The following is a 111044-nucleotide window of genomic DNA, read 5'->3' on the forward strand; positions in this document are numbered from 1 at the left end:
CGCGGGGTGCGATCTTCGGGCTGACACGGAATTCCGGGCCGGCCGAGTTCGCCCGCGCCACGCTTGAATCGGTGGCCTTCCAGACGCGCGACCTCCTCGACGCCATGCACAAGGACTGGAAAGCAGGCGACACGAAAACCGTGTTGCGCGTGGACGGCGGCATGGTTGCATCCGATTGGACCATGCAGCGCCTCGCCGACATCCTCGATGCGCCGGTGGATCGGCCACGCATCCTCGAAACCACCGCCCTCGGCGCCGCGTGGCTGGCGGGCAGCAAAGCAGGCTTCTGGCCGGGGAAAGACGGCTTCGCCCAAAAGTGGGCTCTCGAAAACCGCTTCCAGCCCACCATGACCCAATCGGATCGGCGCAAGGCAATCGCTGGCTGGCGCGATGCCGTCAGGCGTACGCTGACCTAGCATCCGGTTGTTGCCGCCTTCCGCTCACCCGCATGGGCAGGCGAAGGATCGGCTTACATCAATCCGAGCGCCCGCGGGATAGCCAGCGAGAGATCCGGCCAGAACGATGTGACGAGCATGACCGGCAGGGCGACGAAGCCCATCAGGCCGAGCGCCGGCATGACGGCTTCCATGATGGGTGCCTTGCAGATCCTGCAGGACAAGAACAGCGTTGGGGCCACGGGCGGGCTGTTGGCGCCGATCACCACCGAGCAAGCGACGATGGCGGCGAAATGCACCGGGTCGATGCCGCTGGCCACCATCAAGGGCAGGAACAGCGGGGCGATCACAACCGTGACCGACACGTCATCCATCAAGGCGCCGGCGATGATCAGAACGAGATTGACGACGAGCAGAGCACCAAGCGGGCTGCCAACCACGGACTGGATGGCTTCGGTGAGATCCTGAGGCACGCGCTCGAAGGCCATGATGCGCGAGATCATGAAGGAAAACAGCAGGATCAGAATGATGGTCCCGGTCGTTTCCGCTGCTTGGATGACGCTGCTTCCCAGGCTCTTCCAGGTGAATTCGCGATAGATCAGGCCGCCCACCACGAGCGTTGCCACCACGGCAACCGCGGCTGCTTCGGTGGGTGTGAAAATGCCTCCATAAATCCCGCCAAGAATGATCAAGGGCAGCGACAGCGCCGGCAGCGCCCGAAAGGTGACTGACCCGAAACTCTCGACCTTTTGGTCCGGTATCGGCAACTCGTCGAAGGCCCGACCCACGAGAAAGCGGTTGTACAGGATCAATCCGATGATGAGCAGGATCGCAGGCCCGATCGTCGCTGCGAAGCAGGCCGCCACGGATTGGCGCGTGACAACGGCGAACAGGATCATGGTGATGGACGGCGGGATCAGGATGCCGAGCAACGAAGACACGCCAAGCAGTGCAGCGATCCTCCCGCGCGGGTAACCGCGCGCCACCAGTGGCTCCGTCATGATGGAGCCGATCGATGCGATCGCAGCCGTTGCGGTGCCCGAAATGGCACCGAATACGCTGGACGACAGCACCATCGCCGTGCCCATGCCGCCTCGGCCCGTGGCGAGGCGCCCAACAAAGGCGATGATCCTTTGGGCGATGCCGCCGGCTTCCATGAGATAGCCGGCCAGGATGAACAACGGCAGCGCAATCAGAACCAGCGAGTTCAGGGATCGAAAGCCCTGCAGCATCAGGGTGTTCAAATTGATGTCGTAAACAAACGTCAGGAAGGCGAGAACGCCCGCGAAGGACCACGCGACCGGCAAACCGATCGCCATCAGGATGATGAGCAAAGGCAGTGCAAGAATGGCCGACATCAGGTGCGCCTCAAGCGGGACAGCGCATGAACCACATCGCGCATGGCATAAGCGAAGCACCCCAAAGCGGCCATTCCGATCGCAGCTTGCGGGATCCACAAGGGGATGCGGAAGGCAGGCGTGACCTGCGGCCGCTCCAGCCCCCAGGAGAACATCCAGAACGACCAGACGATGAAGAAGACCGTGATGATCACCGTCAGGATCGCGATGATCAGGTCGTGCGCCGCCTTCTTGCGGGGTGACGTCAACAGGTTGGCCAGCCAGTCAACCGTCAGATGTTCGCGCCGGCGCGAGGCAATCACGGCTCCCGTCATGTAAAGCAGGACGGCGGCCAGCATGATCAGTTCATGCAGGCCGACCACGGACAGGCCGAGCACATAGCGTGCCAGAACGAGAAACGCCATCAACCCGGCCGTTGCGAGCGAGGAGACAATCGCAACGACGTCGAGGCTTCGGGCAATGATGCTTCCACCGATACCGGGCCGCGACAAGCGCTCAGAGTCCACCGGCATTGGCGCGGATCGTTTCCATGATCTCGGCTCCGACGCGGCTTTCCATCATCGGCCAGACCTGCGAGCGCACGCGCTCCGCCATTTCCTTCAGCTGCTCCGGAGACGGCTCGATGTAGTTCATGCCGGCTTCCTTAGCCTTTTCGATATAGCCCTGGTCGCGCTCCTGCGCTTGTTCGAAGGCTTCTTCCATGACGGTCAAAGCCGACTCCTCGACAACCTTCTGTTGTTCGGGCGTGAGCTTGTCCCAGCTGCCGGAATTCATCGCGATGATGCCGGTGACGAACTGCATCTTCGTTTGGTTGTAGTAATCCAGCACGTCGCGGAAATACTCGTAGTCCCAGTAGATGATGTTGGCGCCATCGCCATCAACCACGCCGGTCTGGATGGCCGTGAAGACCTCGCTCCAGTCGATAGTTGCAGTCTGGTAGCCGAGCGCCTGCACGGATTCAGCCATCGGGAACATGGCGGGGACCCGGATCTTCAGGCTCGAGGCTTCTTCCGGCGTCATGGCATATTTGCCGCGCGAGGCGACCCCGTTGAAGCCTTCCGGCCAGGGACCGAAGAACTTGAGCCCGAGATCGTCGTAGATGCCGACGAGCATCGTGTTGACCCAGCCTCCGGGTTTGTAGGCCTCGAAGGCTTCTTCCCAGCTCGTCACCATATAGGGCGTGAAAAGCACGCCCAGCCGCTCGTCATAGGCCGTGATCGGCCAGTTGATCATCAGGTCCACATCACCGGCCACAAACAGATCAAAGACTTCCGCCTGGCTCCCCAACTCGTTCTGGTAGAACACGTCCACCTGTACTTCGCCGTTTGTGCCATCCTCAATGAGCTTGGCCCAACGATCGAGCGCGTCGCCCGAAGGCGATCCCTTGGCGCCCGAGTCGGTCGCGAGTTTCAGTTGGGTCTGCGCGAGGGCTGGCGAAGACGCCATCAAAAGCAGCGCGGCTCCGGCGGCAAGCAGTTTGCTGAACATCGCGAGTATCCCCTGTCCTTGTTTGTTGCCCTAGCTCAACAAAACTGGACGTGAATGTCCAGCATGTTCGACAAGGTTCCCGCAGGCGACGGAGATGCTTGGGCTGTCGTCGCTCGACCGAGAACAAATCGCTGTATTCAGAGCCCAACCAGCACGTCGCGAGTCAGTTCAGCCGGCGACGAACAGCCCAGATGGCCAAGCGTCGTCCAGAACTCGCGCTGCAGCAGTTCCAGCGTGCGCCGCACCCCATTTTCGCCATCCGCGGCCAGCCCAAGCGCCAGGACACGGCCAAGCGCCACCGCATTCGCCCCAAGCGCCAGGGCGGTCGCGATGTCGCTGCCGCGGCGGATGCCAGAATCCAGGATGATCGGAATGTCCGGGCCGACCGCATCACGCACCAGCGGCAGCATGTCCACAGGCGTTGGGGTCCGGTCGATCGTCCGGGCGCCGTAGTTCGAAACGTAAAGCGCCTTGGCGCCCGCATCGAGCGCGTTCTTGGCGTCTCGCACGCTCATCACGCCCTTGATCATGCAAGGCAGCGGCGATTGTGCGATCACGCGTGCGGCCTGCTCCCATGTCCAACGCGGCTGGGTGAAGTCCAGCAACTCGCGCAGCATGGCAGGATCCGACGTGTCTGGGCCGAAATTGGCCGGTCCCTGATCGCGGCGATTGGTGAAGCGGTCTTCCATCATCCGCTCGCGCCATTGCCGGATCGGCGAATAGGTCACGCAGATCCAGCGATAGCCTGCCGCCTTTGCGCGATGGATCATGGCGAGCACGGCGCCCTCGTCGCCGACAAAGGTCATCTGGAACACGGATGCGGCCGTGGAAGCCTGCGCGACTTCTTCAAGGGAATGGGCGGCTGCCACGGGCACCATCTGGCCGATGCCGACGGATTGTGCGGCGCGGCCGAGCGCAAGGTGACCATCGGGATGAAACACCGTTTCCCCGCCGCCAAAAGGCGCAACGAATGCAGGAAAGCTCAACTCCTGGCCAAGCACCGCAGTGGCCGTGGTGGGGTTGCTGACGCCGGTAAACAGCGGCGCTTCGAACAGGTAGCGGTCGAAAGCCGCGATGTTGGCGCGCAGGGTGACCTCGTCGCCGGTGCCACACTGGAGATAATTCCAATCTACCTCCGAAAGACGCCGGCGCGCATCGGCGGCAACACCTCTCAACGTCACGTATTTTTCTGACGTGGTGTAGCGATCATCCATGTGGCTTGGCTGTCGGGTCATCACGCGGCTCCCTCCCGGGTGGTCAATCTTTGGCAGCCGTGAGGACGATCTCGATCAGCCGCTTGGGATCGCCCAGATCGCAGCCGCCGATGGTGGCGCGGGACGGCAGATCAGCGCCATCCAGCCATTCCAGCCAAGCCTCGTTCATCTCCTCCTTCCGCGACATGTCGCTGAGATAGATGCGTGCCTGCAGGATGTTGCTCTTGCTCGAGCCGAGTTCGTTCAGGAAGGTTTCGAGCTTGGCGCAAGTCTGGCGCGTTTGTTCCTTCATGCCCGTGTTGATGTCATCGGCCGCATGGCCGGCGAAATAAATGACACCATTGTGCTCAACGGCGCCGTATAGCGTGCGAGCCTTGCGATGGCGGGTGATCATGGTGATGTCCTTTTTCTCGCGGAAAGCAGGATGGTGGCTCGCTTCGAGCGCACCGGGTCAAAGCTGACGCTGCGCGTCAGGCGGTGGGGGTGAGGCCTTGCGGGCTATACGGGTTCAAAGACCGATCGAGCGGTTGACCGGAAACAAGGTCAGCCAGGCACTTGCCGGCGAACGGACCCACCGTGAGGCCGGACGCCCCGAGCCCATTGCCGATCGTCAAGCCTGGCAGGCCTGGAACGCGACCAAGAATTGGGCGGATGGTGGGCGCTGCCGGCCTGAAGCCGATCCGCGTTTCGATATGGGTGGCGTTGGCCAGGCCGGGCGCGATCGACAGACCCGCGGAAAGCACCTCGTGCTGGCCAGCGGCGGTCACCCTGTAATCGAAACCTGAATTGTCTTCGCGCGTCGCCCCGATCACGACGCGTGAGTCGTCGAAGGCCAGCAGGTAATGGCTCCCCATCGGCAACAATACGGGCCATTGCGCCGTGGCCACTCCGGGCAGCGACAGATGCACGATCTGCCCCTTCTGCGGCTGAACCGGGTGATGAAGGCCAAGCGGCTGGAGAATGCGCGACGCCCACGCGCCGGCGGTTACCACGATTTCATCGGCATGCAGCTGCTGTCCGCTGCTTCCCAGTGTGAGGAGCCCGCCATCTCTCATAGCCAGCGAGACATTGTCCCGGCGATATGTGGCGCCGAGCGAAATCGCGGCGCGAAGCATGGCGGCTGCAAGGAGCCGGGCATCCACGCGGGCTGCCCCCGATATGTGGATCGCTGGCAGACCGTCCCGCAGCGGAGGAAAAAGTGCGCGCGCTTCGGCTGGAGTCAAGCGGCTGACCTTGCCCGCTTCAGGAGCAGCTTTGGTGCGCTCACGCACCCGCTGTTCGGCGGCTTCAAACTCGCCGGGGTCTTCCGCAACAACCAGGGCACCAACCTTCCGGTAGCCAAGACTGGTTTCACCGCGTGCCACGAGACCGGTGATCAGCTCGTCATAGAACCGGGCGCCGGCGGCATACATCTCATACCATTCCGGCTCGTCAGCCTTCGTGGCCCAAGGGCAAACGATGCCGGCACCAGCAAGGGTCGCCTTGCCCTGGTGTTCCTCGTCCACCACGTCGACCTTTACGCCCTTGAGAGCGAGGTGGTAGGCCGTGCTGGCGCCAAGAATGCCGGCGCCGATAACCAAGACGCGCATGCGCCTTCCTTCCATCGTCATTTTCTGAGGACGATCCGGCGCCGTAACGCGCCGGTCTCCATTTCGCGGCTTCGCTGCCGCTATTCCACCGTGACGCCCGAGAAGCGGCTGGTCCCGAAGATGGCAGGGACATAGCCTTTGACCGACTTGTTCACCGCCGTGATGGTGTCTGCGCCGCCCAGGATCACCGCCGGCACTTCCTCGTGGAAAACTTCCTGCGCCTGGAGGTACAGCTTCTCGCGCTCCGCTTGGTCCGTGATGGAGCCGGCCTTGTTCATCAGCGTGATGAAGGTGTCATTGCACCAGGAGCCGATGTTGGACGGGCTCGGCTTTCCCTCGGCGTTACAGGTGAAGTAGTTGTTCGGGATCTGGCTCGGATCCGGGAAGTCGTAGATCCCGCCGAACATGCCGACCTTGGCTTCGCCCTGGCGCGAGCGGGTGATGTATTCCGACCATTCATAGGAGATGATCTCGGCCTTGACGCCGATCGCTGCCCAATCCGCCTGGATGAACTCAGCGGCACGACGGCCATGCGGCATGTAAGGGCGAGACACGGGAACCGCCCAAAGTTCGGTGGTGAAGCCGTCGGGATAGCCGGCTTCCGCCAGCAGCTTCTTGGCAAGTTCAGGGTCATAGTTATAGGGGCCGATATGATCCGCCGAACCCCACAAGGCCGCCGGAACCAGGGATCCCGTTACCTTGCCCCTGCCATCATAAACCACGTCAACCAGCGGCTGCATGTTGATCGCGTGGGCAAGCGCTTCACGAACCTTCTTGTTCTGAAGAATTTCGTCCTTGAAGTTGAAAGTGATGAAGCCGGAGGAGGCGACGGGCGTGTTCACCGCTTCCAGCGTTTCGCTGCTCTCGATCCGTTCCAGATCGGCCAGGTTCGGGTAAAGCGCGATGTGGCACTCGCCGGCCAGCGCGCGCTGCAGGCGCACCGTGGCATCGGCGCTGATGGCCATCACCACACCATCGACCTTGGGTGTGCGCGCTTCGTTGCCGATCGCAGCGCCCCAGGTTTCGGCAAAGGGCGCGAGCCGAACAACGGCGTCCTGCTGATAAGCGGCGAGCTGGAAGGGGCCTGTACCGATGGGCTCCCGATCGAACTGGTCCGGCGTTCCCGCTTGCTGGAGCTTGTCGGCATATTCCGCGGAGGTGATTGCCAGAGACTGGTGCGCCATGATGCCGATGAAGGGCGCCAGCGGCGCCTTCAACGTGAATGCCACCGTGTGATCATCAATCTTTTCGACGCTCTGCAAGGCTTCGGCCAGCTTGGTGTTGAACGTGACATAGGTGCCGCCGCTTACCGCCGCATATGGGTGGTCGTCCTGCAGCATGCGATCGAAGGTGAACACGACATCGTCGGCATTGAAGTCCCGCGTCGGCGTGAACTGGCTGTTGGATTGCCACTTCAAGCCCTCTCGCAGCTTGAACGTGTAGGTCTTGCCGTCATCCGATACGCTCCAGCTTTCCGCGAGAGCCGGATCGATGTCAGATCCTCCTGCCTTCACCGAAACCAGATTGTCATAGATCTGGCCAAGCACCGTCAGCGTGGTGCCGTTGCTTGACAGCTGCGGGTTGAAGACTTCCGGCGATCCTTCCAGGCATACGGACAGGTTCGCGGCAAAAGCCGGTGACGTTGCCAGGAGTGCCACGCTGCAAAGGCTAAACAGAGATTTCATCGGCAGATCCCCTCTTGATTGATGGCTCATGCCTCCAACAGGCATCGCCAGGTTGCGACTAAGGAAGGCTCGCGTGATATGATTGTCAAATAGCTTGTTCTCCGATCATTATAACCAAAACTCATATTGCCTCTCGGAGCGCCCCCGATGAATGTTCGCCAGCTCGAAGCCTTCCAGGCGACCATGGAAACAGGCTCCGTGTCCCGCGCCGCCGAGCGCCTGGGCGTGAGCCAGCCGGCGGTCAGCAAGCTTTTGCGCGCGTTTTCCGACAGTTGCGGCTTCGGCTTGTTTGTGCGCAGCGGCGGACGGCTGGTGCCGACGCAGGAAGCGCGCGCCTTGGCAACAGAGGTCGAGCGCATGTTTTCGGGGACAGAACGCGTGGCGCGCCTTGCACGCGCGCTGCGCAATCGCGAATGGGGTGAAGTCAGCGTTGCGGCTCCGCCAGCCTTGGCGACCCGCTACCTCGCCCATGCCTTGGCGCCCCTGCTCAGTGCCCGGCCCGATCTCCTGTTTACCCTGCAAAGCCGCAACTCGCCGCGCATCGCGGAGCTCGTCGCCGCCCAACAGATCGACATTGGCTTGAGCGTGCTGCCCTCGGACCATCCGCACGTGGACGCCGAGATCATCATGCGGTTCGACATGATCTGCATCCTGCCGGCGGGGCATCCGATGGCTGAGCGCAATGCGATCGCGCTGGACGACCTGCGCAACGAACCTTTCATTTCGCTGGCGCGCGACGATTGTTCCCTGATGACCATCGACCGCGCCTTCCAGGTGCGCGGCGTGCAGAAGCGCACGGCCATCGAGGTCCCGCTTTCAGAAACGATCTGCGGTTTTGTGGCGAACGGCGTCGGCGTGTCCGTGGTGCCGCCCTTTGTCGGGCTGGATTACTCCCCGACCCAGCTGGTGCGGCGCAAGCTGGTTCCGGCCACACCCATGGATGTGTGGATGCTGACTCCCAATACGCGGCCGCCGTCCTTGGCGGCACAAAGGCTGGCGGAGTTGATCCGCCTCGCCGTTGCTCCCTTCAACACGACAAGAGTCGAGGCTTGAGTTCGATCAGCGGAAGCGAATGCTCGGGCCCTCCAGCGGCAAGCCCTGAAGCTCCACGCTCCACTGCTCTCCCGCTGCGATCGGCAAGGCTCGTGTTACCGTTCCGGTGGACACGATGTCTCCGGCCTGCAGCTTCGGCGCTGCGGACTCCGTTGCAAGGAGGTCGACGAGGTGGCGCAGGGCAGCCAAGGGTCCGCCACCCAGAACATTGGTGGCGCGGCCGCGGTCGGCGGTTTGCCCGTTACGGCTTAGCTCCATATCGAAGCGGGCAAGTGCGTCGTGCCACCGGTCAGCCTCATTGGGGCTGACGGCGACGCGCGAGCCCACAAGCAGCGCCCCGTGCAGACCAAAGGCGGCGACCGTGTCGGCTGCGGTAAACCGCCAGCCCGGGAACAAGGATTGAACGATCTCAAAGCCCGGCGCCACCCACTCGATGCACGATAGCAGCGCCCGTTCGTCCATTCCCGCTTCCGGTACGCGGTGGAAACGGAACATGATTTCGGGCTCGATGCGGGGCTCAACGAGCCTTGTCAGGTCAAAGCTGCCCTGGAGCTCAGCGAGTTCAAACAACGTCGTGTCGTAGACATAACCCCAGATCGGCGCAGCCACCCCGTATTCGGCCCAGATCGTTGTGTTCGTGAAGCCGATCTTGCGGCCAACGACGCGTTCTCCGCGTTCTTCGCGAAGCCGCCGCACGGAAGCCGCGACTTCGTAGGCGGCCGCAAGATCGAGGTCTGGGTGTTGCTCAGAAAGGGACGCCCGCTGATCGCGGCGCTCCAGGGAACCGAGGAGGTCGGCTGCGAGGCGGTTTGCTTGGGCTTTGCTCATTCGTGCACTCTAACCGCCGCTGGCTGAAGAGCAACGGTTTGCTTCCCGGCGAGGATGCCCGTGCCATCCGCTGCTTGCGGTGTCTTTCCGGCACCACCGCCGAAGGGAACGACTGGAAGCACGTTTTCTTCGGGAGATTGTGCTGGACGTTTTCTCGTGCTCCTGCTTGAAAACACAGGAACATTGAAGATGAGGATCCGTCGTGCCACGCGATCACACAGGAATGGGGACGCTTCTGGTGCCCGGTCAGCCGGACAGCAAGGTTGTGTTGGACATCGCGCCGGACGCCACGGGCGGATGGCAAACGGTGCGCGGCACGATCAGCGGCGATCCGGTTTCGCTGAACGCGGCCTTCAACAACAATCGGGAGGCGTGCCTGGTGCATGATGCGAGCGGCTTCCGCATGGATGTCACCATCCTCGACGTGACACCCGAGGGCCTGGCCCATGTCACGCTTGTGGGGATGGGATCGGCCTGAGCAGCGCTCCGCTGCCAGCTCCTCAGGAAGCATAAAGGCCCTGCGATGACGATCGCAGGGCCTTTATGCTTTTACGACGGCAAGAGCGGTTGCGCGGCCTCAGGCAACCGGCACAAAGCCGGGTGATCCGACCGAGCTGGCATCGCCGGCCTGGGCATAGCCGCCGGCACTGCCGACGATTGCGACCTGGTAGGCTGGATCGTTCCACGACACACCGTCCCACACCGCGGAAGCCTTGGCGTTGCCGCCGAAGGCTGCCCCTGCGTGCTGTTCCGCTTTAAAAGAGCCGACGGTGTCCGACGTTCCGATGGCCGACCCGTCCGACGCGTTGACGGTGGCAGCGCCATAGTTGAACGCCGTCGCCACATAGCCGTTTTGGTCGAACAGCACGACCGCATCGCTTTTCCCAAGCCCTGCGCCGTCTAGGCCAACAACCGCCACGCTGTCAGCTAAGCCCCACGCGGCACGGAATTCTGCCATTTCCGCGTCATTTTCGACCACCGCAACGATCAACGTTTGGCCGGGCGCGATAAGCGTGTTCTCGGCAAGGGCCACGCCTCCAGAGAAAGTGCCAGCGCTGTCGCTGTAACGCCAGTTCGAAAGATCGATCGCCGTGTCGCCGTAGTTGTAGATTTCGAAGAAGTCCCCGCCAGAAGCGTTGGAGTTTACTTCGGTGATCAGGAGGCTGTAGTCCGGCAGGGCGTCGATCGTGGAGAAGGCCGTCGAGTCATAGGCAGCCATCGGGTTGTTCATGGTGTCCGCGAAGGCGCCAGTACCGATCGAGACCTGGTATTCAGTGTTCAGCGCGAGCAAGCTTGCGAAATCAACCGTGACCCTGTTGCCGCTGACGAAAACAGCAGCATCCGAGACATCGATCGTGACATCGGCGCCCCCGCTCTGGTTCTCGAGCACGATGGTGCCCGATCCCTTCTGCACCACCTCGTCGAAGTTGATCACGAGATCGGCAAACGGCGCGACATCGTCGCCCCCAAGCGAAATGCCCGTAACCTGTGGCGCGACGTTGTCTGGCGCCAGGTTGACGATGTTGACGCCCGTGAAGCTCAGCACGTCGGCGCCCGACAACGATTGCAGCGCCTGCGCGTCATCGCCCGCGGTTGGATCCGCGTAAGCCAGGCTGATGATCGAACCGGCGGCAATCGCCGAAGGAAGGGTCAGCGAAAGCGTGTCGCCGGTGATCGTGACCGATGCCGGTGTCACGTCTACGCCGTCGAGCGTCACGGTGAAGGCCGCATTGTTTGGCCGTTCTGTTGTGCCCGCGAGCAGCGCCTGGTTGAAGGTCACGCTGATCACCGCGCCGTCCGTGCTTGCATTGCTTACCAGCGGAGCGCCAAACAGGCTGCCGTTGACCAAAGCGAAGCCGGGCGCTTTTGTGTGGTTGGCTTCCCAGTTCAGGGGATCCTTGATGCTGGCAGCAAGCGATTGGAGATCGCTGGCGTCGAGCGAACCGCTGTAGCGGGCATTGGTCTGGTTGGCAGGGTTGACGGTGAAGCTGAGTGCTGCGCCCGCATTTGTCAGCTCAACAGGGATTGCACCGGCGCTCCCGCCCAAAGTGAGGCTTGCAACAAAGGTTCCGGGGTTCGTGATGACCCCCGCTCCGCCGTCCACAAGCCCGTCGATCACCGCACCCTGCAAGGCGTAGTAGGTTTCCGACTTGCCGACGCCGCCGCCACCGCCCTTGGTGGTGCCGATGTCCGCAACGGGGTTGCCGTTCGTGTCCGTCTGGATGGTGACAATGGTGCCGGCAGGCAGGTCGCGACCCGCCGTCCATGTGAACGCGGCTTCGTTGGTGATCCCATTGAAGCCCGTTGACGCATCGTAATCGCGGTCGGTGAACGTGATGCGGGTGCCGCCGGTGATGTCCGTCATCAGAATGAAGGCAATGGCATCGGGAGCTTCGGCGTTGCCGCCAACAAACAGGACATCGCCTGCCGAAAGAATGGTGGGAGGCGCCGAGGTGATCAGGTCAAGCGGGTCAGCCGGCGTTATGCCTCTGAAGGCATTGCCGAAATGATCCACGATGGCGCCGTTTTCGATCTGCAGCGTATACGCGGTTTCGAAAGAAAGATCGGTGCTCGGCCGCAGCGTCACAACATTGTAGTTGAAGCTGATCTGCGTGCTGGTTGCGAGATCGAAGCTTTCCACAACCGCGCCGGTTGCGTCGCGCAGCGTGGCTGTACCCTCGCCCCGCGCGACACCCTCATTGAACGAGAGCACGAACGCCGTGTCGACGGCAGCACCTTGCGTGCCATCAGCGGGCGAGGCCTCAACCAGGCGCGGTCCGGTCTGGTCCACCACAGCCCTGCCCAGCGTCACTACATTGCCTTGAAACTGCTGCTCCGACGCCGGCAGATCCTTCGACCCGTCGGTCTGGCCGGGCCAAACCGTGTCGCCATTGTCCTGCAGCAGGAGGAGTTGCGTTCCTTCCTTGATGCTGGCCGGGGACACCAGAGTCTCGAAGCTGCCCCCGGTTTGCGCCAGAAGGGCGTCCAGATCTGTGTCCCGCTCCACCGGCTGCGAACCTGTAGTGCCGTCCCAGGTAAACAGGCGGAAATTGTGTTCCACTGCTCCGCTGGATGGTGCGGCCGAGCCGGCGATGATGACGTAGCCGCTGCCGTCGGTAGCCTTTTCGATCGAGCGAATGCCACGGCCGCCAAGGTTCAACTCGATGGGAGCGCCGAACGTCGCATCGGTTTCGCTGCCGTTCACAAGCTCCGCGTAATTTTCGAGCGGAACGATCAGCGCCTTGTCGCGGGTGGTGGTGTCTGTTTGAGGGGCGCGGAAGCCAAGCCACAGCGCACCATCGTCGGGCGACGTCGTCGCGCCCTCGACCGCGAAGCCGGACGGCTGTTCCGGGCTTGATCCGGCAGCAGAAGAGGCCGCAAAGCCGAAGTAGTTGGCACCCTGACCATGCGCGTTGCCGGCATCCCAGGCAACCAGTGCGGCTTCGAGACCGGTATAGGCTCCGTTGATGGTGAAGGTCGTGGCAGCGCCTGTGCCCTGGAGTTCGACGCTGAACAGGATCTCGCGGTTGTCCGCTTCGCCGCCGCTCTTCGAGTTGCCGTGCGAGCCGACCAGATACAGCGTGTTGCCGACCAGCGCACTCGCTTCCAGATCGAGTTCGCCGTCCCCGCCGATGGCTGCGTCATAGCTCCATTCGAGCACGGCCGGTCCGCCGTCGCGGTGATACACGCGCAGAACATTGGCCTCGTCGTCGCCGACAAGGATGTAATCGTCCGGCAGCGCGATGGCGGTGGAGGTGTCGGACGAGTTTTCACCCGTGCCGGCGTTCGGCAGGAAGGTGATCGGCTCAGGCTGCGGCTGCGGCTCAACGGGTCCACCCGGCTGGCCCGGCGTTTCCGGTTGCGTGGGCTCGCTTGGAGCGCCATCAAGAAGGGACTCGGCAAGGTCTTCCAAGAAGTCCGGCGTGGTGCTGCCGTTTCCAAGAGCATCCGCGATTTCGGCTTGCGTGGGCGCACGGCCAAGCAGCCCGTGATACACCAGGACGACCTGGGTGGCAGCGTCGTTGTGCTGCGTGCTTTCAGCCGATGTGGCAACCATCAGCAGGAGGCGGGCCGGCGATTCCCCCTGGGCCAGAAGGTTCGTCCAATAGGCAAGCCCTTCCGCATCCGGGGCACGGCCGAGCGCGTTCTGGTAAATGGCCGCGACAAAGACCGCGCTGGCGGCGTCATCCTCGTATTGGCCGCTAAATTCCGCCGATGCGCTGAAGGCGCGCGCGATGTCTTCCATCGACATGCCGTCACGCCGGGCATCGACCCAGTAGCGCAGGCCCGCCGCATCCGGCGCACGACCGAAGGCGCTATAATAAAGTTGCACTATCGGCACGATGTCCTGGCGGGCTTCAACCGACGCGGCGAACGCCGCCACGACCTGCGCAAGCGAAACGGCGCCGCTTTCCACCTGATCGATCCAGTAATCCACGCCTGCAGCATCGGACGGACGGCCGAGCAGGTTTGCGTAGAGTGTGTTGATGATATCGATCGTGGCCATTGGCGCGGCTCCCCTTCTCAAAGAAGCCGTGCAGTACGAAATCCGCACTACAGAAATATGTCAGTAACTTTCTAACCTTGGTGCCGAGTTCAAGCGTCGACGAATCCCGGTGGGACAAGCCGCCGGAACCGCGTCAGCGCCGCCCGACGAGGCGAGCGGAAACATCCTGGGAATAGGAGCCAAGATAGGATTGGAAGCCGCCATAGGTGGCGTCCATGTGTTCCAGAAAGGCCAGCATGGCGGCTGGCTCGCTCGACAGCAGCACGGTGGCTTGCGCTTCATCCAGGCCACGCGCCACCGCCTGGAGCCTGAGCTTCTGCATCAAGGGCGCTGCAAGCTCGGCCGTGAGGCCGTAGTCCGTCGCGATCTCCTCCTTGGCGACGCCGGCCAGGGACAGCAGCATGGCGGCCACGATGCCCGTTCTGTCCTTGCCGGCTGTGCAGTTGAACAGGATCGCCCCGTCTTCTGCTTGTGCAATGATTTGCGCGACGCTGAGCAGTGCCGGACGACAGGCGCCGATCGCCGCGACATACCGGACCGAAAGGTCAAAGCCTTCGTCATACATTTCCGCGAAAGGCGCGAGCCCATCGAATAACGAAACATGGTGATAGCGAACGGTGCCATGGTCCGCAAAAGCGCTCGGCTGATGCCTGATCTCCGCGTCGCTGCGCAGGTCGATCACTGTTTTTAACCCAAGGCCGAGAAGCGTCTGGACATCTTCGGGGTCCAGGTCGTGCAAGGCGTCGGCACGCAGAAAGGTCCGCCACGGCACCGGATCGCCGCTGGGAGTAAGATAGCCGCCGAGGTCGCGAACATTGTGCGCGCCCTTCAGGCGGATGTGGCGTTCTCCTGCAGTCATTATCGTATCCCGGATTTCATGAAAGACTCCACGACCTGGCGCTGGAGCACAAGATAGATCAGCAGGATCGGCAGCGATGCAAGGGTGGCAGCGGCCATCAGCAGCCCCCAGTCATTGCCTTCCTGCGACATGAAGAATTGCAAACCGATCTGGACAACCGAGTTCTCGATCTTGCGGATCAGGAGAAGCGGCCAGAAATACTCGTTCCATGCGGAAATGAAGCACAAGATCGAGACCGAGGCGATCGGCGCCCGCAGGTTGGGGATCACCACTTCAATCAGCGTGCGCAGACTGCCGGCGCCATCCATCCGCGCGGCTTCCACCACCTCGCGCGGGAAACCGCGCATGGCATTGTAGAGCACGAGCACCGCGAAGGCTGCTGCCGCATTCGGAACCACAAGCCCGGCAATCGTATCGAGCAGCCCCAAACGTGTTGCCAGAACATAGTTCGGGATCATCACCACCTGAAACGGCACCAACCAGGACAGCGCGATCAGGGAATGAGCGAGTCGTCCGCCGGGGAAGCGCCACCGCACCAACGCCCAAGCGGCAAGAAGGCCTGTCACGACCTGCGCTGCGGTTGTGGCGGCTGCCATCAGCACGGTATTCCACAAGATCCCGAAGATCGGCATCACCTCGATCACCCGACGGTAATTCTCGAGTGTCGGGGTTGCGGGCCAGAGGGCCGTGGAGAAAACCTCGCTTTCCGGGCGGAAGGACGTTTGCACCATCCAGTAAACCGGAAAGATGGCGAGGGCCGATAGCCCGATCATCACGAGGTGCGCGGCGAAGCGCCTGGTGTTCGGGCTAGTCGTCATAAACTGCAAGCTTCTTCATCAGGGCAAGACACACCAGGGCGACGAGGCCGAACACAAGAAACACCAGCATACCGGCTGCCGTGCTCCAGCCAGCCGACATGGTTTTGAACCCGTATTCCCACATCAGGTAGTAAACATTGGTGGTGGATCGCAGCGGGCCGCCGCCGGTCAGGGCGTTGATGTAAACGAAGCTCCATTGCGCACCGAACAGAACCGTCATCAGGCTGAGCAGCAAGATTGTGGGCGAAAGCAGCGGGACGCGGATGTCGCGCACGATCTGCCAGGATGTGGCGCCATCCATGCGGGCGGCCTCGATGTAGCTCGGGTTGATGGCGCTGTCGGCGGCGGCAAAAAGGAGGGTAGAAAAGCCGATCAGCTTCCAGCCGGTAATCCAAACCAGCGTCCAAAGCGCCACGTCCGGATCGCGCAGGAAACCGATCGTGTCGAAGCCGAAGCTACGGAGCCACTGGTTGGCGAGGCCATGATCCTCGTTCAGGAGCCAGCGCCACACGATGGCTGCGACGATCGGGGCAACGATCATCGGCACGAAGATCAGCCCACGGTAGAGATTACGCGCGGGCCCCGTGAGTTGGGCGGTAAGAAGCGCCACCACAAGCGGAACGCCAACGGAAAGCGGCAGAAGGCCGACCGTGTAGAGCACCGTGTTGATCACGGCCTGCTGCATATCAGGAAGGTTGAGCAGGTTGAGGTAGTTGTCGAAGCCGACATAGCGCGGCTGCGAGCGCGGCAGCATGTTCCACTGATAAAATGAAAGCTCGAAGGCTTCCAGAAGCGGAACATATGTCCAAACAATCAGCACGGCCAAGGCAGGCGCGAGGTAGAGCCAGGGTTCGAAGGCGCGCAGCGTGATGCGCGGCAATCGCGGCGTGGCGATAGGCATGCTCGTTGCAATGGCTGTGTGGGACATGGGTTATCGCCTGGGAACCTGGCGCCAGGGCTGCAAACCCTGGCGCATCGTCAAGGAAGCCGATGGTTGATCCCGAAATCAGTTTGCCGGCATCAGCGGTTGAGCCTGCTCCTGGGCAGCCTTCAGCACCTGGCGCGGGTCGCCGGAGCCGAAAACGGCTTCCGTCATCGCGTCCTTCATCATGTTTTCCACCTGGCGGTAGTTCGGTCCGCCGAACGCCACATTGGGCGTGAGGCGATCCAGCTGCTCCAGGTTGGCACGATATTTCGGGTTCTGCTCGAGCCAGCCTTTCAGGTAGCGCTCGTCGTTTACGATGCCCGGACGCAGCGGCAGGTAACCGATCTTGCTCGTGATGATCGTGTAGGCTTCGTCGGAAGTCAGGAACTTCATGAGTTCCCAGGCCGCGCGCTGCTTCACCGGATCCTGCGAGAACATGAACACCGCGGAGCCGGAATTCGTCGGCGCCGTCGGCTTCTCACCGAAGGACGGCATCGGGGCGAGGCCGAGTTCGAAGTTGCCCTGCGCCGCGCTTTCCATGCGGTTGAGGATGGCGGACGTGTACAGGAACATTCCAAGATTACCTGACTGGAACGTGTCCATATGCGCACCGACGTCGATGCGAGCATGGGCACCGGAGTCCATGAGGTCGCGCAGCATCGCAACTGCGTCCGCCTGGTCCTTGTCGGCGAAGGTCAGCGTGTTGCCATCGCGAACCTTGCCGCCGCCATTCGACATCACGATCGACTGGTAAACGAAGGTGCCGTCGGTTGGACCGTAAGCGCCGGGAAAGAAGCCATGCTTGCCTGTCTTTTCGGCAATGGCCTTTCCAGCCGTTTTCACCTCTTCCCAAGTGCGGGGCGGCTGATCCGGATCAAGGCCGGCCTGCTTGAAGAGATCGCGGTTGATGAACATCACCGGCGTGGAGAAGACATATGCGAGACCATAGGTCTTGCCGTCCACCTCACCGAGCGCCAGCCCTGCCGGCACAAAGCCAAGGGCATGCTTGGCGAGTTCGTCGCCGGCAACGTCTTCCAGCGGCTGGGCCCCAAGTTCTTCTGCGGCATAGATGAGGTCGCGGAACACCAACTGCGCAACGTCAACGTCGAGACCGGCGACCATGTCAGCCTGAACGCGGCTCAGAACCTCATTGGAAGGTGCGCCGATCGGTTCGACCTTCACGTTGGGATTTGCTTCTTCGAACTTGGCGATGAGCTCAAGGGTCGCCTCACGGCCGATGCCGGCGCTCGCCAGATTGTAGTTGTAGAAGGAGATCGTCACCGGTTCGGTGATTGCTTCGGCCATCTGAGCCGAAGCCGAGCCCGCAACGCCCGCCAGAAGCAGGCTGGTAGATACGGCGAGCGAAAGAAACTGTCTGCGGAGCATGGCGTAAACCTTTCGGGAGAGGAAGTTATTCAGCGGCGACGGGAACGGCGGCGGCCCGCTCGATCAGCATCTGCAGCGGGTAAACATTGAGCTCCGCGCGGTCGGTCGGCAGCGGAACGAAGGCGACGGAAAGGCCGCTCTTGCGGATCGTTCCAATGGCGAAGGAGGAGCCGCGCACCATGCGAAGCACGTCCGTGCGCAGAATGTCTGTGGCGGCATGCTGGCCCATGCCAACGATCACGGGAATGCCGTTCCAAACGGAAACCCTGTCGTGGTGGATGTGCCCGCTCAGGATCCCCAGGACGTTGCGCCCCTTCAAGAGGTCGGCCAGTCGTTCAGACTGTTCAAAGGCGATATGACGCCAGTGCGCTGCGTCCGGCGCTTCGCCAAGCGCCGGTGGATGGTGCGAGACAATCAGCTTCGGCAGGTCGGGATGGGTGTCGAGCGTCCGGGCCAGCCATTCGAATTGCTTGGGCTCGATCGTTCCACCAATGAAGCCGGGTTCGCTGGAGTCCAGCGTGATCACATGAACGCCGTCGAGAACCTCGTCATGATCATAAGGCGCATCCGGTGCGGACGCTGCGATCCCCATGCCGGCGTAGAAGCCCTCTCGGGTGTCGTGGTTGCCAAGGGCATAAACAACCGGAAGGCTGGCGCCCTCCATCAGCCGCTTCAGAATCCCATAGCTTTCGGCATCGCCGCGATTGGACAGGTCTCCACTGGCCACGATGAAGCTTGGCCGCGGCTCGATGGTTGCAACCAGCGCCAGGACTTCCTGCAGGGGCGATTGCGTGTTGCTGAACAGGTGGTCGTCCGTTGCGGGGTCGCCGACATGCAGGTCCGTGAGGTGAACGAATGTGACGTCGGGCGTCATGCGGCGGCTCCGTGTTTCATGATCGTTTCAGGCGTGGCTCTGCTTGGAGCAACCCGCTGGCCACCCTCCACCTGGAAGGCGTGCATGTCTTCGCTGGCGATGGCGATGGCGAACGGCGTGGCCGGGATGTTCTTGCCTGCGGGCAGCGTGATCGCGACCGCCGTCCCGGCAACCTTGCCATGCAGGTGATGCTCGGTGCCGAGATCCTCAGTGAGCTCGAGCGCAAACGGGAGCGCAGCCGAGGCACCGTCCAGCGGCGCCACAACGGCCGAACCGGGGCGGAAGGCGAGTTCGATCCGTGTGCCCCGCGGAAGATCGAAAACGAGCTGCGGCCATGGAACGAGGTTGCCGCCGATCACGGCGCGCCCGCTGCCGTCGATGGTGGCCGGCAGGAAGTTCATGGGAGGCGAGCCGAGAAAGTTGGCGACGAAACGGCTTTGCGGCTTGCGAAACACTTCCGACGGGCTTCCCGCCTGTTCGATGCGCCCGCCGTTCATCACCACAAGCTTGTCGGCGAGGGTCATCGCCTCGACCTGATCGTGCGTGACGAAAACGCTGGTTGTCCGCAGTTCGCGATGGAGTCGCTTGATTTCCAAGCGCATCTGGATGCGCAACTGTGCATCAAGGTTCGACAAGGGTTCGTCGAACAGGAAGATGCCCGGCGAGCGCACCATCGCCCGGCCCATGGCGACGCGCTGGCGTTGCCCGCCCGACAGTTGCGAAGGCTTGCGGTCGAGCAGGTGGGTCAGCCCAAGCGTGGACGCGATGCGCGCAACCCGTTCATCCCGGTCGCGCCGCGCGATGCCCGATACCTTCAGCGCATAGCCGATGTTTTGCGCCACGGTCATGTGCGGGTAAAGCGCGTAGTTCTGAAACACCATGGCGCAACCGCGCTTGGCGGGCTGCAGGTCGTTCACCACCTTCTCGTCCACGGCAATCTCGCCGCTCGTGATGTCTTCCAGCCCGGCAATCATGCGCAGCAGCGTGGACTTGCCGCAGCCGGACGGCCCCAGAATCACGACAAAGGCGCCATCCTCGACGTGGAGGTCGATGCCGTTCACAGCAAGCGTCTTGCCATAGGTCTTGCTGACGGAGCGGATGTTTATCGATGCCATGCCTCGGCCCCGTTTTCATGCGGCGTTGGCCCGTCGATAGACCCGGGGCATATCGTTTGAATGACGGTTGTCGAACAGTGTTCGACAAGAACCAGTCAGGCAGGCGCGCGGAACATTGGGACGACCACTTCCACGATGCGCGCGATGACCTCCTCAGGATCCGAAAAGTCGATCGTGGACTGGGTCAGCACCTCGTTGCGCAGGCGATTTCGCGTCACCTGCGACCGGATACCGAGCGCGCAGCTGATGCGCCACCCGACTTCGGCTTCGCTCAGCCAGGGCGCATGCGCTCGGAAATGGGCGCTGAAGACGCGATGGTGTTCGATGCCCTCCACCAGCGGCCGGTAAAGCTCCTGGTCGCGGCTGCGCTGCGCCATCGACGTGAAATGGGAAAGGACCTTGTATTTGGATGCCGGGTCGAGGCTCCAGCGCACAGATGGCCCGACCAGCGCCCCTACCATTTCACTCAAGGCCGGCGGCGCCGGATGAGCCCGTTGCACCGCGGCATTCAGGAGTGACAGGCGTTCGGCGTTCAATTGCTTGTAGACGCGTTCGGCTGTTGCGATCACAAGCTGTTCCTGTGATCCGAAGTGGTAGCTGATCGCCGAAGGCGCCGTACCTGCGAGTTCCGCAATCCGACGCGCCGTCAGTTCCTCGAGGCTGCTGACCTCGCAGAGCAGCTTTTCGCAGGCTTCAATCAGCTTTGTTGCGGTGGGTATCATGACCGGCTGCGCTGGGGATCAGATCCATCCCGCCGCTTGTTAGCGCAGCCATTCTTGAAAGACCACCGACTGCATGGCTGTCGCGCCGCGTGGCAGCGGTCATGCCGAACTCCATCGCGCGCCGGACGCTTTGCAGAGCCGCGGAAAAAGGCTAACTGCGATGATCATTGTTCAAGGGGAGAAAACATGTTCAGCCACGTTGTTGTCGGATCGGACGACCTTCAGAAGTCAAAGGCGTTCTATGATGCGATCTTCACCGCATCGGGCGGAAACGCCGGCGAAATGGATCCCAAGGGTCGCCTGGTCTACTCAAAGGACGGCAGCCGCTTCCTCGTCACCCAGCCGATCGACGGCAAGGCTGCAAGCTGCGGCAATGGCTGGACCATCGGCTTCGCCTGCGCATCGCCGGAAGAGGTCGACGCCTGGCATTCGGCGGGCGTTGCCAATGGCGGCCAGTCCATCGAAAACCCGCCCGGCGTTCGGGAAGTCGGCACCCGCAAGCTTTACCTGGCCTATCTGCGCGATCCCACCGGCAACAAGCTTTGCGCAAGGGCGCTGATGCCGGCCTGATCCCGATCCGGAGATGCATCTTGCACCCTTGTGGCCGAGGCGCAGCGGGTGCATCCTTTCTTGAGGTCATGACCGCTTCGAGGGAGGAGGATTTCCGGTGATCAGATCGTTGCGATGGATTGCCGTTCTTGGCGCTGCGCTTTGCGGCTGGGTCGGTCCGGCTCTGGCCGATCTCGTGGTTCCGGGCGAAGAGCACTGCGTGGTCAACGTTGACCCCAGCGATCGCCTGAACCTGCGGAAAGGCCCCTCGGCCGCAACCGGCATTGTTGCCGCGAAACGACATGGTCAATGCGGCATCGTCGTTGCGGGCCCTTGCACCGGAAACTGGTGCCCGGTGGAAGACGGCCATTCGAAGGGCTGGGCGCACCGGCGCTACCTTTCTATGGTTTCGCCGGCACGCTACTGCGTGCACGCAGTTCATGCGCAAGATCGGCTCAATATGCGTGCCTGGCCATCCGCGACCTCGCGAATCCTGACCGACCTGGCGCCCAACCAGTGCGGCATTTCGTTTCTTCCTTACGCCCGGGGCGGATGGCAGAAGGTACGCGTGGATGGCTACGAGGGTTGGGTGAACCGAGCCTATTTGAGCGGCCAGTAAGCTCGCTGCCTGTCCACAAGCTGCGCCCTCGCTTCTTGCAACATCCGGTTTGCCGTGACCTCATTCCCCCATCTCTTCTCGCCGATCCAGATCGGCGGCATGCACGTCAAGAACCGGATCCTTTCCACTGGCCACGACACCGTCATGGCGCATGACGGCCATGTCACGGAACGGCTGATCGCCTACCAGGAAGCACGCGCCAGGGGCGGGGCAGGCCTGATCGTGGCCCAGGTATCAGGCGTCCACGAAACCGCACGCTACACATCCCACGTCCTGATGGCGACATCCGACGATGCCATCCCCGGTTACCGGGCCCTGGCCGATGCAGTGCACCGGCACGGCGCCAAGATCTGCGGCCAGCTGTTTCACCCCGGACGTGAGATCATGGAAACGCAGGACGGCACCGCTCCGGTTGCTTATGCCCCGTCTCCCGTGCCGAACTCGCGCTTCCACGTCATGCCGGTGCCTTTGTCGCACCGGATGATCCGCGAGATCGTTTCGGGCTACGGCGATGCGGCGGCAAGGCTGATGCAGGCGGGCTTCGACGGCTGCGAGATCGTGGCAAGCCATGGCTACCTGCCCGCACAGTTCCTCAATCCTCACATCAACCGCCGAGATGACGCCTATGGCGGTAGCCTTGAGAACCGGCTGCGCTTCCTGCGCGAGATTGCCGCCGACATCCGCGCGAAGACGTTGCCATCTTTTGCGATCGGCCTGCGGATCACTGGCGAAGAACACGACAGCCAAGGGGTGGAAAGCAGCGACATCCTGGCTTCCTGCCGGTTGCTCGACGGGGACGGCGTCGTCGATTACTTCAGTGTCGCGGCAGGGACTTCCGCCTCGCTCAAGGGCGCGGTGCACATCGCGCCGCCCATGTACCTCCCCAACGGCTATGTGGCACCCTTTGCGGCGTCCGTGAAGCAGGGTGTCAGCAAGCCCGTTTTCGTTGCAGGCCGCATCAACCAGCCGCAAACGGCCGAACAGGTCCTTGCTTCCGGCCAGGCCGACATGTGCGGCATGACACGCGCCATGATCTGCGATCCGGAAATGCCCGCCAAGGCAGAAGCCGGCCGCGTGGACGACATCCGCGCCTGCATTGCCTGCAACCAGGCCTGCATCGGCCATTTCCACAAGGGCTATCCCATTTCGTGCATCCAGCACCCCGAAACGGGTCGGGAACTGACGCTCGGGATCAAGACACCGGCCGAGCACCAGAAGCGCATCCTTGTCGCGGGCGGCGGTCCGGCCGGCATGAAGGCTGCGGCCGTTCTGGCTGCGCGCGGCCACCGCGTGTCGTTGCACGAAGCGCAACCACAACTGGGGGGCCAGGCGAAGCTGGCGCAGCTCCTGCCCGGGCGCGCTGAGTTCGGCGGCATCATCACCAACCTTTCGCGCGAGATGGAGCTCGCCGGCGTTCAGGTGGTGCGCAACTCTCCGGTGACGCTTGCGCTCGTGGAACGCGAGGGGGCAGAGGCTGTGGTGATCGCCACCGGCGGCACGCCGCACCGGCCGGCGTTTGAAGGCGGCGACGACACGCATGTCGTGGATGCGTGGCAGGTGCTTGCCGGACAGGCAAATGTCGGAACAAGGGTGCTGATCGCCGATTGGCGGGCCGACTGGATTGGGCTCGGGCTTGCCGAAAAGCTCGCCCGTGATGGCTGCACCGTCACCTTGTGCGTGGAAGCGCTGTTCGCCGGCGAAACCATCCACGGCTATGTTCGCGATGTTTCCGTGGCGAACCTCCATCGCCTCGGCGTCCACATCGTGCCCTATGCCCGGCTCTACGGGAGCGATGGCTCGACGATCTACATGGAACACACGGCGTCGGGCGAGCCGATGATCTTCGAGGACATCGACACGCTTGTTCTTTCGCAGGGGCATGATCGGGTGGCATCGCTGGAAGACGAACTGGAGGGGTTCGCGGGCGAGATCCACGTGATCGGCGATGCCCTGACGCCGCGCACGGCGGAAGAAGCCGTGCTCGAAGGCCTCAAGATCGGGCGCCTGCTTTAACTCCGGGGAAGCAACGGTCCGACCGCAGCCTGCGGCCTTGCAGCCTCCTCAGGCCTCCACGAGCTTCACCAACTGCTTGCCGAAGTTCTGGCCGGCCATCATGCGCACAAAGGCTTCCGGCACACGCTCGAAGCCGTGCAAAACGTCTTCCTTGAAGGTGAGCCGGCCGTCGCGGTTCCAGGAAGCCAAGCGTCCGATGGCTTCCTCCCGCCGATGCCACCAATCAAAAACCACAAGACCTTGCACCGTGGAGCGCGTGACGATCAGGCGAGCGCTTGACCGCAAGCCGATGTCTTCGTCCGCAGGCTTGTCCACCACCGCAATGCGTCCGCAGATCACGACCCGGGCAAAGGTCGCGAGGTTCATCATGACAGCGTCGTGGATCGGACCGCCCGTGTTGTCGAAGAACACGTCGACGCCCCTGGGGCATGCTTCGGCGATGGCAGCGCGCAGGTCCTGCGTGGTCCGGTAGTTGATCGTGGCGTCGAAACCGATCGAGCGGCAGTAGTCCAGCTTCTCGTCCGTGCTCGCGATCGCCACTGCTCTTGCACCACTCATCTTCGCGATCTGGCCAACGATCTGCCCAACCGCGCCGGAGGCCGCGGAAACGACCACGGTGTCACCCGGTTTCGGCCGCCCAATTTCCAGCATGCCGATATACGCGGTGATGCCCGGCATTCCGAGCCACGACAGATAGGCTTGGGGTTCGGCAAGTTTTGGATCGACCCGGTTGACGCGGGCAACGCCCGGAAGGTCAGGCGTCAGTACCGCATATTCCTGCCAGCCAAGCGTCATCGCCTCCGCGATGTCGCCGACCTTCCAGCCCGGGTGGTTGGAGGCGATCACTTCCCCGACGCCGCCACCCTGCATCACCTGTCCCAATCTGACGCCGGCTGTGTAATTCGCGCCCGGATTGATGCGCCCCCGCATATAAGGGTCAAGGGAAAGCCAGTGCGTTTTCACCAGGATCTGGCCTGGACCTGGTTCCCCGACCTGGCCTTCGGCCAACCGCCAGGTGTCGTGTGTTGCGGGGCCTTGCGGATGTGCAGCCAGCAGCCATTGACGATTTTTCATGTTCGTTTCCCCGCCCCTCGACATTGAGCACCAAAGCCTGCCTAAGCTTGTGGCAAGCGAGACGTGGAACCGTCAAGAAAGCAGTTGGATCTTGCCGCCGCTCACCCTGTTCGCAGGATCTTGTTCATCGCTTTTCCGCGCGCCAACTCGTCGATCAATTTATCGAGGATGCGAATTTCCCGCATGGTCGGCTCTTGGATGTTCTCGACGCGAACTCCACACACCACGCCCTGGACCAGGTTCCTTGAAGGGTTCGGCGCCGGCGCTTGCGCGAAGAATGTTTCGATGTCGATTTTCGTGGCGAGCAGCGCGTCCAAGGCAGCGTCGTCATAGCCGGTCAGCCAGGCAATGATTTGATCAACCTCAGCCTTGGAGCGCCCCTTCCGCTCCGCCTTGGCGACATAATGCGGATACACGCTGGTGAAACTGGTTGTGTAGATTCGGTGCTTTGCCATGCTCGCCGCCCCTGTGATTCATCACCGACGTTGGTCGATGCTTCAGCATGGAATCGATCACGATCCTCGGCAACGCTGCGATTGGCGATCGAACAAATCGGCTGCAGAATTGTTCGAAATATGCGGAACTGGCCAGGAGCGTCCGAATGCCGGCGAAATCGAAAGCACAGCAGAAAGCAGCGGGCGCGGCGCTCGCCGCAAAGCGTGGCGACATCAAGAAGAGCGAGCTGAAAGGCGCTTCCAAGAGCATGGAGAAGTCCATGAGCGAAAAGGAGCTGCACGACATGGCGTCCACGAAACGCAAAGGGAAGCCCGAGCACGCCTCAGACACCTGATGCTGGGGACTGCGCCTGCTGGCGACGGCTCAGGCGGTGCGAGGGCGAACCCTGCGGCCAAGACTTGCGGCCATCGAGGCGGACGCTTGCCGCGCTGACATCAGGCGATCGATGATGTCCTGCGTTCCCTTTTCGGGTGCGCCCATGACGGCGCTCTCGATGCAAGCAGTCAGTTCCGCGTCGTTCAGCAAGCGGTCGATACTGATGACGTTTGCAACGAGATCTTCTGCAATCACCGCAGCCGGGCGAGCAATGTTGCGGCTCATCGTGAACTGTACGGGCAAGTCTCGGCCACCAGCCATCCCTGTGCTTTGCATATCGATGCCTTTACGAGTTGATCCTGTTTACTGGTTTACGGATCGACAGGTCGCACGAGACCGGTTTCGTTTTCTTCAATAAGGCTTGTCCCACGAATACTTCATGAGGGATTTTACGGTCGACGGTTAATACATCCGGCGTTTTGAAGCGCAACTTGGAGAGCCGCTGCTAAAATCCCTTTAATTGGTTGTGCTGCGGGGACCACTGAGGTGTCTCCTCCGCGCCGAAACGGCTGAGTGTGATAAGCGGAAGTTGATCCGCTATAAGACTGGCGCTTCGATGCTCTGCAGCTTAGGCATCTTCAAGCGGAGCGGCGTACATTTATGCTTTGGTCCCTTCTGACAATCCGCCGCACGGGTGGAAGGGTGTTCCGTGTTCTGCGAGGGTTGGCGAAGCGGCGGAGCGCACCACATCGAGCAAGGCGAAGGTTTTCGGGGGGCGATACATGAAGGCGATGCGGCGGGTTCCCGCACAATGGTAGAGTGGCTGATCTCCGCCGTCCCGTTGTTTAAGGCTCTGCATATCGCAGGCCTATCCATCTGGTGCGCCGGACTGATCGCCCTTCCCTTGATGCTGCGGCATCATGATCCCGCCGTTTCACCGGAAGATTACCGCATCATCCGCAGTGGCACCCATCTTACATACACAATGGTGGTCACGCCTGCGGCCGTTATCGCCGTGATCGCCGGCACCTGGCTGATCTTCCTGCGTGAAGTCTTCGTTCCCTGGCTGTTCGCCAAGCTGTTCTTCGTGGCACTGCTTGTTGTGATCCATGTCTGGATCGGGCACAGCATCGTTCGCATTGCAGAGGAGCCGGGCGAGCATCGGCCCCCGAACCCTTATCTGCCTTTGACGGGCATCCTTCTTTGTGCCCTGCCCATTTTGCTTCTCGTGTTGAGCAAGCCGGATTTCGGCTGGATCGAATTTCCTGATTGGCTTCTGGAACCGAGGGGCGGTCAGTTGCCCTTCGAAGTTCCAAGCCTGTAATCGAATACGAGCTTGCCGCCATGCCAGCCTGTGAAGCTTACAACCGCCACCGAAAGGGCCGACATCAGGATGCCGTATGGCAGAACCGCGGCCTCATACCCGTAAAGCCGGTAGCCCCAGTTGGCGCCGAGCAAGGCAAGAAGCGTCACGGCGATGATGAAGTGGGTCCAGGCTGGCGCCCTAGCGCGGATGCCCGAAACGAACAGCAGTTCAGCGGTTCCGGAAAAGCCTGCCAACATGCCGAACAAGAAGGCGGTGCCGGACGACCAAAGAGCGGCGCGGGCCCAGAAACCGTCGCCCGTCCACCAGTAAAGAATATCCGCGCCGAAAGCGCAGAAGGTGAGCGCGATCGGGAAGGCGACGCTCATGGCGTGAATCGGGTGGCCAAGGATCGCGATGTGCGATTCCGTTTCGTTGTAGCCGGGTTGTTCCGCAACCGGGTCGATCAGCTGTTCGTCGGAACCTTCAATGTTCGGCTTGGCCATCGTGGTCGCTTCCCCGCAAGTGTCCTGTTGTGCGCAACGGTTGGCGCGCTTTCGGGTTGCGCCGGACCCTTGTCCATCGTGGAGCCCGCCGGTCCCGCTGCCAACACGATTGCCACCCTTTGGTGGGTGATGCTGGCCGGCGCAACCGCTATTTTCGTGCTGGTGACCGTGTTGCTCGCGCTGGGCTTCCGATCAAAGGAAGCTGCAGGCGATGAGAAACGTCAGGAACGGTCCTGGATCATCGGTCTTGGTCTCCTGTTCCCTTCCACCGTCCTCCTGGCTCTCCTCGGCTATGGCTTGTGGGTGGGCGAGCGCCTCCTGCCCCGGGACGGACCCGACCTCGTGCAGGTTCAGGCCGAGGGCCGGCGTTGGGAATGGATCTTCGGCTACGGAGATCTGCCGGCCGTCCGAACACTTAACGTGCTGCACATCCCGGCCGGGCGTCCCGTTGATGTGGCGATCACCACCAGTGACGTGATCCACAGCTTCTGGGTGCCGCGCCTGGCCGGCAAGCTCGACGCCATCCCCGGTCACGTCAACGTGTTGCGCATAGAGGCCAGCCAGCCCGGCACCTACGAAGGTCGGAGCGCCGAATACAGCGGCGTCGGGTACGATCACCACGGCTTCACGGTCATCGCGCATGACGCGGCGGGCTGGCAGAACTTCCTGGAAAGCGGCCGATGAACACTCTTGCACGCCATCGCAGGCTGACGCGGATCTGGTCATCCGAGCCAGGCTGGAAAGGCTGGTTTTCCACCGTCAACCACAACGACGTCGGGCGCATGTTCCTCGTTACGTCGTTTTTCTACTTCGTCGTGGCTGGCGTTCTTGCGATGCTGATCCGCGCCCAGCTGGCAACACCGCATTCCGCCTTCGTGGGGCCGGAGATCTACAACCAGCTGTTCACGATGCACGGGACCATCATGATGTTCCTGTTCGCCATTCCCACTTTCGAGGGGCTGGCGATCTACCTTCTTCCGAAGATGCTGGGAACGCGTGACCTCGCCTATCCGCGCCTGACCGCCTATGGTTACTGGTGCTACTTCTTTGGCGGCGGCATGCTCGTGTTTTCCATGCTGGCTGGCATCGCCCCCGACGGCGGCTGGTTCATGTATCCGCCGCTGACCAGCAAGCTTTACTCGCCGGGGATCAACACCGATTTCTGGCTGATCGGCATCACCTTTGTCGAGATTTCAGCCATTTGCGCTGCGGTGGAATTTACGGTCTCAATCCTGAAATATCGCGCGCCGGGAATGTCGCTGTCCAAGATGCCGATCTTTGCGTGGTACGCGCTTGTGACCTCGCTGATGATCCTGACGGGGTTCCCGCCGCTGATCCTGGGATCCGTCCTTCTTGAACTGGAGCGGGCCTTCGGCTTTCCGTTCTTTCAGGTCGATCTCGGCGGCGACAGCCTGCTTTGGCAGCATCTTTTCTGGCTGTTCGGACACCCGGAAGTCTACATTATCTTTCTTCCTGCCGCCGGCGTTATTTCGACCATCTTGCCGGTGATGTCGTCAACCACGCTGCTCGGTTATCGCTGGGTGGTGGCTGCGGCCGTGGGGCTCGCCTTCCTGAGTTTCGGTCTGTGGGTGCACCATATGTTCACCACCGGAATTCCGCATATGGGACTGGCATTCTTTTCGGCGGCTTCAACCCTGGTGGCCGTGCCCACCGGCATCCAGGTCTTTGCCTGGATCGGCACCATCTGGAAAGGCAAGCCGCAGCTCAAACTTCCGATGCTGCATATCCTCGGCTTCTTTCTGACCTTTGTGATCGGCGGGCTGACCGGCGTCATGGTTGCCGTGGTGCCGTTCGATTGGCAGGTCCACGACACCGCCTTTGTGACCGCCCACCTCCATTACGTGCTTTTCGGCGGCTTTGTGTTTCCCATTCTGGCCGGCATCTACTACTGGCTGCCGCTGATGACTGGTCGCAAACGGTTCTTCCGCCTCGGTGAGATCGCCTTCGCGCTGATCTTCGTTGGTTTCCACGTGACCTTCCTGGCGATGCATTGGGTTGGCCTCCTTGGTCAACGGCGACGCATCTCGACCTATGCGCCAGAAGACGGCTGGACCACGATCAACCTGATTTCCTCGGTTGGCGGCTTCATCCTTGCGTTCGGTCTTGCGCTGGTGCTGGTAGAAGTGGCGCTGCAGGTGGTTACCCGCCACCGGACAAAGCGGAACTTCTGGAACTCGGGGTCGCTGGAATGGGCGATGATGATGCCTCCCCCGGCCTACACTTTCGCAAGCCTTCCGCAGGTGAAGGATCGCGACCCGCTGTGGCACGAACGCTTGCTTCCTGTTCAGATCGCGCGCGGAGAAGGCTATCTTGGGGACCCTGTCGGCGACCGCCGCGAGTCGATGACGGTTGAGATTGCCACTGGGGCGCCCGACTTCCACCTGATCTACCCCACCAACACACGCCTGCCGATCTTCTTTTCGGCCGTGACCGGGCTGTTCTTTCTGTCGATGCTCGTGAAGCTCTACTGGTTCGCGCCGATTGCCTTGGTTGGAATGGCAGCCGTGGCGTGGCGCTGGGTCTGGGTGCTCGGACAGAAAGAGGATCTCGGCCCGCAGCCGGTTGGCCGCGGCCTCCAGCTGTCCAACGCGGCGGAAGTGGATCGCTCGCCGGGCTGGTGGGGCTCGCTGTTTCTGCTTGTCGCCAACGCGACGTTCTTCGGCTCCCTTCTTTTCGGCTTCGCGTTTCTTTGGACTGTTGCGCCGGGATGGCCGCCGCCGGTCTTTATCGAACCGTCGCTCCTGGCGGTGGCGATCGGCGTCGGATCCGGAGTGCTCGCTGCGATCGGCACATTCGCGGCCATCCGCAGCAATCGCCGAGGAGCATCCCCGACCTTCGGACTCCTGTTGGCGCTTGCCGGGGCGCTCGGTGTCGCAGCCACCTTCGTTTTCACCATTTTGCGCATGCCGAACCCGACCGAGCATGCTTACGGTGCGACCATGCTCGTGATGGGGAGCTACGGCCTGTTCCATGCCATTGTGGTGTTGCTGATGGTGAGCTTCCTTTTCGCCCGGATGCGCGCTGGCTTCCTGTCCGCGGCCCGGCGTGCCGAGCCAGCCATTGTCAACCTTTGGGCTCTTTATCTTGCGGCGATCACCACGCTGATCCTCGTGGCCATCAACCTGCCGGGATTGGTGGCATGACAAGCGTGCTCAGCATCCTTGTTTCGCCGCTTCTCTGGTTAGCCCTCTTCAGCGGGATCTACGGGTTGCAAGGGCTTTCTTGTGAACTGGACCTCGACACAACCACCTTTGCCGGCATCTCAGCAGCGAGAGCCCTGCTCGGTGCGGCATGGCTCGCAGCCATCGCCTTGCAGGCCACCCTGCTTGCGGCGCTCCATGCCGGCCGCTTCAGCCCGGAAGGAGCCTTCGTGCGCTGGATCAGCCGTGCCACGGGATGGACGGGACTTGTCGCCACGATCTGGACGCTGTTTCCCGTCGCGGTGACGTCCACCTGCGGATGAAGCGCGCCGGGCCCTTTCTTGCAGGCATGTTTCTGCTTGCCGCGCTTTGGCTCGGCCCCCTCCCAGAGATGGCGCGACGAGCCTTTTCACCGCACATGATCCTGCACCTGGGCGTCACCGTGGTGGCGGCTCCGCTGATCGCTGTGGGGTTGTTGCGGATTTGGCCCGAAACGAAGGCACCGAGCCGTCCGCTGCTTGCCGCAGTTGGCGTGACGCTTTTCGAACTGGCGGCAGTTTGGGGATGGCACGCGCCGCTGATGCACGAATGGGCCGCCCGGTCGACACCCATGTTCGTGCTTCAGCAGCTAAGCTTTCTGCTTGCAGGCATGGCAGTCTGGCTCGTGTGCCTGGTGGGAAGGGACGCAACCTCACGCGGCATCGGCACGGTGGCGATGCTGTTCACCTCCATGCACATGACAATGCTGGGCATCCTCCTGGTGACGGCGCCCATGCTCTTGTACTCGCCGCAGTTCTGCCTGGGTGCTTTCGGCTTCAGCCCGCTGGACGATCAACGCTTCGGCGGCGCGCTGATGGCATCTGCCGGCACGCTGCCTTACGTCGGCGCCGGAGGATGGCTGGCGCTGAGCTTCTTCAAGGATAACGATCCGCGGCTTTGAAACCAAGGCACGGACAAGGCTCAAGCGTCCACAGCCCGCTCGCTTTTGCTGCGATCTGTGTTCAGCCGCCTTCGAGGTTGAGCCCGGTCGAAGGCGGCTCTGGTGCGGATCAGTCTTTCTTGGCGCTCAGATGGTTGCTGAGGTGCTTGTTCATTTCGAACATGCTGGCCGACTTCTTGCCGAAAATCTTTTGGAGTTTGTCGTCAGCATTGATCTGACGCTTGTCCTTTTCGTCCTGGAGATTGTTCTTCTTGATGTAGTCCCAGATCTTCTTCACCGCCTCGCTGCGGGGAAGATCGTCCTTGCCGATGATGTCGGCCAGCTCAGGCGAAGGCGTCACGGGCGCCGTGATCCCACCGCGGGCGCCGCCGACGGGTTTGCCTGTGGCCTTGACCTTCTTTTCTGCCGCTGCGGTTTCCTGTTCACCGCGCTGTTCTTTCGTTCTTGCCATGGTTCCCACTCTCCTGCCTAAGGATCTGCTGTTGGTACATCTCGGCGTCATAACGGACGAGCGTCCTTATAGGTTGCGCCGCCTTGGGCTCGGGAACAAGCGCTGAAGCAGCCTTTTCGCCAGCACTGTGCGAAACCTTCCCATTGTCACTCAACTTTCTTGGAACACGCTCTGTCCGTTGTTGTTCTGGTGGGTCCCCCCAATCCGAAAGGACCCATTATGTACTACACAGACAAGAAGCTGCAGTTCCCCGTTCGTGTGGAGAAGCCAAATCCTGTTTTTGCGCGCGCCCTCCAGCAAGCCATCGGCGGCGTCGAAGGCGAGATCCGTGTTTGCCTGCAGTATTTCTTTCAGGCCTGGGGTGCACGCGGCCCTGCGAAATACCGCGACATGCTGCTCAGCACGGCAACGGAAGAGCTCGGTCACATCGAAATGCTTGCAACGGCCGTCGCGCTCAACCTCGAAAACGCGCCGCTTTCCGTGCAGGAAGATGTTTCGAACGACGCGATCGGCGGTTCGGTGCTCAACGGCATGAACATGCGCCACATCCTGTCTACCGGATTGGCCGCCCTGCCGGAAAACTGCAACGGCGTTCCGTTCAACGCCTCGCATGTCTACGCCAGCGGCAACATGGCTGCTGACATGATGGCCAATGTCACCGCGGAATCGAGCGGCCGCGTGCTGGCCGTCCGGCTTTACAACATGACGGATGATCCTGGCATGAAGGAGATGCTGTCGTTTCTGATCGCCCGTGACACGATGCACCAGCAGCAGTGGCTGGCGGCCATCGAAGATATGGGTGGTCTCAGCGCATCCCTGCCAATCCCCAACTCCTTCCCGCAAGAGAAGGAATACCAGGACATGAGCTACACCTTCATCAACACCTTCGTGGAAGGTCTTGCGCCGGCGGAAGGTCGTTGGAGCGAAGGCAAGTCCCTGGATGGCAAGGCAGACTTCCGCCTCATGCCGGGTCAGCCAATGGGCCAGGAGCCGAAGCTCAGCCCACCGCGGCCTGACAGCGGCGCTCAAAGCGAGCAGATGAAGAAGGGCGTGCTTTAAGCACCCGAAGTGGGTCCCGGCCGGTTTCCGGACACGGGGCCCACAAACACCCTGGGGCTGCACCGGATGCTGATCGGCACCGGCTTGTTGGTTCCCGGGGGCGCTTTCGCGATGTTGTGATAGTGCTTCATCCAAGATCGGGACGGCCATGGGTTGAAGCCACGGCCCCTGGTCATACTTTCTTGGCACGAAGCACGTCGCTTCAACGATCAAAGGAGAACAGCCATGAAATGGAACGCACCGAAGTTCGTGGAAGTCAGCTGCGGCATGGAAATTAATCGCTACGCACCGGCTGACGGTCCAGAGCCCGTCCTGTTCTAAAGACACTGCGCACGAGAGTGACGGGTTTGCGTTTTCTCGTGCTCGGTTCTGCCGCGGGTGGCGGACTGCCGCAATGGAATTGTGGCTGCAGCAACTGCGTCGCCGCCCGCGACCCTTCTTCGGACCTCAAGCCCCAAACGCAATCCTCGCTGGCCGTGAGCCTCGATGGCGAAAGCTGGGGCCTCTTCAACGCCTCGCCTGACATTCGCCAGCAGCTCGGGCAAACGCCGGCCCTTCATCCGCGCGGGCTACGCGATACGCCGATCGAGAGCGTCGTAGTCACCAATGGCGACATCGACCACATTGCGGGGCTCCTGACGCTTCGGGAAAAGCAGGCTTTCACGTTGTTCGGCACGGCGGTCACACAGGCTGTTCTCGAAAGCAATCCGGTGTTCCGGGTTCTCGATCGAGCACATGTCGATGTTCGGCCGGTATCCTTGGAGCAGGTGTTCCACCCGGTTCCCGGGCTTGATGCGCGGATCTTCGCCGTTCCGGGCAAAGTGGCACTTTTCCTCGAAGAGGGTGAGCCCGATCTCGATCTTGAAGGCGAACAAACGGTTGGAATCGAGATGATCTGCGGCGACAAGCGCGCTTACTACGTTCCCGGCTGTGCGAAGCTCCCGAGGAGCCTTGCAGAGCGCCTGCGCGGCGCGGATCTCGTGTTCTTCGATGGCACCGTTTTCCGCGACGACGAGATGAGCCAATCGGGTACTGGCAGCAAGACCGGACGGCGCATGGGGCACATGCCGATCTCCGGCGACGGCGGAAGCCTCGAGGCCCTTTCGGCGCTGGACATCAAGCAGCTAATCTACATTCACATCAACAACACGAACCCGATCTGGCGCCTGGGTCCGGAAAGAAGCGCGGTAGAGGCTGCCGGCTTCACGATTGGTCATGATGGCCTGGAGATTTACCTTGGCTGACACACAGACCCGCGACGCGTTTGAAGCGCGGTTGCGTGCGATCGGGGCCGAACGCTACCACGACAAGCACCCGTTCCACCGGCTTTTGCATGATGGTCACTGCACCATGACGCAGGTGCGCGCCTGGGTGATCAACCGGTTCTACTATCAAAGCCGCATTCCCTTGAAAGATGCCGCGTTCCTTTCGCGCTGCGAAGATGTCGACCTGCGGCGGGCCTGGCGCAAGCGGATCGAAGATCACGATGGCGGACTCGAAGACGGCGGAGGCATTCGCCGCTGGCTGAAGCTCGCCGAAGCAGTGGGCCTCGACCCAGACTACGTGGCGTCCACGCGCGGCGTGCTGCCAGCCACGCGCTTTGCCTGCGATGCTTATGTGCGCTTCGTGCGCGACATGCCGATGCTTGACGCCGTTGCCGCTTCACTGACGGAGCTCTTTGCGCCGGCCATTCATCGCAATCGGATCGCTGGTCTCCTGGAACACTACGCTTTCGCGAACGAGGAGGCGCTTTCCTATTTCCAGCGTCGTCTCGAAGAAGCGCCGCAGGATGTTGCGTTCGGCCTCCGCTATGTTTTGGACCATGCCGACACTCTGGACCGCCAGGATGCCGCGGCGGCAGCACTCTGCTTCAAGACCGATGTTCTTTGGGCGCAGCTCGACGCCTTGCACCACGCTTATGTTGCGCCGGGTCTCGTTCCGCCCGGCGCCTGGGACGGCCGCGAAGGCGTGACGGGAGATCTCGAACAACCTGCCAAGCGGGTAAGCGCATGAGCGAAACACCCGTCATCACCGGCGCAACAATTGCCAAGCTCGCACGTGGCGTGCGGCTGCGCGAAGATCCGGTGCGCGGACAAACCGTGCTGCTGGCACCCGAACGCGCGCTGGCCCTCGATGACATCGCGGTCGCCGTTGTGAAGGCGCTCGACGGCGAGCGCACGCTGGATGCGATCGCAGAAGAGTTCGCACGACAGTTCGATGCGCCGAAGGATCAGATCCTCGGCGACATCATTTCCTTCGTGGAGGAGTTTTCCAATCGGCGGATGCTGGAACTCAGATCATGACCGAACACGTATCCCCCCGCGACGTCGACCGCGCAGCCCGCGTGCCGGCGCCGATCGCCCTGCTGGCCGAACTCACCCATCGCTGCCCGCTAGCCTGCCCGTATTGCTCCAACCCGCTCGAACTCGAGGCAACTCGTTCGGAGCTGACAACTGAGCAGTGGATTTCCGTGTTCAACCAGGCTGCGGCTCTCGGTGTGCTGCACCTTCACCTTTCCGGTGGCGAGCCGGCTTCACGGCGCGACCTCGTTGAGCTGACGGCTGCTGGGGCTGCCGCAGGGCTTTACACCAACCTGATCACATCAGGCGTTGGCCTCAACGAGCGCCGCATCGCGGAACTATCGGATGCCGGGCTCGACCATCTGCAGCTGTCGCTTCAAGGGGCAACGCCGGAGCTTGCCGATCGGGTCGGCGGTTACAAGGGCGGTTACGAGCGCAAGATTGCGGTTGCCCAATGGACGCATGCGGCCGGCATTCCGCTGACTGTTAACGCCGTTTGCCACAAGCAGAACATGGACCAGATGGCTGACATGCTCGATCTCGCCGTCAGGCTTGGCGCGCGGCGCATCGAAATCGCGACCGTTCAGTTTCATGGCTGGGCTGAAAAGAACCGCAAGGCGCTGATGCCCACCCGGGAACAGGTTTTGCGGGCGAATGCCTTTGTGAACGAGGCACGGAAGCGCTTGGAAGGCGTGATCGTGATCGACTATGTGCCGGCCGACCACCATTCGAGCTATCCGAAAGCCTGTATGGGTGGGTGGGGCCGCACTGGCCTGAACATTACGCCATCCGGCCGCGTGCTTCCCTGCCATGCCGCCGAAAGCATTCCGTCACTCCAGTTCGACAGTGTCATGGATCGTCCCCTGGCCGACATCTGGTACCACGGCGCCGCTTTCAACGCTTACCGTGGTGACCATTGGATGCCGGACCTGTGCCGGACCTGCGAGCGCAAGGAGATCGATTTCGGAGGATGCCGCTGCCAGGCTATGGCAATCGCAGGAGATGCCTCTGCGACCGACCCGGTGTGCATCCGCTCACCGTTGCGGCAAACGTTGGTGGAACAGGCTGAAATCGACAGCCGTGCCGAACCGCCGCCCTTTGTTTATCGCAGCATGAGACCCGCGCGGGAAGACGGCTAAAACCCGCCCGCGCGGCTTCTCGGTCGCTACTGAACTGCTGCGCTGACGGGACCGACCCGCGTCACCTTCCAAACGGTGTTGGAAAGGTCGTCGGCTATCAACACCGAACGGGTGCGCTCGTCAAACAGAACGCCGACGGGGCGCCCTCGGACTGTGTTCTCCCCTTCCAGGAAGCCGGTCACGAAATCACGCGGCTCGCCGTTGGGCCGCCCGCCGGAGAACGGCACGAACGCTACCTTGTAGCCGGCGAGGTTCGGGCGGTTCCAGCTGCCGTGCTCGCCCACAAATGCGCCTTCGGAATACTCGCCGCCCATTCCGCCGTTCGTGGCGAAGCTCAGGCCGAGGGCTGCCACATGCGAGCCCAGCGCGTAATCCGGCGCAATCGCCTGTTCCACAAGGTCAGGACGCTCCGGCTTCACCCGCGGATCGACATTCTGGCCCCAATAGCTGTAGGGCCAGCCGTAGAAGGCGCCGTCCTGCACGCTTGTGAGGTAATCGGGCACGAGGTCGGGGCCCAGTTCGTCACGCTCGTTCACCACCGCCCAAAGCGCGCCGGTGCCGGGCTCGATTGCAAGGGCTGTGGGGTTGCGAATGCCGGTGGCGAACACGCGGTGCGCGCCGCTCGCACGATCGATCTCCCACACAACTGCACGGTCTTCCTCCACATCCATGCCACGCTCGCCAACATTGCTGTTGGAACCGACCCCGACATATAGTTTGCTGCCGTCAGCACTTGCCGCCAGCGATTTTGTCCAATGGTGGTTGATGCGGCGCGGCAGCTTGGTGACTTCCTCGCCTGGTTCGGTGATCTGCGTCTGACCTTCCTGGTAAGGAAAGCGCAGAAGTGCGTCCTGGTTTGCGACGAAGATCTCGTTGCCCACCAAGGCCATGCCGTAGGGCGCGTTGAGGCCAGTGATGAATTCGGTTCGCAGTTCCGCAACGCCATCATTGTCGGCGTCGCGAAGAAGCGTGATCCGGTTGCCGCCTTTCACGCTGCTGGTTCCCAGGCTCTTGATATAGCCGGCGATCACGTCCTTCGGCCGCAACTTCGGCGCATAGCCGCCTCGGCCTTCCGCGACCAAGATGTCGCCGTTCGGCAGCAAAAGCATCTGCCTCGGGATCTGAAAATCCGTGGCGAGCGCGGTGATCGCGTAACCAGCAGGGACAGTCGGCAGTTCACCGTTCCAACCCGTTGGGTCGGCGATCTTCATCCGCGGCACCAGTGTTTCGGTAAGGGGCGGCAGATCCGGGTTCGGCCCCGTTCGCAGGGCTTGGGCGTGGCTCAGACCGGTGCTGGCGAGCAAGGTTGCAAGGCCGAAAGCAAGAAGACGGGTCATCGGGAAACTCCTTCGGCCGTGCCGCGCGCGCTGTAGGCAATCCAGCCGGCAAGCAGCGCGCAAAGGGTGGACAAGATGGAAAGGGTCAGGCCCACCGTTCCAACGGAACTCCAGGCGTCGCGGCTATGCTGAAATGCATTAACGAGGCCGAATGCGCACATCGCGACCACGAGGATCAGGTAGATCAGCCGCGACCGAAAAGCGGGGCTCCGGCGATGCGCCACAAGCGAGATGATCGCCCAAAGAAGAACCGCCCCGCTTCCAACCATGGCGCCGGTGATCGCCCAGGACGCGAAATTCGTCCACTGGATCTCGGCACTCCTCAGGTATGCGATGTCGGACAAGAGCGCCGTTGTGAACAGGGCAATCGGGAAAGCCAGCAGGATGCCGTGCAGCGGGTGGATGAGCGGCCGGGTGACCACCGTTGTTGTTGCCATGAAAGAAACCTCCTGGACGCCGCAGCGCTGGCTGATCTCCCCAAACGCGACGACCGAGCGTTTGTTTCGCTCGGTCGCAAGGGAACAACAGGTACGTTACGGAAGAAGGATCAGAAAAATGCCTGCAGCCCCGTTTGAGCGCGCCCGAGGATCAGCGCGTGGACATCATGCGTGCCCTCATAGGTGTTCACTGTTTCCAGGTTCTGCGCGTGCCGCATGACGCCATAACCGATCTGGATGCCGTTGCCGCCATGCATGTCGCGCGCCGTGCGGGCAATATCGAGCGCCTTGCCGCAATTGTTGCGCTTGACGATCGAAATCATTTCCGGCGCCATTTTGCCTTCGTCCATCAAGCGGCCGACGCGGAGCGAAGCCTGGAGGCCCAGCGCGATCTCGCTTTGCATGTCGGCCAGCTTCTTCTGGAACAGCTGGGTCTGAGCGAGCGGCCGGTTGAACTGCTTGCGGTCCAGACCATACTGGCGGGCGCGGAACCAGCAGTCTTCCGCCGCGCCCATGGCGCCCCAAGAGATGCCGTAGCGGGCGCGGTTCAGACAGCCGAACGGCCCCTTCAGACCTGACACGTTAGGCAGCAGGGCGTCTTCGCCAACCTCGACGCCTTGCATCACCACTTCGCCCGTGATCGACGCACGCAAGGACAGCTTGCCCCCGATCTTCGGCGCCGACAGACCCTTCATACCTTTTTCAAGCACGAAACCGCGGATCTGGTTGTCATGTGCGGCTGATTTCGCCCACACCACGAAGACGTCGGCGATCGGTGCGTTTGAGATCCACATCTTGGCGCCAGTCAGGCGGTAGCCGCCGTCGATCTTTTCGGCCCGCGTGGTCATGCCGCCTGGATCGGAACCGGCATCTGGCTCGGTCAGGCCGAAGCAGCCGATCCACTCGCCGGAAGCCAGCTTGGGCAGGTATTTGCGCCGCTGGTTGTCGTCGCCATAAGCGTAGATCGGGTACATCACCAGCGACGACTGGACGCTCATCATGGAGCGAAAACCGGAGTCGATGCGCTCGACCTCGCGGGCGGCCAAGCCATAGCTGACATAGCCGGCATCGGCGCCACCGAACTCTTCCGGGATGGTCGTGCCCAGCAGGCCGGCCTCGCCCATTTCGCGGAAGATCTCCGGATCTGTTGTTTCCTGCAGATAAGCCTGCTCGACCCGAGGCGCGAGCTTCGCCTGCGCGAAAGCAGCCGCCGCATCGCGGACCATCCGCTCTTCTTCGGAAAGCTGGTCTTCCAGCAGAAACGGATCTTCCCACACGAAGGTGGCGGCTGCTTTTGCGGAAACGGCAGTTTGAGGATGACCAGCCATGCGGACGTTCTCCTGTTTATCTGGATTTGGCTGCAGCATAATGCTTGTCGGCCCGGTGCGACAACGCTAGTTGCGCCCTCACCTATGCCTTTAACTCATAGTGAGGGCCATGCGATCCCGGCGCTTCCTTCCGTCTGTCAGTCTGCTGCTCGCATTCGAAGCCGTTCTTCGCACCGGCACAACTGCGGAAGCGGCGCGCTCACTCAACCTCACGCAGGGCGCGATTAGCCGGCTCATCAAGCAGCTGGAGCAACAGGTTGGCGCCAAGCTGTTCGACCGGAAGCAGCAGCGGCTGGTCGCCACTGCTGCGGCGCGATCCTATGTTCGCAACATCTCGCGCGCGTTGGATGCCATCGAGCGTGCGACCCTCGAACTTGTTTCAAACCCCAATGGCGGAGCGTTGTCCCTCGCAATCCTGCCGGCCTTCGGCACCCGCTGGCTCGCGCCCCGCCTTGGACGCTTCCAAAGCTCCCATCCCGGCGTGACCCTGAACCTCGCCACTCGTTTGAAGCGCTTCAATCTCGATGCCGAAGGCTTCGACGCGGCCATTCATTTCGGAACCGATGATTGGCGGTCGGCGGACCACCTGAAGCTGTTCGACGAACGGGTGACTGCCTGCGCTTCACCGGCATTCCTGACGCACAACAAGATCCATCGACCCGAAGATCTCCTTGATCTGCCGTTGTTCCAGATCGAAAGCAGGCCTTCCGCCTGGCCCGTGTGGTTTGAAGCGCACGGCCTTTCCGGGTCATCGGGACATGGCATGCTGTTTGACCAGTTCGCGCCGATGACGCAGGCGGCGATCGCGGGCCTTGGCGTTGCGCTTCTGCCGTCTTACCTCGCCGCGCCCGAGATAGCGGAAAAGCGACTTGTTGCTTTGTTCAAAGAGGAGGTGGCGGGGGTCGGCGCGTACTGGCTGGTTTGGCCGACCCATCGCGCGGACTACCCGCCGCTGCTCGCCTTCAGGGAGTGGCTCGCGGAGCAAACACGCCCTGCGCAGTGATCCGCCCTATCGCTCGATGATCAGCAGCTCGCAGGTCACGCAGACGGGATTGCTGCCGCGGGTGATCGCGCCTTCGAAGATCGTGCCATCGACATCCACGATCGCGATGTCGAGCGTGGCGCGGCCGTCCGCGATGCGGCCGTCGCGGATAAACAGTTCGGATGCAAAGGAGGCCATGTGGCTTCCGTCCACGAAATCACAGCCCACAAGCGAACCGATGCCGTGAACGGTGGCGTCGGTGATCCCGTGCGCCTGCGCGGCCTGTTCCACGCCGGCGCTGATTTCCGTGTTCGGCTTGATCCGCAGAAGCACGGCGCGATTGTCGCCGTCGCGTGCGGAGCCGTCCGGCACCGGGGTCAACAGCGGGAAATTCGTTTCCGCATCCTGCTGCTGGTCGAGAACCGCGCCGGACAGCGCGTAAACCGTCGCTGCCACCGGTTCCGCAAACATCGCTTCGTGCGGGATCAGGTGACCGGCGGCGCGAAACCCGTCGGCATGAAGCCAGATGCCGTGGCAATGGATAAATGGCTGACCCTGCCTTCGGCCAAAGCTCATCACGAGCCGCTCGTTCAGGCCAACGCCCTCGGGACGGTGCATGTCGCTATACCAGGCGGCGTGCTCGGCATCGAGGCTAGGCGCCGGCATCACGTAAACCAGCGGGTTGAAGCTGCCGCCCTCGATCTCGATCAAGGCGCCGTCAATGCCGTGCTCGCGCAAGGCTTTGGCAACGGCTTCGAGCACGGGCAGACCGGACTGGAAGGTGACCCGCAACGCGCGTGCCGAACAGGGTTCAGCCAGGACCCGCGGCGCCACCGGCTGCCCGGGGTGGGTGATGGAGCGCAGGTTCACGTCCTCGCTCATTCGCGCACCATCAAGCCGGCGCTGACAAAGCCGCCATCCACCGCCAGCGTTTGACCGTTGATGTAGCTTGCTTCATCCGAAACGAGGAACGCCACGACCTCGGCAATTTCTCGCGTGGTGCCATAGCGTTTTTGCGGAATGCGCTCGTGCCATTGTTCCCGCACATCGGCTGTGTGAACGCGATCCGTTAGCGGCGTGTTGACGGCGCCCGGAGCCACCGCATTGACGCGGATGTTGCTTGCCCCCCATTCGGTGCACAGGATGCGGGTGAGATGGCTCACCGCGGCCTTGGAAGAGCCATAGGCCGCGCGCCCCTTGTTGCCGAGGAGGCCAGACACGGACGAGATGTTGACCACCGCACCCCCGCGGTTCTGAGCCAGCCAGATCCTGGCTGCCGCGCGCGCCACAATGAACGTGCCGGTGAGGTTCACGTCCATGATACGGCGAAATTCCTCCACCGCCATGTTGACCGCCGGCGTGTCCTGGCCGATGCCGGCGCAGTTGACCACGGCGCCGAGCGGCGCGCTTTGAGCGACCTGCTCCATGATCGCCTCCACCGCCGCCTCATCCGTGACGGTCGCTGCATAGCCTTGATCGGCGGGAATGCCGAGCTTGTTGCAGGCTGCGTTCAGTGCATCGGCCGTAAGGTCGAGCAGATGCACCTGCCAGCCGCGCTTGTGCAGAACCTCGGCGATGTCGAAGCCGATGCCCGACGCGCCGCCGGTCACGACGACGCTTCTTGTATCACTGCTCATGAGGGGTCCTCAGGCGCTCAGCCGGGCGGGCTGCGGGTCGAGCTCGCCGCGCTTGTCGAGTTCTTCGCGGATCAGCTTCTTGGCAATCTTGCCGTAAGCCGATTTCGGCATCTCGTCCCAGAACAGGTAGCGCTTGGGCAACTTGTAACGCGACACCTTGCCATCAAGGAACGCCGCCAGTTCGGCTGCATCAGCGCGTTCGCCCGGCCGCAAAACGCAGACGGCGACGCCGACCTCGCCCCATACCGGATCCGGAACGCCGAGGATCGCCACCTCGCCCACGGCCGGATGCTGCAGCAACTTTTCCTCGATCTCGCGCGGATAGACGTTTGAGCCGCCGGAAATATACATGTCGGACTGGCGCCCGGTGATGTAGACGAAGCCCTGCGCGTCCATATGGCCGAGATCGCCGGTGCGAAACCAGCCATTGCGGAAGCTCTTCGCGTTGGCCTCGGGGTTCTGGTAATAGCCGGCAAACACTGCCGGCCCGATGGCGCAAATTTCACCCGTTTCGCCCTGCGCGACCTCTTCGCCCTGTTCGTTCTGGATCTGCACCTGCATGCCCGTGCGCTCAAAACCGCAGGTGCCGATGCGCGCCGCTTCGCCGTCTTCCAGGCTGTGCATCACCGGCGGCAAAACGGTGATCGCGCCGGTGACTTCGCCAAGCCCGAAATACTGCACCAGCACCTTGCCCAGCTTCTGGAGCGCCCGCTTCTGGTCTTCGCGATACATCGGCGCACCGGCATAGATCACGTAACGCAGCGAGGAATGATCGTAGCGGTCCACCGCCGGGTCTTCCACCAGCATCTTTACGATCGTGGGCACGGTGAAAAGGTTGGTGACGCGCCATTCCGCCACCAGCCGCCACAGCGCATCGATGTCCATGCGTTCAGTGGGCATCAGGATGGTGGTGGCACCGCGCGCGACCTGGGTGAGCTGGTGGACGCCCGCGCCATGCGACAGGGGCGCAACCACGATCGAGCGATCGTCGCTGGTGATCCCGGGAAACAGGTCGCAATGGTGGTTGTTGATGACGAAGGCCATCTGCCCATGGGTCAGCACGGCCGCTTTCGGCCGCCCCGTGGTGCCGGACGTGTAGAAGTACCAGCACGGATCGTCGCGATCCACGGCTACGGGCGCGAGTGTCTGGCCTTCGTTACGAGCCACAATGGCGTCGTAGTCCTCGCCGAAAGCAGCGTCCCCTATCGCGATGAACTTGGTCAGCGCCGGACTTGTCTTCGCACAGGCTTCGGCATGAGCCGCGAACCCGGCTTGACAGATCATCAGGGACGCGCCGGAAGATTGCGCCAGATAGGCCACTTCATCCGGCGTTTGCCGGAAATTGGTGGGCACCCAGACAGCGCCCGCACGGAAGGTCGCAAACATCGACTCGAACATCTGGTTGCAGTTGGCCGACTGCACCAGAACGCGGTCACCTTTCTGTACGCCGAACTCATGCACCAGTGCATGAGCCATGGCGTTGACGCGGGCTTCCGTTTCGCGCCACGACCATTGCCGGTCGCCCCAGACCAGCGAGACATTGTCGCTGACCCGGCGCGCCGCCTGGCTCAGGAAGGTGGCGAGGTTCATCACCCGCGTAGAACACGGCACGACGCCGCCTTTCGGGTCAATGCCGCTGCCAGAAGAGGAAGCGGTGTCGCTCATTTCACCCGCTCCAGGATCGACACGTAGTTGGCTACCGCGGCGCCGCCCATGTTGAACACGCCGGCAAGCTTGGCGTCGGGCACCTGGATGCCGCCCGCCTCGTTCATGAGTTGCATGGCGGCCATGACATGCATGGACACGCCCGTTGCGCCGATTGGATGGCCCTTGGACTTCAGCCCGCCCGATGGGTTCACTGGCAGGCGTCCGCCCTTGGCCGTGGTGCCGTCGCGCACGACCTTGTGCCCCTCGCCCTGCTTGGCGAGGCCCATGGCCTCATATTCCAGCAGTTCGGCGATGGTGAAGCAGTCATGCGTTTCCACGAAGCTGAGGTCGTCGAGCGTCACGCCGCCGGCATCGAGTGCCTTGGCCCAGGCGCGACGGGGACCATCGAACGCCAGGATGTCGGCGCGGCGGCTGAGTGCAAACACGTCGTTGACATTCGCGCGGGCGCGGAAGCCGATCGCCCGGTTCAGGTTGGCTGCGGTTTCTTCGTCGGCCAGAACGAGGGCTGCCGCGCCATCGGAAACCAACGAACAGTCGGTGCGGCGCAAAGGACCGGCGACGCGGGGGTTCTTGTCCGACACAGCGTTGCAGAACTCGAAGCCGAAATCCTTGCGCATATGCGCGAAGGGATTGTCGACACCGTTGCTGTGGTTCTTGGCGGCAATCATCGCCAGTTCCTCGGAACGGTCGCCGTAACGCTGGAAGTAGTTCTGCGCGATGCGGCCGAACACGCCGGCAAAGCCGCCTTCCACATCGGCTTCTTCCTTGCGATAGGACCCGCCAAGCAGAATGTCGCTGACCTGAGCCGTTGGCACGGCGGTCATCTTTTCGGCGCCCACAACCAGCGCGATGCGGCCGCGGCCCGATTCAATGAAGTCCATGGCGGTGTAGATCGCCGCCGAACCAGTGGAACAGGCGTTTTCCAGGCGAACAGAAGGCACCGCCGACAGGTCGCCATCCACCATGCCCACCAGTGCGCCCTGGAATTCCTGCTTGGAGAAGCCGCCATTCATGACGCCAACGAAGATGCCGTCGACCTCCCCGGCCGAAACGCCGGCATGATCAAGCGCAGGCGCCACCACGGAAGCCATCAGCGCTTCGGTGTCGGGATACTCGGTTTTACCGAACTGGGAATGTGCCCAGCCGACGATCTGTGCCTTGCTCATAATGAGATCCTTCGGGGTTGGTTCAAGCGTGGTGTCGGGTGGCCGTTGGCGCGATGTCCCGCGCGGCCCTTGGGTGGATCGCGGTCAAACGCCCGCTCGAGCTTGGCTTCGACGCAGGCCGCTTCTTCGCGCAAAAGGCGGCTGAGTTCGCTTTGCCGCGGCTCCTGCATCCGGCTGTCGATGGCCGCGACACTGAGCGCGCCGGCAAGCCGCCCGTCAGGATAGCGCAGAGCCACTCCGAGGCCCCAGGAGTTTGGAAACGGTACGCCGGGATTGAGTGCATAGCCGCGCCGGCGAGTCACCTGGACAGCCGCGCGAATGTCGGCGGCAGTCACCATCGGAAAGGTGGCAGCCAGGTAGTCGGCGTTGCGCGCGAGCACATCCTCCACTTCCCCATCGGGAAGGGTCGACAACATGGCGAGCGACCCTGCCCCCACCCCAAGCGGGTGCTCGAAGCCCTTTTGCAGCGCATGGGAGCGGATCGGGTAATTGCCTTCCTCGCGGTGAAGGCAGATCGAAAAAGTGTCTCGGCGGATCGAAAGGAAGCAGGCGTCGCTTGTTTGCCGCGCAAGCCGTGTCAGGCTTTCCATCGCCATTTCCAGGAGACCGAAGCGCGGCGCCGCGAAAACGCCAAGGACGTAGGCTTCTTCGCCTAGGAAGTAGCGGCGCTCGACCTCGTCCTGGCTCACCATGCGCGCGCGCATCAACGCAAGAAGCAGGCGTCGCGTGGTGGCCTTGTTGAAGCCGGAGCGCTCCACGATCTCGAGCAGCGACAGCCCCTGTTCCGGCCCGCGTCCGACCAGTGACAGGACCTGCAACGCGCGGTCGACGCTTTGCGAGCCGGTTATGTCGCGCTCCGCTGCCATCAGTGCGGCACCGGAACCGTGCAGCTTTGCCCGCCGTCCACCGGCAAGCACACGCCGTTGATGAATTTTGCCTCGTCCGATGCCAGAAACAGCGCGGCATGGGCGATATCCCAGGCATCGCCCATTTTTTTGCCGGGGATTGCTGCGTTTCTGGCCGCCACCATCTCGTCGGCCGACGCGTATTGCCCGGAAATCTGCTTGTAGATCAAAGGTGTGTCGATGAGGCCCGGCACAACGCAGTTGGCACGGATTCCTTGCGCCGCATACTGGATGGCAATCGCCACGGTTGCCTGGTTTACGGCAGCCTTGGTGGCGTAATAAGCGAAATAGGGGTAGCCGGTGTAGCGCATCGCAGCCAGCGACGAGATGTTGACGATCGCACCGCCCCCAGCCTGGAGCATCTGCGGAATCACGGCCTTGGCTGTGCGGTAAACGGAGCCGAGGTTGAGATCCACGGCCTGTTGGAAGCGGACCTCGTCCAGCTCCACCGGCCCGCCCATATGAGTCACGCCGACATTGTTGTGCAGCACCGTGATCGCACCGAAGGTGTCGGCGGTCTGCCGGACGGCGTCCTCGATAGAGGCGAGGCTCGTGACGTCGGCGGCAATCGCCAGCGCCCGTCCGCCTTCGGCTGTGATGATCGCCGCGGTTTCACGCGCCGCCCCTTCGTCGAGGTCCACGCAAGCCACGGCCGCACCTTCGCGCGCGTAAAGCACGGCGGCCGCCTTGCCGTTGCCCCAGCCGGGACCAGCAGAGCCAGCACCGAACACGATGGCGATCTTTTGTTTCAGGCGGTCAGGCACGTTTCGAACCTATTGAAGGAGATGGTTTGCCGCGCGACCGAAGCCGCGCGGCAGTCTCGTATGGCTTCGATCAGCCGAGATCGGCGCCCACGGCCGTTTCAAGGATCGTCCAAGCTTCTTCGCCGAACTTTTCCTTCCATTCCTGATAGAAGCCGGCTTCGCGCAGCTTGGCGCGGAACGCTTCCGTATCCGGATCGGTAAAGGTCATGCCGTGTTCCTTGGTCAGCTGCTCGCGCACCGTCTGGTTGAGCTGTGCGGTGTCGGCGCGCTGCTCGTCAGCCTTCGCGTTGAGGTTCTTCGCCACGATTTCGCGAATGTCTTCCGGCAGGTTTTCCCAGGCGCGCTTGTTGGCCAGGAACCAGAAGCCATCCCACATGTGGTTGGTCATGGAAACGTTCTTCTGGACTTCGTAAAGCTTGGCCGTGGAGGCGATGGCGAGTGGATTTTCCTGCCCGTCCACAATGCCGGTCGACAGCGCGGTGTAGACTTCCGCGAAGTTGATGGTGGTCGGGGCTGCACCGAAGGCGGTGAACATCGACTGCCAAAGCGGGCTTGGCGGAACACGGATCTTGAAGCCGGACAGATCTTCCGGGGTCTTGATGGTCTTGCTCGAGCTGGTGATCTGCCGGAATCCGTTGTCCCAGATCTTTTCCATGGGCACGAGGCCCTTTTTCTCGATCTCGGAGCGAGAATACGCGCCGAGTTCGCCGTCCATCGCCTTCCACACGGTCTCATAATCCGGGAAGGCAAAGCCGATGCCGGAGATTGCGGCGTTCGGCACCAGTGTCGAAAGGATCAACGGCGACAGCGAGAAGAACTCGGTTGCCCCGGAGCGCAGCTGGCTCAGCGTTTCCGTGTCATTGCCTAGCTGGCTCGAGGGAAATACGTTGATCTGCAGCCGACCACCCGTTTCTTCCAAGATCGCGTCTACCGCTTCCTTCAAGCGGATGTTCAGGGGATGCGTCGTTTGAAGGTTGTTTGCGAACTTGTAGGTGTATTCGGCGGCGTGAGCGCGCGTGTGGAAGGCGGCGCCCAGGGCAAGCGCGCCCGTTCCGGCGAGCATCGTTCGACGTGTGATCATCATTCTTGCAGTCTCCTCCAGGTTGTTGAGTTGTAGATCGTTGATCGGTGGCGCCGCTTCCTAGAGCAAAGCCAACGAGAACCACGGCACCACCGCGATGGCGAGCAGACCCAGGATCAGCGCGCCGATATAGGGCCAGATCGCGCCCATCGCCTCGTCGGGCGACACGTTGCCGACCTTACAGGCGATATAGAAGCCAACGCCGATCGGCGGCGCCATCAGGCCGATGTTCATCGCGGTGACGATGACCATCGAGTAGTGAACGTCGTGAATGCCGAGTGCGCGGGCGATCGGGAACATGATGGGGGCAAGGAGCACGATGGCGGGCAGCCCCTCGAGAACACAGCCCAGCACCAGAAACAGCAGGATCGACAGGAGCATGAAGCTCAGCCAGCCGCCTGGCAGGCTGCTCATCATGTCGCGCAGTTGGAATGCGAAGCCCGTTTGCGTCAGCGCCCAGGCCATGGCGGCCGCAGTGCCGAGGATCAGAAGGATCGCGCCCGACATGGCCGCGGTTTCCACGAACATCGCGTAGATGCGCCGGGGCGAGATACCGCCATAAAGCACCATGCCGATCACGAACGCATACAAAACGGCAACGGTGGAGACTTCGGTCGCGGTTGCCGCGCCGCTCGCCACCGCCGAGCGGATAATGAAGGGCAGCACCAGGGCAGGCGAGGCGATCAGCGCCGCCTTGCCGATCAGCTTGAGCGATGGCCGGCGCACGCCATCAGTGAGTTCACCGCGCGCCTTGACCCGCGCAAGCGCACACAGCATCACCAGAAGCACGATGGCGATGGCGAAGCCTGAGGTAAACAGAGCGGCGATCGATACGCCCGCAACGGAGCCCAGCACGATCAGCACGATCGACGGCGGCACGGTATCGGCCATCGCCGCACCGGTTGCCAGAAGTGCGATCATTTCCGATGGCTTGTGACCCCGCCGCTTCATTTCCGGAAACAGCGCCGGGGCGACCGTCGCCATGTCCGACACCTTGGAGCCGGAGATGCCCGAAACGAGAAACAAGGAGCCCAGCAGAACATAGGACATGCCGGCCTTCACATGGCCGAGCATGGACGCGAGGAAATCGACGATCGCCTTGCCCATGCCCGTGGCATCCAGAATGCAGCCGAGCAGGACAAACACCGGCACGGAAAGAAGGATCAGGCTCGACATGCCCTCGTCCATGCGGCTCACCATCACGACCAGCGGCATGCTCGTCGTGAAGGCCAGGAACATCAGCGTTGCAATGCCGAAGCAAAAGGCAATGGGAACACCAAGCGCCAGGCAAATGGCAGCCCCGCCTACCAGGAAAATCAGGATGTTGAGATTGCCGAGACCGGTCAGCGTCGGCGACAGGAACCACAGCGCCGCAGCGATCAGCGCCACCACCGCTAAGGAGCCAACTACGTCAACCAGACGGGAGTCGCGGAACAGCTGGGCCACAATGAGCGCCAGCATCAGCAACATGCCCACGGCGATGGCCGAAACGCGGTATCCGACAGGGATGTTCAGGGCCGAAGACGTGATGTCCATCTCTCCGACCGCATACTCATAGGCGTGCGGAATAAGCGCAACCAAGAAGGTTCCGATCAGCACGAGCCCGAAGGTTTCGGCAAGCGCGCGGCGACGATCGCTCATGCGCGACAGGAACAGGGTCAGGCGCAGATGTTCGGCGCGGTCGATTGCAATCGCGGTGCCGAACATGGCCAGCCAGAGGAACGCAATGGAGGCCGCTTCGTCAATCCAGGTGATGGGCTGATTGAAGAAGTAGCGGGACACAACGCCGGTCAGAAGCATGGCGATGATCGCAAGCAGCAACACGACGGCAATAGCTTCCACAGGCCGCATGAAGCGGGAGCCGGGGCGCGCGTCGAGCGACTCGGTGGGAACGGCAAATTCATCCGCCGTTTGAGCTGCTGCTGTGCTCATGAATTCCTCCTCATATCCAGCGGATGCGCGGGCGCTTGGCACCCATCCATCCAAGCCGCTCCTCCCAGCGCGACCTCAGCAGAAGGACGTCACCGTTTCTCCTGCTGGTTCATCATACAATCCGTCGCTGCAGATCTTCGCAACCACAAACAACAAGTCATTGATTTAGCTCATTAATCAGCGCTATCAGAGGTCCATATTATGAACCAATAAGAATAGCACGAGTGTCTCGGCGGCTTTCCGCAGGTGTTTCCAGCCGCGATGCACCGGCAACGCTCAACCTGTCGCAGACATCATAGCGGCCGATGGTCTCCGCCTCCGTCGTTCAGATCAAGGTAAATTCGACACGACCGAAAGGACGGATTTCCGCTTTCACCAGACCGGGCGTCGTGATCGCCTGACCTGGCAAGTACGCGCCGGTGAGGATGACCATGCCTGCCTGGAGGTACTTTGCGTCGCGACGAAGGCGGTTGGCGAGCCAGCACAGAGCTTTCAGCGGCGGCTGAGGTGCTGCATTCACGGCTTCACCCAGGAGATGATCCGAATGCAGCATCCTTGCCGCAGTGGTGTCGCTCGCCGAGATCCACAAGGTCGCCGTGCCGAGCACCGCGCCTTCATTGTGGATGCGCTGGGCAACAGCCGCGGCCGCACTCGGATCGCGCGCAAACGCGTGGCGGACGTCCATGATCTCGATTGCCGGCAGCCACGCCTCGATGGCCTCTTCTGCATCGCGCTCCGACACCTGCCCTTGCAGCGATGATCCAAGGCGAATGGCGATTTCCGGCTCCACCACCAGATCGCGATAAGCCGCCAGCGGAAGCACGACGCCGCTTGCGTGGACCTGGTCTGAAAACAGCGGCGCGAAGCAGGGCTCGTCGAGCCCGTAGTAGTCGAGCGACGATTGGCGGTTGAACGCGATCTTGTAGCCAACGATGGAGCGGGCAGGCTGCTCGGCAAGCAGCGCGGCATTGACCTCGTCCTGGACGCGATAGGCCGCTTCCAGGGACGCGATCGCGTCTTCACGTGGCTCAAAAGCTCGTGCACCGCGGATGTCATCCAGGATGCTTTGCGCGAGTGGTGTCACGCCACGGGCAGGCCCAGATTGCCGCGCAACGTGTCCGACGCGTAGTTCGAACGGAACAAGCCGCGGCGCTGGAGCTCGGGCACCACGCGGTCCACAAAGATATCCAGCTCGTCAGGGAAATACGCCGGCATGACGTTGAAGCCGTCGGCTGCGCCGCCGACAAACCATTCTTCCAGTTGATCCGCCACATCGGAAGGTGTGCCGACGAGCCGCCAATGCCCGCGCGCGCCTGCGAAATGCTGCGCCACCTGGCGGATGCTGAGCCCATCGCGGCGCGATTGGTCGATCACCAGCTGTTGGCGGCTTTGCATGCCTTCGGTGGATTTCAGGTCCGGCAGCGGCCCGTCGAGCGGCAGTCCGTTCAAAGCGTCGGTGGCAAGATAGCTGGCAAGCAACGCCAGGCCGACATCATCGGGGATCAGCGCCTGCAGCTCGGCGAACTTGTCTTCGGCTTCCGCGCGGCTTTCGACCACCACCGGCGACATGCCGGGCATGATCTTGATCGCGTCCGGGTCGCGCCCATGGGCGCTTGTTCGCGCCCGCAGATCGTCGCGAAACGCCTTGGCGGCTTCAAAGGTCTGGGTGGCCACGAAAACCACGTCGGCCGTGCGGGCAGCAAGGTCGCGGCCGACATCGGAAGCACCCGCCTGCACCATCACCGGAGCGCCCTGGGGCGACGCCGGAAAGCCAAGTCCCTGCTCCACCGCGAAACTTTCCCCGCGATGATGAACGGTGGCATTCCGCGTGGCGGGGTCCCAGAGCTGGCGCACCACATCCGCAAACTCTCCGGCCCGGGCATAGCGATCGCGATGCGCCCGCAAGCCTTGCGCGCCAAAGTTGGCGGCCTCAATCTCGCTTGCCGACGTGACGAGGTTCCAGCCGGCGCGCCCGTTGCTGACCAGATCCACCGTCGCGAAGGCGCGGGCCAGGGCATAAGGCTCGTTGTACGACGTCGAGGCCGTCGCGACGAGACCGACACGCGAAGTCACGGCCGCCAAGGCCGCAAGAAGGCTGATCGGTTCAAAGCCTACCGAGCGCGCGGCCTGCGCTGCCAGGTCCACGCGCCCTTCGCGTAGACCCGCCGCATCCTCGAAGAAGACCAGGTCGAACAAGCCGCGCTCGGCGGTTTGCGCAAGCCTGACCATGTGGTCGATGTCGATCCCCGCATCAGCGGCAGCGCGAGGATGCCGCCAGCCGGCGATGTGATGGCCGGTCGGCATCAGAAACGCGCCAAGCTTCATGTGCTCCGACATCAGGCGCCTCCCCCCAACAGCGCCAACGCCGCGTTTGCACTCGCAACCGTGGTAACCGGACCAAGCTTGTCAAAGCGCGTCATACGAGGCCTGCCTTTTTGCCAGCGCATCACGTTGAGCGGACCGCGAACCGAGAAGTGCTCGCCCTGGTGATTAAGTGAGTGCAGCCGTGAAGGTTCGAAAAAGCGTCCCCCTTCCTTGTCGAACAAAAGCGCATCGGCGTCCCAGCTGTCCCACAACCCATCCACCACCGTTTCGAACTCGCGCTGCCGGGCCGCCAGATCAACGCCTGCGAGCCTGTTGGCGCCGCTGAAGGCCGCGAACTCAGCGTCCGCGTCGCCGTCAGCGATCACCCATCCGGCACGGCCCCGGCTGATGAGATCAAGCGAAGCCAGGCGGCGCGCGAGGTTGTAGGGCTGGTGGCCCAGGCTGGAAACGGCTCCAAGCAGCACGATGCTGCGTGTTTGAGGCGCAAACCAGCCCATTAGGATCAAGGCGTCGGGCCAGGCCTCACCACCGTCCCGCGGGGCGATGCCGTCCGGCACAACAAGCGTTTCAACGCCTGCCACATCGGCTCGCTGCACGACAAGCTGCAGGTCGCCCAAAGGCCAATCACTCGGGGATCCGCTCAGAAACAGCGCGCGCGGGAGATCGGTCGGCATTTCAGGCGGCCAGGATTGCGGTTTGGGTAATGGTACCGGTGGTCGTGCCATCTTTGTCCACCACGGTCATGCGGTCTGCGCGGGCCGCCACCATGGCTGAAAGGGCGTCGCGCAAATCAACGTCCTCTGCAATCGAAGGCAGCGCCGGATTCGGCGCCTCCCTGCTCATGACATCGGCAACTGTGAACAGGCTGAGGCGTTTCAACGCTCGATCCGCACCCACGAAGTTCTCGATAAACGCGTCGGCCGGTTTCGATAGGATCGTTTCGGGCGTGTCGTACTGCTGGATGCGCCCATTGCGCATGATGGCAATGCGATCGCCCAGCCTGACGGCCTCATCGATGTCATGCGTCACCATCACCACTGTCTTCTTGACGCGCGCCAGGATCTGCTTGAACTCGTTCTGCAGTCGTGTGCGGGCGATGGGATCGATCGCACCGAACGGCTCGTCCATCAAAAGCACCGGCGGATCGGCGGCCAGCGCCCTGGCCACGCCAACGCGCTGTCGCTGGCCACCGGAAAGCTGGCGCGGGTAGCGTTGCAGCATGTCCGCCGGCAATCCGACCAGTTGCATCAGTTCCTGGTTGCGCGCCTCGATGCGCCGGTTGTCCCAGTTCAACAAGCGCGGAACGGACGCGATGTTCTGGGCAACCGTCATGTGGGGGAACAGACCCACCTGCTGGATCACGTAGCCGATGTGGCGGCGAAACTGCACGGCGTCCACCGTTCGGACGTCCTGACCGTTAACGGTGATGGTGCCGCTGGTGGGGTCGATCAAACGGTTGATCATACGCATGGTCGTGGTCTTGCCGCAGCCCGACGGGCCGACAAGCGCCACCGTGATGCCGTTCGGAATCTCCAGCGTCAGGTTGTCCACGGCCGCGGCGCCCGTGCCTTCGAAGCGCTTGCTGACGTCCTTCATGGTGATCATGCCGCTCTTCTTTCACCAAAAAGCACGCGCTCGGTTTGCCCGAGCAAGAATTCCGTTCCAAGCGCCAGAATGGCAATCGGCACGGCGCCCACAAGCAAGCGTGACTGGTTCATGCCGGCTATACCCACGGCAATGAAATCGCCGAGCCCGCCGCCGCCGATAAAGGGCGCGAGTGTTGCGCCCGCCAGAACCTGCACGGAAGCGGTTCGCAAGCCAGCAAACATCGCCGGGGCCGCCAGGGGTATGCGGATCTTACGCAAGATCTGCCGCTCGCTCATTCCCATCCCCGTGGCGGCTTCCACCGCATCGGGGTCAACGTCGCGCAAGCCGATATAGGCGTTGATCAAGATCGGCGGCAAAGCCAGGATCGTCAGCGCCACGATCGATGGCCACAGGCCGATGCCGAGAATCGGCATCATGATCGCGAGAATGGCGAGGCTCGGCAGCGTGCGCAAGGCATTCACGGAGTTCACGGCGAGCGTCGCCATCAAGCGTGAGCGGATGATGATAATCGCCAGTGGCAAGCCGATGGATAGCGCGATCACGATCGCCGAGATCGACATCAGCAGGTGCTGGCCCAGGGCGCGGTTGAACTGGCCGGGATTGTCCGCAATCCAGGTGATGGCTTCGGTGAGCAGGTTCATGCCTGCTTTTCCCGTGACAAACGCTTCTCCATCCAAGTCATGGACAGGTCGAAGAACACCGCGATCAGCGCCGTGAGCACGCCTCCCACAATCACCTTTTCCGGATAGCTTTGATCGATGCCGGCCAGGATGATACTGCCCAGACCGCCTGCATCGATGAAGGCCGCCACCGTGGCGATGCCGATCACCGTCACCAGAGCGATCCGGATACCGGAAACGATCAACGGCAAGGCAAGCGGCAGTTCGATCTTGGTCAAGCGTTGCCACCGGCTAAAGCCCATGCCATCGGCCGCGTCCAGAACATCGGCCGGCACGTTGCGCAGGCCCGTCACCACGTTGCGCAAGAGGATCAGCAGGCAATAAGACGACAGCCCCGTCAAGGCAGGCTTCATGCCCAGCCCCATCACGGGGATCAAGAAGGCAAACAAGGCGAGGCTCGGGATCACGAAGATGATCCCGGCGAGCGTCAGAAACAGCACATAAAGCTTCTGTCGACGCGCAGAAATGATGCCAAGCACGAGCGCGATGGCGCAGCCGATGATCACCGAGAGGAAGGACAGCAAAAGATGCTGTCCAGCCGCCTCGAGGATCACCCCGATGTTCTTATGCGCCCAGGTCACGCTTCAGTCATTCAGCTGGAGTCCGGTCACGCAGGACAGCCTGTGCGACCGGATCCTCGTTGGTCAGAGGCCTTCCGACTGGAGGAATTCGGCGGCGACCTCCGCCGGCTCCTTCCGGTCGCGCTCCACCGCGGCATTCATGGCGCGCATCTTTTCGTTGGTGAGCAGGGGAGCAATCTTGTTCAGCGTTTCCGCAATCTTCGGGTTCGCTTCCAGTGCATCCTGGCGCACCACCGGCACGAGGTAATAAGGTGGGAAAAGCCCCTTGTCGTCTTCCAGCACAGCGAGCTTGCTGTCTTCGATCTGCCAATCGGTGGAGAAGCCGAAAGACACGTCGATCTGTTCGCTCGTTAGCGCGCTATAGCGAATGCCGAGCTTTGCGAACTGCACGAATTCCTTGAACTTGATGCCGTAAACGCGTTCCAGCCCAGGCAAGCCGTCCTTGCGTTCACCAAAGGTGCCTTCCGCGCCGAAGGTCAGGTCCTTGGAAGCCGGCCCAAGATCCGTCAGCGTCTTCAGCTTGTATTCTTCCGCTTTTTCGGGGAGCAGGATGATGGCATAGCCGTTGTTGATGGCGGTGGGCTCCAGCAACGTTAGGTCGAGGTTCTCCTCGTAGAACTTCTTGACGGCCGTATAGATCTGATCCGCGTCGCTTGTGAGTTCGCCCTTCACCACCGCTGCGAGGGCGGTACCCGTGTATTCCGGATAAAGGTCGATTTCGCCGCTGGTGAGCGCGGTGTGCGCGATCTGCGTTGCGCCGAGGTTCAGGCGCTTTTCAACTTCGACACCCGCCTTTTCCAGCGCCTGCGCGTAGATTTCGGCCACGATGAACTGTTCGGTGAAGTTCTTGCTGCCGATCTTCACCGGTTCGGCCATGGCCGGGAAAGCGGTTGCTGCGGAAAGGGCTAGGGCAAGAACAGCGGTTCGCAACGACTTCATGATGATCAACACTCCAGGATCAGGTGCGCGCACTCTGAAACAGATTGGCATCAATTCCCATGGGCGGCCATTCTAATTTGCTGCGGCCCGCGCAAAAAATCATGTTTTCCGCGGGCCTGCGCGCGATGCAGACCGTTTCCTGCTGCGCCGCCGAGCGGAAACTGTCCGCGCTTGAGTGCAAAGCGCCGACCTCACGAGAGGAATTCGGGAACTTGATCGCCCCGTGATTGTTCAGGGAACAGGATTAGACATCCCTTAAAGTGAAAGGCAACACCATGCAGAGCGATCCAACGGACTTTAGGTCCGGCACTCAGCCAAGTGGCTCCAGCGCATCAGGCGCACTGAAGCGCGAGACTGACGCCACGAAGTCGGCGCTGAACGACGCTTCGGGTGCTGTGCGCGAACGCGCCAGCGGCTTGGCTTCCGATGCCAAGAAGGTTGCGACTGAGCAGGCGGAAGCCGCTCAGCAGACCTTGGGCAGCTACCTCCAGAATTTCGTTGGTGCGCTGAACGCGGCCGGCGAACACCTGAAGAAGAACGACCAATCGCAAGTTGCGGGTCTCGTTGACAGTGCCGCAGGCAGCGTCGATGACCTCGCCCGCACCGTCAAGGAAAAGCCGCTTGACCAGGTGGTGGACCAATTGCGGTCCTTCGGCCGGTCCAACCCGACCATCCTGCTTGCGGGCTCGGTTCTGGCCGGACTTGCCGCAGCGCGCTTCCTGAAGAGCTCGGCGCCATCCGCTTCCTCGACGTCTTCTTATCCTTCGTCGTCGTCCTACCCAGGCAGCTCGTCGGGAACCAATCGTTACTCGCCTGGCAGCAGCAGCGGAACTGGCTCGTCCTTCGGCGCTTCCAGCAGCTCCGGACTTGGCGCGGGCTCCAGCACCGGATCTTCGTCATTCGGTGCAGGCTCGGGCGCTTCCGGCGCGTCAACCACCAGCTCCACCACCTCGGGTTCGGCTTATCCGTCGGCCTTGTCTGATGCCGCTGGCGACCGCACCGCACGCGACACGGTCGAGTCGTCGCCCTACAAGCCCGCCGGCGCAACCTCGTCCTCGTCGTCGTCCTTGCCTCCGCTGGAAGGCACGCCCGAGGTGTGGCCGGCCGATTACAAGCCATCAGGAGACCGCCGCAATGATTGAGCCGCAAGACAACCGTGGCGTGGGCAGCTTGATCAGTGACCTGATCCAGCAGGTTTCCACGCTTGTGCAGACCGAGATCCGGCTGCTTCGCTCCGAAATGGGCGACAAGATGAAACTCGCTGTTAGCGGGATCACGGAAATGCTCGCCGGAGCGATCCTGCTCATGGCAGCCCTTCTGGTGCTCTTGCAGGCCCTGGTGGTTGCTTTGAGCGAGTTCATGGATCCCGCTTGGGCTTCGCTTCTGGTGGGCGTCGTGGTTGCGATCATCGGCGTTGTGCTGGTGCGCAGGGGCACGGCCAATCTCGAGCCCTCCAACCTCATGCCCGACCAGACCACCCATCAGCTTGGCAAAGACGCGACCGTTGTGAAGGAGCAGTTCAAATGAGCGAGGAAACGAGCAACCTGGAACGTGAAGCGGAACTGACGCGCGCGCGGATTGCAGACACTGCCGAAACGCTGCGGGCCCGTATGACCCCCGGTCAGATGATCGACGAACTGACGTCCTCGCTGCGCACGGGTGATGGGGCAGCCGCCCTGACGAACCTGAAAACGCAGGTCCGCGACAACCCCCTACCACTGGCGTTGGTGGGCGTCGGCCTGGCTTGGCTTGCGCTGGGCAAGGGCACGACGCCGGAGTCCTTCCGTTCGAGCTCCACATCCTATCGCGGCTCGTCCCGCAGCCTTTACGGTTCCGACGCGGATTATTATGCCTCGGACGCCGATTATGCTGCCGCTGATTATGGCGCGACGGACTATCCGGTGACCGATGACTGGGTGGGCAGCGACGACGTCGATACCCAATCCGGTCCAGGCATGGGCGATCGCGTCAAGGGAATGGCGTCCAGTGCCAAGGGCAGTGCCCAAGGCATGGCATCGAGCGCCAAGGGCATGGCTTCCGGCGCCGGCAGCGCAATCAACCGTGCCGCGCATGATGCCCGAGACGCAATCGGCGGTGCCGCCAATGCCGTGGGCAACGCGGTCGGCTCCACGCAGGAGCGCCTCGGAGCAGCCGGCAGTTCCATGTACCGCGGCGGGCGCTCTTTTGCGCGCGGCACCTCCACCCGGGCCCGCGACGCACAAGACTGGGCGGCCGATGCGATCCAGCGTGAGCCGCTGATCACGGCGGCAGTCGGCGCTGCAATCGGCCTTGCACTTGGCGCTCTCCTGCCCAAGACGAGGCTCGAGGACCAGCAGTTCGGTGCGGCAAGCGACGACCTGAAGCATCGCGCCAAGGATCTTGCGTCCGACGGCATCCAGCAGGCCAAGGAAGTGGCAACGGAAACCTACGACTCGCTGAAAGAGGCCGCCGATAAGGAAGGTCTTACCAATGACGGCAAGCCGTTGGCGGAACGCGTTTCCAAGGTCCTGAGCGAAACAGCCGACCACGCCCAGTCTTCCGTGAAAGACCGCGTGTCTGGGTCCAGCTCTGGCTCGTCCTCCGGTTCTAGCTCGGCCTCTGGCTCCGGCTCGACCTCTGGCTCCGGCTCGACCTCTGGCTCCGGCTCTGGGTCGTCCTCCGGCTCGGGCGCGACCACGGGCTCCAACTCAGGCTTGGGCTCTGGTTCTAGCGCCGGCTCGGCTTCAACGTCGGGCTCGGGCGCGACTTCGGGCTCGGGCTCCGGCTTAGGTGCCGGCTCTTCAGGAAAATCGAAGATCTGATCAGAAAAAGGGCGGGGTGCTTGGCACCCCGCCCTTTTCACGTCTGATGTCCGCGTCGATGTGCTCGATCAAGCGCCGCCAAGCGGCGTCATCACCTTTCCAGTTCCATCGCATTCCGAACAGGTCTGGCCGTCGACCTTTCCGCTCCCGCCGCATTTCCGGCACAAGCTTTCGCCTGCGTTGGGCGTTCCTTCGGGGACGGCATCGGGATTTGCTGGCTGACTCATCTGCTGGTTCTCCGTTTCTTCCCCAACTCTTCGGAGCAGCAATTGATCCGCTTTCCCTGCGCTCACGCAGGGACGGAACAATCCACAGGGTCGATGCTTGTGCCGAGACACGAGCGCAAGGAGACAACGATGGCTGTTCAGATCCCGCTGGACGAGGCAAGCATCGCCGGCACGGAAGGCGATGACGGTTTGTGGACGCTGACGCCGGACCTGGCGTTTCAACGACACACGCTCGTCAACGTGGTGTATCTGGGAACAGCTGCGAACTGGGTGCTGATCGACACAGGCATCAAGGGTTCCGCAAAAGCCATTCGCGCTGCCTGCGCCCAGCGCTTCGGTGAAGGGAGCCCTCCGGCCTATATTCTCATGACCCATGGCCACTTCGACCATGTTGGCGCGCTGGTGGAGCTCGCCGATGAATGGGATGTGCCGGTCTACGCCCATCCCCTGGAGCACCCCTATCTGAATGGAACGGAGTCGTATCCGTCGCCAGAGCCATGGGTCGGCGGCGGGATCATGCCGCTGTTGTCGCCCCTCTTTCCCACAAGCCCGGTTGATGTCGGACCCCGGCTGCGAGACCTGCCAGCCGACGGCTCCGTTCCAGGTTTTCCGGAGTGGCGCTGGCTCCACACGCCAGGGCATACGCGCGGTCATGTTTCGCTTTGGCGTGAAAGCGACCGCGCGGTCATCGCTGGCGATGCTTTCGTCACCACAGGACAGGAATCTGCGTACGAAGTGGCGATGCAGACACCGGAAATGCACGGGCCGCCCCGCTACTTCACACCAGACTGGGTGGCTGCACGGCGCTCGGTCGAAGCCCTGGCTGCTTTGCAGCCGCAACTGGTGGTGACGGGCCACGGCCGAGCCATGGCCGGTGCGCAGATGCTGGCGGCGCTCGAGGATCTGGCTCGACGCTTCGACGCGATTGCGCTGCCGCCTTCACACCGCGCATCCTCCTCCGACTGAGGGAGCGCGTCGATTATGCGCTTCATTCCCCGCAGCCTGCATGCAGCCGCCGACTACCTCGTCGGCCTCCTCGTTATCGCGCTTCCGTTTCTGTTTGGGTGGGATGACGCCGCCACGTCCGCGTTTGTTGTGGCCGGCCTTGCTGCCCTCGCCTACAGCGCCGTCACGGATTACGAACTGGGGCTTTGGAAACGGCTCCCGTTTCGTGTTCATCTCGGCCTGGACGTTCTGTTCGTGATCTTCATGTTTGGTGCACCCACGCTTCTGGCGCTTCCCTCCGCTTCCCAGTGGGCACCTTACCTGGTTGGAGCGGCGGGACTGTTTCTTGTTTTCACCACCCGGCTGGAGCCCAACTCGCCGGCACAAGCAGCGCGCCACTGAAGCCGGGCAGAGGGACTGTCACAGTGGCGTCGAACCAGCCGGTCATATATCCCGGCACCACCACGTTCCTTCTGTTTCAGAGCTTCCGTTGACCGCCATTCGCCTTGATCGCCTTACCCGTCGCTTCGGTTCCTCGGTTGCGCTCGACAGCGTGTCGCTCGATCTCCAACCAGGCTCCTTTACCGCCCTTCTCGGCCCATCCGGTTGCGGCAAGACCACGCTTCTGCGCCTTATCGCGGGCTTCGAAACGCCGAGCGAGGGCTCGGTCTGGTTCGGTGACCGGATGATGGCTGGAGACCAGGTTCTTGTTGCGCCGGAACAGCGCGGCATCGGCATCGTGTTTCAATCTTACGCCTTATGGCCTCATCTCGATGTCGCGGGGAATGTCGGCTATCCCCTGCGCATGCGCGGCACTGCGCGAAGCGCCGCCAACCGGCAGGTCGATGAGGTACTGGAGATCGTCGGGCTGACGGGTTTCGGCGCACGCCGGATCGATGAGTTGTCCGGCGGGCAGCGGCAACGCGTTGCGCTTGCCCGCTGCCTCGTCGGCAACAACGGTATCATCCTGTTTGATGAACCGCTTGCGAACCTGGACATGCATCTGCGGGCAACGATGGTGGACGTGTTCCGTGACATCCACCAGCGCACGAAGGCCACGATCGTTTATGTCACGCATGATCAGGCCGAAGCGCTCGCGCTCGCGGACAAGGTCGCGGTCATGGAACGCGGCCGGGTGCTGCAATATGCGGCGCCGACCGCCGTTTACCATCAACCAGCCGATATGGCGGTGGCCCGCTTCGTCGGGCGTGGCAACCTCGTGCCAGCGGTGGCGCAGGTCGACGGCAGCGTCCTCCTTGCCGGACACCGGTTTCAGGCGCGGGCAAGCGAGGCTTTTTCCGGCCCGGCACACGTTCTCCTTCGTCCGGAAGCGCTGCGGCTCGGCGAAGAGGGTTTACCGGCACGGGTGATGTCGTCGACGTACCGCGGCCCGGTGCATGAACTGCGGCTCAGCCTGACCGGAGAGGCCGGCGAATTGGTGGTGGATCACCCGGCTCCCGTTGCCAGCGGGACAGATGTCCGGGTAGCCGTGGCCGACGCCTGGGCAATGCCGGGCTGAGGGTCGGAAGCGCTTTGCTTCAGCGCCAAGGCAGGACGCCGCCGGGCAGCCTGCGGGCAAATCGGTCGAGAACAGCAAGCAAGGCGACCACCACCACGATGCTGGCAACCGCGATGGCGGCCGCCTGCGTGCCGAGCCCCGCTTCTTCCAAGCTGAACAGAACCACGCCCAGCGTTTCGTTGCCGCTCGACCAAAGAAGCGCCGAAACGGTGAGTTCGTTGAAGGCGCTCATAAAGACGAGCAGCGCGCCCGCCAATGCGGCCGGCGCAACGAGCGGCGCCGTAATCGTCAAGGCGCGCCTGATCGGGCCAGCGCCTGCGGCAGCGGCGGCTTCCGTGAGTTCGGCCGGCAACTGGTTCACTGCCGTCGTGATCGGCTTCATCGCTAGCGTCAGAAAGCGCATGCAGTAAGCGATCAGGATGATCGCGGCCGTGGCATAAAGGCTGCCGATCAACGGCAGTGGCCGCAAAAACAGGAGGATGCAGGCAATCGCCAGAACGATGCCCGGCACCGCATAGGGCAGATCGATGACGCCGTGAAGGATGCGCTGGTGACGCTGCGAAAAGCGCTCCAGCACAACAGCAAGCGGCACGGCACCCAGCGCCAGGATCAAGGCTGCCCCGGCCGACAACAGCGTCGAGTTGCGAAACGCGCGCATGGTTGACGCTTGCCGGGTCAGGACTTCGGCGAAATTGCCCACGGTTGCGGTTTCCGCCGTCAGGGGAACCCCAAATGCCGGCACGAAAGCCGTGGTGAGAAGCGCCAGCGCCGGCAGCACCAGAATAGCCGTGATCACCAGCGCGCCTACCATCGCGAGTGGCACACGCCAGCGGCCAAGGGCAAACTGGGCCGGAAGGCCTCCTGCGAAGCGCGCGCTGTGGTCGCGCACCGCCAGCGCCTGAACCGCGGTTCCCGCCAGAGCCAGCGCCGAAATCAGGATCGACAGGCCCGCCATTTGCGGCAGGACGCTCGGCCCGTAGCTCGCCATCTGCTGATAGATGAGCGTTGGCAAAGTGAGGTAGTTCACCGGCATGCCGAGCAGGGCCGGGATGCCGAAATTGCCGATCCCCGACACAAAGGCGAGCGCCGCCGCTGCAATCAGGTAAGGGCGAAGCAGGGGCAGAACCACGGTGAAAAGCGCGCGCATCTGCGTGGCGCCGGCTGCGCGCGCTGCTTCCAGAAAGTCGCGCGGCACCCGCGCCAATCCTGCCCGCACGGTCACGAAAACAATCGGAGCATGCTGCACGCCGAAAAGAAGGATGATCCCGTTGCGCCCAAGCACCGGGTTCTGCGTGCCTGGCGGCGGTGCAAGACCGAGCATGCCGAGAAGCGTCGATGATGGCCCGAAAAGATGCAGCCATGACAGGGCCGTCACCTGCGGCGCAATCATCAGCGGTAGAAGAAGCAGAAAGCCAAGCGCCTTGCGGCCGGGCATGTCGGTCATGGCAACCGCAATGGCGAAGGGTATGCCGATCACCATGGCAAGCACGGCGCCAAAGAAGGAGGTGTCCAGCGTGCGCCAGGTTGCGCGCTGCGTGGAACTGCGCATCAGGCGCTCGGCAAAAGCCGATAGGTCGAGTTCACCGCCGGGCGCCACCGCCGCCAGAAGAAGGCGGGCCATAGGTAAAACGCTGAGCAGGCCGATGACTGCGAGCGCGAAGGCCGCGCCGAGCCAGAAGTTTGACCTTGAGTGTGAAAACGGGAAGAACCCGCGCTTGCGCAGCGCGGGTTCTTCAAATTGCGTTGTGGACAGGTCGGCCAGCTGATCGTCCGCCGCTTACTGGCCCATCACATCGGAGAACTTTTCCTTGTTCGCCATGTCGTCTTTCAGGGCCGCGGCCGCGTCGTAGTTCAGGACCTTGATGGTCGAGCGCTCGGGATAGCCCGCCGGCAGCGCGACATCATCACGCGCCGGGATGTAACCCTGCTCGGCAGCCAGCTTCTGCCCCTCTTCCGACATAAGGAAGTCGACGAAGGCTTTGGCGGCTTCCGGATTCTTGGCTGTGGAAAGGATTGCGACCGGCTCCGTAACCGCCGAAACGCCTTCGGCGGGGAACACGAACTCGACGGGGGCGCCCTTGGCTTTTTCGCGGATCGGCATGAAGTCGACGATCATGCCGTAAAGCTTGTCGCCGCCGCTGACCGCCTTCAGGACGTCGCCGTTGCCACCCGAAGCCTGGGCACCATTCTCGGCAAGCGCGGAGTAGAAATCCCAGCCCTGCTGCAGGTTGCCGGTCAGGGTCACCGTGTGGATCATGGCGGCGCCGGAGGTGAGCGGGCTCGGCATCACGACCTGGCCCTTGGCTTCCGGCTTGGTGAGGTCAGCCCAGCTGGTGGGCTTCATCGGCGCATTGGTGTTGTACACGATGCCCGTGGTTATCAGCTTCGTGGAAAAATAGGTCTTGTCCTTGTCGATGAGGGCTTCGTCGATGCCTTCCACCTTTGCCTCAGGATAGGCCATCAAGCGGCCTTCCTGCTTCAAGCCTTCCATCGTGACCACATCCGCGATCAGCAGGAGGTCCGGCTGTGGCTGGCCGGCCTCGATTTCTGCGCGTAGCTTGGCCAGGATCTTGGGCGTGCCATCGCGCACCCATTCAACTTCCACGCCGGGGTTTGCAGCCTTGAACGCGTCCACCGTTTGTTGGGCATCCGTGTTCGGCTGGCTGGTATACAGGACCAGCTTACCGTCTGCGGCAAAAGCCGGGAACAGAGAGCCGGCAACAAGAGCGGAAGCAATCAACAAGCGCATGGCGCGATCCTTTGCAGTTCAACTGCGGCCCGTCCTAGAGCGCGTCCTTGACAGTTCGATGACGGCCGCGGCTCCGAAATCCGGCGCTCAGCGCGCGGCCAGGACGATCTTGCCTTTGCGCCCCGGTGTTTGGCTCGCCTGCACGGCATCGCCGATCTCATCCAGGCTGAACTGGCGCTCAACCGGGAGATGAAGCTCGCCGGCAGCGGCTTCGTCCAGCAATTCCTTGCGCAACGCCAGGACGGTTTCGCGGGACAAGGAAGGCTTGGCGGCCCAGAAGCCGCGCAAGCGCAGCCCCCTGAAAAGAAGCTGCGACGGTGACACCTTGATCGACTTGGCAGACAAGGCGCCGAAATTGACGAGCTCGCCGCCATCGCCGAGGAGATCAAGCAGATCCCCCGCCGCTTCGCCTCCGACGGAATCCAGAGCGCGGATGATCGGCGCGCCACCGGTCATCTCCTTCACGCGATCGCGCCAGTCCGGCGCTTCTGTCGACACCACTGTGTCCACGCCATGCTGCGCCAGTTCCGCCACAGCGTCATCCCGCCGCACGAGGCTGATCACGTTGATGCCGCGCTTCTTGCCGAAGCGGGACACCAGCTTGCCCACCAGGCCGTTGCCGGCGTTCTGGATGATCCAGTCGCCTTCCTTCACATCCAGATCGGCCAGGATCATCTTTGCGCTGAGCGGCATCGACATAAGCTGGCAGGCGGTTTCGTTATCGAGGTTTTCGGGCACTGCTGTGAGGAACGGAGCCTCCGCGAGGTAGTATTCCGCCCAGGTGCCGGCACCGTTTCCGGTGACACGCTGCCCCACCTGCACGCCGGTGACGCCTTCACCAAGCGCGTCGACGATCCCCACCGCTTCCGTTCCCGGCACGGCGGGAAGGGTCGGCAAGGTGCCGTATACGCCCTTCACAATCATCAGGTCGTGGTTATGGATCGGCGACAACAGCATGCGCACGCGCACCTGGTTTTTCGCTGGTTCGGGCAACGGCTTGTCGACGACGCCGAGTGCCTCGCCAAAGCGGCTCAATTCCACGGCCTTCATGATGCTGCTCCACGCCACTTTCACTGCTGTCCGCAGCCATGTAGTTCGCAGGCCGCCGCGCGGCAATCGCTCAGCGCGTGTCGTTGAGGTCCAGTTGGTCGATCAAGGGTAAACCCGGCGTGAAGCGAGTGTGGCCAAGCCCCTGCGAAAACCTCCTCAGAAGCTCCGTTGTCATGTTTCGCGGTACGGGCGGCGCAAAGCGATACCCTTGCCCCAGCACACATCCCATCGACACAAGGCGCTCGGCTTGTTCCAGTGTTTCGATGCCTTCCGCCACGATCTTCATGTTCAGCTTGCTGGCGATCGACAGCAGCGCTTCCACGATGACCTCGCTGTTGCGGTCGTCCTTGAGGTTGGTCACGAAGGATCGGTCGATCTTGAGAATGTCGACAGGGAAGTGAAGAAGGTGCGTCAGGGACGCGAAGCCGGTGCCGAAGTCGTCCAGCGCGACGAGGATGCCGCGGGAACGAAGGCGCTCCACGGCATTCGCAACAAAGTCGTCGCCGGGTCCCAGATACACGGCTTCGTTGACTTCAAGGATGATGTGCTTCAGCGGCACCTCCGCGGCCGCGAAGGCGTCCACGATGCGCTGCTCGAGATCGCCCTTCTTGAAATCCGCCTGCGTGACGTTGATGCCGATGTGCTGGAACGGCAGCCCCAGGTCTAGCCAAGAGCGCACGGCGGACGCAACCTGCCCGAGCATTCGCCCCGTCAGCTCGTAAGCAAGGCGCGGGTCACTCGTCGCTTCGTGGAACTGCGCCGCCGTTTGCACCAGGCCGTTCGGCATCTGAATGCGGGCCAGAGCCTCAAGACCAACGATTGCGCCGGTATCGATGCGCACGATCGGCTGGTAGAAGGCTTCCACACGGTTTTCGTTCAAGGCACTGCCCAGTGCGCCGATCACCGCAACGCGGCGCGCCATCGATGTTTGCAGCGTTTCGCGGTAAGCCACAAAAGAACCACGGCTGTTTTCCTTGCCGTGGTAAAGCGCCATGTCGGCGTTCTGGACCAGCCGCTCAGCTTCGCCCTCGCCGGTGTAGATGGCGCCGCCAATCGTGACGGACGGGACGACCGTGTAGCCGTCGGCTTCAAACGGCAGCTCCGCCTTGGCGATCAGGGAACGCGCGACTTCCTCCATGGCTTCGGGCGTGTCGCAACCGTGCACGATCAGTCCGAACTCGTCGCCACCCAAGCGGAAAGGTTCAAGGCTGCCGCCCATGTCGCGAAGACGCGCTGCGACAGTCCTGATCAGGGCATCGCCGACAGAGTGCCCCATCATGTCGTTGGCTGCCTTGAGGTGGTCAATATCAAGGAGAAGGAGGGCGAAGTTGGCGTCGGGATCCTTCACCAGTTCGTCCACGCGGTTGTTGTAGCTCGCGCGGTTGGGTAGCTGGGACAATGTGTCGGTGAAGGCGAGTTCGTGGACCTTCAGCTGGATTTCCCGGTGCTCCAGCATGATGGCGCAGAGATTGGTCAAGCTCGCAACGATAGCGTTTTCGACGGCTGTCGGACCTCGCTTGGCCCGGTAATAGAAGGCGAAGGTGCCGAGAATGCGCGCATCGCGCGACTTGATCGGACTCGACCAGCAAGCCATCAGGCCAAGCGGCAGAACAAGATCCTTGTAATGCAACCACCGCTCATCATCGGTGATGTCCACGACGGTCACGGGCTCGCCCAGAAAGGCCGATGTGCCACAGGATCCGACTGAGGGACCGATCGCCAGCCCCGAAAAGGCGCGCGAAACGTGCACTGGCAGGCTCGGAGCAGCCAAGGTCTTCAAGTGCCGATCCGCATCCACGCAAAGGATCGAGCAAACGGTGCCTTCTGACAAGGCTTCGGCTTCCCGGCAGATCCGCTCGCTGATCAACGAGATCGGCTCGCCATAGGCGATCATTTCCAGAACTGCCGTCTGGAGCGAAACCAAGCGCGCGGCTACGTTGCTGCTGGACATCCCCGCCCCCACCCGGGACCTTGCTGCGCAAGATCCATTGGCCAAGTAGAAGCAGCGTTAGACCCGGATTCTAAAGATCTTGTTGCGTCGGAAAGAGCAAATAAGTTTTTGAATTTCGGTACTACAGCAAAGGCAAGACGAGACCACTTTGTGCTGATCGTTGCTCGGCAGCATCGTTAACCGCGCTCCCTGTTAGGGGATGGACCTTCCGTAGCCGACCAGCCACAAAGGCGGGGAGCTTCCAAGCCGTCTTAACATCAGCGATCGAGCGATGCCGCAACCGAACCGATCCCGACACCTCGACATGATCCTGGCCGCAACAGTGCTGCTGTTGTGCGCTTTCATTGCCGGTCTTTCGCTTTAAGCTGTTCCGGTGCGGGTTGCACCCGCGAGAGATGATGAGCGCTCGAGCTTCGGACCCTCTTCGCGATCGGCCTCCTGTGCAAGATCGGCCAGGAGAGAAAGGGCGACCAAAACTTCCTGCGAGCACCAGCCTGCTTTCCGTGCCCGATCGATTAGTTGCATAAACGCCGGCTCGAGCGCATCCGCACATTCTTCCCAGCGGTCCAAGCCGTCTTCAGAGGGAGCGTAGATCGTTCGCATTGCTTCACCGTATTTGATTCCTCTGAAATACGCTTGGAGTGCGGGAGAGGTTCACTGGCAGCATTGCGGATAACGGAGGGAAGTAAACCAGGGTTAACGGATCGTTGTTTTTCGTGCCTTGGCAATGCTGAAAGCGAGCATCACTATTTCTCGTGATCGAGAATGGCAGCCTTAAGAACGTCGTTCATCCGCTTTTGCCAACCCGGGCCTGTCGCCTTGAACTTCGCAAGCACCTCCGGTTCCAGTCGAAGACTGACGGGCTGCTTTGCATTTTCCAGGCGAGGCCGCCCTGGTCTTCGCGGCGCGTCCTCGCCACGCCCGCCTTCAACCGAAAGCTTCTTTGCTCCGCTGCTCAACGTGATGTTCCTCCAAGCAGATCGATCTCGCCGCAATCGATCATTTTAGTTGATGTGCGTTCACGGGGGCCGGGGCCCTTCGTCCTGTCGTCTCCCTGTCGTCGTGTTTCCTACATATTAGGATAACTGCAGAAGGGCGCGAGGCAAGGCGCGGCGGTCATCACTGATTTGCGACATTGAGCCGAAGGGCGACTACGGGCACAACGGAACAGCATCCAGATCGGGGGAATCATGCGCCTGCGCCGCATCGAGACGTTCACGAACCGCTTCATCGGCTTTGTCAGGATCACAGCCGAGGATGGGTCAACCGGCTGGGGCCAGGTGTCGACATACAACTCCGACATCACCGCGACGGTGCTGCACCGGCAGATCGCACCCTGGGTTTTGAACAGGCCTTTCGATGAAGTGGATGCGTTGACGGATCTTGTGATCGAGCGCGAACACAAGTTTCCCGGATCCTACATCAAGCGGGCGCTGGGCGGGCTCGACACGGCGATCTGGGACCTGCGCGGCAGGCGCGAAGGCAAGCCCGTAACGTCCTTGATTGGCGGCACGCCGGGTAAATTGCGGTGTTATGCGTCATCCATGCGTCGCGACATCACGCCCGAAGCGGAAGCAGACCGGTTTACGCGCCTGCGCGACGAACTCGGGTTCGACGCCTTCAAGTTCCGGGTTGCCGCAGAATACGGCCATGACGTAGACGAATGGCCAGGCCGCACGGAAACGATCATCCCGACCATCCGCAAAGCCCTTGGCAACGATGTGGCGCTTCTTGTGGATGCGAACAGCGGATTCTCGCCACAGCGGGCGATCGAAGTTGGCCGTATTCTCCAGGACAACGGCATCGAGCACTTCGAGGAACCCTGCCTTTACTGGGAGTTGGAACAAACCAAGCAAGTCACGGATGCGCTGGACATCGCCGTAACCGGCGGCGAACAGGATTGCGAACTGCCAACCTGGCAGCGGATGATCGACATGCGCGCCGTGGACATCGTGCAGCCCGACATTCTTTACCTTGGGGGGATCAGCCGAACCCTGCGGGTGTGCCGGATGGCGCAGGCGGCAGGGCTGCCGATCACGCCGCATGCCGCCAATCTGGGACTTGTCACCCTTTTCACCATGCATCTGCTGCGGGCCATCGAAGGCGCGGGCAAATATCTGGAGTTCTCCATCGAAGGACGGGACTACTACCCCTGGCAGGAGGGGTTGTTCGTTGAATCCCCGTATGCGGTGACCGACGGGCACGTCACGGTCACCGACAAACCGGGGTGGGGGATCGAGGTTTCGCCGGAATGGCTGGCGCGTTCGCAATACGAGGTCAGTGAGGTCGGATAAAGCGCTACGCCTTGCTGATCCAGAAGGAGCGCGCTCACCTGCTGAGCTTGACGCCTGGAACTACGCGCTAGGTGAAGCAGCACCTCCCGCTTCGGCAAAATCGCATCAATCGAAAGGACCCGGATCATGAACAAGCGCCCTCTCGGCCGCTCTGGTCTCGCCATCGCCCCGCTCGTGCTTGGTGGTAACGTGTTCGGCTGGACGGCCGACGAAAAATCAAGCTTTGCCGTGCTGGACGCCTTTGTGGATCAGGGTTTCGACGCGATCGACACCGCGGACGTGTATTCCGCTTGGGTTCCTGGCCACGAGGGTGGCGAGTCCGAAACCATCATCGGCAAATGGCTGAAAGCCAATCCCGCCAAGCGCGACAAGGTCGTGGTGTTCACGAAGGTCGGATCACAGCGCGGTGGTCCGAAGAGAAGCGGCCTTTCAGCGAGTTGGATCGCCACCGCGGTGGAAGCGTCGCTGAAGCGCCTGCAGGTGGACGCGATCGATCTTTACTTCTCCCATTTCCCCGACCCGAACACGCCGCATGAAGAAACCCTTGGCGCCTATGCCAAGCTCATCGAGGCAGGTAAGGTCAAAGCCATCGGCGCGTCCAACCTGGATGCCGGCCAACTCACGGCAGCACTGCGGGCTTCGGAGATCCGAAACCTGCCGCGTTACGAGGTGCTGCAGCCCGAATACAATCTTTATGACCGCGATGGCTTCGACGGCCCTCTGCGCGACCTGTGCCTGCGCGAAAATCTCGGCGTCGTGACCTATTTCAGCCTCGCTTCAGGCTTCCTGTCCGGCAAGTACCGGAGCGAAGCCGACCTTGGGCAAAGCCAGCGCGGCGGCGCGGTCGGCAAATATCTCGACGAGCGGGGCATGCGGATCCTGGCGGCACTCGACCAGGTTTCGGCCGCACATGATGCCAGGCCCGCTGAGATCGCGCTCGCCTGGTTGATGGCTCAGCCCGCTGTGACGGCGCCGATTGCCAGCGCCACCAAGGTGGATCATGTCGAGAGCTTCGGCCAGGCTGCCCGCCTGACGCTTTCGCCTGAGGACCTGGCAGCACTGGACCGGGCCAGTTCCTGACGAACAACTGGTGCGGGCGGCGGGTTCAAGCGCCGCCTTCCCCCTCTTCCTCGAGAACCGCGTCGGACTCGGATTCCAGCGCTGCGGCGTCTTCCACCTTCAGGCCGAACCGCGCTGCGACATCGGGGCCGTAGCGCAACAGGTCGGGTCGCAAGCGCAGAAGTGCCAGATCCTTGGATTTGGCTTCCAGCATGACATCGAAGTTCAGACCTTCCGCAATCCGCATGAAGGTGATGAATTCGAATGGATTGCAGAAGTCGGCATGACCGGTGTTGACGGGGGCAACGAGCTTCACGGTCTTCTTCTTTGTTTTCTTGTCGATCCGGATCTGCTCGCGCAACTCCGTGCGAGGCGAGGAAAAATGCAGCTTCGGCTGCTGACCGTCCGGCCATGTCCGCAAGATTGCTTCGAGCGTTTGGCGCATGTCGGCGCGCTCGGGATTGAGGCACCAGAAGTGCTGGTGGTCAAAGATCAGGCGCACGCCCGTGTGCTCATGGATCCAAAGCACGTCGGCTGCGGAAAATCTGAGATCGTCATGCTCCAGAACAAGGCGGCGCTTTACCGGCTCCGGCAGCGTCTTCCAGGTATCGACCCAGCGCTGGCGGGCAGCCGGAATGTCGCCATAGGTACCGCCGACATGGATCACCATCACGGCTTCGGGCCCAAGCTCCATCCGGTCGAGCATCTCAGCTTGGCTGACGAGATCCCAGGTGCTTTTGCGCACCAGTTCGGGGTCGGGGCTGTTCAGCACCACGAACTGGGACGGATGAAACGACAAACGGATGTCGAGGCGCCTGGACTTTTCGCCGACCGCGCGCAGTTCCGCATCGCTTTCCGCCACCATGGTGTGGAACTGCGGCATATCAGGATGGGTCGCATAAGGCGCCAGATCCGACGACATCCGGTACATCCGCATGTCGTGGCGGTCGAGGTGATCGAGGATGGCGTCGATATATTCGAGCGAAACCTTGAGATGCGGATTGCTGGCCGCACGCCGGCTGTCATTGCTCTTCAGGTCGTCGCGTCCCATCACCTTGACGGGAAAGCCGAGCCGCGAAATGCGAGAAATCATGAAGTCTCCGGGATGACGGCTTGGGTGAAGCCGAGTGAACTGATGAAGGCGTTCCAGTCTGCGATGCGCAAAGCGCCTCCCGAGGCGGCGCGATGGCCATTGCCATATTGCTCGTCGGCACCCGGCGGCCGGTGCCCGGCAAGGAACTGGAGGATGTCCGTATGATTGGAGGATCGTGCGGCGAAATGCACCCAGCCGTGCCGGTAGCCGGCGTTTGCGGCAACCACGATGCTCGTTTTCAGCCGGCTGCGCCATTGTTGCGCGATGAGCGGATGGATCTGGCAGGGTGAACTGAAGAAGATGAGAGCGACATCCCCCACGATCTTGGGTGCCACCTTGCGCGCGCCCTCGAGCGCCATGCGCACCTCATCCTTTGCCGCTAGAAGCGTCGCGGTCTCCTCGTGCTGGCCAGACAGAACCGCTTTCGGGCCATCCGCCTTCAACAGGAGGTCCAGCGCCGGATAGGAGTTGGCTTCTGCTGTGCGCCGCGGCGCGTTCACGAGAGAAGCGGCCTTCCGCAAAGCCGTAACGCCATAACGGGCGCGGGCTTCAACCATTTCCGCGAAACCGTAATCTTCCGCCATGTCGCCGATGATGCCGATGGCCGCGAGCCAAAGCAGCCCCTCGGCTTGCCCGATGGCTTGGGCGCAGCGGTAAGCGAGCAGGCTGGACGTCGGGATCGGGTCATCCGCAAAGCCGGAGATCACCGTTGCCGCTTCCGGCACGCCCGTGGGCGCATGGTGGTCAACGAGAATTGTGGGTATTGCCGGCAGCGCGACACGGCTCGACACGCCAAGATCCGCAATTACGAGGCCACTCGGCCGTTGTTGCTGCACCTCGTTCACGAAAGCAGCGGAAAAGGCGTTTTCCCCTTTGCCGACGATCCGCCCGTGCGGCTGTTTGCCTTGGCGGCGCAGCGCCGTCAGCAGGATTGCTCCCGCCGCAAGGCCATCCGCATCATTGTGAAAGGCGACCAGCGGTTGGTTGCCGAGCGTTTCGGCTGCATCAGGGAAGGCTTCGGGCCGCGGAAAGCCTGGATCATGGTTGTTCTGCATCGTGCAACCAACGCAACTTTCCCCGAAACGATCCTCGCATTGCTGCCAGCACTCGCCATATCGGCTATCCCCTTTTCACAGAAGGCAAGCGTCGATTCGGAACCCATGGAAACGACCCTCTACAAACCCGTGAAGCGCTTTCTGGAAAGCCGCGGCTTCAGCGTGAAGGGAGAGATCGGCCATTGCGACGTGGTCGGGCTGATCGACGGCGAAGCGCCGGTAGTGGTCGTTTGTGAACTGAAGATGCAGTTCAACATGGACCTCGTGCTGCAGGCCGTCGACCGCGCGGGCGTGTGCGACGAGGTTTGGCTTGCTGCGCGAATGTCCAAGCGAGGGCGTGGGCGTGAACACGACCCGCGGTTCCGCGCTCTTTGCCGAAGGCTTGGCTTCGGCCTGCTGGGCGTCAGCGCCAACGGGTCGGTAGACATGCTGCTCAGCCCGGCGGCCTTGCCGCCGCGCCGCGATCCGCGCCGCAGGTCGCGCCTTGTGGAAGAACACCGGCAAAGGCGTGGCGATCCAGCCGAAGGGGGCAGCTCGCGCCAGCCGATCATGACGGCCTATCGCCAGGAGGCCCTCGCCTGTGCGTCCGCGCTCAGCGATGGGCCGAAGCGGCCGCGCGATCTTCGCCCGGCCAATCCCAACGTCCAGAAGATCCTGCACCGCAACGTTTATGGCTGGTTCGCACGCCGCGAGCGCGGCATCTACGAACTGACCGATGCCGGGCGCGCTGCCCTTCTGCGGTGGCCGGTTGCCGCCGACTGATCAGGCCCGCGCGGCCGCAAGGATCAGGCCTGCCGCCTTTTCCGCGATCATCATCGTCGGGGCGTTGGTGTTGCCGGACGTGATGGTGGGCATCACGGAAGCATCCACCACGCGCAGCCGTTCGAGCCCGTGGACCCGCAGGTCCTTGTCGACAACGGCCATGGCATCTGACCCCATGCGGGCTGTTCCGACAGGATGGAAGATCGTGGTGCCAAGCTTCTGCGCCGCCAGAAGGAGACCTTCATCGTCCGTGATGTCAGCGCCGGGCTTCAGTTCCCTGGGCTGGTAGGGTGCCATCGCCCTTGTTTGGAACAAGCGCCGCGCAAAACGCAGGGCTTCCACCGCGACCGCCCTGTCTTCCGGCGTGGACAAGTAGTTGGGCGCGATCTTCGGTGTTTCGGCGGGGTTCTTCGATCGCAGCGTCACCGACCCGCGGCTGGTGGGGCGCAGGTTGCAAACGGATGCCGTAACGCCCGGAAAATCATGCAACCGCTCGCCGAGCCGTTCCGTGGACAAGGGCTGGACATGGAACTCGAGGTTCGGCGTCTCGTAGCGCTCGGCACTTCTTGCGAAGATCCCGAGTTGGCTCGGCGCCATGGTGAGCGGCCCGGTGCGCCAAAGCGCAAATTCCAGGCCCATCTTCATTCGACCAAGGAGCGAGTTTGCGAGTTCGTTCAGCGTCTGGATGCCGGATACGCCATAAACGGCGCGGATCTGCAGATGGTCCTGCAGATTGCGGCCGACACCCGGCAGATGATGAACCGAAGCGACGCCATGCCCCGCGAGCGTCTCGGCATCGCCGATGCCGCTCAGCTGCAGGATGTGCGGCGAACCGACGGCGCCGGCGCTGAGGATCACTTCGCGCGCAGCCGTCGCCAGCATCTCCTTGCCACCTTGACGGTACGCGATGCCGGTGGCGCGGCCGCCGTCCTTCACCGTCACCCGCTCGACAGTCGCCTTCGTGGTGATCTTGAGGTTCGGCCGCTTGCGGGCAGGATTAAGAAAAGCGCGTGTCGCACTCCAGCGGAAGCCGTTCTTCTGGGTGACGTGGAAGAAGCCGACGCCTTCATTGTCGCCCGTGTTGAAGTCGGTGGTGGCCGGGACGCCGATCTCCACCGCGGCTTCCTTGATCGCCTCCAGAACTTCCCATTTCAGCCGCTGGCGTTCGACGCGCAGCTCGCCATCGGCACCGTGGAATGCGTTTTCACCGTCATAGAAGCGCTCGAACTTCTTGAACAGGGGAAGCACGTCGTCCCAGCCCCAGCCGGTGTTTCCGGCCTGCGCCCAGCCGTCATAATCCTGCGCCTGGCCGCGCATGTAGATCATGCCGTTGATGGAGGACGAGCCGCCCAGAACCTTGCCGCGGGCATAGCCGATCGCCCGCCCACCAAGGCCGGCTTCGACCTCCGTCTGAAACAGCCAGTCGGTGCGCGGATTGCCGATCGTGTAGAGATAGCCCACGGGAATGTGGATCCAGTGGTAGAGATCCCGACCACCAGCCTCCAGCAGCAACACGCGCGTGTTCGGATCAGCCGATAGGCGGTTCGCGAGCACGCAGCCCGCTGAACCAGCGCCCACGATGATATAGTCGAAGCTTTCCGTTTCCCGCGCAGCCACAGGTTCCTCCCCGAACGAGCTTACGGCGTTCTGGACTCACCCGCGCCGTTCTGCAACCGCTTCACTTGGGTTCGTTGTGTTCCAGGAGCCGGAACCACTCGGCATAAGGGGTATTCGTCACGAGCTTGCGGTTGAAGTCCGGGGCGCCGTCATCCCACCACGGTGTCCCGCGCTCTCCGAGCGCCACCTTGGCGGCATCGACCTGCGACCGCGCCGCTGATTCATCCGCTTCGGAACCCCGGCGCCTGGCCGTTGCAACGGCACGCCGGGCCGTCATCAGTTCCGCAACGAGCTCGGCGCGCCGCTCTGTTGAGAGCCGCGGATCGCTGGTGCGCCAAAGGCGACCTTTCACAACGAAGTACCGGCCATCCGGTGTAACCGGGTACTTCATCCTGGGAAACGCGCGCCCTTACTCAGCTGGGGCGGGAACAGGCGCAGGCCCGGCTGAACGGTCGGGATCGTGCTTGATCTCCTTGGCGGCAATCAGGGTGTAGAACATCGGCACCACGAAGAGCGTGAACAGCGTGCCGATCAACAGCCCCGTGAAGATCACCAGCCCCATCGACGAGCGCGCGGCCGCACCCGCACCAGAGGCGGTGATCAGCGGGACCACGCCGAAGGCCATGGCCGCTGTTGTCATCAGGATCGGGCGCAGACGGATCTTGGCGGAGCTGATGATCGCCTCGAACCGGTTCATGCCGTGCTCCTCCCGTTGCTGGTTGGCGAATTCCACCAGAAGGATGCCGTGCTTGGTGATGATGCCAATCAGCGTGATCAGACCGACCTGAGTGTAGATGTTCAGCGTTCCCAGGCCCAGATTGAGCGGCAGGATCGCGCCGAAGATCGACAGCGGCACCGACATCATGATGATCAGCGGATCGCGGAAGCTTTCGAACTGCGCTGCAAGCACCAGATAGATCACCACCACGGCGGCCGCGAAAGCGAGCAGGATCGTGTTGCCCTGCTCCACTTCCAGCCGCGATTGCCCGGAATAGTCGATGAAGTAGCCGTCGGGCAGCAGCGGTCGCGCGATCTGCTCGATGGTCGCCAACCCGTCGCCGGTGGTGACGCCCGGCACGGGCAGAGCCGAGATCGTGGCCGAGTTCAGCTGGTTGAACTGCTCGATGGCGGTTGCCGCAACGCCCGTGTTGATCGACACCACCGCCGACAGGGGCACCATCTCACCCGTGGCACTGCGCACAAAGAAGTCGCCCAGCCGCTCGGGGTTGCTGCGATACTCGTCCGGCACCTGCATGATGATATCGTAGCTGTTGGACTCGCGGTCGAACTGCGCCACGGGATTGCCGCCAACCAGCAGGCTCAAGGTCGTGCCGATGTCGCGCACCGAGATGTTGAGCGCTGCCGCACGATCCCGGTCGATGGTGATCACGACCTGCTGCGCGTTGAAGTTCAGCGAGTTCTGGACGATGATGAAGCGGCCAGAAGCCTGCGCTTCCTGGCGCACCTGTTCGGCAACTTCATAAAGGCGGCTTGCTTCGCCGGTTGTTTGCAACACCACCGAAATCGGCAGCCCACCGCCGGCACCCGGCAGCGAAGGCGGCGCAAACACCAGCGCCTGCACGCCCGCAACTTTCGACAAGCGGGCCTGGATGTCCTGCTGGATCTCCTTTTGCGAACGCTCGCGATCGGCCCAATCCTTGAAGGCCCAAAGCGCGATGCCGGAGTTGGTCGCCCCGCCGAAGCCGACAATGGAAAAGTTGGCGCGCAGTTCGGGAATATCTTCCGTCAAGGCGCGCATCTGGTCGGTGTAGGTCTTGGTGTAATCGGAGGTCGCATAAGACGGCCCCGTCACCAGCGAGAACAACGCGCCCTCGTCTTCTTCCGGCGCGAGTTCCCCCGACGTCTTGGTGAACATGAAGCCGGTCAGCCCCACGAGGACGACCACCATCAACAGCGTGACCGGCCGGTACTTCAGCGAGCCCGTCACCCAGCGCTCATAAACATTCGCGAGACGGTCCGAGGTGCGATCCACAAAGCGCTGGAAACGGCTGTGGTTGCCGCGCTTCAGAAGCCTCGCCGACATCATCGGCGTGATGGTGAGCGCAATGATGCCCGACAGGATCACCGAGCCCGCAAGCGTCACCGCAAACTCACGGAAGAGGGAGCCGGTGAGGCCGCCGGTGAAAGCCAGCGGTGCGAACACGGCCGCCAACGTGATGGTCATCGCGATCACCGGACCGGTGATTTCGCGCATGCCCTTGAACGCGGCCTGGCGGGGCTCAAGCCCTTCCTCAATGTGACGGTGGATGTTTTCCACCACGACGATCGCATCGTCCACCACAAGGCCGATCGCCAGAACCATGGCAAGAAGCGAAAGCAGGTTGATGGAATAGCCGAAGGCAAGAAGAACCGTGCAAACGCCGATCAGCGACAAGGGGATCGTGATGATCGGCATCACCACGGAGCGGAACGAGCCGAGGAACAGCAGGATCACCACCACCACGATCGCAACGGCTTCGGCGATGGTCGTAAAGACTTCCTCGATGGAGGCGCTGATCGCTTCGGTCGCATTATACATCAACGTCAGCGTCATGCCTTCCGGCAAGGAGGCCTGGATGGCGGGCAGTTCGTCCAGAACGGCGTTGGCGGTGTCGAGCGGGTTGGCATCGGGCGTCGGAAACACGCCGATAAAGGTGCCGGGCTTCCCGTTGAAGGTGACGATCATGTCGTTGCTTGCGGCGCCGAGTTCCACATCGGCCACGTCGCGCAAGCGTACGACCTCGTCGCCTTCTGCCTTCAACGGCAGGGCGCCAAACGCTTCGGGCGATTGCAGCGTCGATTCAACGGTGATCGCGTAGGAAACATATTCATTCTGCGTGCGTCCGGGCGCCGCCAGGAAGTTGGACGCACTGATGGCCGACAACACCTCGGCCGCCGTGAGCCCGCGGGATGCAAGGCGTACCGGATCGATCCACACGCGCATCGAATATTCGGCCGCACCCATGATCTGGATTTCCGCCACGCCCGGAATGGTGGACATGCGCGGGCGGATCACGCGCTCGATGTATTCGGTGACCTGTTCATTGGTCATGTTCGGGTTCTGAAGCGCCAGATACATGCTGGCGAACTGCTGCCCGGTGCCCTTCACGATGATCGGGTCGTCTGACTCCGAAGGCAGCGAACCGCGCACCTGGTTGACCTTGGAAATCACCTCGGTGAGCGCAGCGTCCGGGTCGGAGCCCAGGTTCATGTTCACCGTCACCACGCTGGCGGAGGGACGGCTTTGCGAGGTGACGTAGTTGATGTTTTCCGTGGTCGCGGCGGCACGCGCGATCGGCGAGGTGATGAAGCCCTGGATCAGCTCGGCATTGGCGCCGGGATAGGTCGTGGTGACCGTGATCACCGTTTCCTCGACTTCCGGATATTGCCGCACGGCGAGGTTCACCAGCGACTGAAGGCCGAGCAGCAGGATCAGGAGACCGAGCACCGTTGAAAGAACGGGCCGGCGGATGAAGATGCCGGAAATGCTCATTGCTGCGACACCTGCTGCGGTGCACCCGCGCCGTTTCCGTCCGCGGCAGGGTTGACCGTGTTGTCGACCGCGACGGGCGTGCCGTTGCTCAAGCGGTTCTGGCCAGCGGTGATCACGACATCGCCCACATTGAGGCCGCTTCGGATCTCGACATCAGGACCGTTGCGGCGCCCGACCTGTACAAACACCTGCGCAGCCTGCTGCGTCGCCGGCGCGGCCTGCGGCTGTGTTGCCCCTTCGGCTGCTTCCCCTTCCGCTCCTGCCGCTGGGACAGGTGCCGCTCCCTGCTGCGCTTCCGGGTTTTCCTGCGCTGCTTCCGGCTGGATCGGACGGACCAGATACACGTAGTCGCCGTAAAGGCTCGTCACCACCGCCGTTTGTGGCAGGATCATCACGTTGTCTTCCGTTGGAAGCTGGACTTCGATCTGGGCGAACTGACCTGGTGCCAAGGTCTGCTCCGGGTTTTCGATGGCCGCGCGCACCGAAACGAGCCGGCTCGCAGGATCAATGCGCGGGTCGATGCCCGTGATCTCGCCTTCGAATCGCGTGTTCGTTCCGTCGAGCGACACCACCACCGGTTGACCGATGCGGATCTGGCTCAAGCGCTGTTCCGGCACGGTGAAGTCGGCCCGCATCAGATCGAGATCCTGCAACGTCACCACAGTTGTGCCGGGCTGGAGGTATTGGCCGACATCAACCCGCGGGATGCCAACCGTGCCGCTGAACGGCGCACGCAGCTGCTTCTGAGACAGGACGGCCTCGGCCTTCTGGACCTGTGCCGACGACGCCTGAGCTGCGGCCTGGGCGGCTTCGAGCGACACGCTGGTGCCGACACCGCGCTGTTGCAATTCCTGAGCGCGCTGCAGGGTTTGCTGGTCGAGGTCAGCCTGGGTGCGGGCCGCCGCCAGGTCTGCGCGTTGGACTGCATCATCCAGTTGCACAAGCACGTCCCCCGCTTCGACGCGCTGGTTCGCTTCGAAATTGACGGCTGTGATGATGCCGGCATTCTCCACCGTCAGTTCCACGCCGCGGTTTGCACTGATCGTGCCGATCGCCCCGATGGAGGGCGTCCAGCTTCGAGGCTCCACCGTAACCGTGGAAACGGTGGCTGTCGGTGTCGGCATGTTTGCGAAGAAGTCTTGGATCGCCTGGTCCCGGAACATGTTGAAGCCAACGATGCCGCCGCCAACCAGGGCAAGCAGAACAATGGCAATCAGGAAACGCTTGATCATGATCCGAGCTCAACCACGCTTTGCCGGACGCATGGGAAACGCGACCGCCACGAGAAAAAGATTGTAATATGGCTTCACCAACTGTACCGTCTGGACGGTAATGTCAAGTGAAGTAACCATCCCTCCTGTCAGCAAGCGTCAAGCCACGCGGTCCCGGATCTTGGAAGCTGCGTCCGAGATCGTGCAGGAAAGTGGTGCCAACGGCTTGTCCCTGGATGCTGTTGCCGCCAAGGCCGGGGTCTCCAAAGGCGGCCTGCTTTACCACTTCCCCTCAAAATCGAAGCTTCTGACCGCGGCCGTCGAGAGCTTCGTGCTTGATTATGAGGCGCAGCTCATGAGTTGCGAGGCAACGCACGGAGAAAGTGAGCATCCGCTTTCGCACGCCTTCCTCGATCTCTTTCTGCAGGACTGTCGGTGCAATCGGAAGCCTCCGTCGGGCATCCTGGCCGCCTTGGCAGAAGATCCTTCCTTTCTCGACCCGGTTCGTCAGCACGAACGCCTGATTCTCCAGCGCTTGAAGGATGACCTGGGGGACGCCGATCTTGCTTCGTTGATCTACTTCACCATTGCCGGACTGAAGAGCAGCCATCTGCTTGACCTGAATGTGGTTCCCGACGAGGACGCGCGCCGCGTCGCGGAACGCTTGCGCGGGCTGATCGTGGCCAAGGGCTAAATATCCGCTTCGGCCCCCTTCCGGCGTAATCCGAGGCGTTTCGCACCTCCCGCTATGGCGCCAACCGTTGCCTTTCGCCCGTCGGGCGCCATGTGCCTTGTTGAACACTGAACAAGCGCGGGGGGCGCTCGATGCTTGCGCGTCATGCCGGCAAAATCACGGGGATCGCAGCCGCTTTGTCGCCTGTCGGCGGGCTGACTGGCTGCGCCGGGATGCAGTCGGCACTTGATCCAGCGGGCCACGAGGCGCAGGAACTCTACCTCCTGTTTCTCGGCATGTGTGCCGGCGGCGCGGTGGTGTTCATCAGCGTTGTTTCCTTGTTGATCTATGCCGTGCATCACCAGCGGCGCGTGCATAGTGACCGGGTCGTGGCGCGCCTGATCTTGTGGGGCACGGTCACCACCGTCGCGGTTCTGACTGTGCTTCTGACCTTCTCATTGGCCTTGTGGCCGGGCCTGCGCCCCGTTCAGGCCGAAGGGCAGCCTGCAATCGAGATCACCGTCACTGGCCACCAGTTCTGGTGGGACGTCCGCTATCAAACGCCGGACGGCCAAGCCGTTGTTGTTGCGGCGAACGAGGTCCGCCTGCCGGTTGGAGAACGCGTTTTCCTCACGCTGGAAAGCGCGGACATGATCCACTCCTTCTGGATTCCGGCCTTGGCCGGAAAGATGGACATGGTTCCCGGTCGCAGTACGCATCTTTCCCTTTTGGCGACACGTCCCGGCGTGTTTCGCGGTCCGTGCGCCGAATATTGCGGCACATCGCATGCCCTGATGGCCTTTTCCGCCGTGGCGATGGAACCTGCAGCATTCACCGCTTGGCTTGCGGCACGCCGCATGCCCTCCCCGACCGCCCAGGCTGCCGGGCTCCAGGCCTTCCTTTCCAACGGCTGCGGCGGCTGCCACACGATCAGCGGCACGGAGGCGCGAGGGAAAATCGGACCCGATCTCAGCCATGTCGGATCACGCGAAACGATCGGCGCCGGCATCCTCCCCAACACCGTCCAATCGATCGCGCGCTTCATCAAAGAGCCGGACACAATCAAGCCGGGCGTTCGAATGCCGTCATTTCGCATGCTGCCCGACGAAGAAATTGCAGGCATCGCTCAGTATCTGAAGGGTCTCCAATGAGCGACGTGCTCGATCCCGCCACTGAAACCAGAGCCGACACAGACGACCTTGAACGTCGACGTGCGCAGGAGAAGCGCTTGCGCGAGGTTTGGGCGACGCCGGGCGGCTGGCGCTATTGGACTTCGGTGAACAACACGGACATCGGCGTCTGGTATGCCTCCGCCGCATTTCTGTTCATGCTGTTTGCCGGCGTGCTCGCGCTTCTGGTGCGCACCCAGCTTGCCGTTCCCGATAACGACTTCCTGTCGGCGGACCTCTTCAACCAAGCTTTCACGCTGCACGGAACCGTCATGATGTTCCTGTTTGCGGTGCCGATCTTCGAGTCCTTCGCGATCTTCGTGCTGCCTGGTATGCTGGGCACGCGCGAGCTGCCCTTTCCGCGCTTGTCGGCCTTCGGCTTCTGGAGCTTCGCCATCGGCGGCGTCTTCGTGTGCGGATCGATCCTGTTCAATGCCGCGCCATCCGCCGGATGGTTCATGTATCCGCCCCTGGCGACAAACAAGGAGCAGATCGGCATTGGCGCCGATATCTGGCTGCTTGGCCTGTCCTTCATCGAAGTGGCGTCGCTTGCCGCCGCCGTGGAACTGATCGTGGGGATCATGAAGTTCCGCGCGCCGGGGATGCGGGTCAACATGATGCCGCTCTTCGCCTGGTATCTCCTGATCGTTGCCGGGATGATCCTGTTTGCGTTTCCGCCGCTGATTGCGGGCGATCTCCTGTTCGAGTTGCAGCGCCTGTTCGACTGGCCGTTTTTCGATCCCGCCCGAGGTGGCGATCCACTCTTGTGGCAGCACCTGTTCTGGATCTTCGGCCATCCCGAAGTTTACATCGTGTTTTTGCCGGCCATTGCCTTGATGGCGATGATCGTTCCCACGTTCGCGCAGCGGCCGATCGTCGGTTATTCCTGGATCGTGCTGGCAGCCGTAGGAACGGGCTTCCTCAGTTTCGGCCTGTGGGTCCACCACATGTTCACCACAGGCCTGCCCGCCATTTCGCTCGCCTTCTTTTCCGCAGCATCGGAAGCGGTCGCCATCCCGACCGGCGTGCAGATCTTTGTATTTATCGCCACGCTGCTTGCCGGCCGCGTGATCTTTTCCGTGCCGATGCTGTTTGGCGCCGGCGGCCTGGTGATCTTCGTGATCGGCGGTTTGACCGGTGTGATGGTGGCGATCGCGCCCTTCGACTGGCAGGCCCACGACACCTATTTCATCGTTGCCCACCTTCACTACGTCCTGATCGGCGGCATGCTGTTTCCGATCGTCGCGGGGCTCTATTATTACTTCCCGCTGATTTCGGGAAAGCTGTTGTCCGACCGGCTCGGCAAGATCGCCTTCTGGCTGATGTTTACAGGGTTCAACATCGGCTTCTTCCCGATGCACCTGACTGGGCTGCGCGGCATGCCGCGGCGGGTGTTTACCTATCCGCCCGACATGGGCTTTGATTGGTTGAACCTTGTTTCCACCATCGGCGCCTTTGTTTTCGCCAGCGGCATTCTGGTGATCGTCGTGGATGTCGTTTGGCCACGCAAAAAACAGCCTAAGGCGCCGATCAACCCCTGGGATGCAGGCACGCTGGAATGGCTCACCGCGCCGGATGAGAACTGGGGCATGCGCTCCATCCCGGAAATTCGCACCCGTTATCCCCTTTGGCAGGAAAAGACGCTGCGTCGCGAGGTCGACGAGGGCCGCTGGTACCTGCCGGATGCGGAGGAGGGGCATCGCGAGGCTCTCATGACGTCCGTTCTCGACGGAGAAGCGCAAGAGGTGTTCCGCGTTCCTGGCGTTTCAGTGCTCCCGATTTTGTGCGCCGTTTTCCTTGGCGGCGCGTTTATTGCGATGACCTTCGAAGCCTGGTGGACCACGCTCGTTTGTTCAGTGATCTTCTTCGGGTTCCTGATGGCCTGGATCTGGATCGGCACGGCACAAATTCCCGAAAAGGAGAAGAAGGACATCGGCCGCGGCGTTTCGTTGCCGCTTTACGTGTCCGGGCAGCCATCGGCCGGATGGTGGGCCATGTTCATCACCATGGTTGGCGACGGAACGGCCTTTGCGAGCCTCATGTTCGGCTACTTCTTTTATTGGACGATCCACGCCGACTTCACGGCCGGTTCCGAAGCGCCGGGAGCTTTCTGGCCACTCACCAGCCTCGCGCTGTTTCTCGCCGCCTGGGCGTTGATGGCCGTTTCCAAGCGCGTCAACACGAGCGGAAGGACAACTTTGTTCCGTCTTCTTCTCATGGCGTCTCTCGCTCTGACGGTCGCTGCATCGCTCGCCGGCCTTGCCGGACCGTGGTTCGGAGGAATGGATCCGACCATGCATATCTACCCTGCCATCGTGTGGGTGATCGTGGCCTGGACAATTGCCCACGCGGCAGTGGGTGTCGTGATGCAGGCGTTTTGTCTCGTTGCCAGCTATGCGGGCCGGCTGACCGCGCGCTACGACAAGGACATCCACAACGTCGTTCTTTACTGGCACTTCCTGATGGTCACCGCCGCCGTCACCTTCGCGGTGATCGGCCTGTTCCCGCGGATGGTGTGACATGGGCTTTCGCATCCTCCCGAAGGAAATCGAGACGCTCTGGACGCTGTTTACCGGCCCCGCGATCTGGGCCGTGCATTTTCTGTTCTGTTATGTCTGGGCGGCCATCTACTGCGCGAAACGAGACCAGCTCCAATTCGGCATGGTCTTTGTTCGCGGCGGAATCGGCGTGGCCACCGTGATCGCCCTGGTTCTGGTGGCGGCCGGCGGTTACCTGGCCTGGCGGCAATGGGGCTTTGGCGTCAACAATCCCCCACACAACAAGCCCACCGAAGACAGTCGTACGCTTTTCCAAGGCTTTTCGACCTTGTTGTTGTCTGCGCTGAGCTTCGTGGCGGTCGTGTTCACCGCGCTGCCGACGCTGTTTATCCAGGCGTGCTGGCCATGAAGCGCGCAACGATCTTTGTAGGGGCTGCTCGCCCATGATGATCCGGTGGAAGCACGTTCTCCTTGCCGCGATCGCCGCGCCGCTCCTCGCGCTGCTTGTGGCGTGGTCCGGCGTCATCTATATTGGAGCAACCGGCGGGCACTGGTCGATCACCAACTGGTTTCTTCATTACGTGATGCGCCAGTCGATCGCGACGTACGCGATCCCCGTTGAAGAACCGGAAATCATCGACCCCGGGCTGCTTGTTCCCGCTGCCGGCCATTTTCAGCAGGGCTGCGCCTTTTGCCACGGCGCGCCAGGCGAACAGCGCTCCGCAACCGTGATGAAGATGTTGCCTCAGCCGCCGGATCTCACGACGGTTCTGTCGACCTGGAGCGACGAGGAACTGTTTCGCATCGTCAGGAACGGGGTTCGCTACAGCGGCATGCCGGCGTGGCCGACGCAGGAGCGGGATGACGAAGTCTGGGGACTGGTGGCCTTTTTGCGCCAGATGAACGGCATGGACGCCGAAACCTACCAGACCCTGACGCAGCAACCCGCTTCCGGCAACCAGGCGGCGGGAAGCGTTGCCTTTGAGCGGGCGCTCAGCGCCTGCGCTGCGTGTCACAACCTTGACGGCAGCGGGCGCAGTTCGGTGATCCCGATCCTCGCCGGTCAAAGCGAGACCTACCTCCTGAACAGCCTGCACGCTTATGCGGATGGATCACGAGCCAGCGGCTATATGCAGACGGCGGCAACGCTTGTTGATCGCGCCCTTTACGCCGAACTTGCGGCCTATTTCGCTGCGCAAACCGAACCAGCTCCGCCGCCTGTCGACGCCCCGAACGACGTTCTGGAACTCGGCCGTCGCATCGCAGAACAGGGCCTGCCGGACAAGGAGGTGCCTGCCTGCCTGTCATGCCACGGTTCAACGCGCAAGGCTGCTTATCCGAGCCTGGACGGGCAGCATCGGGATTACCTCGTACGGCAACTGGTTTTGTTTGCCGAGGAGCATCGCGGCGGCACTCCGTTCAACCACCTGATGATCCGGCCGGCAAAGGGCCTGAGCGAGCCAGAGCGCGAGGCCGTGGCGGCCTATTTTGCGAGCCGCCGCAGGTAAACCGCCAACCCCTCAACGCGGCGGCCATGCGACAACGTCCCTCCTGGGCAGCGCCTTGAGGACACCTGTTCTTGCCGGAAGGACGTGCTAGACAAGGCTGCGCCCTTTCAGCTCCCAGGTAGATTGTGTCAGACACGATGCGACAATACGATGAAGCGTCTCGTTCCCGCACGCTTCACGCCTTCAACATCCTCGACACGCCGCGCGAGCCTGCTTTCGATGAGCTGGCCCAGATCGCCTCGGATGTTTGCGGCACACCCATTGCCGTTGTGAATCTCGTCGACACCAAGCGCCAGTTCTTCAAGGCCGAAGTCGGCCTCGGGGTTCGAGAAACACCGTTGGAAACATCATTCTGCGGGCAGGCAATCCTCAGCGAAGACTTCATGCTGGTGCCAGATGCTGCCCTCGACCCTCGCTTCAGTTGCAACCCGCTGGTGACGGGCGAGCCGGGCCTGCGCTTCTACGCGGGCGCGCTTTTGAAGACGCCGGACGGAGTGCCGATCGGCACAGTCTGCGTGCTCGACTACAAGCCTCGCGATCTCAACGAGCACCAGATCCGCACGCTGCGCCTGCTCGCCAGCCAGGCCATGACCCAGTTGCAGCTCCGGCGAGCGCTTGCAGACCAGATCCGCACGGCCAACCGCCAGCGGTTGATTGCGGAGTTGTCGGATCGCTTCCGCGAGATCACCGATATCGGTGAGATCGCTCAAGGGGCAGCCGTGCTGATGGGGGAAGCGCTCGGTGCGCGCCGCGCAGGCTTTGGCGTGGTGGATCTCGCGTCGGAAACCGTCGAGATGCAGCCCAACTGGTGTGCCGAAGGCGTCGCTCCTGTGGAAGGGACCTACCGGTTCCGCGATTATGGATCGTTCCTGGACGACCTGAAGGTTGGAGAGCTGGTTGCGATCCAGGACGTCGAGCTGGACGAGCGAACACGGAATTTTTCTGAGGCCCTCAAGGGGATCGGCATCCGCGCACTCTTCAACGTACCGGTGCTTGAACAAGGAAAACTCAACCTTGTTCTTTTTGCACATTATCCTGAGCCGTTCTTTTGGAGCGACGAGGATATCGCCTTCGCGCGTCAGCTGGCCGATCGCACCCATGCCGCGGTCGCCAAGGCCAAGGCGGAGTTACAGCAGGAGGTCTTGAACCAGGAACTGAGCCACCGGCTGAAGAACACGTTGGCCATGGTTCAGGCGATTGCGATGCAGACCCTCCGCTCCGTTACGGAGCGGGACGCGGTGGAAGCCCTGAACAATCGCATTCATGCTTTGGCGCAGGCCCACAATGTGCTTCTTCAAAGAAGCTGGTCGGCAGCACCCATGAAAGAGATCGTGGAAGCGGTTGTCGCGCCCTTCAACACGGAAGCCCGCTGTCACGTATCGGGTCCGACCGTCCGGCTTGGTGCGCGGGCCGCGTTGTCCTTGTCGCTTCTCCTGCACGAACTCGCGACGAATGCCGTGAAATACGGTTCCTTGTCCTCCCCTGAGGGAAGCGTGGAGGTAAGCTGGACAATCATCCAGGACAGCGACGAACCAGAATTGGTGCTGGGCTGGATCGAAAAGGATGGGCCGGAAGTCTCGCCCCCGAAAAGAACCGGATTCGGATCCCGCCTCATCAAGCTGGGTTTGATTGGAACAGGCGGGGTCGAGCTTCATTATAGCAAAGCTGGCCTACGAGCTGAAATGCGCGCTCCATTGTCCCAGATCCAGAAGTCGTAATGATCGGAACGACGATCGCCTCTCAATTTCCGAAAGTGCCTCCCGTTGTCCTGGTGGTTGAGGATGAGCCTCTGCTGCGCATGATGGCGGTGGACATGGTGGAAAGCGCCGGTTTCGAAGCCGTTGAAGCGACAGACGCCACTGATGCGATCCGCATTCTGGAACAGCGCACGGATATCCGGATCGTTTTCACCGACATCGACATGCCACGCGGGGTCGATGGCATGAGGCTGGCGGCTGCCATCCGGGACCGTTGGCCGCCAATCGAGATCATCATCACGTCCGGGCAAGTGGACGCGCCGGATGTTTCGCTGCCGGTGCGCTCCGTTTTCTTTTCCAAGCCTTACCGGGAAAATGAGGTCATCGCAGAAATGCGACGTATGGCTTCGCTGCAGTAGATCGCCCTGGTCCTCGACGCATGCGTGGCTCCCTTCGCCGGGAGCAACGGCTAACCATGTTCCAGACACTGCTCTGCGGCCTTGGACGTTAGCGGCGAGGCAAGAGGCGGGTGCCCTTTTTTGCTTTGGATCAGAGCGCCTGCCGCACAGCCACGCTGGAAAACTATTGCATCTTACAAATATCCTTGTATTGTTTCCATATGAACGACGCCACTGCTGTGTCTGCCCTATCCGCTCTTGCCCATGCCGACCGCCTCGCCGCATTTCGCATGCTGGTTCGCGCTGGACCGAGCGGAATGGCGTCGGGTGATATTGCGCAAGGTTTATCGATCCCGCCGACGAGGATGAGCTTCCACCTCGCGACACTGGAACGGTCGAAGCTGCTGCGCTCATGGCGGGATGGCCGCAACATCTTTTACGCCGCAAGCTATGACGACATGCGCCAGTTGCTTGCCTTCCTCACTGAGGACTGCTGCTCCGGAAACCCGGAGATTTGCGGAAGCCTCGGCGATTTCGCTACCACCTGCTGATTGGAGATTCGCAGATGACGGCCCGAACCTTCAACGTCCTCTTCCTTTGCACGGGCAACTCCGCGCGCTCGATCCTCGCTGAAGGAATCTTGCGGAAGGTCGGAGCTGGGCGCTTCCAAGCCTATTCAGCGGGAAGTCACCCGAAAGGTGAAGTCAATCCGATGGCGCTGGAGGTTCTGCAGGAGTTTGGATTTCCGGTTGACGGGATGCGCTCCAAGTCGTGGGATGAGTTTGCTGTTCCAGGCGCTCCGAAGATGGACTTCGTTTTCACCGTCTGCGACCAGGCCGCTGGTGAAGCCTGCCCGGTCTGGCCCGGCCAACCTGTGACCGCGCACTGGGGCATCGAAGATCCCAGCAGCAGCCATGGCCAGGGGGCTATGTGGGAGCGGACCGCCTTCACGCAGGCGCTTCGCTACATGAAGAACCGCATCGATGCCTTCGTGGCCCTTCCGGTTCAAACCCTTGAACGGTCGGCGCTGACCGCCCGGCTGAATGCAATTGGGCAGCTGGAAGGCGCGTCTTCGCCCCGCCCCTATGTCGCCTGAGACCCAGTGATGACTGTCACCATCTATCACAACCCGGCCTGCGGCACGTCGCGCAACACGCTGGAGATGATCCGGCAATCAGGCGAAGAGCCTGAGGTCATCGAGTACCTGAAAATGCCGCCGAGTCGCGAAAGGCTGGCCGACCTGCTGGCGCGCATGGGGCTAAGACCCCGTGACATCCTGCGCGAGAAAGGCACGCCCTATGCCGAACTTGGCCTCGGCGATCCGGCCCTCTCGGACGACGCCTTGCTTGACGCGATGATGGCGCATCCGATCCTGATCAACCGCCCGATCGTCGTGACAACCAAGGGCGTGGCGCTTTGCCGCCCTTCCGAAAAGGTGCTCTCCCTGCTGGAAAACCCCGTAGCCACCTTCACCAAGGAGGACGGCGAGCAGGTGAACGCGTCCGCAATCCGGCTGAAGGGCGAAGTTGTCAAACCCAACGCGGAGCTTGTCGAGCTTCTTCAAGCGGCGGACCTTCCCGTCGCCGACCTGCACGAACCCGGCCGCATCTTCATGCGCTTCCTGGACGAAAATGGCGCGCTTGCCGGATATGGCGGTTACGAGCCGCTCGGCAACGTTGTCCTGCTGCGCTCGGTTGTGGTTCCCGTCCCGAACAGAGGTGCGGGCTTAGGCGGAGCCATTGCGCGCCGGCTCATGCGGCACGCGACAGAGGGGGGTGCAACGGAGGCCTACGCCTTCACGAGCGAGCCGCGCTCCTTCCTGTCGGCCGCAGGATTCCGGCGGATCGACCGTTCCGCCGCGCACGACGCCGTGAAACAGACCCGGCAAGCGATAGGCCTTTGCGGTGCTTCCGCAAGCCTCTGGCACACGGTGCTGGCCTGATGGGCGGCCCGCTGTCGGCAGATCTCCCTGCCGTTGAACTCGACCAGCTCCATCAGATCGACTTCCGGAGCCTCGCGGCTGCGGACGATCCAGGGCATCCGCCGCGCATCCTCGTTCTCCACGGGTCGTTGCGGGAGCGCTCCTATTCGCGGCTCCTGTCGGAGGAAGCGGCGCGGCTCCTGCGTTGGTTCGGCTGCGAGGTCCGCGCTTTCGATCCCCGGGGGCTGCCACTGCCCGATGCGGTGGACGCGGACCATCCAAAGGTTAAGGAGCTGCGCGACCTCGCCGAGTGGTCGGAGGGCATGGTGTGGGTTAGCCCGGAACGCCATGGCGCGATGACAGGCATCATGAAGGCGCAGATCGACTGGATTCCGCTGAGCCTGGGAGCCAAGCGGCCGACGCAGGGCAAGACCCTCGCCGTCATGGAAGTGTCCGGCGGATCGCAAAGCTTCAATGCGGTGAACCAGATGCGGATTCTTGGCCGCTGGATGCGCATGGTGACGATCCCTAACCAGTCATCTGTTCCCAAGGCGTTTCTCGAATTCGACGAAGCAGGCCGGATGAAGCCCTCCGCGCTTTACAGCCGCGTCGTCGACGTCTGCGAGGAACTGGTGAAGTTTACCTGGATGGTGCGCGGACGCTCCACCTACCTGACCGACCGCTATTCCGAACGCATCGAAAGCGCGCAAGAACTGTCCCGCCGCGTGAACCAGCGCGCCATCTGACCTGAACCATCCGGACGACCCATGCTTGCCCTCGCGATCTTCATCGCCACCCTGATCCTCGTCATTTGGCAGCCGAAGGGGCTGGGCATCGGCTGGTCGGCGCTAGCCGGCGCAGCCGTTGCGCTCGCCACAGGCGTCGTTGGCTGGAACGATGTCGGAACTGTCTGGCACATCGTTTGGGATGCGACCTTCACCTTCGTGGCGCTGATCGTTATCTCCCTCATCCTCGATGAAGCCGGCTTCTTTTCGTGGGCGGCGCTCCATGTCGCCCGCTGGGGCAATGGCAACGGCAAGCGGCTGTTTCCGCTGGTGGTGCTTCTCGGCGCCGTGATCGCCGCCTTCTTCGCCAATGATGGCGCCGCCCTCCTGCTCACGCCGATCGTGTTGGCCATTCTTCTACGGCTGCGTTTTTCGCCGGAAGGTGCCCTGGCCTTTACGGTCGCCTGCGGATTCGTGGCGGACACCACCAGCCTGCCCCTCGTGGTTTCGAACCTCGTGAACATCGTGACAGCAAACTTCTTCGGCCTGTCCTTCGGCCGCTACGCCGCCGTTATGGTGCCGGTGAACCTCGTTTCGCTCGCCATGACGCTGCTCGTGCTTTGGCTGTGGTTCCGCCGCGACATCCCTGAACGTTATCAACTGGGCGATCTGGAAGAGCCGCGGCACGCAATCCGCGACACGGCCGTGTTCCGGTCTGCCTTCCCGCTGCTCAGCCTGCTTATGGTTGCTTATCTCGTAACGGGACCGTTGGGCGTGCCCATCGCCTTCGTCACGGGTGCTGCCGCCCTTGCCCTGATGGTGATCGCGGGGCGCTGGTTCTCCGGCGGGCGAGGCGCCGTGGTGCCGCTCCGCAAGGTGCTGCGGGAAGCACCTTGGCAGATCGTCCTCTTCTCCATCGGCATGTATCTTGTGGTCTACGGTCTCGGGAATGCTGGGCTGACTGCAATCGCGTCTGGCATGCTTGAATGGCTCGCGCGGCAAGGCACGATCGTCGCCACGGTCGGCACCGGCTTCCTTGTTGCGGTGCTCGCATCGGTCATGAACAACATGCCTGCCACCTTGGTCGGCGCGCTCGCCATTGACCAGGCACAGGTGCCTGCGGTCACGCGCGAGCTGATGGTTTACGCCAATGTGGTCGGCAACGATCTCGGCCCGAAGCTGACGCCGATCGGGTCGCTGGCAACACTCCTGTGGCTGCATGTACTTGCCGGAAAAGGGCAGCGGATCACCTGGGGACAGTACATGAAGGTCGGCCTCGTCCTGACCCCGCCCGTGCTTCTGGCGACGCTCCTCGCCCTTTGGGCCTGGCTGTCCGTCCTCCCGTGAGGCACGATCCGGTTCCTCAGGAGAGCCGCTGTCGGTCCGTACGCACCAAGCCGGAGGAGACACAACAGGCCAACCACAACCCGTCTTGATTCAGATCAAAGCAGCTCCATTCCTGGGTGGCTAGGCAGGAACCCTGATCTCAGGAAAGCGGGGCCTGCATGTCGACCAGATTTCGAATTGCGTTGGTAATCTACGGGTTGGTGAACGCCGTCGTGTTCGGCACGGGCGCCATCACGATTCTGTCTTTGCCATCCTTGAGCGAACACTGGCCGATCCTGATGCCGATTGTCGTTGTTGCGAGCCTGGTGCTTGCCGCGCCGCTCGCCTGGTTCATCGCGCCGAAACTGCGATCAAGAAACGGGCGGCGTCGGTGAGGTTCGCTGACACCCTGCCGCAAGTCGACACTGCGGCCAATCTCTGGTGCCCAAGCTGCGTGGAATGGACCTGCGGCCTGGGAAGTCTCCTGACGCCGCCGGAAGCCTCCCAACTTGCCGCGGTCTCCATTCGGCGCCAAGTCACTGCCGGCGCGGAGCTGCTCACCATGGAAGGCCTGCGGGACACCTGCGTGGCGATCCTGCGTGGCGTTGTGAAGGTGTTGCGGTTGTTGTCTGACGGACGCCAGCAGATCGTGGCCTTGAAGGCCGCACCCGATCTTCTCGGCGCGCCCTTCATGCGCGTGGACGATCTTTCCTTCAGGGCGGTCACAGACATGGAGATCTGCTGTGTCCCGCGGTCGGTCTTCGAGGCGCTCGTGCTTCGCAACCCGGCTCTGGAACACCGCCTGCACTTGCGGGTCCTGCAAGACCTCAGCGCGGCCGAAGCGCTGCTTCTGACGCTTGGCCGGAAAACCGCACGGGAGCGGATCGCAACCTTTCTTCTGGAGGTCGCGGGACGTTTGCAGCCCTTGGGAAAACAGGGTCGGTGCAGCATCTGGATCGAGGAGGGAATGCCTTCCGTCCTCGACCTGCCTTTGACGCGCGCGGAGATCGGGGACTTCCTCGGCCTGACCTTCGAAACGGTCAGCCGCCAGTTCGCCGCGCTGCGCCGAGACGGAATCATCGCCTTTTCTGATCCCCGCCGCATCACCGTGAAAGACGGCATGCGGCTGCAAATGGCGTCCGGCAGCTGACCGGACGCGGGTCATCCTGACGCGCTTGATCTGAATCAAGGCGCGTCCTTCCCGCCGTTGCTAGGCGTCCCCTCATCTCAAGCGGAGTAGCGCTCGATGGAATTGATCCGGCCAGGTATCCTTTTTGCGTTGGCCTTTGCATTTGCCGTGGCCTCGGCGCTGGCGCATGACGCGCAGTTTGCTGTGCACATGGCGCTGTTTGCGGCCGTCGGGCTCGGCCTGGCAATCTGGACGATCCAAACGTCAGACCCGACTGGCCGGCCCATGCCTGCTGGTCTCGACGACGGCCTTTACATGGACGGGCCGATCCGCTTCGGCGTGATCGCGACCGTGTTCTGGGGCGTGGTTGGCTTTCTGGTCGGGGTGGTGATCGCCGCGCAGCTTGCCTTTCCGGATCTCAACGTCGCACCCGTCCTCAACTTCAGCCGCCTGCGCCCGCTCCATACGTCGGCGGTGATCTTTGCCTTCGGTGGCAACGCGCTGATCGCGACCTCCTTCTACATCGTCCAGCGCACAACGGCGGCGCGGCTGTTCGGCGGCGGTTTGTCCTGGTTCGTGTTCTGGGGCTACCAGCTCTTCATCGTGCTGGCGGCGACCGGCTATCTCATGGGCGTTACCCAGTCCAAGGAATATGCCGAGCCGGAATGGTATATCGACATCTGGCTGACGATCGTCTGGGTCGCCTACCTCGTCGTGTTCCTCGGCACGATCGTGAAGCGCAAGGAGCCGCATATCTATGTGGCCAACTGGTTCTTCCTCGCCTTTATCGTGACCATCGCGATGCTGCACGTGGTGAACAACCTGGCGGTGCCGGTGTCGTTCCTGGGCTCCAAGTCCTACCCGATCTTTTCGGGCGTGCAGGATGCGCTGGTGCAATGGTGGTACGGCCACAACGCGGTGGGCTTCTTCCTGACCGCCGGCTTCCTCGGCATGATGTACTACTTCATTCCCAAGCAGGTTGAGCGCCCGGTTTATTCCTACCGCCTGTCGATCGTCCACTTCTGGTCGCTGATCTTCATGTATATCTGGGCCGGCCCCCATCACCTCCACTACACCGCACTGCCTGACTGGGCGCAGACGCTCGGCATGGTGTTTTCCGTGATGCTGTGGATGCCGTCCTGGGGCGGCATGATCAACGGCCTGATGACGCTTTCTGGCGCCTGGGACAAGCTGCGCACCGATCCGGTTCTGCGCATGCTCGTGATCGCGGTGGCCTTCTACGGCATGGCGACCTTTGAAGGTCCGATGATGTCGATCAAGGCGGTCAACTCCTTGTCGCATTATACCGACTGGACCATCGGCCACGTTCATTCCGGCGCGCTCGGCTGGAACGGCATGATCACCTTTGGCGCGATCTACTACCTCGTGCCCCGGCTTTGGCACACCAATGGCCTGTATTCATTGCGCCTGGTGAACTGGCACTTCTGGTTGGCCACCATCGGCATCGTGCTCTACGCCGCATCCATGTGGGTCGCCGGCATCACGCAGGGCCTGATGTGGCGCGAATACAATGCCGAGGGCTACCTGGTTTATTCGTTCGTGGAGACGGTGGCAGCCATGTTCCCCTTCTACGTCATCCGCGTGGCCGGTGGCCTTCTCTACCTCATTGGCGGGTTGCTGATGGCGTACAATGTTTGGCGAACGATCCGGGGCGAAAAACCCCAGGCGCTGGCCGTGGGCACGGTGCAACGCGGCGGCCTTCAGGCTGCCGAATAAGCCCGGCGTTTCAGGACAAATCCCAATGCTAGATCCCATCTCCAAGTTCCTGTTCCGCCACCATCACAAGGTGGAACGCAACGTCACCGTGTTGTTGATCTTCTCGTTCCTGATCGTAGCCATCGGGGGCATCGTCGAGATCGTACCGCTGTTTTACGTCGACAACACGATCGAGAAGGTGCAGGGCATGCGTCCCTACACCCCGCTCGAGCTGGCCGGCCGCAACGTCTACGTCCGCGAAGGCTGCTATACCTGCCATTCGCAGCAGATCCGCCCGATGCGTGACGAGGTCGAGCGCTACGGCCATTACAGTCTCGCGGCCGAGTCGATGTACGACCATCCCTTTCAATGGGGCTCCAAGCGTACCGGTCCGGATCTCGCCCGCGTCGGCAACCGCTATTCCGATGAATGGCACGTGCGCCACCTGATCGAGCCGCGCTCTGTTGTGCGTGAATCGATCATGCCCCGCTACGGCCATCTCGCCACGACCGACCTGCGCACGGATGATATCGCGCAGCACCTGAAGACCAACCGGCTGCTCGGCGTGCCCTACACGGACGAGATGATCACCGAGGCCAGAGCCGACCTGCGCAACCAGGCCTCGCTGGAGGCCGATACCAGCGCACTCGGCGAACGCTATCCCAAGATGCAGGCACGTGACTTCGACGGCAACCCGTCGCGCCTCACCGAGATGGACGCGCTGGTCGCGTATCTTCAGTCGCTCGGCACGCTGGTGGACTTCACCGCCTACGAGCCCCTCAGCCACGAAAACCTGAGGTGACGCCATGGGCGAAATGAACCTCTACGAGACACTGCGGCACTTTGCCGACAGTTGGGCGCTCCTTGTCCTGGTGCTGTTCTTCCTGGGTGTCCTGATCTGGGTTTTCCGGCCGGGCTCCCGACGCTCCTACCGCGACCAAGCCAACATCCCCTTCAAGTACGACCGTGAGAAAGAGGGTCGCAAAGATGAGTGACATCGGAGCAGACAAGGGCTTCCCCCGCGTTCCCGGTTCGGAGCCCTACCGCGGCGAGGTCGATCAGCCGACCGGCACGGCAACGACGGGCCATGAGTGGGACGGCATCAAGGAACTGAACACACCGATGCCGCGCTGGTGGCTGTGGGTGTTCTATGCGACGCATGTTTTCGCGCTGGCTTATATCATCCTGTATCCGTCCATCCCGCTTCTGCGCGATGCCACGACGGGTCTGCTTGGCTGGAATTCGCGCTTGGAAGTGGCGCAGGAGCTCACCGCAGCCGAAACGGCACGCGCTGAGCTGTATAACCAGATCCGGGAACTGCCGGTGGAAGAGATCGCCAAGAGCGACGAACTGCGGGAAGTGGCGTTCCGCGGCGGCTATTCGGCGTTCAAGGTGAATTGCGTGCAGTGCCATGGCGCCGACGCCGCCGGCAGCCCCGGCTTCGCCAACCTGCAGGACGACGACTGGCTCTGGGGCGGCACGCTCGCGGATATTCAGTACACCATCGAGCATGGCGTTCGGTTCGCGGGCAACGAAGACACGCGGTATTCCGAAATGCCGGCGTTCGGTCGGGACGGCATCCTGGAGCGCCCGGACATCCGTGCGGTCACCCGGCATGTCTTGTCGTTGAGCAACTCCGGGCCTGCGGATCCGCAAGGGGCGGAGGTTTATGCCGCCAACTGTTCTTCCTGTCATGGCGACGCGGGTGAAGGCAATCGCGAGCTCGGCGCTCCCAGGCTGAACGACGCGATCTGGCTTTATTCTTCGGCGCCCGCCGATATCGAGCGCCAGATTTATTCGCCACGTCATGGCGCAATGCCTGCGTGGAACCAGCGTCTCGACCCTGCCACGATCAAGCAGTTGACCGTGTATGTGCATGAACTCGGCGGCGGTGAAGCTTCGCCGGAAGACGCACCGAGCCAATGACGCGCTCGGCGCCGGGTCCCGCGGCCCGGCGCCCTTCGATGCCTTGATCTGGATCAAGGCCGCTGTTCAGGCGGAGGCTTAAGACGCCCGCATGACCACTTTGCTCGACACGATCAACAACGACCCACGCCGCACCGCCGTGCTCGTGGAAGACGCGACGCCCGTCAACAATCACGAGTTCCGCGCCGACTACGAAGCACGGCGAAAGATCTTTCCTTCGCGCGTCCAAGGATTTTATCGCCAGCTGAAGTGGATCCTGGTGGCGGTGCTCCTCGGCATCTACTGGTTCACGCCGTGGATCCGCTGGGATCGCGGGCCGCATGCGCCTGACCAGGCCGTTCTGCTGGATCTCGCGCATCGCCGCTTCTATTTTTTTGCGGTCGAGATCTGGCCGCAGGAATTCTATTACGTCGCCGGGCTCCTCATCATGGCCGGCCTTGGCCTTTTCCTGGTCACCTCCATCGCCGGCCGCGCGTGGTGCGGCTATGCCTGCCCGCAAACCGTCTGGACCGACATGTTCATCCAGGTCGAGCGCTGGATCGAAGGCGACCGCAACGCCCGCATGAAACTCGATGCGGCTCCCTGGACGTTTGCCAAGTGGCGCAAGCGCCTGACGGTCTGGACACTTTGGATCGTGATCTCGGTGGCAACCGGCGGTGCCTGGATCTTTTATTTCGCGGATGCGCCGACGCTTGCGCGCGACATGGTCACCGGACAGGCGGCTCCCGTCGCTTATTTCACCGTTCTTACGCTTGCCGCGACGACCTTCTGGCTGGCCGGCTTCATGCGCGAACAGGTTTGCACCTATATGTGCCCGTGGCCGCGCATCCAGGGCGCAATGCTCGACGAAAACTCGCTGATCGTCACCTACAACGACTGGCGCGGCGAGCCTCGCTCACGCCATTCCAAGAAGGCGATCGCGAAAGGGCTCGATGTCGGCGATTGCGTGGACTGCAACGCCTGCGTGGCCGCTTGCCCGATGGGCATCGATATCCGCGACGGCCAGCAGCTGGAATGCATCACCTGCGCGCTCTGCATCGACGCCTGCGATACCGTCATGGACAAGGTCGGCCGGCCGCTCGGGCTGATCTCCTATTCCACGCTCGTGGATTTCGAGCACCACACCCAAACCGCAAAACAACAGGGCCGCGAAACCGCAACGACCGAACAGAAGCGTGTTTCGTTCGCCCATATCGCCCGGCCGCGCACGATCCTTTACTTCACGCTCTGGGCAGCGATCGGCCTCGGCATGCTTGTTGTGCTGTTTACCCGCGGGCATCTCGACGTCACGGTTCTGCATGACCGCGCGCCGCTGTTCGTGACCCTATCGGATGGCTCTGTCCGCAACGGCTATACGCTGAAACTCGCCAGCAAGACCCTGGATGAACGGCCGCTCGAGTTGAGCCTTGAGGGCGTGGACGACGCGGTGATGTGGACGCCCGAAAGCGAGACCCGCTCGCGGCAGCTTGCCGTAATGGTTCCACCGGATGCGGTGCGCGATCTCCGCGTCTTTGTGAGCCGCCCCCCGGGAGCCGAAGCCGTAAGCTTCACCTTCCTGGTGACGGATCCGGAAAGCGGGGAAGCCGTCAGGAGCACGGCGCGATTTGAGACGGGAAGCAGATGATGACCATTATTCCACGCGAAGGACATCCCTTTACCGGTTGGCACATGATGGGAGTGGTGTTTCTGTTCTTCGGCACCATCATCGCGGTCAACATCACGATGGCCTATTGGGCGGTGAGCACGTTTCCCGGCCTCAACGCGCACAATTCGTATGTCGCGAGCCAGAACTACAACGTTCTCCTGAAAGACGCCGCCTTTCAGGAGGAGCGCGGCTGGAAGGGCGTGCTGACTCTGGAGGACGGTCGCCCGATCCTGGCGCTTCGAGACCGTAACGGCGCCCCCATTCACGGCCTGGAGGTCACGCTTCTGGCTGGCCGGCCTGCCAGCGCGTCCACGGACAGCGAGGTGGTTCTTCATCCTGTGCCGGGTGGCGGCTACCGCAGCGACGATATGCTCGCACGCGGCCGCTGGCTCGTGGAAATCGAGGCGCGTGATCGCGGCGAACTGATGTGGCGCGAAACCAGCTCCGTCGTCGTGGACTAGGAGATCAACGTGAGCGCCACCACCCTCTTTCCCCCTTGCCGCCTGGTAGATCCGTCCTTTGTCCGCACGGCCAAGGACGGCACGCGTAGCCTCGACCTCCTTGTTGACGACATGCATTGCGCGGGTTGCCTCGCGAAGGTCGAGCGTACCGCCAATGCCGTGCCGGGCGTCGCCCATGCCCGGGCGAACTTGACCACCAAGCGTCTCGCGGTTGATCTGGACGCCACCGGCTCGCCGGAAGCGGTGCTTGAAGCGCTGCGCAGGGCCGGCCGTTCTGCACGGCCTTTTGACCCCGGCGTAGCGGCCGAGACCAACAGCGACTCCGCCGAATTGATCCGCTGCATGGCGGTGGCAGGATTCGCGTCCATGAACGTGATGCTGTTGTCGGTGTCGGTCTGGTCAGGCGCCGATGGCACCACGCGTGACCTGTTTTACTGGCTCTCGGCCATGATCGCGATCCCGACCGTGATCTATTCCGGCCGGCCCTTCTTCCGCTCCGCCTGGAACGCCCTGCGTCACGGCCGCACCAATATGGACGTGCCGATCGCCATCGGCGTAACCGGCGCCACCGCGCTGTCGCTCTACGAAACCATCACCAGCGGCGAGCATGCCTGGTTCGACGGCTCCGTCGCGCTTCTGTTCTTTCTCCTTGTCGGCCGCGTACTGGACAACCGCATGCGCGATGTCGCGCGTGGAGCGGCCGCCCGCCTGCTGACCTTGGCGCCCACGGTCGCCAGCCTGGTTCTTGCGGATGGCCGCAGCCGCGACATCCCGATCAGCTCCGTGCGCATCGGCGACATCCTTCGCGTCCTGCCCGGTGAGCGCGTGCCGGTGGATGGGATCGTCACCACCGGCGCCAGCGATCTTGACCGCGCTTTGCTGACCGGAGAATCCGTGCCGGAACCTGTCAGCGCGGGGACGCTGATCCATGCCGGTGCCAACAATCTGACCGGGCCGCTGGAAATGCGCGCCACCGCGCCTGCCAATGAAACCGTGCTTGCGGGCATCATTCGGCTGATGGAAAAGGTGGAGCGGCCCGACGGCCGTTTCGTGCGCCTTGCAGATCGCGCTTCGCGTCTTTACGCACCGGCCGTCCATTCGGCCGCCTTCCTGACGATGGTGGGCTGGCTTCTTCTAGGCTTCGGCGTGCATCCCGCCGTCACCGCGGCAGTCGCCGTGCTCATCATCACCTGCCCTTGCGCGCTCGGCCTCGCCGTGCCGGCCGTCCAGGTGGTGGCAGCGGGCCGCCTGTTGTCGAGCGGCATTATCCTGAAAGACGGCGCAGCACTCGAGAAGCTGTCGGAGATCGACACGGTCGTGTTCGACAAGACCGGCACGCTGACCCGCGGCACGCCCGTCCTGGCGCAGGGTCCGGATAGCGGCGAAGCCTGGTCGGTCGCGGCCGCGCTCGCCAGCGGCAGCCGCCATCCACTGTCGCGCGCTTTGGTTGAAGCGGCCGAAGTGCATGGCATCCACCCTGCTCACGTGACGGATTTGGCCGAACGTCCTGGCTTCGGTGTGGAAGCCCGCTGGAACGGCGTGCCTGTTCGCCTCGGCCGCACCGGATGGGTGGACGCACCTGCCAACACGCAGTCCTGCCTTTCAGAAGTCTGGCTGCGGATCGGCGATGAAACACCGCAGCCATTTCTGTTCAGCGACGAGTTGCGCGCCGACGCGAAGCAAACGGTCGCTGAGTTGCAGGCGCTTGGCCTGGATGTCCGGCTTATTTCCGGCGATGCGCAGGGCGCGGTGGACCGTGTGGCGGCGCAGGCCGGCATCAGCCGGAGCCTCGCCGGCTGTTTGCCGGGCGGCAAGGTCGAAGCGTTGCAGGCGCTTGCCCGCGAAGGCCGCAAGGTCTTGATGGTGGGCGACGGCCTCAACGACGCCCCGGCGCTCGCCGCCGCCCATGTCTCGGTGTCGCCGGCCTCCGGTGCCGACATCGCGCAGGCTGCGGCCGGCATTGTTTTTACCGGAGAAAACCTTTCGCCCGTGCTGGAAAGCGTGGTCACGGCGCGCAAGGCGCGCCGCAAGATCTTCAGCAATTTTAGCCTGGCGATCGGTTACAACATCATTGCCGTGCCGGTAGCGGTTCTGGGGTATGCCACGCCGCTGATTGCCGCCGTGTCGATGTCGGCTTCGTCCATCCTGGTGATCGCGAATGCGCTGACGCTTGGCCTTTCCCTGCGCAAGGTCGGCAAATGAGCGCGCTTCTGGGCCTGATCCCGGTTGCGCTCGGCTTCGGCCTTCTTGCGCTGGTGGTGTTTCTTTGGTCCCTCAAGAACGGGCAATACGACGATCTCGACGGAGCCGCGGCCCGCATCCTGATCGACGACGAAAAACCCACCGAAACCACACAAGACCAAGCGGAGAAGCGCCGTGTTTGAACTTCTGAAGATGGCGCATCTCATAACCATCGCGATGGTGTCTGGCCTTCTTCTGTCTCATTATGTCGCCTTGCGGGCGAGTGCCGGACGCGAAGCCGAAGCCGGCATGGCGCTGGCGAGACGCACGCTGGCCGACATCACCAGTTTCGGCGTCGCGTTTGCCTGGATCACTGGGCTCACGCTGTTGTGGAGCCAGTACGGCTCGGGCGAACATCCGCTGAGCTCCTGGTTCACTGCCAAGTTCCTGCTGGTTTGCGTGCTGACGCTCGCCCATGTCATGCAGCGCGTGCGCGCGTCACAGTTGCGCCGTGCCGGCGATTTCGTGCGCGGCCGCCGGATCGCCGAACGCTGGGTGTCCTTTGCCTGGATTTCTGCCCTGTTCGTGATCTGCCTGGCCGTTATCGCCTTCAAATAAGCGGCTCGCTTCAAGCGAAACAGAAAAAGGCCGGATCGCTCCGGCCTTTTTGCTTGTCACCCTGAAGGCTTATTGAGCGGCCCGGTCGAGCAGCTCGTTCATCTTGGTCTTCGCCTTGCCGGGGTTCTTGGCTTCGCGGGCGGCTTCCAGATTGGTGGGTTCCCCGACCTTGATCAGCGCAACCATGCCCATGCCGTAATGCGGCGTGCACTTCACCCCGTACACGCCTTCCTTGTCGAGCGTGACGGTGATCTCCTGGTTGATCTTGCCCTTGAACGGCTCGACGCCTTCCGGGAGCATGCCCTTGATGGATTCCGCATCATGCCCTTTGTCGACTGGGATAAAGGTCACGGTGTCACCCGGTGCCGCTTCAATGAAATCGGGCTGGAAAACCATCGCGCCCTTTTCCCCCTTGTTCAGCATTTCGACCTTGTGGTCGGCCGCGAAGGCGGGACCGGCAACCGCCAGAGCCGCAGCGGCGGCCACAAGGGCGGAGATGGTGGAACGGTTCATGTGTCGTCTCCTTGACGTTGAATGCTCCCTCCTACGTCCGACGATCGGTTCGTCCTTTGACTCAGGTCAAACAGGCATCAAAGGAGCGTGGGACATCTTTTCTGACGTGATCAGCGGATTCTCGCCCGTCTGATCCAGATCAAGGTGTGGCGGGTGCTCCATGGCTAGGTTCCGCTTATGAGCACAACCCCGCCCTTTCGCCTGCTTCCGGCCAGCCAACGCGCCGCGCATCTTTCGTCACGCCCTTGTTTCCGGGGCGGAGGGCCACGACGCATCGGGGCCGACCGGATCATGACGGAAGCGGCGCAGTTGGGAAAAGGAGCCTTGCCATGAACCGCTTGCCCCTAGATCAGGCCGGATTGAAGCTGAAGCGCTGTCACAAGGACATGCTTGACCTTTGTCGCGAGCTGGAAGCCATCGCGGATAGCCTGCCCGATGCCGTCGATCGCCAGCAGTGTCTGCAGGTGGCGCGTTCGGTGTGCCGAACGGTAGCGGATGCGCAAAAAGTGGAGGAAACCATGCTCTTTCCAGCGCTGGAACGCCTTTCCTCCACACTCACGACGATGCCCGCAACCCTCGAGCGTTTGCGGTTCGAGCACTACGAAGACATGTGCTTTGCCGAAGAACTCCAGGAAACGCTGCTTGCGCTCGGCCGCGGGGACCGCGGGCTTTCGCCCGAAGCCATCGGCTACATGCTTCGCGGCTTCTTCGAAAGCGTGCGCCGTCACGTCGCTTTTGAACGCGAACTGCTCACTCCGCTTCTGGCGATGAGCTGGACCACCAGCCCAGCTCGCAGCCCTAGCGCCTGATCAGCCGCAGCGCTTCTTCAGCCGTGCCATGTCGAAAACATCAACATGGCGGTTGTTGGCGATGGCGATGACCTGGTCGGCCCGAAGCTTGGACAACTGCCGCGAAACGGTTTCGAGCGTCAGCCCCAGGAAGTCAGCGATATCGGCGCGGGTCAGCGGCAAATCGAAGTGACGTGCTTCCTCCTTGGAAGGATCCAGATGAGTGGCGATGAGGTAAAGAAAGCTTGCCACCTTTTCCGCGGCGGTTTTTCGCCCAAGCGTCACCATCCAGTCGCGCGCTTCATCCAGTTCGCGAAGGGTTTGCTGCATCAGCCTGTGTTCAAGCGCCGGGTTTTCGGCAATCAGCCGTTCCAAGGCGGCACGCGGCACGCGGCAAAGCTCGACATCGGATGCAGCTTGCGCGGTCACCGCGCTCGACTGAGTGAACAGGCGGCCGAGAAAGTCCGGGGCGAACTGCAGACCAACAATCTGCTGGCGTCCATCTTCCAGCGTTTTGGTGAGCTTCACCACGCCACGCATGACATTGGCGTAGGAGGCGACCGGCTCGGCTTCGGCTGCCAGTTCCGCTCCCGCAGGCTGCTTCACCACTCGGGTTGCCTTCGACAAGGCCACCAATTCGCTGGGTTCAAGAACCCCGCACATCCCGTTGTGGCGCGCTTCGCAGCTTTGGCAAAGCACCGGCACCTCGGAATTGTGGATGTCCTTGCGTGTGTCCATGGCCATGGCTGTTCAGGTCACCCTTGATAGTTTCCGAGGTTGCGCGCGATGCGGATTCTCACGCGGAACGCTTTCCTTGAACACTGCCGGCGGCACCGGGGCTTTGATCTAGATCAAACCGACGCGGCAGAAGACGAGCTACGGGTTTGGCAAATCCGGAGAGATTTGATGTCGAACACCCCGAGCATCCGTAGCGGGATCGCCGTGCCGCGCTACACCAGCTATCCAACCGCTCCCCATTTCAGTGATCGCGTGGATGCGGGCACCTACGCGTCTTGGCTGAGCGAAATCAACCCCGGGGATGCGCTTTCCCTTTACCTGCATCTGCCCTTCTGTGACCGATTATGCTGGTTCTGCGGCTGCCACACCAAGCAGGTGAGACGCTACGATCCGATCGCCGATTACCTTGAAGCCCTTCATGTGGAGATCGAAACCGTTGCTGGCCATATAGGACGCAAACAAAAGGTTGGTGCCATCCACTTCGGCGGTGGCTCGCCCACGATGATCAACCCAGCCGATCTCGTTCGCCTGCGGGCCCAGCTCGACACCGTCTTCGACGTGCTGCGCAGTTGCGAGATCAGCGTCGAGGTTGATCCCAACGACATCACGGAAGACCGGCTGGATGCCTGGGCCGCCTTCGGTGTCACGCGCGCGAGCTTCGGCGTTCAGGATTTCGACGCGCGCGTTCAACAAAGCATCAATCGGCTCCAGAGCTTCGAGCAAACCAAAGAAGCTCTCGATGGATTTCGCGCGCGCGGCGTTACTTCCGTCAACCTCGACGTGTTGTATGGCTTGCCGCATCAAACGGAAGACACGCTCGCAGCGACAATCGAGAAGGTGGTTGCGCTCTCCCCCGATCGCGTCGCTCTGTTCGGCTACGCCCATGTTCCCTGGATGAAAAAGCACCAAAGCATGATCGACGAAAGCTGGCTCCCAGATGCATCGGCCCGTTTCGCTCAAGCGGCGCTGGGTGCGAACCTGCTGACGCACGCCGGCTATCTCCCTGTCGGCATCGACCACTTCGCCTTGCCGGAAGACGACCTCGCCAAGGCCTCGCGCGCCAACACGCTTCGCCGCAACTTCCAGGGCTATACGACCGACCAGGCGCAGGTGCTGATCGGTCTCGGGGCGTCATCCATCAGTTCCCTGCCGCAGGGCTACGTGCAGTGCGTGACAGCCACGCACGACTACAGCCGCAGAGCCTTGGCTGGCGAATTGCCCGTTGCGCGAGGCTACAAGCTGACGAGCGCCGATCGTGCCCGAGGCTGGATTATCGAGAACCTGATGTGCCGCTTCGGATTCTCCGCGGCGCAGCTACGCACACTTTTTCCTGCCGAGGCCGATGCTCTTCTGGCGCAAGCGGCGCTGCTCGCGGCTGCCGACAAAGACGGTCACGTCCGATATGCAGATTCGCATTTCAAGGTCACGGAAGCGGGGCGCCCGTTCGTGCGCGTGGTTGCATCCGGGTTCGATGCCTTCCTCGGAACGTCCTCCGCCCGCCATTCCGCTGCCGTTTAAGGGCTCATGTGCGGGGGAGTGGCGAAATCAAATGTGCGCAGCGACCCCAACCCTTCTCAGCGGAACCTTGCCACAGATTTCGTTCATGCGGCGCATGATGTTGTCCATGCAGGGGTGGCGCATCTCTGCTCGTTCCACCGTCGAGTCGACGAGTGCGATGGTCGCCAAAGGGATGCTAGTCCATCGCACAAGCTCATCTGCGGAGGTCGGCGTCGCTGTGGCCGGTCATTCGGAACTTCTGGAACGAGCCCCGTAAGCTGCCGCTGGACGTGTGCTCGACTCCGCTCCTTCACGACCTCGGCCGCAGTCATTCCAGGTGCTGGTATCGCCGAACTTCGTCGCCTCAACTTTTCCGGCGGTAGCCGAGGTTCGCCGAGACCTTATCTGCCGCGGCGAGAAGGCTCTCGATAAGGTTGGTCGGCGGCGTTTCAGGGATGTGCTGAATAGAATCGGTCATCGCGATGGCGCCGACATAATCGCCAAGGGCATCGAAGATTGGCGCGGCAACCGCGTTGAGCCCCACCATTGATTCGTTCGGACCCGTCGCCCAGCGCCGCTTGCGGACTGCTTCGACTTCCTGGCGCAGTCGCGCCGGCTCGGAGATCGTGTAGGGCGTGCGCATCGGCAGGCCCTCTGAGATCACCCTGGGCAGGAGAAGCTCGTCGCCGAAAGCCAGCGTGACCTTACCCTGCGCGCTCGCGTGATACTCCATCAGCGAGCCGGGTTTCACGAAGATCTCGATGTTTGATCGGCTTGGCATGACCAGGAGAATACGCACGCCGTCTCGTTCGGGCTGGCTGATGGCCACGGCATGTCCGGTCTGGTCGCGCAGCTCGCGCGCAACCTCGCGGGCCGAGGTCGCCAACTCGAAGCTTTCGCTGACTGCCTGTCCGAGCGCCATCAGCCTAGCGCTGATGGAATAGCGCTCGGTTTCCTCGTTGCGCATCAGGTAGCCGGCCGACACCAGAGTCTGCAGGTGACGGTGGATCCGGCTCTTGGTAGTCGTGAAAGCCCGCGCCATCTCCGACACGCCGACCGATGTCTGGCAGCGCGCGACATATTCGAGGATTTCCAAGGCGAACTCGACCGCCTGAATCGAGCCGCCCTTTCCAGCTTCCGTTACCCGTGGCCGGCCATCGAAGGGCGCCGGTTTCGCGTCAGGGACGTCGATGGCTTTACTCTTCTTCGGTGTGTGGACGATGTCGCCAGTGTCAATGCGTCGGTTCATGGGGTCTCAGGCATACGAGGATGGCATGGGATACTCGTCTGCGTTGAGAACCCAGCCTTGGTTGGAAAAATCAACGCGCGGCGGTGAAAAGATATCCACCAGTTGGTTGAGGCCGTGGTCCATGCCGCGCGATGTGTGGATCGCGGGCGGCGGTATCACCGTGAGAGATGGGGACTGCACAAGAGCGTGTTCATCGTCGCGCCAGGCATTCAGATTTGTGGTCCATGGCCACCGCAGATGGTGTGTGAAGGCGCCGTCGAGCGCCAGCGAACCTTGCTCGAAATCGTCGTGGTGATGCGGCGATAGCTTGGTGATGTCGCGCGGACCATTCTGCGCGTCGAGATAGTTCACCATCAAAGTCGTGCAGCGGAAGATGCGTCCAAAGCGGCCGGGCGTCGGCGGGACATCGAGGCTGTAGGCACGAATGCGGAAGCCGCCCACTGGATCCGGCCACGGCTCGAGCAAGGTGACGTTCGGGTGCTGCTCGGCATAGGAGTCGGCGTTGGCGCAAAGCGCGTTGAGATCGTCCGATCGGGTGGAAAATATGCGGGTCGCTCGGCCACCTTTTGGCAAACTGATCCGGCTGTCGCCCGGCGGGAGGATCACCAGCGAAAAGCCGTCAACCTCCACCCGCTCGCCATTCGCTTGCACGACCGCCGGCGTTTCGCGGTCTGACAGGAGAAGCACGTATTCGTCGACCTGACTGGTGCGCGACAAGGAACCGCCGGCTTGCAGCTCGCTGTAGCCAACGAGGAAGTTCTGGCCGCGCGTTAGCCAGGTCTTCGCGCCATCTTCGGTGAATTGCGGATCGGTTTCGTAGAACAGGCCGTAGTCAGCGCCTGAAAATCGCATCGGCGCAGCAACAGGCGCTGCAGAGGCTGCCGCCATCCTTGCTCGCGGATCTGTCTGGTCATACATCGCTTCTCTCTCCCGATCGTTCTTTAGTACAGAACAATGACATCAAAAAATGACCGGGCGCTATGCACATTGTCAAGAGTGCGGCTCACACGCGGTCTGAAAATCTGTGTTCCCGCCGCTTGACAGGGAAAATGTTTCAAAACACTATTATTAGTAACAGCGTTCTGCATAACGAAACGGAGGAGACGTTCATGCTGACTCGCAGACAGGTACTCGCATCCACCAGCGCAATCGCCGCAACACTTGCCATGCCTAATATCGCCCGTGCCGCACCGATCCACATGCGGTACGCGCATGCTGCCAACGAGATCCACCCCGGCCATATCGCCGCTCTGGAGTTCAAGAAGGCGCTGGAAACACTTGTTCCGGGTGCTATCGAGATCACCATCTTCCCGAACCGACAGCTCGGCGAAGACAAGCAGAACCTTGAATCGACAATCGCGGGCGTGATCGACCTTTGCGGTTGCTCGGGCGTCCAGATCCCGCTCGTCACAGGGCGGCAGGCACTGGATGCCTATCAACTGCCCTTCCTGATCCGCGATTACGATCACTTCACCGAACTGGCGATGAGCGATGTCGGCCAGAAGCTGTTGGACGACCTAGAACCGGCCGGCATCGTTGGCTTGCAAACTACGGATATCGGCAAGCGCCACTTCGTGTCTGCTACGAAAGTAGTGAAAACTCTGCCGGATTTCGCCGGGTTGAAGACCCGAATACTGCCTGTTCCGCTTCATAAAGCGATCTGGGAAGCCGTGGGTACCTCGCCAGTGGGGCTGCCCTATGGCGAAGTGTACGGCGCCCTTGAAACCAAGGTGATCGACGCGGTCGAGATCAACGTTTCGTCGATGCTTTCGGAAAACCTTTGGGAGGTCGGCAAGAACTTCACGCTGACCGGCCACTACCCCTGGCACAACGTCACGGCGATCAACAAGATGGTGTTCGATGGCTTGCCGGAGGAACTGCAGACTGCTCTTCGAGAGGCGGGCAGGCAGTCGATCAAGCCGACGATGGAGTACACGGCCAACCAGGATGCCACCGGGCGTGATGAACTCCGGGCCAAGGGCGTCAGCATCTACGAGCTCGAAAACATCGACGAGATGAAGACGAAAGTGGCACCGATCGTCGAGACCTGGAGTGCCAAGGACCCCTTGATCGCCGAATTCGTCAAGGCCGCGCAAAGCGGGGTCTGATCACGGCAGGAACCGAGTGATCGCGATTGCCCGGTTCAAGCTTGGTCCTGCGCGGGCGCAAGAGCCCGCGTGCTCGAAGCCACAGGTGCTTGCAGTGACGATTTCGACCCTCTCCGAACAGGTGGTCTGGCTTCGGCCGATTGCTTGGTACACAGGTTTTATCCGGTTTTTGGCCGGTGCTTCCATGCTGAGCGTGGTGGCGATCATGACCGCGCAGGTCATCGCCCGCTATGTGTTCAACTCCAGCCTGATCTGGGCGGAGGAACTCTGCCGCTATATCCTGATCTGGCAGACATTCCTGTTCATCGGCATGGCCTACAGCCGCGGTGAACTGGTTGCCGTCGACATCATTCCCGACCTGTTGACGCCGAAGGTGCGCTTCGTCCTAAAGCTCCTGACGGCCATCCCCATCGTCATCTTTCTGTGGCTGATGATGACGAACGGCTACGATTATTCGACCCGCTTCGCGCGTCAGGTCGTTCCCGCTATCGACTTCATCACCATGTCGCTGATCGGCCGTGGCGTCGGCGTGTCGATCTTCTGGGTTTATGTTTCCGTCGCGGTCGGCTCGTTTTTGCTGATGCTCCACATCCTCGGATCGCTTGTCGGCGACTTCCTTGAAATCCGCAGCGGCGCGCCGGATGCCGCCCATCACCATACCAAACCGCAGGCGTAAACGATGGGCAGCTTCTTCGGCGCTTTCGTTCTTCTTCTCGCAACCGGTGTTCCGATTGCGCTGGCGCTCGGCGTCGGCGGAATGATCTACCTCTTCTTTTCCGGCAACGGCGCGATCATCCTGGCTTTTCCGCAGCGGATGATGGCCGGCGTCGACCAGTTCATCCTGCTCACGATCCCCCTTTTCCTGCTTGCGGGGATGTTGATGAATGTGGGCGGTATTACCGACCGCATCGTGCAGTTTGCGCGCGCCATGGTGGGACATCGGCGGGGCGGCATGTCTTCGGTCACCGTGCTGTCGTCCGGCTTTTTCGCGGGCATTTCCGGCAGCGCCACGGCGGAGGCCTCCGCCCTCGGCTCCATCCTGATCCCCGCCATGCAGCGGCAAGGCATACCGCCGGCCTACGCTGCGGCGCTTGTCGGCGTCAGCGCGATCGTCGGTCCGATCATCCCGCCTTCGATCACCATGATCGTTTACGGCGTGCTCTCCGGCGCTTCCATCGGTCAGTTGTTTCTGGCCGGCGTGACGCCTGGCATCCTAATTCTAGGTGGTCTCCTGATCTATGCAACCTGGCGGGCCAAGCGCGACGGCTTTCCCGTGACCCCGAAGATGAGCTGGGATGAACGCCGCGGCGCAACGCTGCGGACTGTGCCAGCCCTGATCTTGCCGCTGATCATCATTGTCGGCATCAAGACGGGCATCTTTACGCCGACCGAAGCCGCCGCCGTGGCGGTGATCTACGCGCTCTTCGTCGGCTTTGCTTATCGCGACCTGACCTTGACGCGCGTCTGGGAAGCGATGATTTCGACCGCGCTGGTCAGCTCCTCGATCCTGTTCATCACGGCCATGGCCAGCATCGTGGCCTTCGTGCTGACGCTTGAGCAGGTGCCCGCAACGATCGCCTCGGGCGTTTTGTCGATCAGCGACAATCCGATCATCGTGCTCATCATGCTCAATATCGTCCTGCTGATACTGGGCATGTTCCTTGAGCCGATCTCTATCCTGATCCTGACCATGCCAATCCTCATGCAGTTCATGAAGATCATTGGAATGGACCCAGTTCAGTTCGGCACGATGGTGGTGCTCAACGTCGTGATCGGCATGGCGACGCCGCCAGTCGGCATCCTCCTATTCATCGTCTGCGCTGCGTCCGGACAGAAGCTTGGTGCAGTTACGAAGGAAGCACTGCCTATGATCGCGATCTGCGTTCTTGTTCTGGCACTCGTCGCCGCCATCCCGGCGCTGACGCTGTGGCTGCCGCTGGCGATGCTTCCATGACCCGACATTCGAAACATCAGAGGAGATAGGAGCAGATGGCTTCGCGCGACTCCACGCCCACAGGTTTTCGCCAACGCTTCATGAGTGGCGAAACACTGGTCGGCACCTTCGTGAAAACGCCGGCTACCCACCCGATCGAGATCCTCGGCAGTCTCGGCTTCGAGTTCGTGGTGATCGACGAGGAACACGCTCCCTGGGACAGGATGGCAATCGATGCGGCATTGCTGGCGGCGCGTGCTTCCGGAACGGCCGGCATCGTTCGCGTGGCCGAACCCACGCCTGCCAAGATTCTGGCCGTCCTGGATGATGGCGCGACGGGCGTGCTCGTGCCGCATGTGAGTTCGGCAGCCAAGGCCCAAGAGATCGTCAAGGCATGCCGCTATCGCGGCGGTCGGCGCGGCTTCTCCAACACAACGCGAGCGGGCGATTTCGGTGCAGTCGGCGTGTGGCCCCATGTCGACGCGCAGGACGCGGCGGTGACCTTCATTGCCATGATCGAGGACCCGGAAGCACTCGACGAGATTGACGCAATCGTCGGTACCGAAGGGCTCGATGGCGTCTTCATCGGCCGCGGCGACCTGACGGTGGCACTGGGTGCGCCGGCCATGGATGCGCCGGAAATCATGAGCGCCTGCGAGACGATCATCGCGGCGGCCAAGAAGGTCAACAAGCCGGTCGCCATGATGGTGGCCAATGCCGACGACGCCAA

111 protein-coding genes (2 of these 111 cut by a window edge) are annotated in these 111044 nt (G+C 62.3%); 57 read left to right on the forward strand and 54 right to left on the reverse strand.

The genetic code is table 11. The annotated features are described in order from the left end of the window. A protein-coding gene (glpK, locus tag J5Y06_RS00225) for a glycerol kinase GlpK (RefSeq protein WP_209333115.1) crosses the window boundary here: on the forward strand, positions 1 to 416 show its 3' end. Its footprint begins 1072 nt before the window's first position; only the last 416 of its 1488 coding nucleotides appear in the window; the start codon falls outside the window, past its left edge; it ends in the stop codon at positions 414 to 416. 53 nt (positions 417 to 469) lie between these two features. Here glpK and J5Y06_RS00230 read toward each other — a convergent pair whose 3' ends face one another. The 7 genes from J5Y06_RS00230 to J5Y06_RS00260 all read right to left on the reverse strand — a co-directional run bounded on the left by J5Y06_RS00230 (position 470) and on the right by J5Y06_RS00260 (position 7729). Then, the gene (locus J5Y06_RS00230) at positions 470 to 1753 is read right to left on the reverse strand and encodes a TRAP transporter large permease (protein ID WP_209333116.1); all 1284 of its coding nucleotides are present in this window, start codon (positions 1751 to 1753) and stop codon (positions 470 to 472) included. After that, the gene (locus J5Y06_RS00235) at positions 1753 to 2265 is read right to left on the reverse strand and encodes a TRAP transporter small permease (RefSeq protein ID WP_209333117.1); all 513 of its coding nucleotides are present in this window, start codon (positions 2263 to 2265) and stop codon (positions 1753 to 1755) included. Before J5Y06_RS00235 ends, J5Y06_RS00230 begins: the two co-directional genes overlap by 1 nt. Continuing rightward, on the reverse strand, positions 2249 to 3241 hold the full coding sequence (gene dctP, locus J5Y06_RS00240; RefSeq protein WP_209333118.1) for a TRAP transporter substrate-binding protein DctP: 993 nt from the start codon (positions 3239 to 3241) through the stop codon (positions 2249 to 2251). The genes J5Y06_RS00235 and dctP overlap by 17 nt, the downstream gene beginning before the upstream one ends. Positions 3242 to 3378: 137 nt before the next feature. After that, a complete protein-coding gene (locus tag J5Y06_RS00245) occupies positions 3379 to 4476 on the reverse strand; it encodes an alpha-hydroxy acid oxidase (protein ID WP_209333119.1) in 1098 nt (365 codons plus the stop codon). A 22-nt stretch (positions 4477 to 4498) separates the two neighbouring features. Further along, positions 4499 to 4849 (reverse strand): RidA family protein, encoded by a 351-nt coding sequence (locus tag J5Y06_RS00250; RefSeq protein WP_209333120.1) that lies wholly within the window; start codon positions 4847 to 4849, stop codon positions 4499 to 4501. Positions 4850 to 4925: 76 nt separating this feature from the next. Then, positions 4926 to 6044 (reverse strand): NAD(P)/FAD-dependent oxidoreductase, encoded by a 1119-nt coding sequence (locus tag J5Y06_RS00255; RefSeq protein WP_209333121.1) that lies wholly within the window; start codon positions 6042 to 6044, stop codon positions 4926 to 4928. A gap of 80 nt (positions 6045 to 6124) precedes the next feature. Further along, complete coding sequence (locus J5Y06_RS00260; RefSeq protein WP_209333122.1) at positions 6125 to 7729, reverse strand: ABC transporter substrate-binding protein; 1605 nt, start codon at positions 7727 to 7729, stop codon at positions 6125 to 6127. Positions 7730 to 7876: 147 nt separating this feature from the next. Between J5Y06_RS00260 and J5Y06_RS00265 the strand changes: the two genes are divergently transcribed. Beyond that, positions 7877 to 8782: a LysR substrate-binding domain-containing protein gene (locus J5Y06_RS00265; RefSeq protein WP_209333123.1), complete on the forward strand. Its 906-nt coding sequence runs from the start codon at positions 7877 to 7879 to the stop codon at positions 8780 to 8782. A 6-nt stretch (positions 8783 to 8788) separates the two neighbouring features. Here J5Y06_RS00265 and J5Y06_RS00270 read toward each other — a convergent pair whose 3' ends face one another. Then, positions 8789 to 9610, reverse strand: a complete 822-nt coding sequence (locus tag J5Y06_RS00270) for a 2-keto-4-pentenoate hydratase (protein WP_209333124.1) — start codon at positions 9608 to 9610, stop codon at positions 8789 to 8791. Between the two features lie 202 nt (positions 9611 to 9812). Here J5Y06_RS00270 and J5Y06_RS00275 point away from each other — a divergent pair, with 202 nt between their 5' ends. Continuing rightward, on the forward strand, positions 9813 to 10088 hold the full coding sequence (locus J5Y06_RS00275; RefSeq protein ID WP_209333125.1) for a hypothetical protein: 276 nt from the start codon (positions 9813 to 9815) through the stop codon (positions 10086 to 10088). Positions 10089 to 10187: 99 nt separating this feature from the next. Here the strand turns inward: J5Y06_RS00275 and J5Y06_RS00280 are convergent, their stop codons facing one another. From J5Y06_RS00280 to J5Y06_RS00315, 8 genes are all read right to left on the reverse strand, one after another. After that, positions 10188 to 14117, reverse strand: coding sequence for a DUF4214 domain-containing protein (locus J5Y06_RS00280; RefSeq protein WP_209333126.1), 3930 nt, complete (start codon positions 14115 to 14117; stop codon positions 10188 to 10190). Between the two features lie 133 nt (positions 14118 to 14250). Then, positions 14251 to 14976 carry a tyrosine-protein phosphatase gene (locus J5Y06_RS00285; RefSeq protein WP_209333127.1) on the reverse strand — a complete coding sequence of 242 codons (726 nt, stop codon included), beginning with the start codon at positions 14974 to 14976 and terminating at the stop codon, positions 14251 to 14253. Continuing rightward, a complete protein-coding gene (locus tag J5Y06_RS00290; protein WP_209333128.1) occupies positions 14976 to 15794 on the reverse strand; it encodes a carbohydrate ABC transporter permease in 819 nt (272 codons plus the stop codon). Before J5Y06_RS00290 ends, J5Y06_RS00285 begins: the two co-directional genes overlap by 1 nt. Then, the gene (locus J5Y06_RS00295; RefSeq protein ID WP_209333129.1) at positions 15784 to 16722 is read right to left on the reverse strand and encodes a carbohydrate ABC transporter permease; all 939 of its coding nucleotides are present in this window, start codon (positions 16720 to 16722) and stop codon (positions 15784 to 15786) included. Before J5Y06_RS00295 ends, J5Y06_RS00290 begins: the two co-directional genes overlap by 11 nt. Positions 16723 to 16800: 78 nt before the next feature. Continuing rightward, complete coding sequence (locus tag J5Y06_RS00300) at positions 16801 to 18105, reverse strand: ABC transporter substrate-binding protein (protein WP_209333130.1); 1305 nt, start codon at positions 18103 to 18105, stop codon at positions 16801 to 16803. Between the two features lie 25 nt (positions 18106 to 18130). Beyond that, the gene (locus J5Y06_RS00305) at positions 18131 to 18979 is read right to left on the reverse strand and encodes a metallophosphoesterase (RefSeq protein WP_209333131.1); all 849 of its coding nucleotides are present in this window, start codon (positions 18977 to 18979) and stop codon (positions 18131 to 18133) included. Beyond that, positions 18976 to 20094, reverse strand: a complete 1119-nt coding sequence (locus J5Y06_RS00310; protein WP_209333132.1) for an ABC transporter ATP-binding protein — start codon at positions 20092 to 20094, stop codon at positions 18976 to 18978. Before J5Y06_RS00310 ends, J5Y06_RS00305 begins: the two co-directional genes overlap by 4 nt. Positions 20095 to 20189: 95 nt before the next feature. After that, complete coding sequence (locus J5Y06_RS00315; protein ID WP_209333133.1) at positions 20190 to 20816, reverse strand: TetR/AcrR family transcriptional regulator; 627 nt, start codon at positions 20814 to 20816, stop codon at positions 20190 to 20192. A gap of 186 nt (positions 20817 to 21002) precedes the next feature. Between J5Y06_RS00315 and J5Y06_RS00320 the strand changes: the two genes are divergently transcribed. The 3 genes from J5Y06_RS00320 to J5Y06_RS00330 all read left to right on the forward strand — a co-directional run bounded on the left by J5Y06_RS00320 (position 21003) and on the right by J5Y06_RS00330 (position 23997). Then, positions 21003 to 21386 carry a VOC family protein gene (locus tag J5Y06_RS00320; protein ID WP_209333134.1) on the forward strand — a complete coding sequence of 128 codons (384 nt, stop codon included), beginning with the start codon at positions 21003 to 21005 and terminating at the stop codon, positions 21384 to 21386. 97 nt (positions 21387 to 21483) lie between these two features. Further along, on the forward strand, positions 21484 to 21984 hold the full coding sequence (locus tag J5Y06_RS00325; RefSeq protein WP_209333135.1) for an SH3 domain-containing protein: 501 nt from the start codon (positions 21484 to 21486) through the stop codon (positions 21982 to 21984). A 54-nt stretch (positions 21985 to 22038) separates the two neighbouring features. Then, entirely contained in the window at positions 22039 to 23997 is a 1959-nt protein-coding gene (locus tag J5Y06_RS00330) for an oxidoreductase (RefSeq protein WP_342453348.1), read from the forward strand. Positions 23998 to 24045: 48 nt separating this feature from the next. Here the strand turns inward: J5Y06_RS00330 and J5Y06_RS00335 are convergent, their stop codons facing one another. Then, positions 24046 to 25071, reverse strand: a complete 1026-nt coding sequence (locus J5Y06_RS00335) for an NADP-dependent oxidoreductase (RefSeq protein ID WP_209333136.1) — start codon at positions 25069 to 25071, stop codon at positions 24046 to 24048. A gap of 101 nt (positions 25072 to 25172) precedes the next feature. Beyond that, a complete protein-coding gene (locus J5Y06_RS00340; RefSeq protein ID WP_209333137.1) occupies positions 25173 to 25526 on the reverse strand; it encodes a DUF2200 domain-containing protein in 354 nt (117 codons plus the stop codon). 146 nt (positions 25527 to 25672) lie between these two features. On the opposite strand from J5Y06_RS00340, the gene J5Y06_RS00345 reads away from it, so the two are divergent. Beyond that, positions 25673 to 25861: a DUF3008 family protein gene (locus J5Y06_RS00345; RefSeq protein ID WP_209333138.1), complete on the forward strand. Its 189-nt coding sequence runs from the start codon at positions 25673 to 25675 to the stop codon at positions 25859 to 25861. A 29-nt stretch (positions 25862 to 25890) separates the two neighbouring features. Here J5Y06_RS00345 and J5Y06_RS00350 read toward each other — a convergent pair whose 3' ends face one another. Continuing rightward, positions 25891 to 26163 carry a hypothetical protein gene (locus J5Y06_RS00350; protein WP_209333139.1) on the reverse strand — a complete coding sequence of 91 codons (273 nt, stop codon included), beginning with the start codon at positions 26161 to 26163 and terminating at the stop codon, positions 25891 to 25893. Between the two features lie 490 nt (positions 26164 to 26653). Between J5Y06_RS00350 and J5Y06_RS00355 the strand changes: the two genes are divergently transcribed. Next, a complete protein-coding gene (locus J5Y06_RS00355; RefSeq protein ID WP_209333140.1) occupies positions 26654 to 27166 on the forward strand; it encodes a CopD family protein in 513 nt (170 codons plus the stop codon). Here J5Y06_RS00355 and J5Y06_RS00360 read toward each other — a convergent pair. Then, positions 27136 to 27651: a DUF2231 domain-containing protein gene (locus J5Y06_RS00360; RefSeq protein ID WP_209333141.1), complete on the reverse strand. Its 516-nt coding sequence runs from the start codon at positions 27649 to 27651 to the stop codon at positions 27136 to 27138. The two genes, J5Y06_RS00355 and J5Y06_RS00360, sit on opposite strands and share 31 nt — an antisense overlap. 27 nt (positions 27652 to 27678) lie before the next feature. On the opposite strand from J5Y06_RS00360, the gene J5Y06_RS00365 reads away from it, so the two are divergent. The 4 genes from J5Y06_RS00365 to J5Y06_RS00380 are packed head-to-tail and all read left to right on the forward strand — an operon-like array spanning position 27679 to position 31752. Continuing rightward, positions 27679 to 28335, forward strand: coding sequence for a cytochrome c oxidase subunit II (locus tag J5Y06_RS00365; protein ID WP_245247485.1), 657 nt, complete (start codon positions 27679 to 27681; stop codon positions 28333 to 28335). Further along, a complete protein-coding gene (ctaD, locus tag J5Y06_RS00370) occupies positions 28332 to 30815 on the forward strand; it encodes a cytochrome c oxidase subunit I (protein WP_209333142.1) in 2484 nt (827 codons plus the stop codon). Before J5Y06_RS00365 ends, ctaD (J5Y06_RS00370) begins: the two co-directional genes overlap by 4 nt. After that, positions 30812 to 31135, forward strand: coding sequence for a hypothetical protein (locus tag J5Y06_RS00375; protein WP_209333143.1), 324 nt, complete (start codon positions 30812 to 30814; stop codon positions 31133 to 31135). The genes ctaD (J5Y06_RS00370) and J5Y06_RS00375 overlap by 4 nt, the downstream gene beginning before the upstream one ends. Then, the gene (locus J5Y06_RS00380; RefSeq protein WP_209333144.1) at positions 31132 to 31752 is read left to right on the forward strand and encodes a cytochrome c oxidase assembly protein; all 621 of its coding nucleotides are present in this window, start codon (positions 31132 to 31134) and stop codon (positions 31750 to 31752) included. The genes J5Y06_RS00375 and J5Y06_RS00380 overlap by 4 nt, the downstream gene beginning before the upstream one ends. 109 nt (positions 31753 to 31861) lie before the next feature. On the opposite strand, the gene J5Y06_RS00385 is transcribed toward J5Y06_RS00380, so the two are convergent. Continuing rightward, positions 31862 to 32203: an SWIB/MDM2 domain-containing protein gene (locus J5Y06_RS00385; protein ID WP_209333145.1), complete on the reverse strand. Its 342-nt coding sequence runs from the start codon at positions 32201 to 32203 to the stop codon at positions 31862 to 31864. A 219-nt stretch (positions 32204 to 32422) separates the two neighbouring features. Here J5Y06_RS00385 and J5Y06_RS00390 point away from each other — a divergent pair, with 219 nt between their 5' ends. The 6 genes from J5Y06_RS00390 (at position 32423) to pqqE (ending at position 36701) form a co-directional block, all read left to right on the forward strand. Further along, positions 32423 to 33262 carry a manganese catalase family protein gene (locus tag J5Y06_RS00390; RefSeq protein WP_209333146.1) on the forward strand — a complete coding sequence of 280 codons (840 nt, stop codon included), beginning with the start codon at positions 32423 to 32425 and terminating at the stop codon, positions 33260 to 33262. 225 nt (positions 33263 to 33487) lie between these two features. Beyond that, positions 33488 to 33583: a pyrroloquinoline quinone precursor peptide PqqA gene (gene pqqA / locus J5Y06_RS00395; protein WP_209333147.1), complete on the forward strand. Its 96-nt coding sequence runs from the start codon at positions 33488 to 33490 to the stop codon at positions 33581 to 33583. 17 nt (positions 33584 to 33600) lie between these two features. Continuing rightward, on the forward strand, positions 33601 to 34506 hold the full coding sequence (gene pqqB, locus J5Y06_RS00400; RefSeq protein ID WP_342453349.1) for a pyrroloquinoline quinone biosynthesis protein PqqB: 906 nt from the start codon (positions 33601 to 33603) through the stop codon (positions 34504 to 34506). Further along, on the forward strand, positions 34481 to 35275 hold the full coding sequence (gene pqqC, locus J5Y06_RS00405) for a pyrroloquinoline-quinone synthase PqqC (RefSeq protein ID WP_209334297.1): 795 nt from the start codon (positions 34481 to 34483) through the stop codon (positions 35273 to 35275). The genes pqqB and pqqC overlap by 26 nt, the downstream gene beginning before the upstream one ends. Then, positions 35272 to 35565, forward strand: coding sequence for a pyrroloquinoline quinone biosynthesis peptide chaperone PqqD (gene pqqD / locus J5Y06_RS00410; RefSeq protein ID WP_209333149.1), 294 nt, complete (start codon positions 35272 to 35274; stop codon positions 35563 to 35565). Before pqqC ends, pqqD begins: the two co-directional genes overlap by 4 nt. Beyond that, on the forward strand, positions 35562 to 36701 hold the full coding sequence (gene pqqE, locus J5Y06_RS00415; RefSeq protein ID WP_209333150.1) for a pyrroloquinoline quinone biosynthesis protein PqqE: 1140 nt from the start codon (positions 35562 to 35564) through the stop codon (positions 36699 to 36701). The genes pqqD and pqqE overlap by 4 nt, the downstream gene beginning before the upstream one ends. A gap of 26 nt (positions 36702 to 36727) precedes the next feature. Here pqqE and J5Y06_RS00420 read toward each other — a convergent pair whose 3' ends face one another. From J5Y06_RS00420 to J5Y06_RS00430, 3 genes are all read right to left on the reverse strand, one after another. Beyond that, positions 36728 to 38038 carry a PQQ-dependent sugar dehydrogenase gene (locus J5Y06_RS00420; RefSeq protein ID WP_209333151.1) on the reverse strand — a complete coding sequence of 437 codons (1311 nt, stop codon included), beginning with the start codon at positions 38036 to 38038 and terminating at the stop codon, positions 36728 to 36730. Next, positions 38035 to 38475 carry a DUF2231 domain-containing protein gene (locus J5Y06_RS00425; protein ID WP_209333152.1) on the reverse strand — a complete coding sequence of 147 codons (441 nt, stop codon included), beginning with the start codon at positions 38473 to 38475 and terminating at the stop codon, positions 38035 to 38037. The genes J5Y06_RS00420 and J5Y06_RS00425 overlap by 4 nt, the downstream gene beginning before the upstream one ends. A gap of 110 nt (positions 38476 to 38585) precedes the next feature. Beyond that, entirely contained in the window at positions 38586 to 39803 is a 1218-nt protein-coding gene (locus J5Y06_RS00430) for an acyl-CoA dehydrogenase (RefSeq protein WP_209333153.1), read from the reverse strand. A 109-nt stretch (positions 39804 to 39912) separates the two neighbouring features. Here J5Y06_RS00430 and J5Y06_RS00435 point away from each other — a divergent pair, with 109 nt between their 5' ends. Continuing rightward, entirely contained in the window at positions 39913 to 40806 is an 894-nt protein-coding gene (locus J5Y06_RS00435) for a LysR substrate-binding domain-containing protein (protein ID WP_209333154.1), read from the forward strand. A gap of 6 nt (positions 40807 to 40812) precedes the next feature. Here J5Y06_RS00435 and J5Y06_RS00440 read toward each other — a convergent pair whose 3' ends face one another. The 15 genes from J5Y06_RS00440 to J5Y06_RS00510 form a co-directional block, all read right to left on the reverse strand. Next, entirely contained in the window at positions 40813 to 41667 is an 855-nt protein-coding gene (locus tag J5Y06_RS00440) for a PCC domain-containing protein (RefSeq protein WP_209333155.1), read from the reverse strand. Beyond that, entirely contained in the window at positions 41664 to 42422 is a 759-nt protein-coding gene (locus J5Y06_RS00445; RefSeq protein ID WP_209333156.1) for an SDR family NAD(P)-dependent oxidoreductase, read from the reverse strand. The genes J5Y06_RS00440 and J5Y06_RS00445 overlap by 4 nt, the downstream gene beginning before the upstream one ends. A gap of 9 nt (positions 42423 to 42431) precedes the next feature. Then, positions 42432 to 44087, reverse strand: coding sequence for an acyl-CoA synthetase (locus tag J5Y06_RS00450; protein ID WP_209333157.1), 1656 nt, complete (start codon positions 44085 to 44087; stop codon positions 42432 to 42434). Then, positions 44084 to 45256 (reverse strand): acetyl-CoA acetyltransferase, encoded by a 1173-nt coding sequence (locus tag J5Y06_RS00455; protein ID WP_209333158.1) that lies wholly within the window; start codon positions 45254 to 45256, stop codon positions 44084 to 44086. Before J5Y06_RS00455 ends, J5Y06_RS00450 begins: the two co-directional genes overlap by 4 nt. Beyond that, positions 45253 to 46122 carry an IclR family transcriptional regulator gene (locus J5Y06_RS00460; protein WP_209333159.1) on the reverse strand — a complete coding sequence of 290 codons (870 nt, stop codon included), beginning with the start codon at positions 46120 to 46122 and terminating at the stop codon, positions 45253 to 45255. The genes J5Y06_RS00455 and J5Y06_RS00460 overlap by 4 nt, the downstream gene beginning before the upstream one ends. Then, positions 46122 to 46925: an SDR family NAD(P)-dependent oxidoreductase gene (locus J5Y06_RS00465; protein WP_209333160.1), complete on the reverse strand. Its 804-nt coding sequence runs from the start codon at positions 46923 to 46925 to the stop codon at positions 46122 to 46124. The genes J5Y06_RS00460 and J5Y06_RS00465 overlap by 1 nt, the downstream gene beginning before the upstream one ends. 70 nt (positions 46926 to 46995) lie before the next feature. After that, positions 46996 to 48009, reverse strand: a complete 1014-nt coding sequence (locus tag J5Y06_RS00470) for a TRAP transporter substrate-binding protein (RefSeq protein WP_209333161.1) — start codon at positions 48007 to 48009, stop codon at positions 46996 to 46998. A 57-nt stretch (positions 48010 to 48066) separates the two neighbouring features. Then, positions 48067 to 49938 carry a TRAP transporter large permease gene (locus J5Y06_RS00475; RefSeq protein WP_209333162.1) on the reverse strand — a complete coding sequence of 624 codons (1872 nt, stop codon included), beginning with the start codon at positions 49936 to 49938 and terminating at the stop codon, positions 48067 to 48069. Between the two features lie 325 nt (positions 49939 to 50263). Further along, positions 50264 to 51022 (reverse strand): 2-keto-4-pentenoate hydratase, encoded by a 759-nt coding sequence (locus J5Y06_RS00480; protein WP_209333163.1) that lies wholly within the window; start codon positions 51020 to 51022, stop codon positions 50264 to 50266. Further along, on the reverse strand, positions 51019 to 52275 hold the full coding sequence (locus J5Y06_RS00485) for an LLM class flavin-dependent oxidoreductase (RefSeq protein ID WP_209333164.1): 1257 nt from the start codon (positions 52273 to 52275) through the stop codon (positions 51019 to 51021). Before J5Y06_RS00485 ends, J5Y06_RS00480 begins: the two co-directional genes overlap by 4 nt. Continuing rightward, positions 52275 to 52937 carry an LLM class flavin-dependent oxidoreductase gene (locus tag J5Y06_RS00490; RefSeq protein ID WP_209333165.1) on the reverse strand — a complete coding sequence of 221 codons (663 nt, stop codon included), beginning with the start codon at positions 52935 to 52937 and terminating at the stop codon, positions 52275 to 52277. Before J5Y06_RS00490 ends, J5Y06_RS00485 begins: the two co-directional genes overlap by 1 nt. A gap of 1 nt (position 52938) precedes the next feature. Further along, positions 52939 to 53868: an ABC transporter ATP-binding protein gene (locus J5Y06_RS00495; protein ID WP_209333166.1), complete on the reverse strand. Its 930-nt coding sequence runs from the start codon at positions 53866 to 53868 to the stop codon at positions 52939 to 52941. After that, positions 53865 to 54512 carry an ABC transporter permease gene (locus tag J5Y06_RS00500; protein ID WP_209333167.1) on the reverse strand — a complete coding sequence of 216 codons (648 nt, stop codon included), beginning with the start codon at positions 54510 to 54512 and terminating at the stop codon, positions 53865 to 53867. The genes J5Y06_RS00495 and J5Y06_RS00500 overlap by 4 nt, the downstream gene beginning before the upstream one ends. Beyond that, positions 54509 to 55132: an ABC transporter permease gene (locus tag J5Y06_RS00505; protein WP_209333168.1), complete on the reverse strand. Its 624-nt coding sequence runs from the start codon at positions 55130 to 55132 to the stop codon at positions 54509 to 54511. Before J5Y06_RS00505 ends, J5Y06_RS00500 begins: the two co-directional genes overlap by 4 nt. Before the next feature lie 63 nt (positions 55133 to 55195). Continuing rightward, the gene (locus J5Y06_RS00510; RefSeq protein ID WP_245247489.1) at positions 55196 to 56071 is read right to left on the reverse strand and encodes a glycine betaine ABC transporter substrate-binding protein; all 876 of its coding nucleotides are present in this window, start codon (positions 56069 to 56071) and stop codon (positions 55196 to 55198) included. A 275-nt stretch (positions 56072 to 56346) separates the two neighbouring features. Here J5Y06_RS00510 and J5Y06_RS00515 point away from each other — a divergent pair, with 275 nt between their 5' ends. From J5Y06_RS00515 to J5Y06_RS00540, 6 genes are all read left to right on the forward strand, one after another. Further along, a complete protein-coding gene (locus tag J5Y06_RS00515) occupies positions 56347 to 57213 on the forward strand; it encodes a hypothetical protein (RefSeq protein ID WP_209333170.1) in 867 nt (288 codons plus the stop codon). After that, entirely contained in the window at positions 57206 to 57598 is a 393-nt protein-coding gene (locus J5Y06_RS00520) for a phage holin family protein (RefSeq protein WP_209333171.1), read from the forward strand. The genes J5Y06_RS00515 and J5Y06_RS00520 overlap by 8 nt, the downstream gene beginning before the upstream one ends. Continuing rightward, positions 57595 to 58872 carry a YtxH domain-containing protein gene (locus tag J5Y06_RS00525; protein WP_209333172.1) on the forward strand — a complete coding sequence of 426 codons (1278 nt, stop codon included), beginning with the start codon at positions 57595 to 57597 and terminating at the stop codon, positions 58870 to 58872. The genes J5Y06_RS00520 and J5Y06_RS00525 overlap by 4 nt, the downstream gene beginning before the upstream one ends. A gap of 356 nt (positions 58873 to 59228) precedes the next feature. After that, the gene (locus J5Y06_RS00530) at positions 59229 to 60065 is read left to right on the forward strand and encodes an MBL fold metallo-hydrolase (protein ID WP_209333173.1); all 837 of its coding nucleotides are present in this window, start codon (positions 59229 to 59231) and stop codon (positions 60063 to 60065) included. A gap of 15 nt (positions 60066 to 60080) precedes the next feature. Beyond that, a complete protein-coding gene (locus J5Y06_RS00535) occupies positions 60081 to 60446 on the forward strand; it encodes a hypothetical protein (RefSeq protein ID WP_209333174.1) in 366 nt (121 codons plus the stop codon). 88 nt (positions 60447 to 60534) lie between these two features. Next, positions 60535 to 61563, forward strand: a complete 1029-nt coding sequence (locus J5Y06_RS00540) for an ABC transporter ATP-binding protein (RefSeq protein WP_209333175.1) — start codon at positions 60535 to 60537, stop codon at positions 61561 to 61563. Positions 61564 to 61582: 19 nt separating this feature from the next. Here J5Y06_RS00540 and J5Y06_RS00545 read toward each other — a convergent pair whose 3' ends face one another. The 5 genes from J5Y06_RS00545 to J5Y06_RS00565 all read right to left on the reverse strand — a co-directional run bounded on the left by J5Y06_RS00545 (position 61583) and on the right by J5Y06_RS00565 (position 68308). After that, positions 61583 to 63184: an ABC transporter permease gene (locus J5Y06_RS00545; RefSeq protein ID WP_209333176.1), complete on the reverse strand. Its 1602-nt coding sequence runs from the start codon at positions 63182 to 63184 to the stop codon at positions 61583 to 61585. A gap of 156 nt (positions 63185 to 63340) precedes the next feature. After that, entirely contained in the window at positions 63341 to 64312 is a 972-nt protein-coding gene (locus J5Y06_RS00550; protein ID WP_209333177.1) for an ABC transporter substrate-binding protein, read from the reverse strand. 87 nt (positions 64313 to 64399) lie between these two features. Further along, positions 64400 to 65362 (reverse strand): zinc-binding dehydrogenase, encoded by a 963-nt coding sequence (locus J5Y06_RS00555; RefSeq protein ID WP_209333178.1) that lies wholly within the window; start codon positions 65360 to 65362, stop codon positions 64400 to 64402. A gap of 70 nt (positions 65363 to 65432) precedes the next feature. Next, on the reverse strand, positions 65433 to 67313 hold the full coding sequence (locus tag J5Y06_RS00560) for a putative bifunctional diguanylate cyclase/phosphodiesterase (RefSeq protein WP_209333179.1): 1881 nt from the start codon (positions 67311 to 67313) through the stop codon (positions 65433 to 65435). Positions 67314 to 68059: 746 nt separating this feature from the next. Then, entirely contained in the window at positions 68060 to 68308 is a 249-nt protein-coding gene (locus tag J5Y06_RS00565; RefSeq protein ID WP_209333180.1) for a BrnA antitoxin family protein, read from the reverse strand. A gap of 195 nt (positions 68309 to 68503) precedes the next feature. Here J5Y06_RS00565 and J5Y06_RS00570 point away from each other — a divergent pair, with 195 nt between their 5' ends. Next, positions 68504 to 69607, forward strand: a complete 1104-nt coding sequence (locus J5Y06_RS00570) for a mandelate racemase/muconate lactonizing enzyme family protein (protein ID WP_209333181.1) — start codon at positions 68504 to 68506, stop codon at positions 69605 to 69607. 126 nt (positions 69608 to 69733) lie between these two features. After that, on the forward strand, positions 69734 to 70687 hold the full coding sequence (locus J5Y06_RS00575) for an aldo/keto reductase (RefSeq protein WP_209333182.1): 954 nt from the start codon (positions 69734 to 69736) through the stop codon (positions 70685 to 70687). A 25-nt stretch (positions 70688 to 70712) separates the two neighbouring features. Here J5Y06_RS00575 and uvsE read toward each other — a convergent pair whose 3' ends face one another. Together uvsE and J5Y06_RS00585 are read right to left on the reverse strand one after the other, a co-directional pair. After that, entirely contained in the window at positions 70713 to 71759 is a 1047-nt protein-coding gene (uvsE, locus tag J5Y06_RS00580; protein ID WP_209333183.1) for a UV DNA damage repair endonuclease UvsE, read from the reverse strand. After that, a complete protein-coding gene (locus tag J5Y06_RS00585; protein ID WP_209333184.1) occupies positions 71756 to 72814 on the reverse strand; it encodes a DHH family phosphoesterase in 1059 nt (352 codons plus the stop codon). The genes uvsE and J5Y06_RS00585 overlap by 4 nt, the downstream gene beginning before the upstream one ends. Positions 72815 to 72919: 105 nt before the next feature. Between J5Y06_RS00585 and J5Y06_RS00590 the strand changes: the two genes are divergently transcribed. Further along, positions 72920 to 73576 (forward strand): DUF2161 domain-containing phosphodiesterase, encoded by a 657-nt coding sequence (locus J5Y06_RS00590; RefSeq protein ID WP_209334298.1) that lies wholly within the window; start codon positions 72920 to 72922, stop codon positions 73574 to 73576. Here the strand turns inward: J5Y06_RS00590 and J5Y06_RS00595 are convergent, their stop codons facing one another. From J5Y06_RS00595 to J5Y06_RS00610, 4 genes are all read right to left on the reverse strand, one after another. Then, positions 73577 to 75193, reverse strand: coding sequence for a GMC family oxidoreductase (locus J5Y06_RS00595; RefSeq protein ID WP_209333185.1), 1617 nt, complete (start codon positions 75191 to 75193; stop codon positions 73577 to 73579). Between the two features lie 61 nt (positions 75194 to 75254). Beyond that, positions 75255 to 75584: a hypothetical protein gene (locus J5Y06_RS00600; protein WP_209333186.1), complete on the reverse strand. Its 330-nt coding sequence runs from the start codon at positions 75582 to 75584 to the stop codon at positions 75255 to 75257. 18 nt (positions 75585 to 75602) lie between these two features. Continuing rightward, a complete protein-coding gene (locus J5Y06_RS00605) occupies positions 75603 to 78686 on the reverse strand; it encodes an efflux RND transporter permease subunit (protein ID WP_209333187.1) in 3084 nt (1027 codons plus the stop codon). Beyond that, a complete protein-coding gene (locus J5Y06_RS00610; RefSeq protein ID WP_209333188.1) occupies positions 78683 to 79918 on the reverse strand; it encodes an efflux RND transporter periplasmic adaptor subunit in 1236 nt (411 codons plus the stop codon). Before J5Y06_RS00610 ends, J5Y06_RS00605 begins: the two co-directional genes overlap by 4 nt. 160 nt (positions 79919 to 80078) lie before the next feature. Between J5Y06_RS00610 and J5Y06_RS00615 the strand changes: the two genes are divergently transcribed. The 23 genes from J5Y06_RS00615 to J5Y06_RS00725 all read left to right on the forward strand — a co-directional run bounded on the left by J5Y06_RS00615 (position 80079) and on the right by J5Y06_RS00725 (position 101488). After that, on the forward strand, positions 80079 to 80591 hold the full coding sequence (locus J5Y06_RS00615) for a TetR/AcrR family transcriptional regulator (protein WP_209333189.1): 513 nt from the start codon (positions 80079 to 80081) through the stop codon (positions 80589 to 80591). A gap of 131 nt (positions 80592 to 80722) precedes the next feature. Continuing rightward, complete coding sequence (gene coxB / locus J5Y06_RS00620; RefSeq protein ID WP_245247492.1) at positions 80723 to 81721, forward strand: cytochrome c oxidase subunit II; 999 nt, start codon at positions 80723 to 80725, stop codon at positions 81719 to 81721. Beyond that, entirely contained in the window at positions 81718 to 84258 is a 2541-nt protein-coding gene (ctaD, locus tag J5Y06_RS00625) for a cytochrome c oxidase subunit I (protein ID WP_209333190.1), read from the forward strand. The genes coxB and ctaD (J5Y06_RS00625) overlap by 4 nt, the downstream gene beginning before the upstream one ends. A 1-nt stretch (position 84259) precedes the next feature. After that, complete coding sequence (locus J5Y06_RS00630; RefSeq protein ID WP_209333191.1) at positions 84260 to 84646, forward strand: hypothetical protein; 387 nt, start codon at positions 84260 to 84262, stop codon at positions 84644 to 84646. A 34-nt stretch (positions 84647 to 84680) separates the two neighbouring features. Continuing rightward, positions 84681 to 85745: a c-type cytochrome gene (locus tag J5Y06_RS00635; RefSeq protein WP_245247494.1), complete on the forward strand. Its 1065-nt coding sequence runs from the start codon at positions 84681 to 84683 to the stop codon at positions 85743 to 85745. 137 nt (positions 85746 to 85882) lie between these two features. Beyond that, complete coding sequence (locus tag J5Y06_RS00640; protein ID WP_209333192.1) at positions 85883 to 87463, forward strand: GAF domain-containing protein; 1581 nt, start codon at positions 85883 to 85885, stop codon at positions 87461 to 87463. Beyond that, positions 87463 to 87861: a response regulator gene (locus tag J5Y06_RS00645; protein WP_209333193.1), complete on the forward strand. Its 399-nt coding sequence runs from the start codon at positions 87463 to 87465 to the stop codon at positions 87859 to 87861. The genes J5Y06_RS00640 and J5Y06_RS00645 overlap by 1 nt, the downstream gene beginning before the upstream one ends. 200 nt (positions 87862 to 88061) lie before the next feature. Then, entirely contained in the window at positions 88062 to 88391 is a 330-nt protein-coding gene (locus J5Y06_RS00650) for an ArsR/SmtB family transcription factor (RefSeq protein ID WP_209333194.1), read from the forward strand. A gap of 14 nt (positions 88392 to 88405) precedes the next feature. After that, on the forward strand, positions 88406 to 88936 hold the full coding sequence (locus J5Y06_RS00655) for an arsenate reductase ArsC (protein ID WP_209333195.1): 531 nt from the start codon (positions 88406 to 88408) through the stop codon (positions 88934 to 88936). Between the two features lie 9 nt (positions 88937 to 88945). Beyond that, positions 88946 to 89782 carry an arsenate reductase (glutaredoxin) gene (gene arsC, locus J5Y06_RS00660; protein WP_209333196.1) on the forward strand — a complete coding sequence of 279 codons (837 nt, stop codon included), beginning with the start codon at positions 88946 to 88948 and terminating at the stop codon, positions 89780 to 89782. Then, complete coding sequence (gene arsH / locus J5Y06_RS00665) at positions 89782 to 90507, forward strand: arsenical resistance protein ArsH (protein ID WP_209333197.1); 726 nt, start codon at positions 89782 to 89784, stop codon at positions 90505 to 90507. Before arsC ends, arsH begins: the two co-directional genes overlap by 1 nt. 21 nt (positions 90508 to 90528) lie before the next feature. Next, entirely contained in the window at positions 90529 to 91833 is a 1305-nt protein-coding gene (locus tag J5Y06_RS00670) for an arsenic transporter (RefSeq protein WP_209333198.1), read from the forward strand. 158 nt (positions 91834 to 91991) lie between these two features. Next, complete coding sequence (locus tag J5Y06_RS00675; protein WP_209333199.1) at positions 91992 to 92207, forward strand: hypothetical protein; 216 nt, start codon at positions 91992 to 91994, stop codon at positions 92205 to 92207. Then, positions 92204 to 92962: a Crp/Fnr family transcriptional regulator gene (locus J5Y06_RS00680; RefSeq protein ID WP_209333200.1), complete on the forward strand. Its 759-nt coding sequence runs from the start codon at positions 92204 to 92206 to the stop codon at positions 92960 to 92962. Before J5Y06_RS00675 ends, J5Y06_RS00680 begins: the two co-directional genes overlap by 4 nt. A 96-nt stretch (positions 92963 to 93058) precedes the next feature. After that, positions 93059 to 94678, forward strand: a complete 1620-nt coding sequence (gene ccoN / locus J5Y06_RS00685) for a cytochrome-c oxidase, cbb3-type subunit I (RefSeq protein WP_209333201.1) — start codon at positions 93059 to 93061, stop codon at positions 94676 to 94678. Between the two features lie 25 nt (positions 94679 to 94703). Further along, positions 94704 to 95459: a cytochrome-c oxidase, cbb3-type subunit II gene (gene ccoO, locus J5Y06_RS00690; RefSeq protein ID WP_209333202.1), complete on the forward strand. Its 756-nt coding sequence runs from the start codon at positions 94704 to 94706 to the stop codon at positions 95457 to 95459. 4 nt (positions 95460 to 95463) lie between these two features. Next, positions 95464 to 95652 carry a cbb3-type cytochrome c oxidase subunit 3 gene (locus tag J5Y06_RS00695; protein ID WP_385932189.1) on the forward strand — a complete coding sequence of 63 codons (189 nt, stop codon included), beginning with the start codon at positions 95464 to 95466 and terminating at the stop codon, positions 95650 to 95652. Continuing rightward, a complete protein-coding gene (gene ccoP / locus J5Y06_RS00700; protein ID WP_209333203.1) occupies positions 95645 to 96583 on the forward strand; it encodes a cytochrome-c oxidase, cbb3-type subunit III in 939 nt (312 codons plus the stop codon). Before J5Y06_RS00695 ends, ccoP begins: the two co-directional genes overlap by 8 nt. A gap of 91 nt (positions 96584 to 96674) precedes the next feature. Then, positions 96675 to 98207, forward strand: coding sequence for a cytochrome c oxidase accessory protein CcoG (ccoG, locus tag J5Y06_RS00705; RefSeq protein WP_209333204.1), 1533 nt, complete (start codon positions 96675 to 96677; stop codon positions 98205 to 98207). Beyond that, positions 98204 to 98689 (forward strand): FixH family protein, encoded by a 486-nt coding sequence (locus J5Y06_RS00710; protein ID WP_245247496.1) that lies wholly within the window; start codon positions 98204 to 98206, stop codon positions 98687 to 98689. The genes ccoG and J5Y06_RS00710 overlap by 4 nt, the downstream gene beginning before the upstream one ends. Before the next feature lie 9 nt (positions 98690 to 98698). After that, a complete protein-coding gene (locus tag J5Y06_RS00715; protein WP_209333205.1) occupies positions 98699 to 100891 on the forward strand; it encodes a heavy metal translocating P-type ATPase in 2193 nt (730 codons plus the stop codon). Beyond that, positions 100888 to 101073 (forward strand): cbb3-type cytochrome oxidase assembly protein CcoS, encoded by a 186-nt coding sequence (ccoS, locus tag J5Y06_RS00720; RefSeq protein WP_209333206.1) that lies wholly within the window; start codon positions 100888 to 100890, stop codon positions 101071 to 101073. Before J5Y06_RS00715 ends, ccoS begins: the two co-directional genes overlap by 4 nt. Beyond that, positions 101066 to 101488, forward strand: a complete 423-nt coding sequence (locus tag J5Y06_RS00725; protein WP_209333207.1) for a hypothetical protein — start codon at positions 101066 to 101068, stop codon at positions 101486 to 101488. The genes ccoS and J5Y06_RS00725 overlap by 8 nt, the downstream gene beginning before the upstream one ends. A 69-nt stretch (positions 101489 to 101557) precedes the next feature. Here the strand turns inward: J5Y06_RS00725 and J5Y06_RS00730 are convergent, their stop codons facing one another. Beyond that, positions 101558 to 102001 (reverse strand): pseudoazurin, encoded by a 444-nt coding sequence (locus J5Y06_RS00730; protein WP_209333208.1) that lies wholly within the window; start codon positions 101999 to 102001, stop codon positions 101558 to 101560. Between the two features lie 329 nt (positions 102002 to 102330). On the opposite strand from J5Y06_RS00730, the gene J5Y06_RS00735 reads away from it, so the two are divergent. Then, positions 102331 to 102810, forward strand: a complete 480-nt coding sequence (locus J5Y06_RS00735) for a hemerythrin domain-containing protein (protein WP_209333209.1) — start codon at positions 102331 to 102333, stop codon at positions 102808 to 102810. Here J5Y06_RS00735 and J5Y06_RS00740 read toward each other — a convergent pair whose 3' ends face one another. Continuing rightward, on the reverse strand, positions 102811 to 103527 hold the full coding sequence (locus tag J5Y06_RS00740; RefSeq protein WP_209333210.1) for a Crp/Fnr family transcriptional regulator: 717 nt from the start codon (positions 103525 to 103527) through the stop codon (positions 102811 to 102813). A gap of 168 nt (positions 103528 to 103695) precedes the next feature. On the opposite strand from J5Y06_RS00740, the gene hemN reads away from it, so the two are divergent. Next, the gene (hemN, locus tag J5Y06_RS00745) at positions 103696 to 105045 is read left to right on the forward strand and encodes an oxygen-independent coproporphyrinogen III oxidase (RefSeq protein WP_209333211.1); all 1350 of its coding nucleotides are present in this window, start codon (positions 103696 to 103698) and stop codon (positions 105043 to 105045) included. Positions 105046 to 105388: 343 nt separating this feature from the next. On the opposite strand, the gene J5Y06_RS00750 is transcribed toward hemN, so the two are convergent. After that, positions 105389 to 106273, reverse strand: coding sequence for an IclR family transcriptional regulator (locus J5Y06_RS00750; RefSeq protein WP_209333212.1), 885 nt, complete (start codon positions 106271 to 106273; stop codon positions 105389 to 105391). A gap of 6 nt (positions 106274 to 106279) precedes the next feature. Further along, complete coding sequence (locus J5Y06_RS00755) at positions 106280 to 107191, reverse strand: cupin domain-containing protein (RefSeq protein WP_209333213.1); 912 nt, start codon at positions 107189 to 107191, stop codon at positions 106280 to 106282. A gap of 191 nt (positions 107192 to 107382) precedes the next feature. On the opposite strand from J5Y06_RS00755, the gene J5Y06_RS00760 reads away from it, so the two are divergent. From J5Y06_RS00760 to J5Y06_RS00775, 4 genes are all read left to right on the forward strand, one after another. Next, positions 107383 to 108381 carry a TRAP transporter substrate-binding protein gene (locus J5Y06_RS00760; protein WP_209333214.1) on the forward strand — a complete coding sequence of 333 codons (999 nt, stop codon included), beginning with the start codon at positions 107383 to 107385 and terminating at the stop codon, positions 108379 to 108381. A 94-nt stretch (positions 108382 to 108475) separates the two neighbouring features. Further along, positions 108476 to 109057, forward strand: a complete 582-nt coding sequence (locus J5Y06_RS00765) for a TRAP transporter small permease (protein WP_209333215.1) — start codon at positions 108476 to 108478, stop codon at positions 109055 to 109057. A 3-nt stretch (positions 109058 to 109060) separates the two neighbouring features. Then, on the forward strand, positions 109061 to 110335 hold the full coding sequence (locus J5Y06_RS00770) for a TRAP transporter large permease (protein WP_209333216.1): 1275 nt from the start codon (positions 109061 to 109063) through the stop codon (positions 110333 to 110335). Positions 110336 to 110370: 35 nt separating this feature from the next. Beyond that, positions 110371 to 111044 carry the 5' portion of an HpcH/HpaI aldolase family protein gene (locus tag J5Y06_RS00775; RefSeq protein WP_209333217.1) on the forward strand. It continues 118 nt past the right edge of the window, so the window shows 674 of its 792 coding nt (coding positions 1–674); its start codon is at positions 110371 to 110373; its stop codon lies off the right edge, out of view.

Source organism: Tianweitania sediminis (genome assembly GCF_017813335.1).
In the GTDB taxonomy this organism is placed as follows: domain Bacteria; phylum Pseudomonadota; class Alphaproteobacteria; order Rhizobiales; family Rhizobiaceae; genus Tianweitania; species Tianweitania sediminis.

Excerpts from the sequence above, each read along its gene's own strand:
- J5Y06_RS00770 (WP_209333216.1), top strand. The coding sequence starts at position 109,061 with ATGGGCAGCTTCTTCGGCGCTTTCGTTCTTCTTCTCGCAACCGGTGTT.
- uvsE (WP_209333183.1), bottom strand. The coding sequence starts at position 71,759 with ATGATTTCTCGCATTTCGCGGCTCGGCTTTCCCGTCAAGGTGATGGGA.
- ccoN (WP_209333201.1), top strand. The coding sequence starts at position 93,059 with ATGGAATTGATCCGGCCAGGTATCCTTTTTGCGTTGGCCTTTGCATTT.
- J5Y06_RS00730 (WP_209333208.1), bottom strand. The coding sequence starts at position 102,001 with ATGAACCGTTCCACCATCTCCGCCCTTGTGGCCGCCGCTGCGGCTCTG.
- J5Y06_RS00295 (WP_209333129.1), bottom strand. The coding sequence starts at position 16,722 with ATGTCCCACACAGCCATTGCAACGAGCATGCCTATCGCCACGCCGCGA.
- J5Y06_RS00270 (WP_209333124.1), bottom strand. The coding sequence starts at position 9,610 with ATGAGCAAAGCCCAAGCAAACCGCCTCGCAGCCGACCTCCTCGGTTCC.
- arsH (WP_209333197.1), top strand. The coding sequence starts at position 89,782 with ATGGGCGGCCCGCTGTCGGCAGATCTCCCTGCCGTTGAACTCGACCAG.
- J5Y06_RS00485 (WP_209333164.1), bottom strand. The coding sequence starts at position 52,275 with ATGTCGGAGCACATGAAGCTTGGCGCGTTTCTGATGCCGACCGGCCAT.
- J5Y06_RS00695 (WP_385932189.1), top strand. The coding sequence starts at position 95,464 with ATGGGCGAAATGAACCTCTACGAGACACTGCGGCACTTTGCCGACAGT.
- J5Y06_RS00525 (WP_209333172.1), top strand. The coding sequence starts at position 57,595 with ATGAGCGAGGAAACGAGCAACCTGGAACGTGAAGCGGAACTGACGCGC.
- J5Y06_RS00260 (WP_209333122.1), bottom strand. The coding sequence starts at position 7,729 with ATGAAATCTCTGTTTAGCCTTTGCAGCGTGGCACTCCTGGCAACGTCA.
- J5Y06_RS00740 (WP_209333210.1), bottom strand. The coding sequence starts at position 103,527 with ATGGACACACGCAAGGACATCCACAATTCCGAGGTGCCGGTGCTTTGC.
- J5Y06_RS00535 (WP_209333174.1), top strand. The coding sequence starts at position 60,081 with ATGCGCTTCATTCCCCGCAGCCTGCATGCAGCCGCCGACTACCTCGTC.
- J5Y06_RS00380 (WP_209333144.1), top strand. The coding sequence starts at position 31,132 with ATGAAGCGCGCCGGGCCCTTTCTTGCAGGCATGTTTCTGCTTGCCGCG.
- J5Y06_RS00285 (WP_209333127.1), bottom strand. The coding sequence starts at position 14,976 with ATGACTGCAGGAGAACGCCACATCCGCCTGAAGGGCGCGCACAATGTT.
- J5Y06_RS00420 (WP_209333151.1), bottom strand. The coding sequence starts at position 38,038 with ATGACCCGTCTTCTTGCTTTCGGCCTTGCAACCTTGCTCGCCAGCACC.
- J5Y06_RS00455 (WP_209333158.1), bottom strand. The coding sequence starts at position 45,256 with ATGAGCAAGGCACAGATCGTCGGCTGGGCACATTCCCAGTTCGGTAAA.
- J5Y06_RS00250 (WP_209333120.1), bottom strand. The coding sequence starts at position 4,849 with ATGATCACCCGCCATCGCAAGGCTCGCACGCTATACGGCGCCGTTGAG.
- J5Y06_RS00385 (WP_209333145.1), bottom strand. The coding sequence starts at position 32,203 with ATGGCAAGAACGAAAGAACAGCGCGGTGAACAGGAAACCGCAGCGGCA.
- J5Y06_RS00545 (WP_209333176.1), bottom strand. The coding sequence starts at position 63,184 with ATGGCCCGCCTTCTTCTGGCGGCGGTGGCGCCCGGCGGTGAACTCGAC.
- coxB (WP_245247492.1), top strand. The coding sequence starts at position 80,723 with ATGCTTGCGCGTCATGCCGGCAAAATCACGGGGATCGCAGCCGCTTTG.
- J5Y06_RS00560 (WP_209333179.1), bottom strand. The coding sequence starts at position 67,313 with ATGTCCAGCAGCAACGTAGCCGCGCGCTTGGTTTCGCTCCAGACGGCA.
- J5Y06_RS00470 (WP_209333161.1), bottom strand. The coding sequence starts at position 48,009 with ATGATGATCACACGTCGAACGATGCTCGCCGGAACGGGCGCGCTTGCC.
- J5Y06_RS00475 (WP_209333162.1), bottom strand. The coding sequence starts at position 49,938 with ATGAGCACAGCAGCAGCTCAAACGGCGGATGAATTTGCCGTTCCCACC.
- J5Y06_RS00390 (WP_209333146.1), top strand. The coding sequence starts at position 32,423 with ATGTACTACACAGACAAGAAGCTGCAGTTCCCCGTTCGTGTGGAGAAG.
- J5Y06_RS00635 (WP_245247494.1), top strand. The coding sequence starts at position 84,681 with ATGATGATCCGGTGGAAGCACGTTCTCCTTGCCGCGATCGCCGCGCCG.
- J5Y06_RS00290 (WP_209333128.1), bottom strand. The coding sequence starts at position 15,794 with ATGACGACTAGCCCGAACACCAGGCGCTTCGCCGCGCACCTCGTGATG.
- ccoS (WP_209333206.1), top strand. The coding sequence starts at position 100,888 with ATGAGCGCGCTTCTGGGCCTGATCCCGGTTGCGCTCGGCTTCGGCCTT.
- ctaD (WP_209333142.1), top strand. The coding sequence starts at position 28,332 with ATGAACACTCTTGCACGCCATCGCAGGCTGACGCGGATCTGGTCATCC.
- J5Y06_RS00435 (WP_209333154.1), top strand. The coding sequence starts at position 39,913 with ATGCGATCCCGGCGCTTCCTTCCGTCTGTCAGTCTGCTGCTCGCATTC.
- J5Y06_RS00345 (WP_209333138.1), top strand. The coding sequence starts at position 25,673 with ATGCCGGCGAAATCGAAAGCACAGCAGAAAGCAGCGGGCGCGGCGCTC.
- J5Y06_RS00585 (WP_209333184.1), bottom strand. The coding sequence starts at position 72,814 with ATGCAGAACAACCATGATCCAGGCTTTCCGCGGCCCGAAGCCTTCCCT.
- J5Y06_RS00445 (WP_209333156.1), bottom strand. The coding sequence starts at position 42,422 with ATGAGCAGTGATACAAGAAGCGTCGTCGTGACCGGCGGCGCGTCGGGC.
- J5Y06_RS00235 (WP_209333117.1), bottom strand. The coding sequence starts at position 2,265 with ATGCCGGTGGACTCTGAGCGCTTGTCGCGGCCCGGTATCGGTGGAAGC.
- J5Y06_RS00460 (WP_209333159.1), bottom strand. The coding sequence starts at position 46,122 with ATGGCAGCGGAGCGCGACATAACCGGCTCGCAAAGCGTCGACCGCGCG.
- J5Y06_RS00255 (WP_209333121.1), bottom strand. The coding sequence starts at position 6,044 with ATGCGCGTCTTGGTTATCGGCGCCGGCATTCTTGGCGCCAGCACGGCC.
- pqqD (WP_209333149.1), top strand. The coding sequence starts at position 35,272 with ATGAGCGAAACACCCGTCATCACCGGCGCAACAATTGCCAAGCTCGCA.
- J5Y06_RS00675 (WP_209333199.1), top strand. The coding sequence starts at position 91,992 with ATGTCGACCAGATTTCGAATTGCGTTGGTAATCTACGGGTTGGTGAAC.
- J5Y06_RS00500 (WP_209333167.1), bottom strand. The coding sequence starts at position 54,512 with ATGAACCTGCTCACCGAAGCCATCACCTGGATTGCGGACAATCCCGGC.
- J5Y06_RS00430 (WP_209333153.1), bottom strand. The coding sequence starts at position 39,803 with ATGGCTGGTCATCCTCAAACTGCCGTTTCCGCAAAAGCAGCCGCCACC.
- J5Y06_RS00515 (WP_209333170.1), top strand. The coding sequence starts at position 56,347 with ATGCAGAGCGATCCAACGGACTTTAGGTCCGGCACTCAGCCAAGTGGC.
- J5Y06_RS00340 (WP_209333137.1), bottom strand. The coding sequence starts at position 25,526 with ATGGCAAAGCACCGAATCTACACAACCAGTTTCACCAGCGTGTATCCG.
- dctP (WP_209333118.1), bottom strand. The coding sequence starts at position 3,241 with ATGTTCAGCAAACTGCTTGCCGCCGGAGCCGCGCTGCTTTTGATGGCG.
- J5Y06_RS00300 (WP_209333130.1), bottom strand. The coding sequence starts at position 18,105 with ATGCTCCGCAGACAGTTTCTTTCGCTCGCCGTATCTACCAGCCTGCTT.
- J5Y06_RS00495 (WP_209333166.1), bottom strand. The coding sequence starts at position 53,868 with ATGATCACCATGAAGGACGTCAGCAAGCGCTTCGAAGGCACGGGCGCC.
- pqqC (WP_209334297.1), top strand. The coding sequence starts at position 34,481 with ATGGCCTGGAGATTTACCTTGGCTGACACACAGACCCGCGACGCGTTT.
- J5Y06_RS00590 (WP_209334298.1), top strand. The coding sequence starts at position 72,920 with ATGGAAACGACCCTCTACAAACCCGTGAAGCGCTTTCTGGAAAGCCGC.
- ccoP (WP_209333203.1), top strand. The coding sequence starts at position 95,645 with ATGAGTGACATCGGAGCAGACAAGGGCTTCCCCCGCGTTCCCGGTTCG.
- J5Y06_RS00610 (WP_209333188.1), bottom strand. The coding sequence starts at position 79,918 with ATGATCAAGCGTTTCCTGATTGCCATTGTTCTGCTTGCCCTGGTTGGC.
- J5Y06_RS00245 (WP_209333119.1), bottom strand. The coding sequence starts at position 4,476 with ATGACCCGACAGCCAAGCCACATGGATGATCGCTACACCACGTCAGAA.
- J5Y06_RS00310 (WP_209333132.1), bottom strand. The coding sequence starts at position 20,094 with ATGGCATCGATAAACATCCGCTCCGTCAGCAAGACCTATGGCAAGACG.
- J5Y06_RS00710 (WP_245247496.1), top strand. The coding sequence starts at position 98,204 with ATGATGACCATTATTCCACGCGAAGGACATCCCTTTACCGGTTGGCAC.
- J5Y06_RS00335 (WP_209333136.1), bottom strand. The coding sequence starts at position 25,071 with ATGAAAAATCGTCAATGGCTGCTGGCTGCACATCCGCAAGGCCCCGCA.
- J5Y06_RS00550 (WP_209333177.1), bottom strand. The coding sequence starts at position 64,312 with ATGCGCTTGTTGATTGCTTCCGCTCTTGTTGCCGGCTCTCTGTTCCCG.
- J5Y06_RS00750 (WP_209333212.1), bottom strand. The coding sequence starts at position 106,273 with ATGAACCGACGCATTGACACTGGCGACATCGTCCACACACCGAAGAAG.
- J5Y06_RS00360 (WP_209333141.1), bottom strand. The coding sequence starts at position 27,651 with ATGGCCAAGCCGAACATTGAAGGTTCCGACGAACAGCTGATCGACCCG.
- J5Y06_RS00450 (WP_209333157.1), bottom strand. The coding sequence starts at position 44,087 with ATGAGCGACACCGCTTCCTCTTCTGGCAGCGGCATTGACCCGAAAGGC.
- J5Y06_RS00605 (WP_209333187.1), bottom strand. The coding sequence starts at position 78,686 with ATGAGCATTTCCGGCATCTTCATCCGCCGGCCCGTTCTTTCAACGGTG.
- J5Y06_RS00630 (WP_209333191.1), top strand. The coding sequence starts at position 84,260 with ATGGGCTTTCGCATCCTCCCGAAGGAAATCGAGACGCTCTGGACGCTG.
- J5Y06_RS00440 (WP_209333155.1), bottom strand. The coding sequence starts at position 41,667 with ATGAGCGAGGACGTGAACCTGCGCTCCATCACCCACCCCGGGCAGCCG.
- J5Y06_RS00640 (WP_209333192.1), top strand. The coding sequence starts at position 85,883 with ATGCGACAATACGATGAAGCGTCTCGTTCCCGCACGCTTCACGCCTTC.
- J5Y06_RS00575 (WP_209333182.1), top strand. The coding sequence starts at position 69,734 with ATGAACAAGCGCCCTCTCGGCCGCTCTGGTCTCGCCATCGCCCCGCTC.
- J5Y06_RS00305 (WP_209333131.1), bottom strand. The coding sequence starts at position 18,979 with ATGACGCCCGACGTCACATTCGTTCACCTCACGGACCTGCATGTCGGC.
- pqqA (WP_209333147.1), top strand. The coding sequence starts at position 33,488 with ATGAAATGGAACGCACCGAAGTTCGTGGAAGTCAGCTGCGGCATGGAA.
- J5Y06_RS00425 (WP_209333152.1), bottom strand. The coding sequence starts at position 38,475 with ATGGCAACAACAACGGTGGTCACCCGGCCGCTCATCCACCCGCTGCAC.
- ccoO (WP_209333202.1), top strand. The coding sequence starts at position 94,704 with ATGCTAGATCCCATCTCCAAGTTCCTGTTCCGCCACCATCACAAGGTG.
- J5Y06_RS00760 (WP_209333214.1), top strand. The coding sequence starts at position 107,383 with ATGCTGACTCGCAGACAGGTACTCGCATCCACCAGCGCAATCGCCGCA.
- ctaD (WP_209333190.1), top strand. The coding sequence starts at position 81,718 with ATGAGCGACGTGCTCGATCCCGCCACTGAAACCAGAGCCGACACAGAC.
- J5Y06_RS00655 (WP_209333195.1), top strand. The coding sequence starts at position 88,406 with ATGACGGCCCGAACCTTCAACGTCCTCTTCCTTTGCACGGGCAACTCC.
- J5Y06_RS00670 (WP_209333198.1), top strand. The coding sequence starts at position 90,529 with ATGCTTGCCCTCGCGATCTTCATCGCCACCCTGATCCTCGTCATTTGG.
- J5Y06_RS00375 (WP_209333143.1), top strand. The coding sequence starts at position 30,812 with ATGACAAGCGTGCTCAGCATCCTTGTTTCGCCGCTTCTCTGGTTAGCC.
- J5Y06_RS00320 (WP_209333134.1), top strand. The coding sequence starts at position 21,003 with ATGTTCAGCCACGTTGTTGTCGGATCGGACGACCTTCAGAAGTCAAAG.
- J5Y06_RS00600 (WP_209333186.1), bottom strand. The coding sequence starts at position 75,584 with ATGAAGTACCCGGTTACACCGGATGGCCGGTACTTCGTTGTGAAAGGT.
- J5Y06_RS00280 (WP_209333126.1), bottom strand. The coding sequence starts at position 14,117 with ATGGCCACGATCGATATCATCAACACACTCTACGCAAACCTGCTCGGC.
- pqqE (WP_209333150.1), top strand. The coding sequence starts at position 35,562 with ATGACCGAACACGTATCCCCCCGCGACGTCGACCGCGCAGCCCGCGTG.
- J5Y06_RS00230 (WP_209333116.1), bottom strand. The coding sequence starts at position 1,753 with ATGTCGGCCATTCTTGCACTGCCTTTGCTCATCATCCTGATGGCGATC.
- J5Y06_RS00645 (WP_209333193.1), top strand. The coding sequence starts at position 87,463 with ATGATCGGAACGACGATCGCCTCTCAATTTCCGAAAGTGCCTCCCGTT.
- J5Y06_RS00735 (WP_209333209.1), top strand. The coding sequence starts at position 102,331 with ATGAACCGCTTGCCCCTAGATCAGGCCGGATTGAAGCTGAAGCGCTGT.
- J5Y06_RS00570 (WP_209333181.1), top strand. The coding sequence starts at position 68,504 with ATGCGCCTGCGCCGCATCGAGACGTTCACGAACCGCTTCATCGGCTTT.
- J5Y06_RS00530 (WP_209333173.1), top strand. The coding sequence starts at position 59,229 with ATGGCTGTTCAGATCCCGCTGGACGAGGCAAGCATCGCCGGCACGGAA.
- J5Y06_RS00520 (WP_209333171.1), top strand. The coding sequence starts at position 57,206 with ATGATTGAGCCGCAAGACAACCGTGGCGTGGGCAGCTTGATCAGTGAC.
- ccoG (WP_209333204.1), top strand. The coding sequence starts at position 96,675 with ATGACCACTTTGCTCGACACGATCAACAACGACCCACGCCGCACCGCC.
- J5Y06_RS00510 (WP_245247489.1), bottom strand. The coding sequence starts at position 56,071 with ATGAAGTCGTTGCGAACCGCTGTTCTTGCCCTAGCCCTTTCCGCAGCA.
- hemN (WP_209333211.1), top strand. The coding sequence starts at position 103,696 with ATGTCGAACACCCCGAGCATCCGTAGCGGGATCGCCGTGCCGCGCTAC.
- J5Y06_RS00350 (WP_209333139.1), bottom strand. The coding sequence starts at position 26,163 with ATGGCTGGTGGCCGAGACTTGCCCGTACAGTTCACGATGAGCCGCAAC.
- J5Y06_RS00555 (WP_209333178.1), bottom strand. The coding sequence starts at position 65,362 with ATGAAGGCCGTGGAATTGAGCCGCTTTGGCGAGGCACTCGGCGTCGTC.
- J5Y06_RS00265 (WP_209333123.1), top strand. The coding sequence starts at position 7,877 with ATGAATGTTCGCCAGCTCGAAGCCTTCCAGGCGACCATGGAAACAGGC.
- J5Y06_RS00755 (WP_209333213.1), bottom strand. The coding sequence starts at position 107,191 with ATGTATGACCAGACAGATCCGCGAGCAAGGATGGCGGCAGCCTCTGCA.
- J5Y06_RS00315 (WP_209333133.1), bottom strand. The coding sequence starts at position 20,816 with ATGATACCCACCGCAACAAAGCTGATTGAAGCCTGCGAAAAGCTGCTC.
- J5Y06_RS00650 (WP_209333194.1), top strand. The coding sequence starts at position 88,062 with ATGAACGACGCCACTGCTGTGTCTGCCCTATCCGCTCTTGCCCATGCC.
- J5Y06_RS00355 (WP_209333140.1), top strand. The coding sequence starts at position 26,654 with ATGGTAGAGTGGCTGATCTCCGCCGTCCCGTTGTTTAAGGCTCTGCAT.
- arsC (WP_209333196.1), top strand. The coding sequence starts at position 88,946 with ATGACTGTCACCATCTATCACAACCCGGCCTGCGGCACGTCGCGCAAC.
- J5Y06_RS00490 (WP_209333165.1), bottom strand. The coding sequence starts at position 52,937 with ATGCCGACCGATCTCCCGCGCGCGCTGTTTCTGAGCGGATCCCCGAGT.